103 protein-coding genes (2 of these 103 only partly in view) are annotated in these 114448 nt (G+C 61.1%); 53 read left to right on the top strand and 50 right to left on the bottom strand.

Going from position 1 to position 114448, the window contains the following annotated elements:
• Both LNV06_RS09490 and LNV06_RS09495 read left to right on the top strand, forming a co-directional pair.
• On the top strand, window positions 1-407 hold the 3' portion of the coding sequence (locus LNV06_RS09490; protein ID WP_263538003.1) for a chemotaxis protein CheD. 148 nt of this gene lie to the left of the window's left edge; the window shows 407 of its 555 coding nt (coding positions 149-555); its start codon lies off the left edge, out of view; it ends in the stop codon at window positions 405-407.
• Window positions 404-1561 carry a protein-glutamate methylesterase/protein-glutamine glutaminase gene (locus LNV06_RS09495; RefSeq protein WP_263538004.1) on the top strand — a complete coding sequence of 386 codons (1158 nt, stop codon included), beginning with the start codon at window positions 404-406 and terminating at the stop codon, window positions 1559-1561. Before LNV06_RS09490 ends, LNV06_RS09495 begins: the two co-directional genes overlap by 4 nt.
• Window positions 1562-1582: 21 nt before the next feature.
• On the opposite strand, the gene LNV06_RS09500 is transcribed toward LNV06_RS09495, so the two are convergent.
• The gene (locus LNV06_RS09500; protein ID WP_263538005.1) at window positions 1583-1948 is read right to left on the bottom strand and encodes a response regulator transcription factor; all 366 of its coding nucleotides are present in this window, start codon (window positions 1946-1948) and stop codon (window positions 1583-1585) included.
• A 206-nt stretch (window positions 1949-2154) separates the two neighbouring features.
• Here LNV06_RS09500 and LNV06_RS09505 point away from each other — a divergent pair, with 206 nt between their 5' ends.
• The 10 genes from LNV06_RS09505 to LNV06_RS09550 all read left to right on the top strand — a co-directional run bounded on the left by LNV06_RS09505 (window position 2155) and on the right by LNV06_RS09550 (window position 15961).
• Window positions 2155-3699, top strand: coding sequence for a methyl-accepting chemotaxis protein (locus LNV06_RS09505; protein WP_263538006.1), 1545 nt, complete (start codon window positions 2155-2157; stop codon window positions 3697-3699).
• 29 nt (window positions 3700-3728) lie between these two features.
• Entirely contained in the window at window positions 3729-4598 is an 870-nt protein-coding gene (locus LNV06_RS09510; RefSeq protein ID WP_263538007.1) for a phosphate/phosphite/phosphonate ABC transporter substrate-binding protein, read from the top strand.
• Window positions 4599-4620: 22 nt separating this feature from the next.
• Complete coding sequence (locus LNV06_RS09515; protein ID WP_263538008.1) at window positions 4621-6876, top strand: sensor histidine kinase; 2256 nt, start codon at window positions 4621-4623, stop codon at window positions 6874-6876.
• 44 nt (window positions 6877-6920) lie between these two features.
• The gene (locus LNV06_RS09520) at window positions 6921-10145 is read left to right on the top strand and encodes a CHASE domain-containing protein (protein WP_263538009.1); all 3225 of its coding nucleotides are present in this window, start codon (window positions 6921-6923) and stop codon (window positions 10143-10145) included.
• A 178-nt stretch (window positions 10146-10323) separates the two neighbouring features.
• Complete coding sequence (pilB, locus tag LNV06_RS09525) at window positions 10324-12045, top strand: type IV-A pilus assembly ATPase PilB (protein WP_263538010.1); 1722 nt, start codon at window positions 10324-10326, stop codon at window positions 12043-12045.
• Between the two features lie 54 nt (window positions 12046-12099).
• Complete coding sequence (locus tag LNV06_RS09530; RefSeq protein ID WP_263538011.1) at window positions 12100-13320, top strand: type II secretion system F family protein; 1221 nt, start codon at window positions 12100-12102, stop codon at window positions 13318-13320.
• Window positions 13321-13348: 28 nt separating this feature from the next.
• Entirely contained in the window at window positions 13349-14278 is a 930-nt protein-coding gene (locus tag LNV06_RS09535; protein ID WP_263538012.1) for a prepilin peptidase, read from the top strand.
• A 10-nt stretch (window positions 14279-14288) separates the two neighbouring features.
• Window positions 14289-14891, top strand: a complete 603-nt coding sequence (gene coaE, locus LNV06_RS09540; RefSeq protein ID WP_263538013.1) for a dephospho-CoA kinase — start codon at window positions 14289-14291, stop codon at window positions 14889-14891.
• Between the two features lie 117 nt (window positions 14892-15008).
• On the top strand, window positions 15009-15764 hold the full coding sequence (gene zapD, locus LNV06_RS09545; RefSeq protein ID WP_263538342.1) for a cell division protein ZapD: 756 nt from the start codon (window positions 15009-15011) through the stop codon (window positions 15762-15764).
• A complete protein-coding gene (locus LNV06_RS09550) occupies window positions 15761-15961 on the top strand; it encodes a DNA gyrase inhibitor YacG (RefSeq protein ID WP_263538014.1) in 201 nt (66 codons plus the stop codon). The genes zapD and LNV06_RS09550 overlap by 4 nt, the downstream gene beginning before the upstream one ends.
• Here the strand turns inward: LNV06_RS09550 and LNV06_RS09555 are convergent.
• Genes LNV06_RS09555 through tal form a run of 3 tightly spaced genes read right to left on the bottom strand, consistent with a single transcriptional unit; the run spans window position 15950 to window position 19153 of the window.
• Entirely contained in the window at window positions 15950-16573 is a 624-nt protein-coding gene (locus LNV06_RS09555; protein WP_263538015.1) for an HAD family hydrolase, read from the bottom strand. The two genes, LNV06_RS09550 and LNV06_RS09555, sit on opposite strands and share 12 nt — an antisense overlap.
• Window positions 16570-18198, bottom strand: coding sequence for a glucose-6-phosphate isomerase (gene pgi, locus LNV06_RS09560; protein ID WP_263538016.1), 1629 nt, complete (start codon window positions 18196-18198; stop codon window positions 16570-16572). Before pgi ends, LNV06_RS09555 begins: the two co-directional genes overlap by 4 nt.
• 1 nt (window position 18199) lies before the next feature.
• Window positions 18200-19153, bottom strand: coding sequence for a transaldolase (gene tal, locus LNV06_RS09565; protein WP_318013467.1), 954 nt, complete (start codon window positions 19151-19153; stop codon window positions 18200-18202).
• Window positions 19154-19388: 235 nt separating this feature from the next.
• On the opposite strand from tal, the gene zwf reads away from it, so the two are divergent.
• Both zwf and LNV06_RS09575 read left to right on the top strand, forming a co-directional pair.
• A complete protein-coding gene (gene zwf / locus LNV06_RS09570; protein ID WP_263538018.1) occupies window positions 19389-20834 on the top strand; it encodes a glucose-6-phosphate dehydrogenase in 1446 nt (481 codons plus the stop codon).
• 2 nt (window positions 20835-20836) lie between these two features.
• The gene (locus tag LNV06_RS09575; RefSeq protein ID WP_263538343.1) at window positions 20837-21694 is read left to right on the top strand and encodes a MurR/RpiR family transcriptional regulator; all 858 of its coding nucleotides are present in this window, start codon (window positions 20837-20839) and stop codon (window positions 21692-21694) included.
• 42 nt (window positions 21695-21736) lie between these two features.
• Here LNV06_RS09575 and LNV06_RS09580 read toward each other — a convergent pair whose 3' ends face one another.
• The 24 genes from LNV06_RS09580 to LNV06_RS09695 all read right to left on the bottom strand — a co-directional run bounded on the left by LNV06_RS09580 (window position 21737) and on the right by LNV06_RS09695 (window position 51194).
• Window positions 21737-22069, bottom strand: a complete 333-nt coding sequence (locus LNV06_RS09580; protein WP_263538019.1) for an STAS domain-containing protein — start codon at window positions 22067-22069, stop codon at window positions 21737-21739.
• Window positions 22070-22089: 20 nt separating this feature from the next.
• Complete coding sequence (locus LNV06_RS09585) at window positions 22090-22731, bottom strand: MlaC/ttg2D family ABC transporter substrate-binding protein (RefSeq protein ID WP_263538020.1); 642 nt, start codon at window positions 22729-22731, stop codon at window positions 22090-22092.
• A 93-nt stretch (window positions 22732-22824) separates the two neighbouring features.
• Entirely contained in the window at window positions 22825-23592 is a 768-nt protein-coding gene (locus tag LNV06_RS09590) for an MlaA family lipoprotein (protein WP_263538021.1), read from the bottom strand.
• On the bottom strand, window positions 23589-24080 hold the full coding sequence (gene mlaD / locus LNV06_RS09595; protein WP_263538022.1) for an outer membrane lipid asymmetry maintenance protein MlaD: 492 nt from the start codon (window positions 24078-24080) through the stop codon (window positions 23589-23591). The genes LNV06_RS09590 and mlaD overlap by 4 nt, the downstream gene beginning before the upstream one ends.
• Before the next feature lie 22 nt (window positions 24081-24102).
• On the bottom strand, window positions 24103-24882 hold the full coding sequence (gene mlaE / locus LNV06_RS09600) for a lipid asymmetry maintenance ABC transporter permease subunit MlaE (protein WP_263538023.1): 780 nt from the start codon (window positions 24880-24882) through the stop codon (window positions 24103-24105).
• Window positions 24879-25727, bottom strand: coding sequence for an ABC transporter ATP-binding protein (locus tag LNV06_RS09605; RefSeq protein ID WP_263538024.1), 849 nt, complete (start codon window positions 25725-25727; stop codon window positions 24879-24881). The genes mlaE and LNV06_RS09605 overlap by 4 nt, the downstream gene beginning before the upstream one ends.
• Before the next feature lie 135 nt (window positions 25728-25862).
• The gene (locus tag LNV06_RS09610; RefSeq protein ID WP_263538025.1) at window positions 25863-29486 is read right to left on the bottom strand and encodes a pilus assembly protein; all 3624 of its coding nucleotides are present in this window, start codon (window positions 29484-29486) and stop codon (window positions 25863-25865) included.
• 31 nt (window positions 29487-29517) lie between these two features.
• Window positions 29518-30216, bottom strand: a complete 699-nt coding sequence (locus LNV06_RS09615) for a pilus assembly PilX family protein (RefSeq protein WP_263538026.1) — start codon at window positions 30214-30216, stop codon at window positions 29518-29520.
• A gap of 45 nt (window positions 30217-30261) precedes the next feature.
• On the bottom strand, window positions 30262-31503 hold the full coding sequence (locus tag LNV06_RS09620) for a PilW family protein (protein WP_263538027.1): 1242 nt from the start codon (window positions 31501-31503) through the stop codon (window positions 30262-30264).
• A 10-nt stretch (window positions 31504-31513) separates the two neighbouring features.
• Window positions 31514-31939 (bottom strand): type IV pilus modification PilV family protein, encoded by a 426-nt coding sequence (locus LNV06_RS09625; RefSeq protein WP_263538028.1) that lies wholly within the window; start codon window positions 31937-31939, stop codon window positions 31514-31516.
• Between the two features lie 43 nt (window positions 31940-31982).
• Window positions 31983-32612 (bottom strand): GspH/FimT family pseudopilin, encoded by a 630-nt coding sequence (locus LNV06_RS09630; protein ID WP_263538029.1) that lies wholly within the window; start codon window positions 32610-32612, stop codon window positions 31983-31985.
• Window positions 32612-33109 (bottom strand): type IV pilin protein, encoded by a 498-nt coding sequence (locus tag LNV06_RS09635; RefSeq protein WP_318013468.1) that lies wholly within the window; start codon window positions 33107-33109, stop codon window positions 32612-32614. Before LNV06_RS09635 ends, LNV06_RS09630 begins: the two co-directional genes overlap by 1 nt.
• A gap of 267 nt (window positions 33110-33376) precedes the next feature.
• Window positions 33377-34843, bottom strand: a complete 1467-nt coding sequence (locus LNV06_RS09640) for a glutamate synthase subunit beta (protein ID WP_263538030.1) — start codon at window positions 34841-34843, stop codon at window positions 33377-33379.
• 16 nt (window positions 34844-34859) lie between these two features.
• Window positions 34860-39608, bottom strand: a complete 4749-nt coding sequence (locus tag LNV06_RS09645; RefSeq protein ID WP_263538031.1) for a glutamate synthase-related protein — start codon at window positions 39606-39608, stop codon at window positions 34860-34862.
• 118 nt (window positions 39609-39726) lie between these two features.
• On the bottom strand, window positions 39727-40458 hold the full coding sequence (locus LNV06_RS09650; RefSeq protein ID WP_263538032.1) for a transposase: 732 nt from the start codon (window positions 40456-40458) through the stop codon (window positions 39727-39729).
• A gap of 71 nt (window positions 40459-40529) precedes the next feature.
• Window positions 40530-41747 (bottom strand): deoxyguanosinetriphosphate triphosphohydrolase, encoded by a 1218-nt coding sequence (locus LNV06_RS09655; RefSeq protein WP_411970093.1) that lies wholly within the window; start codon window positions 41745-41747, stop codon window positions 40530-40532.
• Window positions 41692-42825, bottom strand: coding sequence for a 3-dehydroquinate synthase (gene aroB / locus LNV06_RS09660; protein WP_263538034.1), 1134 nt, complete (start codon window positions 42823-42825; stop codon window positions 41692-41694). The genes LNV06_RS09655 and aroB overlap by 56 nt, the downstream gene beginning before the upstream one ends.
• A gap of 107 nt (window positions 42826-42932) precedes the next feature.
• Entirely contained in the window at window positions 42933-43517 is a 585-nt protein-coding gene (locus LNV06_RS09665; protein WP_263538345.1) for a shikimate kinase, read from the bottom strand.
• Window positions 43518-43532: 15 nt separating this feature from the next.
• Window positions 43533-45926, bottom strand: coding sequence for an Ig-like domain-containing protein (locus tag LNV06_RS09670; RefSeq protein ID WP_263538035.1), 2394 nt, complete (start codon window positions 45924-45926; stop codon window positions 43533-43535).
• A gap of 124 nt (window positions 45927-46050) precedes the next feature.
• The gene (locus tag LNV06_RS09675; RefSeq protein ID WP_411970104.1) at window positions 46051-48276 is read right to left on the bottom strand and encodes a type IV pilus secretin PilQ; all 2226 of its coding nucleotides are present in this window, start codon (window positions 48274-48276) and stop codon (window positions 46051-46053) included.
• Window positions 48276-48782 carry a pilus assembly protein PilP gene (locus LNV06_RS09680; protein ID WP_263538346.1) on the bottom strand — a complete coding sequence of 169 codons (507 nt, stop codon included), beginning with the start codon at window positions 48780-48782 and terminating at the stop codon, window positions 48276-48278. Before LNV06_RS09680 ends, LNV06_RS09675 begins: the two co-directional genes overlap by 1 nt.
• Before the next feature lie 20 nt (window positions 48783-48802).
• Window positions 48803-49501: a type IV pilus inner membrane component PilO gene (locus LNV06_RS09685; RefSeq protein WP_263538037.1), complete on the bottom strand. Its 699-nt coding sequence runs from the start codon at window positions 49499-49501 to the stop codon at window positions 48803-48805.
• Window positions 49502-49509: 8 nt separating this feature from the next.
• Complete coding sequence (locus LNV06_RS09690; protein ID WP_263538038.1) at window positions 49510-50160, bottom strand: PilN domain-containing protein; 651 nt, start codon at window positions 50158-50160, stop codon at window positions 49510-49512.
• A complete protein-coding gene (locus LNV06_RS09695) occupies window positions 50157-51194 on the bottom strand; it encodes a pilus assembly protein PilM (protein ID WP_411970094.1) in 1038 nt (345 codons plus the stop codon). Before LNV06_RS09695 ends, LNV06_RS09690 begins: the two co-directional genes overlap by 4 nt.
• A 295-nt stretch (window positions 51195-51489) precedes the next feature.
• On the opposite strand from LNV06_RS09695, the gene LNV06_RS09700 reads away from it, so the two are divergent.
• Window positions 51490-53874 carry a penicillin-binding protein 1A gene (locus LNV06_RS09700; RefSeq protein WP_263538040.1) on the top strand — a complete coding sequence of 795 codons (2385 nt, stop codon included), beginning with the start codon at window positions 51490-51492 and terminating at the stop codon, window positions 53872-53874.
• Here the strand turns inward: LNV06_RS09700 and cyaY are convergent.
• The 7 genes from cyaY to LNV06_RS09735 form a co-directional block, all read right to left on the bottom strand.
• On the bottom strand, window positions 53864-54229 hold the full coding sequence (cyaY, locus tag LNV06_RS09705; RefSeq protein ID WP_263538041.1) for an iron donor protein CyaY: 366 nt from the start codon (window positions 54227-54229) through the stop codon (window positions 53864-53866). The genes LNV06_RS09700 and cyaY overlap by 11 nt on opposite strands.
• 286 nt (window positions 54230-54515) lie before the next feature.
• Window positions 54516-55511, bottom strand: a complete 996-nt coding sequence (locus LNV06_RS09710; RefSeq protein ID WP_263538042.1) for an ABC transporter ATP-binding protein — start codon at window positions 55509-55511, stop codon at window positions 54516-54518.
• Complete coding sequence (locus tag LNV06_RS09715) at window positions 55508-56494, bottom strand: ABC transporter ATP-binding protein (protein WP_263538043.1); 987 nt, start codon at window positions 56492-56494, stop codon at window positions 55508-55510. Before LNV06_RS09715 ends, LNV06_RS09710 begins: the two co-directional genes overlap by 4 nt.
• A 20-nt stretch (window positions 56495-56514) precedes the next feature.
• Complete coding sequence (locus LNV06_RS09720) at window positions 56515-57453, bottom strand: ABC transporter permease (protein ID WP_263538044.1); 939 nt, start codon at window positions 57451-57453, stop codon at window positions 56515-56517.
• Between the two features lie 35 nt (window positions 57454-57488).
• Complete coding sequence (locus LNV06_RS09725; RefSeq protein WP_263538045.1) at window positions 57489-58466, bottom strand: ABC transporter permease; 978 nt, start codon at window positions 58464-58466, stop codon at window positions 57489-57491.
• 181 nt (window positions 58467-58647) lie between these two features.
• The gene (locus LNV06_RS09730; protein WP_318013469.1) at window positions 58648-59403 is read right to left on the bottom strand and encodes a DUF3047 domain-containing protein; all 756 of its coding nucleotides are present in this window, start codon (window positions 59401-59403) and stop codon (window positions 58648-58650) included.
• A 165-nt stretch (window positions 59404-59568) separates the two neighbouring features.
• Window positions 59569-60588, bottom strand: coding sequence for a porin (locus tag LNV06_RS09735; protein ID WP_263538047.1), 1020 nt, complete (start codon window positions 60586-60588; stop codon window positions 59569-59571).
• 378 nt (window positions 60589-60966) lie between these two features.
• On the opposite strand from LNV06_RS09735, the gene coq7 reads away from it, so the two are divergent.
• A complete protein-coding gene (coq7, locus tag LNV06_RS09740; protein WP_411970095.1) occupies window positions 60967-61554 on the top strand; it encodes a 2-polyprenyl-3-methyl-6-methoxy-1,4-benzoquinone monooxygenase in 588 nt (195 codons plus the stop codon).
• A 40-nt stretch (window positions 61555-61594) separates the two neighbouring features.
• On the opposite strand, the gene LNV06_RS09745 is transcribed toward coq7, so the two are convergent.
• Window positions 61595-62017, bottom strand: a complete 423-nt coding sequence (locus LNV06_RS09745; protein WP_263538347.1) for an OsmC family protein — start codon at window positions 62015-62017, stop codon at window positions 61595-61597.
• Between the two features lie 331 nt (window positions 62018-62348).
• Between LNV06_RS09745 and ilvA the strand changes: the two genes are divergently transcribed.
• Window positions 62349-63956: a threonine ammonia-lyase, biosynthetic gene (gene ilvA, locus LNV06_RS09750; RefSeq protein ID WP_263538049.1), complete on the top strand. Its 1608-nt coding sequence runs from the start codon at window positions 62349-62351 to the stop codon at window positions 63954-63956.
• Between the two features lie 136 nt (window positions 63957-64092).
• Window positions 64093-65187 carry a nicotinate-nucleotide--dimethylbenzimidazole phosphoribosyltransferase gene (locus LNV06_RS09755; RefSeq protein WP_263538050.1) on the top strand — a complete coding sequence of 365 codons (1095 nt, stop codon included), beginning with the start codon at window positions 64093-64095 and terminating at the stop codon, window positions 65185-65187.
• A 10-nt stretch (window positions 65188-65197) separates the two neighbouring features.
• On the opposite strand, the gene LNV06_RS09760 is transcribed toward LNV06_RS09755, so the two are convergent.
• Window positions 65198-65788, bottom strand: coding sequence for a hypothetical protein (locus LNV06_RS09760; RefSeq protein ID WP_263538051.1), 591 nt, complete (start codon window positions 65786-65788; stop codon window positions 65198-65200).
• Between the two features lie 95 nt (window positions 65789-65883).
• Between LNV06_RS09760 and gspG the strand changes: the two genes are divergently transcribed.
• From gspG to LNV06_RS09825, 13 genes are all read left to right on the top strand, one after another.
• A complete protein-coding gene (gene gspG / locus LNV06_RS09765) occupies window positions 65884-66327 on the top strand; it encodes a type II secretion system major pseudopilin GspG (protein WP_318013470.1) in 444 nt (147 codons plus the stop codon).
• Entirely contained in the window at window positions 66299-66799 is a 501-nt protein-coding gene (locus tag LNV06_RS09770) for a pilus assembly FimT family protein (protein ID WP_263538052.1), read from the top strand. The genes gspG and LNV06_RS09770 overlap by 29 nt, the downstream gene beginning before the upstream one ends.
• Window positions 66799-67182 (top strand): type II secretion system minor pseudopilin GspI, encoded by a 384-nt coding sequence (gene gspI, locus LNV06_RS09775; protein WP_263538053.1) that lies wholly within the window; start codon window positions 66799-66801, stop codon window positions 67180-67182. Before LNV06_RS09770 ends, gspI begins: the two co-directional genes overlap by 1 nt.
• A gap of 1 nt (window position 67183) precedes the next feature.
• Window positions 67184-67849 (top strand): PulJ/GspJ family protein, encoded by a 666-nt coding sequence (locus LNV06_RS09780; protein WP_411970096.1) that lies wholly within the window; start codon window positions 67184-67186, stop codon window positions 67847-67849.
• Complete coding sequence (gene gspK, locus LNV06_RS09785; protein WP_263538055.1) at window positions 67846-68898, top strand: type II secretion system minor pseudopilin GspK; 1053 nt, start codon at window positions 67846-67848, stop codon at window positions 68896-68898. Before LNV06_RS09780 ends, gspK begins: the two co-directional genes overlap by 4 nt.
• Before the next feature lie 109 nt (window positions 68899-69007).
• The gene (gene gspL / locus LNV06_RS09790; protein ID WP_263538056.1) at window positions 69008-70282 is read left to right on the top strand and encodes a type II secretion system protein GspL; all 1275 of its coding nucleotides are present in this window, start codon (window positions 69008-69010) and stop codon (window positions 70280-70282) included.
• Complete coding sequence (locus LNV06_RS09795; protein WP_263538057.1) at window positions 70279-70791, top strand: type II secretion system protein M; 513 nt, start codon at window positions 70279-70281, stop codon at window positions 70789-70791. The genes gspL and LNV06_RS09795 overlap by 4 nt, the downstream gene beginning before the upstream one ends.
• On the top strand, window positions 70788-71720 hold the full coding sequence (gene gspN, locus LNV06_RS09800; RefSeq protein ID WP_263538058.1) for a type II secretion system protein N: 933 nt from the start codon (window positions 70788-70790) through the stop codon (window positions 71718-71720). Before LNV06_RS09795 ends, gspN begins: the two co-directional genes overlap by 4 nt.
• Window positions 71721-71722: 2 nt before the next feature.
• The gene (gene gspD, locus LNV06_RS09805; RefSeq protein WP_263538059.1) at window positions 71723-73948 is read left to right on the top strand and encodes a type II secretion system secretin GspD; all 2226 of its coding nucleotides are present in this window, start codon (window positions 71723-71725) and stop codon (window positions 73946-73948) included.
• Window positions 73949-73990: 42 nt separating this feature from the next.
• Window positions 73991-75406: a type II secretion system ATPase GspE gene (gene gspE / locus LNV06_RS09810; protein WP_318013477.1), complete on the top strand. Its 1416-nt coding sequence runs from the start codon at window positions 73991-73993 to the stop codon at window positions 75404-75406.
• Window positions 75407-75423: 17 nt separating this feature from the next.
• Complete coding sequence (gene gspF / locus LNV06_RS09815) at window positions 75424-76635, top strand: type II secretion system inner membrane protein GspF (RefSeq protein WP_263538061.1); 1212 nt, start codon at window positions 75424-75426, stop codon at window positions 76633-76635.
• Between the two features lie 133 nt (window positions 76636-76768).
• Window positions 76769-77665, top strand: a complete 897-nt coding sequence (locus tag LNV06_RS09820) for a 5'-nucleotidase (protein ID WP_263538062.1) — start codon at window positions 76769-76771, stop codon at window positions 77663-77665.
• A 103-nt stretch (window positions 77666-77768) separates the two neighbouring features.
• Window positions 77769-81173: a S41 family peptidase gene (locus LNV06_RS09825; protein ID WP_263538063.1), complete on the top strand. Its 3405-nt coding sequence runs from the start codon at window positions 77769-77771 to the stop codon at window positions 81171-81173.
• Window positions 81174-81233: 60 nt separating this feature from the next.
• On the opposite strand, the gene tyrS is transcribed toward LNV06_RS09825, so the two are convergent.
• The gene (gene tyrS, locus LNV06_RS09830) at window positions 81234-82499 is read right to left on the bottom strand and encodes a tyrosine--tRNA ligase (protein WP_263538064.1); all 1266 of its coding nucleotides are present in this window, start codon (window positions 82497-82499) and stop codon (window positions 81234-81236) included.
• Between the two features lie 224 nt (window positions 82500-82723).
• Between tyrS and LNV06_RS09835 the strand changes: the two genes are divergently transcribed.
• Both LNV06_RS09835 and LNV06_RS09840 read left to right on the top strand, forming a co-directional pair.
• Window positions 82724-84115, top strand: a complete 1392-nt coding sequence (locus LNV06_RS09835) for a M23 family metallopeptidase (RefSeq protein ID WP_263538065.1) — start codon at window positions 82724-82726, stop codon at window positions 84113-84115.
• A 42-nt stretch (window positions 84116-84157) separates the two neighbouring features.
• Window positions 84158-85282 carry an anhydro-N-acetylmuramic acid kinase gene (locus tag LNV06_RS09840; RefSeq protein WP_263538066.1) on the top strand — a complete coding sequence of 375 codons (1125 nt, stop codon included), beginning with the start codon at window positions 84158-84160 and terminating at the stop codon, window positions 85280-85282.
• A 67-nt stretch (window positions 85283-85349) separates the two neighbouring features.
• Here the strand turns inward: LNV06_RS09840 and erpA are convergent, their stop codons facing one another.
• The 3 genes from erpA to rplM form a co-directional block, all read right to left on the bottom strand.
• Complete coding sequence (erpA, locus tag LNV06_RS09845; RefSeq protein ID WP_263538067.1) at window positions 85350-85724, bottom strand: iron-sulfur cluster insertion protein ErpA; 375 nt, start codon at window positions 85722-85724, stop codon at window positions 85350-85352.
• Window positions 85725-85945: 221 nt separating this feature from the next.
• Window positions 85946-86338 (bottom strand): 30S ribosomal protein S9, encoded by a 393-nt coding sequence (gene rpsI / locus LNV06_RS09850; RefSeq protein WP_263538349.1) that lies wholly within the window; start codon window positions 86336-86338, stop codon window positions 85946-85948.
• Between the two features lie 9 nt (window positions 86339-86347).
• Complete coding sequence (rplM, locus tag LNV06_RS09855) at window positions 86348-86776, bottom strand: 50S ribosomal protein L13 (RefSeq protein ID WP_263538068.1); 429 nt, start codon at window positions 86774-86776, stop codon at window positions 86348-86350.
• 344 nt (window positions 86777-87120) lie between these two features.
• Between rplM and LNV06_RS09860 the strand changes: the two genes are divergently transcribed.
• The 3 genes from LNV06_RS09860 (at window position 87121) to LNV06_RS09870 (ending at window position 90054) form a co-directional block, all read left to right on the top strand.
• Window positions 87121-87858 (top strand): GNAT family N-acetyltransferase, encoded by a 738-nt coding sequence (locus LNV06_RS09860; RefSeq protein WP_263538069.1) that lies wholly within the window; start codon window positions 87121-87123, stop codon window positions 87856-87858.
• A gap of 163 nt (window positions 87859-88021) precedes the next feature.
• Window positions 88022-88879 carry a DUF2726 domain-containing protein gene (locus tag LNV06_RS09865; RefSeq protein WP_263538070.1) on the top strand — a complete coding sequence of 286 codons (858 nt, stop codon included), beginning with the start codon at window positions 88022-88024 and terminating at the stop codon, window positions 88877-88879.
• Window positions 88880-88983: 104 nt separating this feature from the next.
• Window positions 88984-90054 (top strand): serine/threonine protein kinase, encoded by a 1071-nt coding sequence (locus tag LNV06_RS09870; protein WP_263538071.1) that lies wholly within the window; start codon window positions 88984-88986, stop codon window positions 90052-90054.
• Window positions 90055-90133: 79 nt separating this feature from the next.
• Here the strand turns inward: LNV06_RS09870 and htpG are convergent, their stop codons facing one another.
• Complete coding sequence (gene htpG, locus LNV06_RS09875) at window positions 90134-92014, bottom strand: molecular chaperone HtpG (protein ID WP_263538072.1); 1881 nt, start codon at window positions 92012-92014, stop codon at window positions 90134-90136.
• Between the two features lie 190 nt (window positions 92015-92204).
• On the opposite strand from htpG, the gene LNV06_RS09880 reads away from it, so the two are divergent.
• Window positions 92205-92876 (top strand): trimeric intracellular cation channel family protein, encoded by a 672-nt coding sequence (locus LNV06_RS09880; protein ID WP_263538073.1) that lies wholly within the window; start codon window positions 92205-92207, stop codon window positions 92874-92876.
• A gap of 10 nt (window positions 92877-92886) precedes the next feature.
• Here LNV06_RS09880 and LNV06_RS09885 read toward each other — a convergent pair whose 3' ends face one another.
• From LNV06_RS09885 to LNV06_RS09900, 4 genes are all read right to left on the bottom strand, one after another.
• Complete coding sequence (locus tag LNV06_RS09885) at window positions 92887-93198, bottom strand: hypothetical protein (RefSeq protein WP_263538074.1); 312 nt, start codon at window positions 93196-93198, stop codon at window positions 92887-92889.
• A 141-nt stretch (window positions 93199-93339) separates the two neighbouring features.
• A complete protein-coding gene (locus LNV06_RS09890) occupies window positions 93340-94467 on the bottom strand; it encodes a 3-deoxy-7-phosphoheptulonate synthase (protein WP_263538075.1) in 1128 nt (375 codons plus the stop codon).
• A 282-nt stretch (window positions 94468-94749) separates the two neighbouring features.
• The gene (gene tldD / locus LNV06_RS09895; RefSeq protein WP_263538076.1) at window positions 94750-96213 is read right to left on the bottom strand and encodes a metalloprotease TldD; all 1464 of its coding nucleotides are present in this window, start codon (window positions 96211-96213) and stop codon (window positions 94750-94752) included.
• Window positions 96214-96282: 69 nt separating this feature from the next.
• Window positions 96283-97161 (bottom strand): LysR family transcriptional regulator, encoded by an 879-nt coding sequence (locus LNV06_RS09900; protein ID WP_263538077.1) that lies wholly within the window; start codon window positions 97159-97161, stop codon window positions 96283-96285.
• 114 nt (window positions 97162-97275) lie between these two features.
• Between LNV06_RS09900 and LNV06_RS09905 the strand changes: the two genes are divergently transcribed.
• The 3 genes from LNV06_RS09905 (at window position 97276) to LNV06_RS09915 (ending at window position 99266) form a co-directional block, all read left to right on the top strand.
• The gene (locus LNV06_RS09905; protein WP_263538078.1) at window positions 97276-98277 is read left to right on the top strand and encodes an NmrA family NAD(P)-binding protein; all 1002 of its coding nucleotides are present in this window, start codon (window positions 97276-97278) and stop codon (window positions 98275-98277) included.
• Complete coding sequence (locus LNV06_RS09910; RefSeq protein WP_263538079.1) at window positions 98274-98768, top strand: DUF4188 domain-containing protein; 495 nt, start codon at window positions 98274-98276, stop codon at window positions 98766-98768. Before LNV06_RS09905 ends, LNV06_RS09910 begins: the two co-directional genes overlap by 4 nt.
• Before the next feature lie 171 nt (window positions 98769-98939).
• Window positions 98940-99266, top strand: coding sequence for a hypothetical protein (locus LNV06_RS09915; protein ID WP_263538080.1), 327 nt, complete (start codon window positions 98940-98942; stop codon window positions 99264-99266).
• 61 nt (window positions 99267-99327) lie between these two features.
• Here LNV06_RS09915 and rsmI read toward each other — a convergent pair whose 3' ends face one another.
• On the bottom strand, window positions 99328-100257 hold the full coding sequence (gene rsmI, locus LNV06_RS09920; RefSeq protein ID WP_263538081.1) for a 16S rRNA (cytidine(1402)-2'-O)-methyltransferase: 930 nt from the start codon (window positions 100255-100257) through the stop codon (window positions 99328-99330).
• On the opposite strand from rsmI, the gene LNV06_RS09925 reads away from it, so the two are divergent.
• From LNV06_RS09925 to LNV06_RS09935, 3 genes are read left to right on the top strand one after another with little or no spacing between them, the layout of a single operon-like run.
• Window positions 100247-100630, top strand: coding sequence for a YraN family protein (locus LNV06_RS09925; RefSeq protein ID WP_263538082.1), 384 nt, complete (start codon window positions 100247-100249; stop codon window positions 100628-100630). The genes rsmI and LNV06_RS09925 overlap by 11 nt on opposite strands.
• 56 nt (window positions 100631-100686) lie before the next feature.
• Window positions 100687-101259, top strand: coding sequence for an SIS domain-containing protein (locus LNV06_RS09930; RefSeq protein WP_263538083.1), 573 nt, complete (start codon window positions 100687-100689; stop codon window positions 101257-101259).
• 40 nt (window positions 101260-101299) lie between these two features.
• The gene (locus tag LNV06_RS09935; protein ID WP_263538084.1) at window positions 101300-101986 is read left to right on the top strand and encodes a BON domain-containing protein; all 687 of its coding nucleotides are present in this window, start codon (window positions 101300-101302) and stop codon (window positions 101984-101986) included.
• A gap of 21 nt (window positions 101987-102007) precedes the next feature.
• Here LNV06_RS09935 and LNV06_RS09940 read toward each other — a convergent pair whose 3' ends face one another.
• The 3 genes from LNV06_RS09940 to LNV06_RS09950 all read right to left on the bottom strand — a co-directional run bounded on the left by LNV06_RS09940 (window position 102008) and on the right by LNV06_RS09950 (window position 105184).
• Window positions 102008-102901: an NAD(P)-dependent oxidoreductase gene (locus LNV06_RS09940; protein ID WP_263538085.1), complete on the bottom strand. Its 894-nt coding sequence runs from the start codon at window positions 102899-102901 to the stop codon at window positions 102008-102010.
• 15 nt (window positions 102902-102916) lie between these two features.
• Window positions 102917-104053, bottom strand: coding sequence for a PilT/PilU family type 4a pilus ATPase (locus LNV06_RS09945; protein WP_263538086.1), 1137 nt, complete (start codon window positions 104051-104053; stop codon window positions 102917-102919).
• 87 nt (window positions 104054-104140) lie between these two features.
• On the bottom strand, window positions 104141-105184 hold the full coding sequence (locus LNV06_RS09950) for a type IV pilus twitching motility protein PilT (RefSeq protein WP_263538087.1): 1044 nt from the start codon (window positions 105182-105184) through the stop codon (window positions 104141-104143).
• Window positions 105185-105213: 29 nt separating this feature from the next.
• On the opposite strand from LNV06_RS09950, the gene LNV06_RS09955 reads away from it, so the two are divergent.
• The 10 genes from LNV06_RS09955 to LNV06_RS10000 all read left to right on the top strand — a co-directional run.
• Window positions 105214-105912 carry a YggS family pyridoxal phosphate-dependent enzyme gene (locus LNV06_RS09955; protein ID WP_263538088.1) on the top strand — a complete coding sequence of 233 codons (699 nt, stop codon included), beginning with the start codon at window positions 105214-105216 and terminating at the stop codon, window positions 105910-105912.
• Window positions 105913-105930: 18 nt separating this feature from the next.
• The gene (locus LNV06_RS09960; RefSeq protein ID WP_263538089.1) at window positions 105931-106644 is read left to right on the top strand and encodes a c-type cytochrome; all 714 of its coding nucleotides are present in this window, start codon (window positions 105931-105933) and stop codon (window positions 106642-106644) included.
• Entirely contained in the window at window positions 106641-107936 is a 1296-nt protein-coding gene (locus LNV06_RS09965; protein ID WP_263538090.1) for a cytochrome c, read from the top strand. Before LNV06_RS09960 ends, LNV06_RS09965 begins: the two co-directional genes overlap by 4 nt.
• Before the next feature lie 360 nt (window positions 107937-108296).
• On the top strand, window positions 108297-109856 hold the full coding sequence (locus tag LNV06_RS09970) for a methyl-accepting chemotaxis protein (protein WP_263538091.1): 1560 nt from the start codon (window positions 108297-108299) through the stop codon (window positions 109854-109856).
• An 83-nt stretch (window positions 109857-109939) separates the two neighbouring features.
• Entirely contained in the window at window positions 109940-110281 is a 342-nt protein-coding gene (locus LNV06_RS09975) for a TonB family protein (protein ID WP_263538092.1), read from the top strand.
• A gap of 86 nt (window positions 110282-110367) precedes the next feature.
• A complete protein-coding gene (locus LNV06_RS09980) occupies window positions 110368-110868 on the top strand; it encodes a hypothetical protein (protein ID WP_263538093.1) in 501 nt (166 codons plus the stop codon).
• A 248-nt stretch (window positions 110869-111116) separates the two neighbouring features.
• A complete protein-coding gene (locus LNV06_RS09985; protein WP_263538094.1) occupies window positions 111117-111434 on the top strand; it encodes a hypothetical protein in 318 nt (105 codons plus the stop codon).
• Window positions 111431-112885 carry a TolC family protein gene (locus tag LNV06_RS09990; protein WP_263538095.1) on the top strand — a complete coding sequence of 485 codons (1455 nt, stop codon included), beginning with the start codon at window positions 111431-111433 and terminating at the stop codon, window positions 112883-112885. The genes LNV06_RS09985 and LNV06_RS09990 overlap by 4 nt, the downstream gene beginning before the upstream one ends.
• An 11-nt stretch (window positions 112886-112896) precedes the next feature.
• Window positions 112897-114300, top strand: coding sequence for a multicopper oxidase family protein (locus tag LNV06_RS09995; RefSeq protein WP_263538096.1), 1404 nt, complete (start codon window positions 112897-112899; stop codon window positions 114298-114300).
• Window positions 114301-114345: 45 nt separating this feature from the next.
• Window positions 114346-114448, top strand: the 5' end (the start) of a protein-coding gene (locus LNV06_RS10000; RefSeq protein ID WP_263538097.1) for a copper-binding protein. 260 nt of this gene lie beyond the right edge of the window; only the first 103 of its 363 coding nucleotides appear in the window; its start codon is at window positions 114346-114348; its stop codon lies beyond the right edge, outside the window.

Consider the following 114448-nt stretch of genomic DNA (forward strand, 5'->3'; position numbering starts at 1 on the left):
GTGTTGCCATCACCCTGTGGCACCCGGTCAAGAAAATCGGCGGCATGTGCCACTTCCTGCTGCCCAGCCGCGCCACCCGCGGTACCGCGCCTTTAGACGGACGTTACGGCGACGAGGCGGTGGAGTTGCTGCTGCAGTCCATACAGCGCAGCGGCACCCGGCCCAGCGACTACCTGGCACATTTGTACGGCGGTGCCGACACCATGCCCGATGGCGTCAATATCAAGTTCAATGTCGGCGAGCGCAATATCGAAATGGGCTGGAGCTTGATCGACAAGCATGGCTTCCAAATGCAAGACGTTGACGTCGGCGACAGCGTGCCGCGCACCGTCACCATCGATCTGCCGACCGGCCGCGTTGAAGTTAAGCGCAGTGCCGGCCACGGCACGCTAGGAGCAAAGAAATGAGCACGCCGCTGCAAGTCGCCATCATTGATGACTCGGCTGTGGTGCGCAAACACCTGAGCAGCGTGCTGGAGGCCGCGGGCATTCAGGTGTCCATCACCGCCAGTGACCCCCTGTTCGCCTGGCCCAAGCTGGAGGCCAACTGGCCCGACGTGATCGTGCTGGATGTGGAGATGCCGCGCATGGACGGCATCAGCTTTCTCAAGCGTTTGATGGCCGAGCATCCCATGCCGGTGGTGATGTGCTCCACCTTGACCGAGGCCGGCTGCGAAACCACCATGCAAGCCTTGGCCGCCGGCGCCATCGGCTTTGTCACCAAGCCCAAGCTGGGCCTGCGAGACTTTCTGGAAGACCCGGGCAACGGCCTGGTCGGTGCGGTACGGGCCGCGGCTCGGGCCAATGTGCGCGCCCTGCCAAGCCAGCTCGCGGGCCAGTCGAGCAGCGGTGCAGGCCTCGCCAGGTCCGCCGCTGCGGTGGCGTCGACACTGCCGCGTTCCACCTTGGGGCGCGCCGAGCGCATTTCACCCACGCTGCTCAGCAATGCCTCGGCCATGGCCGAAACCACCGACCGGGTGATTGCTTTTGGCAGCTCCACCGGTGGCGTGCAGACGATTGAAGCGGTACTGATGCAACTGCCGCGCACCTGCCCGGGCATCGTGCTGGTGCAACACATGCCCGAGCGCTTCACCCATTCATTCGCTGCCCGCCTGAACAGCATCACTGAGCTGGAAGTGATGGAGGCCAAGGACGGTGACCGCGTGATCAACGGGCGGGTTTTGGTGGCGCCGGGCGGACGACATATGCAGCTCAAGCGCAGCGGTGCGCAGTATGTCGTGGAGGTGCGGGACGGCCCCTTGGTCAACCATCACAAGCCCTCGGTCGATGTCTTGTTCAAGTCGGTGGCGCATTGCGCAGGTCGCAATGCCGTCGGCGCCATCTTCACCGGCATGGGCGACGACGGGGCTCGAGGCCTGCTGGAGATGCGCAAGGCTGGCGCCATGACCCTGGCCCAGGACGAGGCCAGTTGCGTGGTCTACGGCATGCCCAAGGCCGCCGCAGAATTGGGCGCGGCCCAGCAGATCCTGCCCTTGTCGGAGATCCCTGCCACGCTGTTAAGACTCAGCGGCGTCGCCAGCGCGCTCAGGCCAAACGCTTGAAGCGGCGAGCTCGCCTGAGGCTCAGCGCAAGACCTTGCCAATCACCTTCATCAGCTCCATGGGGCTGAAGGGTTTGATCAGGTACTCATCAGCACCGGCCTTGATGCCGGCTTGTTTATCGGCCTCTTGGCCGCGCGCCGTCAGCAAGACGACCTTGGTGCGTTTCAAGGCTGGGTCGCCCTTGACACGTTGGCAAACCTGCAAGCCATTCAAGCCGCCCGGCATCATCACATCCAGCAACATCAGATCGGGCTTGAAGCTCGAGACCTTGCTCAGCCCTTCGTCGCCGTTGGGGGCTTCATCAATCTGATAGTCGTCGAATTCAAGCGTGACACGAATCAGTTCACGGATTTCTTCCTGATCTTCAACAATCAGAATCTTCTTCATGGACGCGCTCCGGTCTGCAAAAGACGTTGAAGGATGATGCCTCAAACGCGAGCCAATGGGTCGAGAAAAGCGCGAAAGCAGCTCATATTTCACGCCCATTGAAACCGCTCCCTCAAAGCGCTCAAGATTGCTCTACAGTCGGCCGAAGACGAGGGCGAAAACGACGATTGAGCGAGCATTGAGCCAGCAACGGAGTCGCAATCTGCATGAACCCGAATTCAAGCCATGATCGAACCATGCTGGCTGTCATCGTCAGCAACGCCTTGCTTGCGCTGGCCTTGGGATCTGCCCACGAATCCTTGGGTTTGGCCCTGTTATGGACGCTGCCCAGTTTGGTTTTGGCGGGCCTGATTTTTCACTATCGCAGTGAGAGCGAATTCGGACGACTCGGCTTTGCCAGCCTCTTGGCCATCTTGGTCGGCTTGCAGCTGCAGCTGACTCAGGGCGCCAGCAGCATCCACGCCAATATCTACATCTCGCTGTGCCTGCTGCTGCCCTATGCCGATTGGCTCGTCATCGCCTATATGGGCGGACTGTTCGCCACGCACAAACTGGCTTTCAAATGGCTCAGTTCCAGCACCTCCCCCTTGTATGTTCATGAAGACACGGGCACTTGGTCTCAGGTCGCCGACTGGGGTTTTCTGCTGACATTGACCGCATTTTTGATCTTCTCGGCCCGTCAGCTGCGCCGCCAAGCGAACGAACGCTTCGAGATGGAGTTCTTGGTCAAGGCCATGGGTCAAAACGGGCCGATACGCCTGAACTTTGATGCGGTGCGCACCCACTCAGATGTCGGCTCGCGCCTCAAACATGTGCAGCAACGCATGGCCGCGGCTTTGCGGCAGGTGCGCGACGCGATCTTTAAAGTGCACTCGGCCGCGCAGGAGGTCGGCGAGAGCAGTTCAGAGTTGATGGAGCGCACCAATCGCACGGCAGCTGGCTTGAACGATGCCGCCATGTCCTTGGAGCAGATCACTGTGATCGTGAAAGAAAGTGCGCGTGCATCAAAAGAGGCCTTGGCGCATTCGCAAGCCTCCTCGGAAATGGCCACCAAAGGCGGTCAGGTGGTGCAGCAGATGGTGGACACCATGCAGGAGATCGACAGCTCCTCGCGCCGCATCACCGACATCATTGCGGTGATTGATGCGATTGCATTCCAGACCAATATCTTGGCGCTGAATGCCGCGGTCGAGGCAGCACGCGCTGGCGAGCAGGGACGCGGCTTCGCCGTCGTTGCCAGCGAGGTGCGCATGCTCGCCGGTCGCTCGGCTGAGGCGGCCAAAGAAATCAAACAGCTGATTGCGACCTCCACCGAGACCGTGGCACGCGGCACGCAACAGGCCAATCTGGCCAGCAGCACCATGTCTGAGCTGGTCAGCTCGGTCAAGAGCGTCAGCACCGTGTTTGACAGTCTGACCGCTGACAACGCCGAACATGCCCAGGGCATCGAAGTGGTAGCGGCCTCGGTCAAAGAGTTGGATGCGGTCACTCGCCAAAACGTGCAGGTGGCTGAACGTTCGGGCCAGATCGCCGACGACTTGCTGCAACAGGCCTTGATGCTAGCCGAGGTCTTGAGCACCTTCCGCCTCGGCGAAGATAGCGCGGTGGCCGAGTTGCTCAAAACTGCGCAGCAAACGGCTCAAGCCTCTAGCCAGGCCCAGATATCCCAGCATCAACGCAATCAAGCCAAGTCGACTAGTCCCAGCAATCCCAGCAGCTCCAGCAGTGACTCGAATATCGACTTCTTTTGATGTCAAAAACTCAGGTACGAGGTCGCCCCATGAGCAAATCTCTCGCCCTTCTCTTCCGAGCCTTCAAGCTCAGTGCCGGGGCTCTGCTTGCAGTGAGCCTGATGACACACAAGGCGCAGGCCGAGGAGGTGGTGTACCGCTTCTCGCCGGTCAATCAAGCCAATATTGCCCTGACGGCTGACTACTGGAACCCCATCATCGCTTACGTGTCGGAGCGCAGCGGCGTCAAGTTAGGTTTGAAGATTGGACGCACCTCCGCCGACACCACCAGTTATGTATTGGCCCAGGAAGTCGAGTTTGTCTTCAGCAACCATTTGTTCAGCCCTGAGCGCGAGAAGCTTGGCTGGAAGGTCTTTGGCCGCCGCCTTACACCGCCGATTCACGGCCAAATCATTGTGCCTGGCGATTCGGCCATCACCGACCTGAGCCAATTGGCCGGCAAGGACATCGTCTACCCCGGACCTGAAGCCTTGGTGTCTTACAAATTTCCCTACGCCAATTTACTGAACAAGAAGATCGACACCAAGGTGGTGTTTGCCGGCAATGCCGACGGCGCCTTGGCCCAGTTGTTCAGCGGCAAGGCCAGCGCCGCAGGCGTGAATTCGCAATTGGCTGAAAACTATGGCCGACGCGAGGGCAAAAAGTTCCGCGTGCTGTGGAGTTCAGAACCCCTGCACGACTTGGCTTTGATGGCTTCCGCCAAGGTTCCCGCCAAGGATGTTCAGGCGGTGGCCAAGGCCTTTGCCGGCATGCACAAAGACCCCAAGGGCAAAGCCATCTTGGCCGAGGTGTCCAAACATGTGGGGCTGACCGACGAGGCCTATTTCATCCTCTCGGACGGCAGCGAGTACGACCCCTACCGGCGCTTTTACCAAAACGCCCCGGCCCAACTGCGCTGACCGGCAAGGCTGAGGCCAGGTGATGCCCGCCTTGCGACTCTTTCCCTCCAGCCTGATCGGTCGGGTCTTCCTGCTCTACCTGATCTCCTTGCTGCTGGCGGTCGGCGGGGCGATGGGTTGGTTCGCTTCCCGCAGCTATGCCGACAGCATCGCCGGCGCCCAAGACTCCGCCGACACCTTGATCAGCCTGCTCGGCCCCGTGGTGACCGAGTCCGCCGTGATTGGCGATTACGACACCATCGAGCGAGCCCTGGAGCGCGCAGCCAAACACACCGACATCAGCGCCGCCATCTTCATCGACCTCAAGGGCGGTTTGATCGAGCGCCGCGGCCACAAAGAATCCGTTCTCAAAGCGCCTGACTGGCTGTTCAAGGCGATCGAAGAACAGCTGCCGGAACTCAACCTGAACGTCTCTGCGGGCGGGCGAGACTATGGCGTGCTGCGCCTGCGCTTCAGCATCGCGCACATCGCCACCACTTTTTGGCAGCAGACGATTGTGGCGATCGGGCTTTCGGCGTTGGGTCTATTGATCGGCTTGGCGATGGTCTGGTGGCCCTTGAATCGATGGCTCGGCAACCTCGGTCGCATTCAGACTTTTGGCGAACAGCTGCAGGTGTCGGGCGGGGCCCTCAGCCCTATGCTGGCCGATGACGCGCCGCTGGAATTCCGCAAGACCTTTGAAGTGCTGAATCAGGCCGCCAGTTCCTTGCAACAAGAGCGGGAGCGGGCCAGCGTCACCTTGGCTGCCATCGGCGACGGCATTGCCACCACCGATGCGCAGGGCTTGGTGCTGCTGGCCAACCCCGTGCTGGCCCAGATGCTGGAGCGCCCTTCCGAGCAAATTCTGGGTCAGCGTATCCAGGACTTGCTGCCCGATGTGGCGCTGAACCCGACAGCCGGTAGCAGCTGGAAGACGCGCATACGACTCAAACCCACCGCCGGTGGTGCCCGTGTGCTCGACCTCAGCCGCACCGCCGTGATGGACAGCAACGGCAGCTCGGTCGGTTGGGTCTATGCCTGCCGCGATTTCAGCCAGCAGCAGGAACTGGACGACCGACTGCAGGACGAGTTACGCGCCCGCGCCAAAGTGATGCAATCCTTGCGCGAGATGTTGCAGGGTTTTTCAAAACCCGAGCTTGCGGGTCATGAGGCGGGTGCCGACAGTGCCGAAAACACGATCCTGCTCAAGCTGGTGCAAGACCTGATCGTCCAGCTGCGCGAACGCGGTGAACAGCTGGCCACCATCTTCGCGCTCAGCCCAGATGGCTTCGTCTGGTTTGATGCCGCAGGTTTGACGCGCTATGTCAGCCCGGCCTTCACGCGCCTGTCCGGCATTCCCTCGCAAAGCGCCTTGGGTCTGCAAGAGGATGTCTTGTTGCGCGCATTGTCTGCAAGGCAGGACGGCGAAGCCGCAGCCATCGAGAAGACCCAATTGCGCCACGGCCGCTTGCGCCTGTCGATCGAGCGCCCGACCCGTCGGGTGCTGGAGCTGACGCTTCACGAAGGCTCGGCCCGCGAAGGCGGCGAAACCTCGCAGCTCTTGCACCTCAGCGATGTCACGCATCAGGTCGAAGTTGACCAGATGAAAAGCGAGTTCTTGTCCACCGCGGCCCATGAATTGCGCACGCCGATGGCCAGCATCTTTGGCTTTACCGAGCTGCTGATGACTCGGGACAATATTGCGCCGGATCGTCAAAAGCAGATGCTGGCGCGCATCTATCGGCAGAGCCAAGCCATGATTGCCATCCTCAACGAACTGCTCGACTTGGCGCGCATCGAAGCGCGGCGCGGTCAGGACTTTGAGATGGAATTGCTGGACCTGAACACCGTCATTGAAGAGGTGGTGCAGGACTTCAAAGCGCCGGATGAGCGCCTAGGCCCTGAACTGAGCCTGCCCGCGAGCAGCAGCCAAGTACAAGCAGACCGCAAGAAATTGCAGCAAGTGCTGCGCAATCTACTTTCCAACGCCTACAAGTACTCGGCAGTAGGTGGACGTGTCTGGCTGCGCGTGAGTCAGGTGGCCGAAGCCGATGCGGCGCAAGTGAAGATCGAAGTGCAAGACCAGGGCATCGGCATGACGGCCGAGGAGCTCTCACATGTGACGGAACGTTTTTACCGTGCGGACAAATCTGGCACGGTGCTGGGCACCGGACTGGGCATGAGCATCGTGAAAGAAATCGTTGAGTTGCATGGCGGCCAACTGGCCCTGGCCAGCGAGCTGGGCCAGGGCACCACGGTGAGCGTCTTTCTGCCCTGTGCGCTGGCGGGAGGCTTGTGAGTTCGTCTGGTCGCGATCGATTGTGGCATCGGCCGGCAGTTGGTTTGCTGACTCGAGTCACCTTAGCGCTGGCTGGCCTCTTGCTACTGTGCGAGGCATTGAACGTCTATGGGCTGCGGCCGCTGTTGAGCCAGCAAGACTGGGCCTTGCGCCTGTGGAGCGAGGTCTTGCTGCTGGTCTTGCCCGCGGTGCTTTATCTTGCATGGCGCGGAGAGCGCTTGGCGCGATCCAGCCTCGGGCCTGGCGAGGGACTGGCGAAGGCACAGACACAGACACAGACACAGACACAGGCACAGGCGCAGACCAAACCCTTGCGCCGCGCACGCATCACCCTGATCTTGGGTCTCTTGCTGACCGCTCTGCTGCTGCACTATCAAATTGCGAATTTGCGCAACATCGCGCTGGTGCGCTTTGATCGCCTGGCCGCCGGCTTGGAGGACGATGTACGTCGGCGTTTTGAGCACCCCGGCTACGGCATGCGTAGCCTGGCCGCACTCCACGCGGCCAACCTCTCGCTGCGTCGTGAAGAGTTCGCCAACTTTGTGCGCGCCAACCGCCCCCCGATTGATTTCAGCGCCATCAACAGCTACGGCTTTATCGAACGCGTCCGACGCGATGAACTCGAGGACTTCATCCACAGCCAGCGCAATACCGGCGTACCCGACTTCGCGGTTCAAGACGCGGGCGAAAACGGTGACCTCTACATCATCAAGTTCATCGAACCCCTGGCCTATCACCGTGCCGCCTTAGGGCGCAATCTCGGCGCCGAGCCGGTCCGGCGCGCAGCACTTGAACTGGCCTATCGCTCTGGCCAAGCCACCTTGTCCGGCGCCGTCATGCTGGAGAACAAGGGCGAATCGGCGACAGGCTTCCTTTATCTTTTGCCCCTGCACTATGTGGGTGCCGCCACGCAAAGCGAAGAGCAAAGAATCGCCGCAACGGCCGGCCTGATTTTCGTGCCCTTGGTGATGGACAACTTGATGGAAGGCATAGGCTCAGGCATCCAAGGTCTGCTGGACTTTGAACTCTATGACGGTCCAGCGCTGGAGCCAGCAGGCCTGGTGTACAGCCTGGGCCAGGAACTGCAAGTGTCCAGGGCCCAAACTGCCCGGAGTCCCGACAAAGATTTGCGTGGCCACATGTTTCAAGCACGGCGCAACTTTTTCGTCGGTGGCCGCGAGCTGAGCCTGCGAATCAACAGCACGGACCGATTCGCCGAGCTCGCCATAGAAAGCCGCCCAATTTTGACCAGCTTGGGTGCTGCGGCCATGAGCTTGTTGGCCGCTGCCATCGTCTGGCTCTTGAGCATGGGCCGGGCTCGCGCCGAGCTGCTGGCCGAAGACATGACGCTCGATCTCCGGCAAGCGAAAGCGGTGGCCGAAACGGCCTTGCGAGACCATCGCTTGATGCTGGAGACCCTGAACCAGCATTCTTTGGTGTCCATGGCCGATGCACAAGGCCGCCTGATCTATGCCAACGACGAGTTCTGCCGCGTCACCGGCTACACACGTGAGGAGTTGCTGGGCCAAAACCATCGGATCGTTCATGTGGTGGACGAATCAAGGGCCGCGCTGAAAGAAGGCAGCGCGATCCTGGCCCAAGGGCGCAGTTGGTCCGGAGCCATCGGCTTTTGCAATCGCCAAGGGCAGACCTTTTGGGTCAAGCTGACCGTGGCGCCTAGCCTGGACTCGCAAGGTCAGGTTGAGCGTTTCGTCGCCATCCAAACCGATATCAGCACGCAAAAGCAGCTCGAAGCCACCTTGGCCCTGAGCAATGAACGCTTTGCCTTGGCCTTGGAAGGCGGCTCAGATGGTCTGTGGGACCGCATCGACACCCAGGCGGATGCCGAATGGTGGTCACCGCAGTACTACCGTTTGCTGGGACTGGAGCCAGGCGAGGTGACCGCCAGCGCCAGCCAGTTTGAAGAACGTTTGCATCCCGATGATGCGGCCCGACACGCGGCGGCCCTGGTGGCGGCCTTACAAAATGAGGCGCCCTACGACCTAGAAATCCGGCTTTATATCCGCGGCTGCGGCTACCGCTGGTTCCGTGCGCGCGCCAAGGTCTTCTTCAACACCGAAGGTCAACATCGGCGCATGGCAGGCTCGCTGCAAGACGTCCATGAGCTGAAGATGGCTGAGGCTCGCATGAAGGAACGCAGCGAGCAGCTGGCTGCGGTTTTTGCCCTGAGCCCGGACGGTCTGGTTTCCATCGGCACCGAGCACACGATACGTTATGTCAGTCCGGCCTTCACCCAACTGACCGGGCTGGGCGCCGATGCGGTGCTGGATCTGGAACCCAATGCCCTGCTGACGATGCTGCAAGCGCTAAGCAGAGCAGAAGGTACAAAGGAGGATACTGACGCAGACGAAGTCTTGAACTTGAACGCCCTCAAGCAAGGCCCACTGAGCCTCACGATCCGAACGCCCCAGCATCGTGTCTTGTCCTTGAGTTTGCATGAGGGCGGCACTGGCGAGGTCACCCAGGTGCTGTTGCTGCGCGATGTCACGCACCAGCATGAGGTGGATCGGCTGAAGAGCGAGTTCTTGGCGACGGCCGCTCATGAGTTGCGCACACCCATGGTCAGTATCTACGGCTTTACCGAGTTGCTGATCACGCGCGAGTTGGCGCCCGAACGCCAAAAACAAATGCTGGAACGGATCTACCGCCAGAGCCAGGCCATGATCGACATCCTCAACGAATTGCTGGACCTGGCTCGCATTGAGGCCCGACGCGGCCAGGATTTTGAATTGGAGGACACCGATTTGCGCGTGCTCGTCCAACAGGCGCTGAACGACTTCCGAGCGCCGGAGGGTCGCGACGCGGCGACGTTCGAGGGCGACACCGCGCCCCTGACGGTCCATGTCGACGCCATGAAGATTCAGCAGGTGCTGCGCAATCTGCTCTCCAACGCCTACAAATTCTCTGAGAGTGGTCAGATCTGGGTGCGACTCAGCCAGCGCACGGCGACGCCCGACTCGCCGGCGCTGGCCTGTATGGAAGTTCAAGACCAAGGCCGAGGCATGACGCCTGAGCAACTGGCCCGTGTCACCGAACGCTTTTACCGCGCCGATCAGTCCGGTACCGTGCTGGGCACCGGACTGGGCATGAGCATCGTCAAGGAAATTGTCAGCCTGCATGGTGGGCAGCTTCAGCTGAGCAGCGCCCTGGGCGAAGGCACCACGATCACCGTCTTGTTGCCTCTGGCTGTCACGCTCTCTGGGCAGTCGGATTCCTCAGCTTTGGCAGGTGAAAACCCCTCTGTTTGAGATTCCAGCCGCGTCGCCAAATGGCCTAATCGTGTGCAAAGCCACGAGCCAGGGCTGCGCGCAGCCTTGGCCCGGTTTACAGTGCGACAGGAGTCGCTGAAGCTGCCCGCCTCACTGTGATGGACAAAGCCTGAGGCCTTGAACCTCTCAACCTTCGAAGCCTACAAGAACACAAGCAATGGATGCCACCTTGGCCGAGCCGCCCCAGTCCGCCCTTTCCGGCGTGGCACGCATGCTGGTGCACGCCGGCAAGCTGCAAGCCAAGGTCGCTGAGGACTTGGCTCGGCAGGCGCGCGAGAAGAAGATCAGCTTCGTCAATTCGGTGATTGCTTCTGGCGCCGTCTCCTCCGTAGACCTGGCTCACACGCTCTCCACCGCCTTGGCCCTGCCACTGCTGGATCTGAACGCCATGGATCCGCAGCGCATGCCGCACAACATCATCGATAGCAAGCTGGCCTTGCAATATCAGGTGGTGGTCTTGGGCCGGCGCGGCAGCCGGCTCTTCATCGGCGGCGCAGATCCGACCGACCAAGAGGTGGTGGAACGCATCAAGTTCGCCACCCAGCTGGCACCCGAGTGGGTGATCGTCGAACACGACAAGCTCGTCAAGATGCTCGCCGGGTCCGCCAGCAGCGCCGCCGAGACGCTGGAGTCCATGGCGGGCGGCGACTTCGACTTTGACATCGGCGAAGAAGAAGCCGCGCCCCAACAAGAAGCCGCCGAGATGGGCGATGTGGAAGACGCACCGGTGGTGCGCTTTCTGCAAAAAATGCTGGTCGACGCCATCAATATGCGCGCCTCTGACTTGCACTTCGAGCCCTATGAATACCACTACCGGGTGCGCTTCCGCGTGGACGGTGAGTTGCGCGAAATCACCCAGCCGCCGATTGCCATCAAGGACAAGCTGTCATCGCGCATCAAGGTGCTGTCGCGCCTGGACATTGCCGAGCGGCGTGTGCCGCAAGACGGCCGCATGAAGCTCAAGTTCGGCGCCAAGGCGATCGACTTCCGTATCAGCACCCTGCCCACCTTGTTCGGCGAGAAGATCGTGATCCGGATTCTGGACCCCTCGTCCGCCAAGCTGGGCATTGACGCCCTGGGCTACGAGAAGATCGAAAAGGAACGCTTGCTGGCCGCCATCTCGCGCCCCTACGGCATGGTGCTGGTGACCGGGCCCACTGGCTCGGGCAAGACGGTGTCGCTGTACACCTGCTTGAACATCCTGAACCAGCCGGGCGTCAATATCTCCACCGTCGAAGACCCGGCCGAAATCAATTTGCCGGGCATCAACCAGGTCAATGTCAATGACAAGGCCGGCTTGAGCTTTTCTGCCGCCTTGAAGTCCTTCTTGCGCCAGGACCCCGACATCATCATGGTGGGTGAAATCCGTGACCTGGAGACGGCCGACATCGCCATCAAGGCCGCACAGACCGGCCATATGGTGATGTCAACGCTGCACACCAATGACGCGCCCAAGACCCTGACCCGCTTGCTGAACATGGGCGTAGCGCCCTTCAATATCGCGTCCAGCGTGCTCCTGATCACCGCCCAGCGCCTGGTGCGGCGCCTGTGCGAAAACTGCAAAGCCCCCGCCGAATACCCGCGTGAAGCCTTGTTGCGCGCTGGCTTTCAGGAAGAAGAACTGGACGGCAGTTGGAAGCAATACCGCGCGGTGGGTTGCTCCAGTTGTAACAGCGGTTACAAAGGACGCGTTGGCCTTTACCAAGTGATGCCCATTACCGAGTCGATTCAGCGCATCATCCTGGCCGAGGGTTCGGCCATGGACATCGCCGTGCAGGCCAAAGCCGACGGCGTGCGCGATCTGCGCCAGTTCGGCTTGGTCAAGGTCCGACTGGGTGTCACCACCCTTGAAGAAGTGCTGGCCGCAACCAATGAATAATTCGCACGCTTTTATCGCTGCGTGCACGGGGCTAGTGCCCAGGAGCTGATGGATATGGCAACGACGACGGCATCCAAGGGCGCGAATGACGCGACCTATGAATGGGAAGGCAAAGACCGTAACGGCAAGATCGTGCGGGGCGAGTTGCGCGCCGGTGGTGAAGCCATGGTCAGCGCCACCCTGCGCCGCCAGGGCATTCTGGTCAACAAGGTCAAGAAGCGCCGGGTCAGTGGCGGCAAGGCGATCAAGCAAAAAGACATTGCCATCTTCACTCGCCAACTCGCCACCATGATGCGAGCCGGCGTGCCGCTGCTGCAGTCTTTTGAAATTGTCGGCCGCGGCAGCACCAATCCCAAACTGACCCGCTTGCTGAATGACATCCGCCAAGATGTGGAGACCGGTACCAGCTTGTCCACCTCTTTGCGCAAGCACCCACTCTATTTCGATGCGCTGTACTGCAATCTGGTCGAGGCCGGTGAGGCCGCCGGTATCTTGGAGTCACTGCTGGACCGCTTGGCCGTCTACCAAGAAAAGACCGTCGCCATCAAAAACAAAATCAAGTCCGCGCTGACCTATCCGGTGGCCGTGTTGGTCGTGGCCTTTGTGGTGGTGGCCGTCATCATGATTTTTGTGGTGCCGGCCTTCAAGGACGTGTTCAAGTCCTTCGGCGCCGACTTGCCGGCGCCAACGCTCGCCGTGATCGCCATGTCAGAGTTCTTCGTCGCCTATTGGTGGGCGATCTTCTCGACGATTGGCGGAGGTCTGTACTTCTTCTTCCAATCCTGGAAACGATCGGTCAAGATGCAGGCCACCATGGACCGCATCCTGCTGAAGATCCCGGTTTTTGGTGACCTGCTTTACAAGTCGGCCGTGGCCCGCTGGACCCGCACCTTGTCCACCATGTTCGCGGCCGGCGTGCCCTTGGTTGAGGCGCTGGACTCAGTCGGTGGTGCTTCCGGCAACGCCATCTTCGCGGAGGCCACCGAGAAGATCCAACGCGATGTATCGACGGGTACCGCCTTGACCACCTCGATGCAATCGACCGGCATCTTCCCTACCATGGTGCTGCAGATGGCCGCCATTGGCGAGGAATCGGGCTCGCTGGATCACATGTTGTCCAAGTCCGCCGAGTTCTACGAGGACGAGGTCGATGAGGCCGTCAAGTCGCTGTCCAGCCTGATGGAGCCCTTCATCATCGTGATCCTGGGCGGCATCATCGGCGGCATCGTGGTGTCCATGTATCTGCCCATCTTCAAGCTCGGCCAAGTGGTTTGACGCTTGCCCTTTCTTGCCGAATTTGCCCATGAATCTAGATCTCAACTTTCTGCTCTCCCCCTTGGTCCTGGGCCTATTCGGCCTGTGCATCGGCAGTTTTCTGAACGTTGTCATCCACCGCATCCCCTTGATGCTGGAGCGCCAATGGATGGCGGATGCTGGCGCTCAGCTGGGTGATGCAGGCGAACTCAGCCGTGCTATGGGATTGCCGGCCGATCAGGCCGAGAAGCTGGCGGCGGCGGCCAACGCCTTGAGCGAGCGGATCGAGAAGCTACCGAAGTTAGGCATTGCCCTGCCGCGCTCACGCTGCCCCAAATGCGGCCACCAACTGGCCTGGCATGAGAATTTGCCCTTGCTGGGCTGGTTGCGACTCGGCGGCAAATGCTCCGCTTGCAAGACAGCCATCTCCCCGCGTTACCCGGTGATTGAGCTGACTTGCGGCCTCTTGTTTGCTGCACTGTCTTGGCGCTTTGGCGCGCAGCCCAGCACCTTGCTGTGGTGCGGCTTCAGCGCCTGCCTGCTGGCGCTTGCCGCCATCGACTGGGACACCACTCTATTGCCCGACTCCTTGAACCAGCCCTTGCTGTGGGCGGGCTTAGCCGCCGCATTGCTGGGTTTCACCATCCCCTTGGACGACGCCATGACCGGCGCTCTCGTGGGTTACCTGTCTTTGTGGTCGGTCTACTGGCTGTTCAAGTTGGTCACCGGCAAAGAAGGCATGGGCTATGGCGACTTCAAGCTGCTGGCCGCCCTGGGTGCTTGGTTGGGATGGCAAATGGTCTTGCCGATTGTGCTGGGCGCCTCGCTGATTGGCGCCTTGGTCGGCATCGGCTTGAAGATGAATGCCAAGCTGCGTGAAGGCCGCTATGTGCCCTTCGGCCCCTTCTTGGCGGGCGGTGGCTTTGTGGTGCTGTTCGCTGGCGCACCGCGGGTGCTGGGCTGGCTTGGCTGGGCATGAGAGGCCAGGCTTGAGGATAGGCCTGACCGGCGGCATCGGCAGCGGCAAGAGCACGGTGGCCAGCTTTTGGCGCGAAGCCGGCGCCGCCCTCATTGACACCGACGCGATTGCGAGAAGCTTGAGTGCGGCTGGCGGCGCCGCCATGCCGGCCATCGTGGCCGAGTTTGGTTCCAGCCTGCAAAGCGCAGACGGCGCCCTGGACCGCGCCGCCATGCGCGAACTGGCCTTCTCCGACGCCAGCGTCAAGGCCCGCCTGGAGGCCATTCTTCATCCCTTGATCGGCGCGCAAACGCGTTTGGAAGAGGCGCAAGCGAGGGCGGCGGGTCAGGACCTGATCGTTTTCGATGTGCCGCTGCTGGTCGAGTCTGGCCATTGGCGAGCTCGTGTCGATCGCGTCTTGGTGATCGATTGCGAAGAAGCGACGCAGATTGCCCGCGTCAGCCAACGCCCCGGATGGACCGAAGAAGCGGCCCGCGCGGTGCTGGCCGCGCAAGCCAGCCGGACGCAGCGTCGCGCTTGTGCGGATGCAGTGATCTTCAACCAAGAACTGTCCCTGGAGGCCTTGCGCAGGCAAGTCCTGACCCTCGCCCAGGCTTGGCGACGAGGTAAATAGTTCAATGCGCAGCCTCTGCCGAGGCTGAGCCGCCGCAGGCTATGGAACAATCGCAGGGTTTGGCGCGTGAAATCACGCGCGCCGCCGCCCACAAGCTGACCGATAGGGATGACCGCCTTGGTCCTTTACGAGTACCCGTTCAACGAGAGCATCCGCACGATGCTGCGTCTGGAGCATCTGTTTGACCGTCTCGGTCAACTGATGGAGCGCGAGACCGCGCTTGACCACCATTTCGCCCTGGTCACCATTTTCGAGATCATGGACGTGGCCGCCCGCGCGGACCTGAAGTCCGATCTGCTGAAGGAACTGGAGCGCCACAAGGCGCAGCTGAACGGCTATCGCGGCAACCCCGGTGTGGCCGAGGCTGTCCTGGATGAGGTGATCGGGCGCATCGACCGCGCCTTTGAAGGCCTCAACAAGCTCAGCGGCAAAGCGGGCCACGCGCTCAACTCGAATGAATGGCTGATGAGCATTCGCAGCCGCATCAGCATTCCTGGCGGCACCTGCGAGTTCGATCTGCCGGCCTATTACACCTGGCAGCAATTCTTGCCGGTGCGCCGTCGTAACGACCTGATGCAGTGGACGCAAAGCCTGATGCCGCTGGCCGAAGCGCTGCAAGTGCTGCTGGGCTTGCTGCGCGACTCGGGTTCGCCGCACAAGGTGGCTGCGGTGGCCGGTCAGTTCCAACAAAACCTGGGCGCGGGCCGCAGCTTCCAGTTGCTGCGCATGCGCATCGACCCGAGCTTAGGCCTGGTGCCTGAGATCAGCGGCCATCGTCTGATGATCTCCATCCGCATGATGCGGCAAGACGAAGAAGGGCGCCTGCGCCCTGCCCCTCAGGACGTCAGCTTCGAGCTGACGCTGTGTGCATGAGCAGCCAAGACATCAAGACGCAAGAACGCATCGTGCCTTGCCCCACATGCCGGGGCGACTCGATCTTCGCGCCCAGCAATATGTGGCGGCCTTTTTGCAGCCAGCGCTGCCGCCAGATCGATCTGGGCGCCTGGGCCAGCGAGAGCTTCGCGGTTGAAGCCAGCCCGCCGGTCGAGGACGATTCCTTACCTCACTGATTCCACGCCCAAGGCCGCCAAGGCTTGGCGCGCCTCGGCTGCATTGGTGAACAAAACGGCCTGCCAGCCCAGAGCCTGAGCGGCTTCGATATTGGCCGGGTGGTCATCCAAAAAGATGCAATCCTGCGGCGCAAGACCAAAGCGCTGACTGGCGATCTCAAAAATCGGCTGCCGCGGCTTGGAATGCTTGACGCGCCCAGAAAACACGCCCGACTCAAACCACTGGTTCAGTGGATGGCTGCGCTCCAAGTGGTCGGCATAGGGCTCGGGCATATTCGACAGATAGAACAGTCGATGCCCGGCCTGCTTCAGCTCCTCGATCAGCGCGGCCGTGTCGGTTTGCAACTGCAGTTCATTCGGCACCTCCGCCACCACCTGCGCCACCTCGGCGCGCGGCCAACCGGTGCGCTCGGTGATTCGGGCAATCACCGTCTCGGCATCGATGAGCCCTTGATCAAAAGCCCCCCAGTCACCGCCATAGTTTTCAAAAAACTGCGCGGCGACCACGGCGCCTTCATCGACATCCGTCACCCGGTGCGGCCAAACCCGCGCCAGAAAACTGGCGGGGTGCCAACGGAACACCACGCCTCCAAAGTCAAAAACGATATTCATGCCAAGAGGTGTTTCAAAAGTCCGGCCGTGGAACTATCCAGGCCTGCGGTGTCACCACTGCTCAGGCGCGGCAAGAGCTGGCCGCACAAGGCCTTGCCCAGCTCCACGCCCCATTGATCAAAGCTGTTGATGCCCCAAAGCGCACCGCTGACGAAGACCCGGTGCTCGTACATGGCGATCAAGGCGCCGAGTGAACGCGGCGTCAGCTGATCCAAGACCAGGGTCGTGCTGGGCCGATTGCCGGGGAAGGAACGATGGCGAGCCACCGTCGCAGCGTCCAGCGCCTTGGAGGCCGTGGGAGCCGATTCACCCAACGCTTCTTCAAACGATTTGCCTTGCATCAGCGCTTGCGACTGCGCCAGGCAGTTGGCCAGCAGCTTGCGCTGCTGATCGGCCAGCCGCTCTTTCAGCTCGCCCTGAACATGCGCCCCGTGATTCGTGCGCTTGACGGCGATGAACTCGACCGGAATCACATCTGTGCCTTGATGCAGCATCTGGAAGTAAGCATGCTGACCGTTGGTGCCCGCCTCGCCCCAGACCACCGGGCTGGTGGCATAAGGCAAGGCCTGACCCTCTCGGTCCACGCCCTTGCCATTGCTCTCCATCTCCAGTTGCTGCAGATAGGCCGGCAAGCGGCCCAGGCCCTGGTGATAGGGCGCCACGCTGCGGCTGCTGAAGCCGTGGAAGTTGCGGTACCAAAGGTCCAAGACGCCCAAGAGCACCGGCAGGTTTTGCTCCAGCGGTGTCTGCGCAAAATGCTGGTCCATGGCATGCGCTCCGGCCAGCAGCGCGCGGAAATTCTCGGCACCGATGGCAATGGCGATCGGCAAGCCGATCACCGACCACAGCGAATAGCGGCCACCCACCCAGTCCCAAAAGCCAAAGGTGGTGGTGATGCCAAAGTCGGCAGCCGCCGCGGTATTGCTGCTGGTGGCAACGAAGTGGCGTGCGATATCGCTACCGCCGGCCGCCAAGAACCAGCTGCGTGCAGCCAAGGCGTTTGCCAGGGTTTCCTGCGTGGTGAAGGTCTTGGAGGCGATCACGAAGAGCGTGGTGGCCGGCTTCAAATCGCGCAGCACCGGGGCCAGGTCATGCCCGTCCACATTGGAAACAAAGTGCAGCTTCAAGCCCGGCTGGGTAAAGCTTTGCAGCGCCCGCACCACCATGGCGGGGCCCAGGTCCGAGCCGCCAATGCCGATGTGAACCACATCGGTGATGCCGCTGCGCGCGCTGTCGCGCACGCTTTCGGCATAGCTCAGCATCGCGCTCAGCGAGGCCTGCACCTCCTCAGTGAACAAGCCCTGACCGGCCGGCGCGCGCAGTGCGGTGTGCAGCACGGCGCGGCCTTCGGTGTGATTGATGGCCTCGCCGGCCAGCATGGCATCGCGTTGTGATTCAAGCCCGCAGTCCCGCGCCAATTGCAGCAGCAAGGCCAGGGTTTCGGCATCGATGCGGCTCTTGGACAAGTCCGCCAAGAGCTCCGGCGCCTGGAAGGACCAAGCGGCATAACGCTCAGGCTCTTCGGCAAAGGCTCGCCGCAGGTCAAAGCTGCTGCCAACAGCATCAAAACGCTGTTGCAGGGCAGACCAGACCGGGCTACGGTCACAACGCGAGGCAAAGGACATATCAACTCACAATCATCTGATCCAGCTTGGCCGAGTCCACGGCAAACAGGCGGATGCCTTCGGCCAGCTTCTCGGTGGCCATCGCATCCTGGTTGAGGGCGAAGCGGAAGCCCGCTTCATCGAAAGAAACCTTGGGCAGATCCAAAGCGCTGGCGGCTGCCGCGTCGAGCGCGCGCGTCAGCGGCGCCGACTGGGCTTGCAACTGGGCCAACAGATCGGGGCTGATGGTCAACAGGTCGCAACCGGCCAGTGCTTGGATCTGGCCGATATTGCGGAAGCTCGCGCCCATCACCTCGGTGCGGATGCCATGCTTTTTGTAATAGTTGAAGATCTGGGTGACCGACTTGACGCCAGGATCGTTCACGCCGGCTTGGGCGGCCTCGTCCCAGGCCTGTCCCGAAGACGCGGCGCTCTTCTTGTACCAGTCGTAAATGCGACCGACGAAAGGCGAAATCAGCTGGATCCCAGCCTCGCCGCAAGCCACAGCTTGGCAGAAGGAGAACAGCAGGGTCAGATTGCAGTGGATGCCTTCGCGCTCCAACTCAGCGGCGGCTTGGATGCCTTCCCAGGTGGAGGCGATCTTGATCAGCACGCGCTCGCGCGAAATGCCGGCGGCTTCGTAGAGGCCAATGATGCGGCGTGCGCGCAGCAGGGTGGCGGCCTTGTCAAAGCTCAGGCGGGCGTCCACTTCGGTCGAAACACGGCCGGGCACGACCTTCAGAATCTCCAGACCAAAGCGCACCAGCACCCGGTCCACCACTTCGTCCAAAGCAAGGCCCTTGTGAGCGGCGACGGTATCGCTGAGCAGCGGCGCGTAATCGGGCGACTGCACGGCCTTCAGAATCAGCGAAGGGTTGGTGGTCGCATCGCGCGGGGCAAACTGCGCCAGCTGCAGAAAATTGCCGGTGTCGGCCACTACCGTGGTCAAGGTCTTGAGTTGATCGAGTTGGTTCATCACAGCAGCACTCCAGAAAAAGCGATTCAAACCTCCATTAGAACCGCTCTCGGGCAGCCCCACTCGTTCAGGCCTTTGCATCGGGTTACAGACTCACGCAAGCGCAAACCCCCATGAGAAGCGCAAAAAAAGCCTGACACATTGACCGAACGACGAAACTCATGCATCATAATTCCAGAAACTTTGTTACATCAAGGGTTCATTTTTTCGATTGAACCGCAACAGGGCGCATTCCATGTCTTTCGATCTCGTTTTCTTCGGCGGCACCGGCGATCTCACTTGGAGAAAGCTGATGCCGGCGCTGTTCCAGGCCTTTCGCCACGGCAAGCTGCCGGCTGGCGGCCGCATTTTGGCGGTGGCTCGCGACGACAATAGCGACGAGCGTTACCGCGAATGGCTGAAGGAACGCTTCCGCGAGGTCGATGGCTCCAAGCGCCCCAATGACGAAGAGTTCGAGCGCTTTGCGGCGCTGATCCATTACCGCCGCATGGATCTGTCGCAGCCCGAGCATTACCAAGGCCTGAAGGACTGGCTGGATGAGCGCCAGGCCGACACGGTGGTGCTGTACCTGGCCACCAGCCCCTATCTGTTCACCCAAATCTGCCAGCAACTCGGCGCCGTCGGCCTGAACGAAGACCGGGTGCGCGTGGTGCTGGAGAAACCGCTGGGCCACGACCTGGCCAGCGCGCAAGAAATCAACCGCGTGGTGCGTTCGGTGTTCAAGGAAGAACAAGCCTTCCGCATCGACCATTACCTGGGCAAGCCTTCGGTGCAAAACCTAATGGCACTGCGCTTTGGCAATGCCTTGTTCGAGCCGCTGTGGCGCCGCGAAAGCATTGCCAACATCCAGATCACCCTGGCCGAAGAGTTGGGCGTGGGCACCCGGGGCGCTTTCTACGACGGCACCGGCGCTCTGCGCGACATGATTCAAAACCATGCGCTGCAATTGCTGACCATGATCGCGATGGAGCCGCCCTCGACCAATGATGCCGATGCGATCCGCGACGAGAAGCTGAAGGTCTTGCGCTCGCTGAAACCCTTCACCGCCGAGACCGTGGCGCGCGATGTGGTGCGCGGCCAGTACCGCGCCGGCAATGTCGGCGGTACGGTGGTCAATGGTTACTTGGACGAAGCCAAGGTACCGGAGAACAGCCACTGCGAAACCTTTGTGGCGCTGCGTACCGAGGTGCAGAACTGGCGCTGGGCCGGCGTGCCTTTCTACCTGCGCACCGGCAAGCGCTTGGCGGCTCGCGACGCACAAATCGTCATCAACTTCCGCCAAGTGCCACACCCGATTTTCCCGGGCACCAACCAAGCCAATCGCTTGGTCATCAAGCTGCAGCCGGAAGACGGGCTGGAGCTGCAACTGCTGGCGGCCAAGGGCGGCGCCCATGGCGAAGCACTGACTCCAGTGTCGCTGGACCTGGACTTTGACAAGGCTTTTGCCACCAACCGCGTCGGCGCTTATGAGCGCTTGCTGTTGGATGCAATCGGGGGCCGGCTGAACCTGTTCGTGCGCAGCGATGAGCAAGAACAAGCCTGGCGCTGGGTGGAACCCATCTTGGACGCCTGGGAACAAGACAGCACCGGCCCACGCCCCTACAACGCCGGTTCCTGGGGCCCTGCGGCCGCCAGCGCGCTGGTGGCCAAAGACGGCTTTGCCTGGGCGGAAGAACAGTGAGCATTCTGGAACGGGTCAAAGCCGCCATTCCGGCCCTGCCGCCGGCCGAGCAGCGCGTGGCCAAGCTCTTGCTGAACGACGCCCGCGCCTTCGCCAACCTGCCGGTCAGCGAGTTGGCGGACCGTGCCCATGTGTCCAAGCCGACGGTGGTGCGCTTTTGCCGCAGCGTCGGCTATGACGGCTTGACCGACTTCAAGCGCAAGCTGGCCGGCAGCGTCAACGAAGGTGTGCCCTTTGTACACCGGGCGGTGGACGAGGACGAGAAGCCGGCCGATCTGATCGTCAAGGTGGTGGACAACGCGGTCGCGGCCCTTCTGCATTACCGCAATGACGCGGCCAGCCATGCGTTTGAAGTGGCGATCGCGGCCTTGTCAGAAGCGGCACGCAACAACCGTCGCATTGAGTTCTATGGTGTGGGCAACTCCGGCATCGTGGCGCAGGATGCGCAGCACAAGTTCTTCCGCCTGGGCATCAACACCGCCGCCTGCAGCGACGGCCATGTGCAGCTGATGAGCGCCACCATGTTGCAAGCCGGCGATTGCGCCGTCGTCATCAGTAACTCGGGTCGCAGCCGCGACCTGCTGGATGCCGCCGAGATCGCGCGCAAAAAGGGCGCCACCACCATCATCATCACCGCCAGTGGCTCACCCTTGGCGGCCTTGGGCCAGAGCCCCGGCCAGGTCTTGTTGGCGGTGGATCACCCCGAGGACTTTGACCGTTACAGCCCCATGGTGTCGCGCTTGCTGCACCTGATGGCAGTAGACATCTTGACCACCGGCGTGGCGCTCAAGCTGGGCCAGAACCTGCGCCCCATGCTGCAGGAAATCAAGAAGAACCTGCGCGGCAAACGCTACGTTTGACGAGCACGCGCGGATCGGGGGGCCAAGCGGCCCCGCACTGCATCAGGCCTTGGCGCTGACCTCGGCCAATTCGGGCCAAAGCAACTCGGCCACGCCATAGACCCGCGCCAGCTCTTGCAGCTTGGCCGGGACCTGGCAGACATGCAGCTTGACCCCTTCAGCGGTGCACAGGCGCGCTGCGCTGAGCAACAAGGTCAGCACCGAGGAATCAAATTGCTGCAGGTCAGCTGCATTGATGCGCAGCTCGGCACCTGCTGCACTGCGCACCTGCGCCGCTTCGGCACGCAGCCCCAGTTGCAACTGAGCCCAAAGCCCGGGTGCGTCTGCCATGCGCACCGAGGCCGGCATCCTCAGCATGCTCTCACTGCCACTCATGCCCACGTTCAAGCTCGAACTCAAGACTTGGCCGGACCGTTGGCGGCCTTCTGGTTCTTTTCGACCAGGGTCTTGATCAGGCCATCAATGCCATTGGCGCCAATCTCTTGGGCAAAGCTATTGCGGTATTGATCCGCCAACCAAATGCCCAGCACATTGACGTCGTAAATGCGCCATTCAGCACCGTCTTTTTCGAGGCGGTAGTCCAGCTGAATCGGGTCGCCCTTGCCGCGAATTTCGGTGCGAACCACCACTTCGGTCTCGCCCGCTGCGGCGCGCAAGGGCTTGAGTGCGATGGTCTGGTCCTTCACCTGCGTCAGCGCGCCGGCATAGGTACGCACCAAGAGAGTCTTGAACTCGTCTTGCAGGCGCTTTTGCTGCTCGGGCGTGGCCTGACGCCAGAAGCGGCCGACCGCCGACTGCGTCATACGCTTGAAGTTGATGTAAGGCATCACCTTGGTGTCTACCAGGTTGATGATCTTTTGCAGATCGCCGCCTTGGATGGCTTTGTCGGACTTGACCGCTTCAATCGTCTCCAAAGAGAGCTGGCGGATCAGCAAGTCGGGCGCGCTGGCGTCAGCGGCCACAGCCGGCAATGCGGCAGACAGGCTCATCGCCAAGGCCAACAAGCCTTGCATCAGGTGACGCTTGGATGCTTTCATGAATTCAATTCCTATCGTTGATTGAGGCCAGACCTTGTGCATCTCAACGCACGGGCCGGGGCTTGGGTTCACACCCACAAGGGGGAGGCGCGATCAGTGGCCGGCCTGCGGATTGCTTTTGTCCGCTGGAGTCTCTGGCACCAGCACCTCAAACTCGTCATCATCACTGAAGCTACCACGACGCTGAAGATAGGCGTCACGGTAGAAGGTGTACTTGTCCAAGGCAATGCCCTCCAGCATGCTGCTGGCGCGCAAGAAGTTGGCCCGCGCATTGATGGTTTGCAGGGTGTAAATGCCGACCTTGCTGCTGCCGTCCCGGAAGAGTACCGCGGGCGCTGCAGCCCAGTCGAAAGGCATGGCCAGCGTATCGCGCACCGATGAAGGACCAAACAAGGGCCAAACGATGTAAGCCCCGGTGCCGGTGCCCCAGCGACCAAAGGTCTTGCCCATGTCTTCACTCTTGCGCTCCAGGCCAATTTCGGTGGAGATATCAATGAAGCCCGCGAAGCCCAAAGTGGAGTTGAAGACAAAGCGCATGCCCTGCTCCACGCTGGCTCTGGGCCGCCCTTGCAGCATCAGATTGATGGCCGACCAAGCGTCACCGATATTGTTGAAAAAATTGTCCACCGACTGGCGGATGGGCGCAGGCACCACCTCGCTGTACACCGTGGCCACAGGGCGCAATACATGCTCGTCCAATGAGTCATTGAAGGCGAAGACCTTGCGGTTCCAGGACTCCCAGGGGTCCAACTTTTGGCCTTGCGGGCCAGGGCCACGCAGACTCGCGCAACCGCTGAACACGGCAAAGAGACTCAAGAGCAACAACCAGCGGCCTGCCGCCAGGGCTTTGTGCGCACTCATGGTTTGGGCTCACCCGCCGGAGCGGAACCGGTATCGGCCGCCTTGTTGTAAAGGAACTGGCCGATCAGGTTTTCCAGCACCACGGCCGACTGGGTCTGCTTGATGCTATCGCCGGCCGCCAAGTTCTTTTCATCGCCACCGGCCTCCAGACCGATGTACTGCTCACCCAACAAGCCAGCGGTCAGGATCTTGGCCGAGCTGTCCTTGGGGAAGACCACCTTCTTGTTCAGGCTGATCATCACCTTGGCCTGATAGCTCTTGTCGTCAAACACGATCGATTCCACCCGGCCAATCACCACGCCGGCGCTCTTCACCGCTGCGCGCGCCTTCAATCCGCCGATATTGTCGAACTTGGCGCTGACCAGATAGGTCTCATCAAAGTTCAGGCTCAGCAGATTGCCGGCCTTCAAGGCCAGGAACAAGAGCGCTGCGCCGCCCAGCAGCACAAAAAAGCCCACCGCCGCATCATGCCTCGAGGCTTGTTGCATGCTTTTCTCCGAATCTCGAAAACTAAATAGAAAACATCATGGCTGTCAGCACAAAGTCGAGTGCCAAGACCGCCAATGAAGCCACCACGACCGTGCGCGTCGTCGCCTGCGCCACACCTTCAGGCGTGGGCTTGGCGGTGAAGCCTTGCAGCAAGGCCACAAAACAGACCGTCACGCCGAAAACAAAACTCTTCAGAACGCCGTTGCCGACATCGGCCCAGACGTCCACGCCGCCCTGCATCTGCGACCAGAACGCGCCCTCGTCAATGCCGATCAAGACCACAGCCACCAGCCAGCCGCCGATGATGCCAATCGCCGAAAACAGCGCCGCCAGCAAAGGCATGGCGATCACGCCGCCCAAAAAACGCGGCGCCAGCACACGGGTCACCGGGTCGACCGCCATCATCTCCATGGCCGTCAATTGCTCGCCCGCTTTCATCAGCCCGATCTCGGCGGTGAGTGAAGTACCGGCACGACCCGCAAACAACAAGGCAGCCACCACCGGGCCCAATTCACGCACCAAACTCAAGGCCACCAGCAAGCCGACGGCCTCTGCCGAGCCGTAACGCTGCAAGGTGTAATAGCCCTGCAGCGCCAGCACAAAGCCGACAAACAAACCGGCCACGCCGATCAATGAAACCGAGTGATTGCCGAGAAAGAAGATCTGATCGCGCACCAGAGAAAAGCGCATCAGGCTCTGCGGCGAGCGCGCCAAAATTTGCAGGAACAATCGCGTCGATGCGCCAATATCGGCCAGCTTCAAACGCAAGCTGCGCCCGGTGTTGGAAGCAAGTTCCCTCATGCGCTCAGCCCCAAACCAAAGTCTTCTTCAACCGGGCTGGCCGGTTGATGGAAATGCACAGGCCCTTCCGGCTCGGCGCCGACAAACTGACGGACCAAGGGGTCTTGGCTCTGACGCAATTGCTCCGGCGTGCCTTGTGCCACCACCCGGCCATTGGCAATCATGGCGACCTCATCGGCGATGCCAAAGGTCTCATGCAAATCATGCGAGACGATGACGCTGGTCAGACCCAGAGCATCATTCAGGTCGCGAATCAAACGGGCGGCCACGCCGAGAGAAATGGGGTCCAGGCCCGCAAAGGGCTCGTCATACAGAACCAGATCCGGGTCCAAGGCGATGGCTCTTGCCAAAGCCACGCGCCGCGCCATGCCGCCCGAAATCTCCGAAGGCATCAAGTCCCGCGCGCCGCGCAAGCCCACGGCATTGAGCTTCATCAGCACCAAGTCGCGAATCATGGGTTCGGGCAGGCGGGTGTGTTCACGCAGCGGAAAGGCCACGTTTTCGAACACCGACAAATCGGTGAACAAGGCGCCGAATTGGAACAACATGCCCATGCGACGTCGGACCGCATAAAGCCCATCGGCATCCAATGGTCCAATGTCTTGCCCATCGAACAAGACCTGACCCTTGATCGGACGGATTTGCCGGCCCAAGAGGCGCAGCACCGTGGTCTTGCCGCCTCCGGAAGTACCAATCAGGGCGAGAACTTTGCCGCGCGGCACCGAGAGATTGACCTGCTCAAGAATGATCCGATCGCCATAGCCGCAGCTGACATCGCGCAACTCAATCAAAGGCGTGGCTTTGTTCTGCAACTCGGTCGTCGATGGATGTGGATTTTGGGCCATGAGCCTCGGGTGGGCGGGCCCAAAGCCCGAATTCCAAAAGGGCACATCATAGGGGAAACACTGGGTTGATGCAGAACGGCCGCCTATCGGCGGCCGTTCGTGGCTTTTCCCTGCAGATCTAGCGTCGCGCCGAGGTCATCGACCCGTCACTTCCCGCCAAGAGGTCTTGTTGGCCTTCTCCAAAAAGACCTTCTTCGGGCTCACCCCGATGTTGATCAGTGGCTTCTTGGTGAGCGTCGTCAACGCGCCTTTGCTGGTCACCGTAAAGCCCGCAATCATGGAGCCAGTAACCTTCACGGCGGCGTATTGGCTGACATTGGAGCCATTGGCCACATCCAAGGTGTAGAGCCAGCCATAACCATCTCCTGTGGTGCAGGAGGCCAAGCTCAGAGGCACATTCGAGCCCGCCACCAAGGTGCTGCCGATCATCTGCATATTGACGTTGATCCGCTCGCCCGCGTCGGGCAAGTCCAAAAACCATCCATTCTTGCTGCTCCAGTCGACCACGTTTTTGGTCAGGGTACGGTTGGAACCACCATTCGCGCTACTCAAAGTTTGTTGGACCAAACTGGGTCGGACCTTGCCGAGTCCGACGGCACTCAAGCTGTCTCGGATGCCGTAAATGCTTTGCACGGTTTTGTCGCTCATATCGGTGGTCCCCAACATTCGCCCCGTACCCACCAAAACAGCTGAAGTGATGAAGCCCTTCTGGTCGATCTTGGTCAACTGCGGCACCGTGGTGATGGGCTGAGGCTTGCCGTCAGCGTTTTCCAATGTCGCCAGCAGCAAAGCTGCATTCTTGGGCTCTTGAACTCCATCGATGTCGATACGCCAGAGGTTGCCCAGAGTATCCCCGGCGTAAAAGCGCTCAGCTGTGGCGTCCCCCACCTTGTTTTGCCAAGCTCGAATCGGCCCAAGTCCGCTGGGAGTCGATGCATCCCCTGCACTCGTTACAACATCCGGGGCGCTGCGCAGCCCGGTAAGAGCATTGAGGGTGTACATCCGGCCCTTGCCATCGCCGACATTGTTGTAGCCCGAGGGAAAGACCACCACCCATTCACCGGATTTGCGCTTCACGATGGTCGGCCGCGCGTAAGTCAAACCCAAGTTCGAATCGGTGAATTCCCACAGCAAGGTCGGCGTCGCAGCGGGGTTGGTAATGTCCAGCGCCACATAGCTCTTGCCCCCTGCGCCCATGCCGGCGATCAGAATCGTGCGCCAACCGGTGCCGGCTGAATAGACGTCTGCAGCGATCGGCGAACTATCGACATAGAACTGATGCTTGTCGCTGTAATTTGCATCCGCCAACTTGTACATATTGGCCCGCACGGCCGACGGGATGAAGGCCCACAACTCTGCACCTGTCAAAGCGTCGAACGCATGAAGCATGCCGTCGTTGGCCCCGACATACACCACGGCTCGCCGGGTTTTGTTCGCCGATTGAAAGGCCTGGTAGCTGGCGTCGTTCAGATTGGCCCGAGGCGCGCTGACATACATCGGGCCGGAGCCCACGATGTCCCCCAACACACCGTCCCGCGTGCGGAATGGAGAGGTCTCGGTGCCCCGCAAATAGGGCACCAATTTCTTGCCGTCGTTGGCGATCGCCTTGTCGCTGTCGGACAAAAGCACACATTGCGATAGCTTGCTGCACTGCCCGTCGACCTCAGTCTTCAGTCCGTCACTGTCCAAATTGCTATAGGTGTACTCGCGCAAGACCTTGGCCGAATTGGCGTAGTAAATTTTGCGATTGCTATTGGTCTTGAGTAACGCCGTGGCACTCCATTCCGCGAGATCCTTGCCGTTCGAATCCATCATCAAGGGATTGCCGGTCTCGACATCGAGGCGATAGGCCTTCAGGTCACCAACCCAGATGCCAGAAGTGAAGCCTGCGACAAAGACCTGGTTATCACCCGCGACCGGTCTCAAGGTACTCGCTGCAGCTGTCGAACCAGAGGCGTTTTCCTTGGAGATTTCCGTCAACGCTGTCTTCAAGCCCTGGGTTACCGCATTTGGGTCAGCCACGTTAAAGAACAAACCTCCACCATTGACGGCAGCGTGCCAGAGATCATCCACATGGGCCGGCGAAGTACTGGTAGAACCCGCCACTGGCGTGGGCCATTGCTTGGTTCCCTGTTTGATCTCAAAAAAGTCGCCCGAGGTTTGCTTCTGATAGTTTGGGTCAAACTTGATTCTGCCGCTCTGCCCCAAGCTCATGGTGAAGGTGGTCATGCGCTGCAAGGGCACGATGGTGTCGTCGCATACGTCGACACCCATGGAGCCCGTGCAATAGTTAGAGCCCGTCGGCCGCAGATCGGTGTTGTAGTAGTAATAAGCAACGTCCGCCAATGAGTTGCTCGAAGCTCCGGCCGTCGTGCCCGTGCCATCACGCATGGGCCGGTCAGCAGCACCGTCTTGGTTACCGACGGTGTTGTTATCGACTTTGTAGGCGCCATACCGATTCGTGCCCGAAGTCACCTCCGCATAGGTATTCCAGCCGCCGTCAGTGGCCAGAATTGCAAAGTTTTTCTGGCAGGAGTACTGCATGGGATCATTTTTTGGATCAGTGCTTTGACCGGGCGCGCGGCGGGCGAAATAGCGTCCCGCCGTCGACAAGGCCCCGCGCAAGGGCGTGTATCCCGAAGGATCGGTAGCATCCAAATAGGCGTAGAACTGGTTGCGTTGCGTGCTATCGAAATCACGCACATTGACAAACATCTTGTCGGTCGCCTCTGGCCCCCATTTGGTGTACCAACTGATGGAGTTGGACGACGTAGCCATTTGCTCTTCCACCGTCTTGCTCAAGATCGTGGTGTAGCCGACGCGGAACTTATCGTCGATCTGTTTGAAGGCCTGGCTGACCACGGTCTTCATCATGTCCATGCGGTTGCTGTAATAGCGATACCAATTGGCAAAAGCCTGTGCCTTTGGATCGGTCGGCGTCATGATCTGCCGGGTGAACACCGCAGACCCCGGAGCTTTGCCGACGACGCTATTGCATTCCGTGTAGAAACTGGTGCTGGTGTCGACATTCCCGTTAGAGAGGAATGAGTAGGCCAAACGGCTGCTGGAGTTCGGATAGGTGTAGTAAACGAAATGCGGATGGCCGGTGCCCACATACGGCGTGCTCAGCGTGTGGCTGCCGGAGGTCGCCACGATCTTGATACTCAAGTTGTTGCTGGACGAGCTGTAACTGGCATTGACCATGCCAATCATCCACTTCTGCTTGTTGCTGTCGTCATAAATGGTGACCAACTGATCAACGGCATACCAACTGGATGAGCGGGAGCTCAAATTGATCTTCACGACCAACGTCGAGCCCACCGCCACATTCACCAGATTGGAGCCTTGCAATGGCCGCCGTGAATCGTAGTTATTGCTGTCCTTCACTTCCAACCAACTGTCAGCATCAAAAGACGCAGAGATGGCCTGATTGCCTTTGGAACTCCCATCCGCCTTGACCGGAGGTGGATAAGGTTGCGAAGGATCAAAAGCCAGGCCATTGCACTGCACCGCATTTAATCCATAGCGCTGAGTGCCCATATCCGCTTCTTCCGGCAGATAGTTGCTGGCCATACTTCCAGAGTCATCCAGAATGAACAACAAATTAGGCTTGACCGGCGTGCCACCAGCGGTGATCAACGGCGTTTGCGAAATGTCGGTCAAGCCAGCATGCCCGGAGCTGAAACCGAAAGTCAGTACCGCAGTGCAGAGCCAAGACGCCGAAACGCTCAGTTGCTTAGAAAATGAAGAGACTCGCATGGGAACTCCCGCTGAGTGAAAAGCTTGCGGATCAGAAATGAACCATGGTTTCGGTGAAGGTCACCGTGCCCTTGGCGCCAAGGCTGCGCGTGATGACGCGAAAGAACGGGGCGGGGGCCTGGTCCGAGGAGAGTTGCTGGCCGTAGCTTTCGCCGCCACCGCCACGGTCAGAGCCAGAAATCAAGTCAGGGATAGGAGGGCGGGCGCAGGAGCCATCATCCATAACGATAGGGCCTGCAGCGACACACATCCGAGTGATCACATAACGGACACTCTCCTCACCCACTTGCATGGCGGGCGAGGCCTGAACGCAGGTAGGCTCACCCACATCCCGCCCATTGACACGACAACCGTTGTCGTCCCAGTCCACTAGGGCCTGGACATTGGCCGAGTCAGCGGACCGGGCCGCAATGTCCAAAGTGTTCATAGAGGAGGCGTAATAGCCGTTGCCCGGGAGGTCGTTGTCCAAACCGCCGTTTTGGATATTGGCAGCCAACCAGGTCATGGCCTGTTCCGCCGCCCGCCCGCCCGCCGTCAAGCCTGACTGCTTGAAGGCCAAGTTGCCGAGTGCAAGCACATTGGTATCCACCGCGCGAATCAAGGCCACCGCACCAAAGGTCAGGGCAACCAATGCCAGCAAGGCAAAGATCAAGGCCACGCCCGCCTGCCTGACATGAGTCAAAGCATGGCGCTTGTGCATAGCGACGCTTCGTTTTGATTGCTTGTTCATCTACAGATCCCTCAACTCAAGCCTTGTTCCACCGAGAGTCGGGATTCAAGGTGCGGCGACCGGGATGGCCGAATGCCAACGTTGATTCCGCAATGGCACCAAGGTGTCAAAGACCTGGTAGCGGTAATGCTTCCAGTCGGCAGCACCGTCGACCTTCAATTCCATACACATGCTTTCGCCGCAAGCCACCGCGCCCGCAACTGCCGCCGCAGTACCGACATCCCACACCGGGTTTCGGAAGGTGACTTCTTCTTTCTCGTACTGGGCACTGCGAGCCACTACCGCGATGCGCACTGCGACCAAGTTCTGCCAAATACCCTGATTGCCCACCAAGGGCGCGGGCGTAACGGCGTTATAGGTATCCACCGATCCATCACCGTCAGTGTCCCAGCCATACAGAGCCTTCATCTGCATGATGCCGCCTTGCAATTGGCTCACCGTGCGAGTCATCAACGCCGTGTTGAGTTGGCTCATCGTCAAGCGCTGCTGGCCATCAACCGCAAATATCAAGTCATTGAAAGTCCCCATATTCACCAGCAAACTACCCGAGGCATTGATGGGCGCACAACCTTGGCCCGCCACGCAAGGCGCTTGGGTCCCCAGAGTTGGGAAGCCGGCGCTATTCCAAGGCGCCACTGTGGCACGTTGAACGGTTCGCGCCGTCAGGCCGGTGGCCTGAAACATTTCGCAGTTCGAGCCGGTATTGACCACGGACACCATCAGATCGCCCGGAACCGTTCCCAAAGATGAATAGACCCAGTAAAAGGTGTCGCCTGCCGCGTAATTGGGCGCCACGGTGCGGGTCGCCACGGCAAAGCCCACTTGAGGTACACCTGCCGCCGGATTGGTGGAAATCTGTTTGGAACTGGACAGAACACGCAACTGGTCGCTAGCCCCCGCCGCACCCGGTGTGATGATCACTGGGGCCAAGACCTGCGGCAGCACCGGTGCGGCCGCACCAATGGCTGCGGGAGCCCCGTTAAAGCGGGCATCAAGCACGCAGCCAATGGCATTCGGCTCGCTCGAAAAGCCATAACCTGCCACGGCCACTTCACGCTGAATTGCATGCAGTGCCAAACTTCCGGTGATCAAGGCGTCGGCACCTTGAGTCGTGCCGCGACGCTGCCCTTCCGCTGCCGTCAGCACCGTGGAAATCACCAGGGTGCTCAGCAGGCCAATCACCAAACCCACCATCAGCTCGATCAAACTGAAACCTGTTTGTGTACGCAATTGCACGGCGCCACAAACGAGATGAGCCCGGGTGTTCATGCGATCTAGTCGGTTCATGACTCAACCCTCAGCTGATGACGGCGCTGGCAACATAACGACTGCTGCCTTCGCCAGGCCGCGTCCAGGTGATCTCGATTTGGACCTGCTGATTAGCTGCATCCCAAATGACTCTTGAACCCGCAGCCGGCAGCATGCGCTTGAGCTTGCGATCCCAGTCAGCACAAGGGGCATGCCCGGCACATTGAGCCGTGACGTAACGCGGCAGATTGGCCGGTGCATCCGCCCACATCGTACCGAGCAGCTCATTGCCCAGATTCATGGCTTCGGCACGGAACTTAGCGCCGGACTGAGCCTTGGTCATGGTGGCTTGCAGCCCCACCAAACCCAAGACGCCAAAAGCAAAAATCATGATGCCCACCATGGCCTCAATGATGGCAATGCCTCGCTGGGAAGATCCGCGACGATTGGGCCGGTGGAATGCAGTTGTACGCATGAGTTTCACCATCATTTCTTGCTTGTTTCCCTCGCTGACACGATCAGCAACGGCGCGGGTCATTCGCAGCCACATTGGGGTCGCACAGTCGTACAGAGCCCCCGGGGTTGATATCAATGCGCAAGTCGCGGGCATCGCCTTCGCTGTGTTTGATCACAATTCGAGCCGCAGAAACATTGGCCGTCGACAGTTGACCCAAGCTGGTGAATGTGACGCGGTTGGCTCCGACACCATTGGCATCAAGGGCTTCAACCAAGACTGCACGACCACCGTCGCTAGACGCCCACTTTTCGATCACAACGGCGCCATCGTCCTGCGATGCTGCGCTTGCACATTTGCCGCTTGGATCTTGGCCACTGACCACCCAGGAGCTGCCCTCACTGCTGATCTGGCAGCTGTTGGTCAAACCAATTTCGCTCGCGTCACTGACCAGCCAAAAGCTGACCGATCCGTTGCGGCGCAAGGCCTCCAAACGCGCGCGCTCCAAGCCGCCCTTCAAAGACTCGCCCACATTGCGCACCGCCAGATTTCGCATCCAGTTCGACACCTCGGGCAAGACGGCAAAGACCACCATCCCCAGCATGGCCAAAGCGACCAAAAGCTCGATCAGGGTGAGGCCACCTTGCCTCGAGGAAAGCAGCGCAGGCCCGCTGCGAGCGCGCAGGGCGTCCATCAGCACTCATTCCCTTTGAGTACCCAGCAAGCCTTATTCACCGAAGCGTCCTTGTAGCGGGTCGTCGCCTTGGCATTGTTTTGGTTGAGGGTGTAGACATGGCCGATCGCCTTGCCGGAGGAGCCCGTGGCGGTCAGAACATACCCTTGGCCGGCATCACTCAAGGCACAACTGAAAGTGAAGTAGGTCGTGCCTGCATCCACAAAATTGCTCCAAGCGGGCGCATTTGCACCATCGGCGCAAGCGCCCGTGCCGTAGCGGCGGTTGTCCTGGTAGTACTGCTCCATCTTGACGCGAAAGGAGGCCAAGCCTGCAATGCCCTCTGGCAACTGCCCTCGCCTCACATTGTCTTGATAGGCCGGCAAAGCAAAGCTCGCCAACAGCCCAACAATCGTCAAAGTGATCATGGCTTCGATCAGGGTGAAGCCTCGACTGCGCAGCGACTTCAGCTTTTTGGACGGAGAGAAACTCGGTGAGGATTGGGACAGCGTATTCATGGCGACGGCAACTCCGTGAGGCAAAGGCGACTGGGGAGACCCCGGGATTCGCAGCGATTGGTGACATTCTGAGCAGCCGCCGCGCCATTGGATGTGAAGGACTTCACACTTTCCAGCCCCCCTCAGATGAGCGGGTGGGCACTTGCGACCAACGGACAGGCACTGGTAACGAACTGCTACAACAAGCATGGTGCAACAGGGCCGGAAAACCGAAGGCATGAAAAAAGCCACCCGAGGGTGGCTTCTGTAGGACTGGGCGGCTTGCCTTTAGCGCGGCAAATCGCTGTTGCCCATGAGGAACTCATCGACCGAACGTGCGGCCTGGCGCCCTTCGCGGATGGCCCAGACGACCAAGGATTGGCCACGGCGCATATCGCCCGCGGCGAAGACCTTGTCCACATTGGTTTTGTAGCCGCCAGTGAAATCGGTGCTGGCCTTGGCATTGCCGCGTGCGTCTTTGCTGACGCCGAAGGCATCCAGCACGGTCGCAACCGGCGACACAAAGCCCATGGCCAGGAAGACCAAGTCGGCCTTGATGACCTGCTCGGAGCCGGGCACTTCCACCATCTTGCCGCCCTGCCACTCGACGCGCACCGTCTTCACGCCGGTCAGCTTGCCTTTCTCGCCCACGAATTCCTTGGTCGAAATAGCGAACTCGCGTTCACAACCTTCTTCATGACTGCTGGAGGTGCGCAGCTTCAGCGGCCAATAAGGCCAGGTCAGCGGGCGATCTTCCACCTCGGGGGGCTGTGGCATCACCTCAAACTGGGTGACGCTCTTGGCGCCGTGACGGTTGCTGGTGCCGACGCAATCGCTGCCGGTGTCGCCACCGCCGATCACGACCACATGCTTGCCATCGGCGCGGAGCTGACCTTTGAGCTTGTCGCCCGCGTTGACCTTGTTCTGCTGCGGCAGGAATTCCATGGCGAAATGGATACCCGCCAGGTCGCGGCCGGGCACCGGCAGGTCGCGGGAGTTCTCGGCGCCACCAGTCAAGAGCACAGCATCGAACTGAGCCTTCAGTTCGTCCGGGCTGATCGATTCCTTGGCCCAGTTGGTGACCTTGGAGTCTTCCGGCAAATTGGCCACGATCACGCCGGTGCGGAAGACCACGCCTTCGGCTGCCATCTGCACCACACGGCGGTCGATGTGCGACTTCTCCATCTTGAAGTCGGGGATGCCATAACGCAGCAAACCACCGACCCGGTCGTTCTTCTCAAACACCGTCACGCTGTGGCCGGCACGAGCCAGTTGCTGCGCAGCCGCCAGGCCAGCCGGGCCGGAGCCAACGATGGCCACGGTCTTGCCCGTCTTGACTTTGGGGAGCTGCGGCTTGACCCAACCTTCGGCCCAAGCCCGGTCGATGATGGCGTGCTCGATGGACTTGATGCCCACCGCGTCGTCGTTCACATTCAGCGTGCATGCCGCCTCGCAAGGCGCGGGGCAGATGCGGCCGGTGAACTCCGGGAAGTTGTTGGTGCTGTGCAGGATGGTGATGGCATTGGCCCAGTCCCCGCGATACACCAGATCATTGAAGTCCGGAATGATGTTGTTGACCGGGCAGCCGTTATTGCAAAACGGCGTGCCGCAATCCATGCAGCGCGCGGCTTGCTGCTTGGACTGATCGGCGTTCAAGCCGATGACGAACTCCTTGTAGTTCTTGACCCGCGCGCCGATGGGCTCATAGCCCTCGTCCAAGCGCGCATATTCCATGAAGCCGGTGACTTTTCCCATAGCTGTTGCTCCTAAATCAGGCCTTCACCGGCTTTGCAGCCGGGGCCTTGGCGTGTTCGATGGTGGCGCTGGCCTCTTTGGCCGCATGGATCTCGCCCAGAGCGCGCCGGTACTCGTGCGGGAAGACCTTGACGAACTTGGCACGCGACTCGGCCCAGTGGTCCAGCAGATGGCGCGCGCGCGCGCTACCCGTCCAGCGGTGGTGGTCTTCCAGCATCTTCTTCAGAATGGCCTCGTCGGTCTGCGCCTCGGCGTCGCCCAGGTGATGCCAGATGGCGCGGTCCACGGTGGCCTCTTGCTCATGCGCGGGCAGCAGCTTGTCCAGCGCCACCATGCTGGTGTTGCAGCGCTTAGAGAACTGGCCATCTTCGTCATACACATAGGCGATACCGCCGCTCATGCCAGCGGCAAAGTTGCGGCCGGTCTTGCCCAGCACCACCACGGTGCCGCCGGTCATGTATTCGCAACCATGGTCACCCGTGCCTTCCACCACGGCGGAAGCGCCCGAAAGACGCACCGCAAATCGCTCACCCGCCACGCCGCGGAAGAAAGCCTCACCGCGGGTTGCGCCGTAAAGCACGGTGTTGCCGACGATGATGTTTTGCGTTGCATCGCCGCGGAAGTCGATGCTGGGTCGCACCACCACCCGGCCACCCGACAAGCCCTTGCCGGTGTAGTCATTCGCATCACCGATCAAATAAAAGGTAATGCCTTGGGCCAGGAAGGCGCCATAGCTTTGACCGCCGGTGCCTTCCATCTGGATGAAGACCGTGTGGTCAGGCAAGCCTTCGGGACGACGGCGGATCAACTCGCCGGACAGCATGGCGCCGACGGTGCGGCGCACATTCGTCACCTCCTGCATGAACTGCACCTTCTCACCCTTCTCAAAGGCGGGCAGGCACTTTTCGATCAACTTGACGTCCAAGGCGCGGTCTAGGCCATGGTCTTGCACATCGTTGTGGATGCGCGCCACATCGGCAGCCAGGGCCGGGCGATGGAAGACACGGCTGAAGTCCAGGCCGCGCGCCTTCCAGTGCGAGATGCCTTTGCGGGTGTCCAGCAAGTCGCTGCGGCCGATCAACTCGTCGAACTTGCGCATGCCCAGCTGGGCCATGATCTGGCGCGCTTCTTCGGCGATGAAGAAGAAGAAATTGACCACATGCTCGGGCTTGCCAGTGAACTTGGCGCGCAAGACGGGGTCTTGCGTGGCAACACCCACCGGGCAGGTGTTCAGATGGCATTTGCGCATCATGATGCAGCCCTCGGCCACCAGCGGCGCGGTGGCGAAACCGAACTCGTCGGCACCCAGCAGCGCACCAATGACCACATCACGGCCGGTCTTCATCTGACCATCGGCCTGCACACGGACGCGGCCACGCAGGCGGTTCAAAACCAGCGTCTGCTGAGTTTCGGCCAAGCCCAGCTCCCAAGGGGTGCCGGCATGCTTGATCGAAGACCAGGGCGAAGCGCCGGTACCCCCGTCATGGCCCGCGATCACCAGGTGATCGGCCTTGGCCTTGGCCACGCCGGCAGCGATGGTGCCCACGCCGACTTCCGACACCAGCTTGACCGACACATCGGCCCTGGGGTTGACGTTCTTCAAATCATGGATCAGCTGGGCCAAGTCCTCGATCGAATAGATGTCGTGGTGCGGCGGCGGCGAAATCAGGCCGACACCCGGCACTGAGTAACGCAACATGCCGATGTACTCAGACACCTTACCGCCGGGCAGCTGACCACCCTCACCCGGCTTGGCGCCCTGGGCCATCTTGATCTGGATTTGATCGGCGCTGACCAAGTACTCGGTGGTCACACCAAAGCGGCCCGAAGCGACCTGCTTGATCTTGGAGCGCAGCGAATCGCCTTCCTTCAACTCGTAGTCGACCGCAATGACCTTGCTGCCGATCACGTCTGAAACCTTAGTGCCGGCGACGATCTTGATGCCCTTGAGCTCGTTGCGATAACGCGCAGGGTCCTCGCCACCCTCGCCGGTATTGCTCTTGCCACCGATGCGATTCATGGCCACGGCCAGTGTGGCGTGTGCTTCGGTGGAGATGGAGCCCAGCGACATGGCGCCGGTGGCAAAGCGCTTGACGATCTCGGCAGCCGACTCCACCTCATCCAGCGGAATCGCCTTGCTCGGGTCGAACTTGAACTCGAACAGACCACGCAAGGTCATGTGACGCTTGCTTTGGTCGTTGATGATTTGGGCGTATTCCTTGTAGGTGTCGTACTTGCCGCTGCGCGCGCTGTGCTGCAGCTTGGCGATGGCGTCAGGCGTCCACATATGCTCTTCACCACGGGCCCGCCAGGCGTATTCACCGCCGGCGTCCAGCATGCTGTCCAGCACTGGGTCGTCGCCAAAGGCGGCGCGATGCAGGCGGATGGCCTCTTCAGCCACTTCAAACACGCCGATGCCGCCCACCTGAGTGGGTGTGCCGCGGAAGTACTTCTCGACGAAGTCGCTCTTCAGGCCGATGGCTTCGAAGATCTGCGCACCGCAGTAAGACATATAGGTCGAGATGCCCATCTTGGACATGATCTTGGACAGGCCCTTGCCGATGCCCTTGATGTAGTTGTAGGTGGCCTTCTCGGCCGACAACTCACCCGGCAAGCCGGCGGCGATTTCGGCCAGAGTTTCCAGCGCCAGATAGGGGTGAACTGCCTCGGCGCCGAAGCCGGCCAACACCGCGAAGTGGTGCACCTCGCGCGCGCTGCCGGTCTCGACGACCAAACCGGCCGTAGTGCGGCGACCTTCGCGCACCAGATGATGGTGAATGGCTGAAAGAGCCAGCAGCGCGGGGATGGCCACACGGCTGTCGCTCAAGCCACGGTCGGTGATGATGAGGATGTTGTGGCCGCTCTTGATCGCGTCTACCGATTCGGCGCACAGCGAGGCCAGTTGCGCTTCAACACCTTCATGCCCCCAGGCCAGCGGATAGGTGATGTCCAGCTCGTAGGGTTTGAACTTGCCGTGGGTGTGGGCTTCGATCTGGCGCAGGCGCGCCATGTCCTTGAAGTCCAACACCGGCTGCGACACTTCCAAGCGCATCGGCGGATTCACCGCGTTGATGTCCAGCAGATTGGGCTTGGGGCCGATGAAGCTGTTCAAAGACATCACGATGGCTTCGCGGATCGGGTCGATCGGCGGGTTGGTCACCTGCGCGAACAACTGCTTGAAGTAATTGAACAGCGGCTTGTCCTTGGAAGACAGCACGGCCAAGGGCGAATCATTGCCCATGGAACCCAGCGCTTCTTCACCGGTGGCGGCCATCGGGGCCATCAGGAACTTGATGTCTTCCTGGGTGAAGCCGAAGGCTTGTTGGCGATCCAACAGGCTGGCACTGAAGCTGAAGGGCTTGACCTCGACGCCCTCAATGTCATCGAGTTTGACGCGCACGTTCTCGATCCACTGGCGGTAAGGCCGGGCATTGGCGTACTGGTTCTTCAGCTCTTCGTCATCGATGATGCGGCCCTGTTCCAGATCGATCAGGAACATCTTGCCGGGCTGCAGACGCCACTTCTTGACGATCTTGTTCTCAGGCACCGGCAGCACACCGGACTCGGAGGCCAGGATGACCAAGTCATCGTCGGTGACGCAGTAGCGGGCTGGGCGCAGACCATTGCGGTCCAGCGCGGCACAGACCTGGCGGCCATCGGTAAAGACCATGGCGGCCGGGCCGTCCCAGGGCTCCATCATGGCGGCGTGGTACTCATAAAAGGCGCGGCGGCGCAGGTCCATGTGCTCATGCTGCTCCCAAGCTTCTGGGATCATCATCATGGCGGCATGGGCCAGCGGGTAGCCCGCCATGGTCAGCAGTTCGATGGCGTTATCAAAAGTGGCCGTGTCGGACTGATGCTCAAAGCTGATGGGATAAAGCTTGTTCAGGTCATCCCCCAACACCGGCGACTTCATCACCCCTTCACGGGCGCGCATCCAGTTGAAGTTGCCCTTGACCGTGTTGATTTCGCCGTTATGCGCCACCATGCGGTAGGGGTGAGCCAGCGGCCACTCAGGGAATGTGTTTGTCGAGAAGCGCTGGTGCACCAGGGCGATGGCGGAAACGACGCGCGGGTCAGCCAAGTCCTTGTAGTAGCTGCCCACCTGGTCGGCCAGCAGCAGGCCCTTGTAGATGATGGTGCGGCAGCTCATGCTGGGCACGTAGTACTCGCGGCTGTGAGTCAGCTTGAGCGCCTGAATCGCGCTGGAGGCCGTCTTGCGGATGACGTAGAGCTTTCGCTCCAAGGCATCCGGAACAATGATGTCGGGGCCGCGGCCGATGAAAATCTGGCGAATGATGGGCTCTTTGTCGCGCACGGTGGGCGACATCGGCATCTCGGCATCGACCGGCACATCGCGCCAGCCCAGCAAGACCTGACCCTCGGCCTTGATCGCGCGGGCCAGTTCTTGTTCGCAAGCCAGACGGGAGGCGTGTTCCTTGGGCAGAAAGATCATGCCAACGCCATACTCACCGGGCGGCGGCAGCTCCACACCCTGCAAAGCCATTTCAGCGCGGAACAGCTCGTCAGGGATCTGAATCAAGATGCCAGCGCCATCGCCCATCAGCTTGTCGGCACCCACCGCGCCCCGATGGTCCAGATTCTCAAGAATCTTCAGACCTTGCTGAACGATGGAATGCGCCCTCTGACCCTTGATATGGGCGACAAAGCCCAGACCGCAAGCGTCTTTTTCGTTCTGCGGACGGTAGAGGCCCTGGGCCGCCAGTTCGTCTTTCTCGGCTTGAAACTCTGCTGCACTGCTCATGGCACTCTCCGACGTAATTCAGTTACGGCCTAGAGGTTACTTCGGCAGTCCTTTTCCATCAAGCCCAATTAAATAGGGTCAGAGTCAATTAAAAACTGAAACATCTTGATCGAAGCAATTAAATGGGGTCAGAGTCAATTTTACTGATCGACTCAGGTGCAATTGGCACCAACTTGGGGCGACCTCGCGGTCTGGGCAACAAAGGCAGAGCCGTCTTTTCAGCCAGAGATTTCAGGAAGAGCGGCGACCCCAAGGGCCGCCCCTTCATCGCCGCATCATGAAACTGCGCCCTGTCGGCTTCAGCGACGCCCTGGTTCAGCAAGTCACGATAGTTGGCTTCGCGTTCGAACGGTGTATTGCCCATAGCCCAGAACATGGCATGGTCATGCACCAAGGGGTCGCTGCGTCGCCCAAGGTGATGAGCGCAGCTGGACCAAAGGTAGTCCGACGCATCAGGACACAGGCCGGCCCTGACAGGGTTGAGCTCGATATAGCGCATGCAGGCCATCAGGTGACGCTCGCTATCGATCAGCCCCGCACGAAAACGCCCTTCCCAAAGCGTGCCGCTGCGACCATGTTTGTGATTGAACCAAGCCACATAGCGCCGCCCAAGTGCTTGCATCATTTGGCTGATGCCTTGGTCAGAAACCGGGGTAGCCAGCAAATGCACATGGTTGTCCATCAGCACATAGGCATGGATGTCGACCTTGAAAGTGGCTGCGCATTCCCGCAGTTGCGCCAGATATTGCTGGCGGTCAACGTCACTCAGAACGATGGCCTGACGGTTATTGCCGCGCTGAATGACGTGGTGTGCTTGCCCGGCAAGCACGAGGCGAGGAAGTCTGGCCATGACACTTCGCCCCAGATTGGGGCGCAAAAATTGAACCTGACCCCATCTTAAAAGTGGAATGACTTGTTAACCTAGAACAACGCGAGCCCGGTCAGTCTTTGGTGCTCGCGGATGGCGAAGCGGTCGGTCATGCCGGCGATGTAGTCGGCGCACGCCCGGTGCAAGCCTTCGTCGGAAGAAGCCTCGCGATATTCCGGCGGCAATTGGGTGCTGTCTTCTGCATAGATACGAAACAGGTCGCGCAACACTTGCTCGGCCCTGAGCCGCGTCGCCTGGACTTGCGGGTGCCGGTAAAGGTGAGCAAATAAAAACCGTTTCAGCTCGGTGCTGGCGGCGCGCATGGCAGGGCTGAAAACTACCAGCACTGCTGAACCACGTACATCCTCAACACTCGAAACAGCCGAAGCCTGCAGGGCAGCTCGTGTGGCGTCGATGATGTCGTAGACCTGAGCAGAAAGCATGCGCCTGATCGTTTCCGCCAGCAAGCGCTTGCCTTGCAGGCCCGGATAGGCCACCAAGGCTTCTTTCAGATAGCCCTGCACCAACGGCACCGTCTCCAACTGCGCCAAGTCGAGCAAGCCAGAGCGAACGCCATCGTCAATGTCATGGGCGTTGTAAGCCACTTCGTCGGCCAGGTTGCAGAGCTGCGCTTCCAAGCTAGGTTGATGCCCAAGCAAAAAGCGTTCGCCCACGCCGCCTGGCTCGATCTGCTCCAAATGCAAGGCATTGCGACGCGCGCAGTGCTTAAGAATACCTTCCCGAGTTTCGAAGCAAAGATTCAGGCCATCGAAAGCGGGGTAGCGTTGCTCCAACTTGTCGACCACTCGCAAGGACTGCAGGTTGTGTTCGAAGCCGCCGTGCGCCTTCATGCATTCGTCCAGCACGTCTTGCCCCGCATGCCCGAACGGTGTGTGGCCCAAGTCATGCGCTAATGCCACAGCCTCTATCAAGTCCTCATCCAAGCCCAGACTGCGGCCGATGGAGCGCCCCAACTGAGCCACCTCCAGGGAATGCGTCAAACGGGTTCGAAACAGATCGCCCTCATGATTCAGGAAGACCTGGGTTTTGTAGACCAAGCGCCGGAAGGCGGTGCTGTGGATGATGCGATCGCGATCGCGCTGAAACTCACTACGCGTTGGCGCTGAAGGCTCAAACACCCGGCGCCCGCGGCTTCTCTCGGGGTCACAGGCGTAGGGAGCAAGCATCATCAGAGGGTAGTCCCGATTCAGCGCATCAAGGAACGCAGTGGCTGGCCAAGACCTGGGCAACCAACTCGTCTGGCGCTGCATGCATGCCCGCCTGCCCAAGCGACTCGATCAAGACAAAACGTATCGCGCCACCCTCGGCCTTCTTGTCGACTCGCATCAGCTCTAGATATCGCTCAGCCCCGAGCTGAGGCCCCTGCACCGGCAGGCCGGTACGCTCTATCAAGCGGCGCATACGCGGCAAAAACTCGGCAGGCATCAATCCCAGTCGAACCGACAGGTCACTGGCCATCACCATGCCACAGCCCACCGCCTCGCCATGCAGCCACTCACCGTAGCCAAGCCCGGTCTCGATCGCGTGGCCAAAGGTGTGCCCGAAGTTGAGAATCGCACGCAACCCTTGCTCTCGCTCGTCTTGCCCTACCACCCAAGCTTTGATCTCACAGCAGCGCCTCACCGCGTAAGCGAGAGCCGCTTTGTCTCGAGACAGCAATGCATCAAGATTGGCTTCGATCCATGCTAGGAAGGCCGCATCTGCAATCGGGCCGTACTTGATCACCTCGGCCAAGCCCGCCGAAAGCTCACGCTGGGGCAAGGTATCCAAAGTATCCAGATCCGCTATTACACGCGCCGGCTGGTAGAAGGCGCCCAGCATGTTCTTGCCCAGCGGATGGTTAATGGCAGTCTTGCCGCCCACTGATGAATCCACTTGCGCCAACAAAGTGGTGGGCACCTGCACAAAGGGCACGCCCCGCATATAAATGGCGGCAGCGAAGCCCGTCATATCGCCAATGACCCCTCCGCCCAAGGCGAACAAAACAGTCTTGCGGTCAGAGGCGCTGGCCAGCAAATGATCAAAGACCAGATTCAGAGAATCCCAATCCTTGTACTGCTCGCCATCCGGCAACTGCACCACATCCACCCGAGCATAGTGCGCCAAGAGTTGGGCTCTGAGGCGCTCCTGGTAGAGCGGAGCCACGGTCTCATTGCTGACGATCAATGCCGCAGGCGCCTTGGGCAAACCTTGCCAGGAAGATGAAGCCTCCAGCAGCGCGGAGCCAATCAGGATGTCGTAAGCCCGCTGACCTTCATCAAGTGAGATCGGCACCGTTTGAGTTGAATTCAAGCTCGAGTTGGGGGAAGTCTGTGGCGCTGTGTTCATAAGCCCAAGTGTACGGGGGCTATTGAACACCTACTCCCGACAAACACACCGAAACAAATCAAGCAGGCTGTTAGGAGATGCAGCCAAATCGATATTGAATCGCGGAGTCACTCCACTTGAGGCTCTAACTTCGGCTCGGCTCCAACGGTCGCGGCTACCCGACTGGGGTCAACAATTCCCGCCAACTCCAGTTGCATCAGCGCCATATTGACCAAGCCATGCACCGAGGGTCGCCCCGTTTCAAGCACGAAATGGGCGCAACGTCGATAAAGCGGGTTGCGCTGCAAATACAGCTCGCGCAACTTGCCCAAGGGGTCGCGAACCTGCAGCAATGGCCTTTGAGTGTCATGGCGCAAACGCCGAAACAGCTCCTCGGGCGTCGAGCGCAGATACAGCACAGTGGAGCGCCGATGCAAGAGCTCGCGATTCGCCTCCCTCAGCACAATGCCACCGCCCGTGGCCAACACCAACTCACCCTCCCGGGCAAGAACCTCGGCCAAGACTTCAGACTCCAAATCACGAAACGCGGCCTCGCCACTTCGATCAAAAAAAGTCTTGATCGACTCGCCGAGCCGCGTCTCGATTTCGGTGTCGGTATCGACAAAGCGCATGCCCAATTGCCGCGCCATCTGCCGTCCGACGGTGGACTTACCACCGCCGGGCATGCCGACAAGAGAGATGACCTTCTTCAGCTCAGACACACGTACTCAATTGGGATTACTGCAATTGGTACTCTGACCGTAGGGGCTAATTCTGAATGGAGGATCCGCCTCATTCTTGATGATTTCAATAGGAACGATAGAAAGACGAGGTGTTCCTTTCAGCGTTCCCAAATTGTCGCCATCTGTAGCCAAACGGCCAGTCCAGGCAGGCGGACTCAAAACCCCCGTAGCACTTACCCGAACAGAAAACTCCGTCCAACTGCCCATACTCTGAGGATATTCAACTCGGAGCACTGCCACCCCGTTCGCATCAGTTTTCGTCGAACCGACCATGCTGATGGAAATATCAGACTTACGAGGATCCAACTGGCCGTTGCCATTCAAATCCTCACCAGTCTCAATGGTTCCATTTCTAAAACCGATTCCAGCGGAACTATCTTCATTCAGGCAAATTGCCTGCTCAAACTTCACCCACTTTTTGGCTACATTGTCGTAAAGATAGTAGCCCTTACGATAAGTGGGCATATCAACCAATGGTGACAACTGCACACCAGCTTTAGGATTGCCTGCCGAGTCAACCACCAGAACCACAAACTCCTGCATATAGGTATTCTTACTGGCACCGGTCAAAACCAACTCATTCGTACCAATCGAAATGGAAACCGGCTGCTCAGTCACGGTCAGAGACACCACCAACTTTCGACTGGCAGGACACGTCGCAATTGTTTCCACCGTGTCATCTTTTGAATAGCAAGCATAGACCTTGACTTGGTCAGTTGGGCTCGATCGTTGGCCAGCAATAAAGCTAGACACCGCATTGCCACTTGCATCAGAAGTGATGACTTTGTCTTTGCCAGAGCTGATATCGCCATCAGTACCACCAATATTGTCACCAAACCCCAAGCGAACGCGGACATTCGGGATGGGCTCACTCTTGTCCGAACGGAAAAGCAGCCTCAACTCTGCACGATTTTCAGTTCCACCCAATGCATTGACGGGAACGGACAAAGGCGCCGCTGTAAAAGTAGCAGAAGCAATATTGGTTGCTGCGGGAACGACGGCAATGGCACCATCCACCTGGATGGTACTCACCACCGAAGTGCCCCCCGCTTCAGCACGAATATCGACAGCACCCAAACCTGTCGCCGTGTACGTCAAACGGAACTTGCCTTGCAAATCAGACTTCAATGCCTGGCTCGCAGCTGGCGAAGGCGGATACACCACCGCATCCACTTCCGGCATCGGATTTGAATTCACGTCCGTCAGTGTGTAGTCAACCACCCCCACCTCGCCAGACTTCAGGGTCGCCGGCTGTGGTGTGGCTTGAAGCTTCGCCCCTGTTACTTTAAAGGATTTACTCTGTTTCAACGAATCGCTGGTGGAGGTAACAGTTATCGTCCGGTTGGCGCGATCAGCGCCAATCAATACGGAAGCTTTAGCTTGCCCATTTCCATCAGTGACCAAATTCCCCGGAACCAGCACAGCGTTCTGGTCAACCGAAAAGGTTACCTTAATCCCGGCCAGAGCATTGTTCGAACTATCCTTAGCGGTCGCCAATACATTAACAGTATCACTTCCAGAGTTCCCTACGGTACTCTTGTCTAACGCCAGAGTAAGTACGCTAGCTTTAGGAATTACGGCAACGGACTCAATTACGTTAAAAGACACTTCGCGAGACACTGTTCCACTAATGACTTTTATGGAAACTGGCCGGGAGCTCCTATTCGAACCCAAGCTAATATCTGCAACTAAATCTCCAGAAATAGCGTCAGTAGAAGTTTTCCCAGAAGCATTCACAACAGCGCCATCACTGGAGATATCCAAGACTTGAAAAACAATCGGAGAGCCCCCAATCGAATTTCGATTTGCATCCAGAGAGGTTACTGTCAGTTTGACTGTTTCACTGGCATTATTTGGAATGCTGGTCTTATCTAGAACCAAACGCAGATCGGCGACTTTGCTTCCGTTCACACTGTCAACCACGTCAAAAGTCGCTGTCTTTTTGATTTGGCCACTGTTGACGGTGAGCTTGACCGTCCGACTGGTCTTGTCCAGAAGCTGAACGACCGCTGTAATCTTGCCGGCCTCTTTTGAGGTGACCTTTGCGGAGGGAGTCACAACTGCGCCCGCATCCACTTCGACCGTGACGGGAACCTCAACGCCAGTCAAAGCAGCATTACCTGTAGTCAAAGCGGTGATGGTAAAGGTCACGCTCTCAAGTCCCGAATTGGGAACGGAAGCTTTGTCACTCACCACGGCCAAATCTACCAAGGCAGCCGGTGTCGTCGTTCCGTTATTCGGGTCCTGAAAAATCGGCTTGCCCGCATCTCCACCGCCACCGCCGCCACAGGCGATCAAAGTGGCTGAAACCAATACAGCAAACACGGCTCGCGCGAAGCGCCGTCCGAATCTATCGATGTAATTACTACTGCTGCTCATTTCTGCTAACTCCTGCATTGCCGGCGCTCGAGGACGCGGGCGCTCCCATGTGTCAGTGGATTTTGCTTCCTAGGCACTAAGTGCCATGCCAGAAAAAGGGGGTCGCAAGTGGGCTTGCTTAAGGTCAACGAACCGTGGCTCGGTCATTCACGACCTTAGGGGTCAAGAAAATCAGCAACTCTGTCTTGATCGACGTGCGGGATTTGTTCTTGAACAGATTTCCCAAATAAGGCACGTCTCCGAGCAACGGGACCTTGGAAACGTCTTCACGCTCGTCCTGAGTAAAGATGCCGCCGATGACCACAGTGCCGCCGTTCTCAACCAAAACCTGGGTCTGCACATGCTTGGTGTTGATGGCAAAACCCTGAGGGGTCAGCGTGCCGCGACTGTCTTTATTGACGTCCACGTTCAAAATCACATTGCCCTCGGGCGTGATCTGAGGCGTGACTTCAAGCTTCAAATTGGCTTTGCGGAACTGAATCGAAGTCGCGCCGCTGGCCGTGGCCACTTGATAAGGCAGTTCTTCACCTTGCTCAATCAGGGCCTTCACTTGGTCTGCAGTGATGACCCGTGGGCTGGAGACGATCTTGCCCTTGCCATCCGACTCAAGCGCAGACAACTCCAAATTCAAGAAACGGTTGGCCGTGGCACTGAACAGCGACAAAGCGAAATTGGCCGCGTTAGCACCGCCGAAACTGTCGGAGGACACATTGGCTGGCAAATTGATGAACTGGGTGTTTGAAAAATCGTTCACCGGGTATTGCAAGGTGCTGTAGCCCACGCCGTTGTACTTACCACCCGCCACCACGTAGTTGCCGCCACCCACCGGGTAGCCGGGAATGCCGCCCTGCTGTCCGCGCAGATCATTGGCACCCAACTTAACACCCAAGGCACGGCCGAACTTGTCATCGGCCTCAACGATGCGGGCCTCGATCAAGACCTGGCGGACCGGGATGTCGATCTTGGCGATCATGGCCTGCACTTCCTCCAGCTTGGACGGAATATCGGTCACGAACAGCTGGTTGGTGCGGGTCTCAAAAATCACGCTGCCGCGTGGCGACAAGATGCGCGAGGGGTTCTGTGCCCCGCCGCTCGAACCGCCGGCGCTACCGCCGGAATTCTGGCCGCTGAGGCCTTTGGCTACTTCTTCAGCCTTGGTGTAATTAAGCTGAATCGACTGAGTGCGTACCGGCTCCAGCTGCGCAATCTGAGCCTTGGACTCCAAATCCAGTTTCTCTTTCGCGGCCAGTTCGTCCTTGGGTGCAATCCACAGCACATTGCCGGACTTGCGTAGACCCAAGCCCTTGGCTTGCATGATGATGTCCAAAGCCTGATCCCAGGGCACATCCTTCAGGCGCAGCGTCACGTTGCCGGTGACGGTGTCACTGGTGACCACGTTGAAATTGGTGAAGTCGGCAATCACCTGCAGCAAAGCGCGCACTTCAATGTTCTGGAAGTTCAGCGACAGCTTGTCACCCGCGTAGCCTGGGCCGGCCACCAATTTATTGGGATCCAACTTTTGCTGGCGCACTTCCAGCACGAACTGGTTATCACTTTGGTAGGCGCTGTGCTCCCAGGCGCCCTTGGGCTCTATCATCATGCGAACCCGATCACCCACCTGAGTCGTCGAGATGGATTGCACCGGGCTACCAAAGTCAGACACATCAAGCTTGCGGCGCAGGCTCGCAGGCACGCTGGAGCGCAAGAACTCCACCACCAAGTTTTGGCCTTGCTGCTGAATATCGACGCCGACTTGATTGCTGGGCAGGCTGACCACAATGCGGCCGGCGCTGTCCTGGCCGCGACGGAAGTCAATGTCGCGGATTGATTGCAACTCGGCATTCAAACTCGGCGCAAAGTGGACCGGCTCATTGGCACCTTGAGGTGCAGTTGCGACCGCCGAGGGGGTTGCGCCCGGCGCGGTCTCCAACACCAACAACAAGGCATTGTCTTGAATCTCGGCCTTGAAGCCCGAAGGCTGGCGCAGATTCAAGACCACGCGGGTCCGCTCGCCCGCTTGAGCCACATTGGCGGAACGCAGATTGCCTTGATTGATTTCCACCAAGGAGCGGCCAATGCCGTTCACCACACCGGGCAGGTCAATCGCAATGCGCGGCGGCGACTGCACGGTGAAGCCCTTGGGCAACTCAGTCAAAGGTTGCGACATCTCAATCCGCACCACTTCGACGCCGGCTTGCTGCACGCTATTGATCGAACGGATAGCGGTTTGAGCAATGGCCGAACCGGCGGCAAACAAGCCCAGCGATAGAACCAAGCTCAAACCCGCTGCGCGCCAAAACTGGCCCCTGCCGAATTGGCCCATGCCTGAAGTCTCCTGCAATTGTTTCATCATCGTCCCTGCTCCTGAAGCTGGAGGGTACTGGTGCGTTCAATCCATTCGCCCGCCGCGTCTTGCACGACTTCCCGCAGGGTGATGTCTGTTTCTGTGATCTTCATCACGCGTCCAAAATTCAAACCCAGATGGTCGCCAGACTTGACCTGATAAAGCAAGTTATCGGCTCGCAGCAAGGCATAGCGTTGATCCGAGCGGGTGATGCTGCCGACCATGGCCATGCTGTCCAGGGGGTAGGCTTCAAGCGGCTCGCGCCGGCGATTCATCTCGGCACTCAACAATGAGTTGGGTTGCGCCGCCTCTTGTTTGACCGCAACGCTGAGCTTTTGGGTGCTGTAGGGATCCACGCCCGCAGCAGCTTCATAGGGCTGCGGCAAGAACTTCTTTGGCGGCACCAGCGGCGTGATGGTGGCGCGCGCTTCGCGGCGCTGCTGCTCCATCCATTGGCTGAGCTCATTGGTTTCGTCGGCACAGGCCGCCAGCAGGGTGGCAGCTAGCAGCATGACGCCTACATTCAGCGGCTTCACTTCTTCGCTCCTGCAGCAGCCTTGGCCGCCGTCTTCTTCTGATCGGCCACTTCGACCGAATCCAAATAGCGGTAGGTTCGAGCGGTCGCTTCCATGCTCAGATTGCCGCTATTGGCATCTTTGCCGGTCGGCGTCACCACGCTCAGGTTGTGCAAAGTCACGATGCGAGACAAATTCGACACATCCGCCGCGAAGGCGCCAATGTCGTGATAACGGCCCGACACGCGCAGAGAAATCGGCAGCTCAGCGTAATAGTCTTTGCGCTGTTCTTGGCCCGGGCGGAACAACTCGAACTGCAAGCCACGGCCCAAGCCGGCTTGGTTGATGTCAGACAACAGCGCGTCGATCTCGGCCTTGCCGGGCAACTGCTTTTCCAGCTGAGTCACGTATTCCTCAACCTGACTCTTTTGCTTACGCAACTCAGGCAGGTTGACGGCCTGCGCCAGCTTGCCCCTGAAGTCTTGCTTGAGTACAGGTTCACGAGCCCGCTCTGCGTCCAGAGCCGACTGCACATCGGACAGCAAGAACACCCAGCCCAGCACCATCACCAACACCGCCGAAGCGCAAAAAGCCGCCAGCTTAGGCAACAAGGGCCACTGGCCCGGCTCATTGGGATTCAGGCCACGGAACTGATCGGCCACGCCCTCAAACCAGCCGTTGAGGTCGAAATTGATAGATATTGCCTTGGTCGCCATACTTGCCTTCAGGACTTGTTGGCTTCAGCAGCCCGCGAATTGCCGGCTACACCCGAGGCCGCAGCTCCAGGTTTGCCCGGGACATCGCTGGCTTCACGGTTCGGATCTTTGATCGTGACGCGCATAGAGAAGTCGAGCAGTCGCTTTTGATCACGCCCACTGGTACTCAGGTTTGCCACCTTGATTTCCACCAGTTCAGGCTTTTCCAGCCACTCAGAAGAGCGAGAGGTGTTGCGCAAGAGCTCGGCAACACGCTCATTGGTTTGCGCAATGCCGTTAATCGTGACGACTTTGTCGGCCTGCCGGATGGCGGTCAGATAGACGCCCTCGGGCGTGTGGCGCGCCAATTCATTGAGCAATTGCACCGGCGTGTTGCGATCCGTCTGCAAGTCTTCTACTGCGCGTTGGCGCGATTTGAGCGACTCGATCTCGGCCTTCAAATTGGCAATGTCTTTGATCTGGTTGTCCAAGCGGCCAATTTCCAGGCTCAGGTATTGGTTTCGGCTTTGTTGCTCAGACGTCCAGTGCTGAAGCAAGGCATAAGTCAAGGCCACCAAGCCGGCGCCCACCAAAGCGGCGGCGCCCAAGCCCACAAAGAACTGCGCCTTGCGCCGCTTGCGTTTCTCTTCCCGGTAGGGAAGCAGGTTGATCAGGATCACTGGAAGAACCTCCGCATGGCCAAGCCGCAGGCGGTCAGGTAGGCCGGCGCCTCACGGCGCAGTTTGGGCTCGCGAATGGCAGAACCCAGCGCCATGTTCTCAAAAGGGTTGACCACCATGCAGGCAAAGCCAGTCAACTCGGTGACTCGCTCCTTCAGACCCGGCAAGGTGGCCGTGCCTCCAGCCAGCATCACATAGTGCACCTTGTGATGCGGCGTGCTGGTGAAGAAGTACTGCAAAGCCCGGCCGATTTCTTGCGACAGGCTGTCCACGAAGGGATTCAGCACGGCACTTGCGAAGTCTTCCGGCAAATCATTGGCCAACTTCTTCTGCTCAGCCTCTTCGAATGAAAAACCATATTGGCGCGAAATCAGTTGGGTCAGTTGCGAACCCCCAAACGCCTGATCGCGGTCGTAAAGCATTTCGTCGTCACGCAGAACCTTCAGGCTGGTGGTGTCGGCACCAATTTCAAACAGCGCCACCAACGCATCCTTGCCCTCATTGGGCAAGTTGGCAATCAATCGGCCCATGGCCATGCGCGATGCATGCGACTCGATATCCAGAATCACCGGACGCAAACCTGCTGCTTCGGCCAGACCCTGGCGGTCTTGCACGCGGTCTTTGCGCGAGGCCGCGATCAAGACCTCCACATCGCCCACCGAAGTCGGGCTGGGTCCGATCACGCAGAAATCCAGGCTAACTTCATCCAGTGAGAAGGGAATGTATTGATTGGCCTCGGCCTCGACCTGAATCTCCAGCTCTTCGTCCCGCAGACCTGCCGGCAACATGATCTTCTTGGTGATCACGGCGGACTGGGGCATGGCCAGCACCGCGTCACGGGTACGGCTGCCGCTGCGCGCGACGACGCGACGCACCGCATCGGCCACTTCATCGAATTTCTCGATTTGGCCATCGGTGATCCAGCCCTTTTCAAAAGGCTCGGTGGCAAAACGTTCCAGCACCATGTCGCCGTTGGCCGCTTGGCCCAACTCCACCAATTTGACGCTGGACGAACTGATATCCAAACCAATCATGGGCGGATGTTTTCGGCCCATCAGTACGTCAAGTATTCCCACGACGCGAATCCCCCAACGTTTTTTCGCCGGACTGTTAATAAGTTACTTGAATGCTAGCAGCAAAGCCCTTGCGCCCCTAAGGAAACAAGGTCACAGCCGGTAACACCACGTTGCGAAACATACACGGCGCTGCCCCATCGCTAAGGCCGGAAAAACACCGCGTTTCCGACTTCAGCCATTTCCTGTAGCGGCCAAGTTGAAAGCAGCGCGGGGTGGAGAGCTTTCTATAATCCTTCGACCCCAGCGGAGGCCCATGAGCGAAGCCAAAAAGAAAGTCCCTCGGAACTCAAATACCGAGTCTCGCCCCGAAACTCAAAAAACGGCCCTAGGCTGGGCAGGAAAGCTGATCAGCTGGCTGCTCGGTCTGAGCTTGGCCGGCCTGTTTTCGGTGCTGCTCTTGGTCGCCTTGGCGCTGGCCATGGCCTACCCCAATTTGCCGGACATCAGTGGTCTGACCGATTACCGGCCCAAGTTGCCAATGCGTATCTTGTCGAATGATGGGCAATTGCTCGGGGAATTCGGCGAGGAGCGCCGCAACTACTTGACCATCAAGGAAATCCCCAAGGTCATGCAGGACGCCGTGCTGGCGATTGAAGACGCGCGCTTTTATCAGCATGGCGGCGTTGACTACCTGGGCGTGATCCGTGCCGGCCTGGCCAATGTGGGTGAGTCCCGCAGCCAAGGTGCGTCCACCATCACCATGCAGGTGGCTCGCAACTTCTACTTGTCGACCGAGAAGACGCTAACCCGCAAGATTTACGAGATTTTGCTGGCCTTGAAGATCGAGAACGCCCTGAGCAAGGAGCAGATTCTCGAGATCTATATGAACCAGATTTTTCTGGGTCACCGGGCCTACGGTTTCGCGGCGGCCAGCGAGGTCTATTTCGGCAAACCGCTGCGCAATATCTCAATTGCCGAGGCGGCCATGCTGGCCGGCCTGCCCAAAGCGCCTTCAGCCTACAACCCAATCAACAACCCGCGCCGCGCCAATATCCGCCAGCAATACATCATCGAGCGCATGCTGGAAAATGGCTTCATCACGCCCGAGCAACGCGACAGCGCCAAGACCGAGGTGCTGCGCTATCGGCAGATGAGCGAGACCCCTTCGCATGCCGAGTTTGTGGCCGAAGCGGCACGGCAACTGATCTTCAGCCAATATGGCGACGAGGCCTACACCCGCGGCTTGAACGTCTACCTGACCCTGAAGGCCGACGAACAAAACGCCGCCTATCGCGCGTTGCGACGCGGCATCATGGATTACGAGCGGCGCCAGGTATACCGGGGCCCCGAAGCCTATGTGGACCTGCCGGCCACTCAGAAGGACCTGGACGCTCGCGTCGCAGAAGCCTTGGCCGATCATCCAGCCAATGATGAACTGCTGGCAGCGGTGGTGGTGGAAGCCGACCCGCGCAAGGTGGTCGCAGCCCTGCAAAGTGGCGAAACGCTGACGCTCAGCGGCGAGGGCCTGAAGCCCGCTACCTCGGGCTTGTCCGACAAAGGCAACCCCAAGACACGCATCCGTCGCGGCGCCATCATCCGCGTGATCAAAGCGACCCGCGCCGGCAAAGATGAATGGACCATCACCCAACTGCCTGAGGTGGAAGGAGCGTTTGTGTCCATGGATCCGCGCAACGGCCAGATCCGCGCGCTGGTCGGCGGCTTTGACTACGCCAAGAACAAATTCAACCATGTGACCCAAGCCTGGCGCCAGCCGGGCTCCAGCTTCAAGCCCTTCATCTACTCCGCCGCGCTGGAAAAAGGCTTCACGCCCAGCACCGTGGTGAATGACGGACCTTTGTTCTTCAACGCCTCCAGCACCGGCAGCCAGCCCTGGGAGCCCAAGAACTATGACGGCACCTTCGAGGGGCCCATGCCTTTGCGGCGCGCCTTGGCTCGGTCAAAAAACATGGTGTCGATCCGAATCTTGAATTCAATCGGCGTCCATTACGCCCAAGATTGGCTGACCCGCTTTGGTTTCGAGGCCGAGAAACACCCTGCCTACCTGACCATGGCGCTCGGCGCAGGCTCGGTCACACCGATGCAGATGGCTCAAGGCTATGCGGTGTTTGCCAATGGCGGCCACCGGGTCAGCCCGCAGTTGATCGCCAAGATGACGGACAACAAAGGCCGCCTGCTTTACGAAGCACCGCAAACCGTGGTGGGCGAAGAGTCCCGCGTCATCGAGGCGCGCAATGCCTTCATGATGAGCAGCCTCTTGCAAGAAGTGACGCGCAGCGGCACGGCGGCCAAAGCACAGGCGCAACTCAAGCGCCCCGACATCTACGGCAAGACCGGCACCACCAACGACTCCATGGACGCCTGGTTCGCCGGCTACCAGCAAGAAGTGGTCGCCGTGGTGTGGATTGGTTATGACCAGCCCAAGAAGCTGGGCGACCGCGAGACCGGTGGCGGCCTTTCGCTGCCGGTGTGGATCGAGTACATGAGCTATGCGCTGCGCAATATCGCCATTTCAGAGCCCAGCGCGCCTGAGGGCATCGTGCGCATCAACAACGAGTGGTACTACGATGAATACTCTGGCAAAGACGGCGTGCGCGAGTTGAGTCAGGACGAAACCACGATGCCGCAGGCGGCCAGTCCGGACGAGAAGAAGAGCATCATGGATCTCTTCAAGCGCTGAAGTTCAGCACCTGACCAGCCTGGGCGCTGGCCTGTTCGGACAGCAGGTGCAGGAACTCGGCACTGCTTCGGGTGTCCAGCCACAGGCCTTCAACATAGCGGAAGTGATAGCCACCGGCACGCGTGGCCAGCCAAATTTCTTGCAGCGGCGCCTGCGTATTGATGATGATCTTGCTGCCGCCGGGCATGCTCAATTCCAGCAGACCGCCACTGCGGTGGCTGTCAATGTCCACCACATCCGCATCCAACCAAGCGTCAACCTTGGCCTCGACTTGGTCCAGTGTGGCTCGGGCCTTGGCGAGGTAGTCCGCGTCAGAAAGGGGCGTAGCAGCTGGTGCCGGTGTTGAGGAGGACATGGGCGATAAACTTCCGGAATGATGAATACAAAGCGCGATCGCTTCAAACAGCCCGCAAGTGTAGGACGCGTAGTCCCAACCGCGCGCACCTCAGGGTCAAGCCTCGGCCTAAAGCTCGCTTGCTTGGCCCTCTTGGTGCTGAGCGCCGGCTGCGGTCAAAAAGGCCCGCTGACGCTCTCTAAAGCCGCACAAGCGGCGGCCACCACAGCGACTGGGTCCAAGCCAGCCGCGACCGCCGCCTCTTCGCCCGCCCCCTGAACAGATTGCGTTGATGCAGCTTGGCGCCTTAGCTGCGCCCCTCTTCAACGGCATGGCAGGCCACGCGAACCCCCTGAAACTCCAGCATCTGAGGCCGCTCGACCTTGCAGCGCGCCGTGGCCTTGGGGCAGCGCGGATGAAAGCTGCAGCCGCTTGGCGGATTGAGCGGATTGGGCACCTCGCCCTGCACTGGTGTGCGAGAGCGGCCGGTCATATGGATGTCGGGAATCGCATCCAGCAGCATGCGGGTGTAGGGGTGGCGCGGTTGCTCGAACAACTGCGCCTTGTCGGCCAACTCCACCAAGCGCCCTAAATACATCACGCCCACCTGATCTGACACATGGCGAACCACCGCCAGATTGTGTGAGATGAACAGATAGGTGAGGCCCTTCTCGCGCTGCTGGTCCTTCATGATGTTGAGCACCTGGGCCTGGACCGAAACGTCCAGCGCCGAAGTCGGCTCATCGCAGACCAAAAACTCGGGTTGCGTGGCCAGCGCGCGGGCAATGGAGATCCGTTGGCGTTGCCCGCCAGAGAACTGATGTGGAAACTTGTCACGGTCAACCGGCGACAGACCCACCGAGCGCAAAAGTTCCCCAACACGCTCGCGCTGAGGCTCCAGGCCAGCCAACAAGCCATGCTCGCGCAGCGGCTCCGCCACGATGTCTTGAACCTTCCACCGCGGATTCAAGGACGCATAGGGATCCTGGAAGATCATCTGCATGCGCCGACGCAAGGCCAGCGCCGCGTTCGATGCCAAGGTCTTGGCAATATCTTCACCATCAAACCGAACGGCGCCCCGCGTGGGCTCGTACAGGCCGACCAATAAGCGCGCCACGGTGCTCTTGCCGCAGCCCGACTCGCCCACCAAGGCCAAAGTCGTGCCGCGCGCAATCGAAAAGCCAATGCCGTCCACCGCATGCACAAACTGCTTAGGCTTGCGTTCGATCACACGGTTCAGCCAGGGCGGCGAGACATCAAAAGTCTTCGCCAGGTCCTGAACTTCCAACAAGGGGCCGCTCATCGCACCGTCTCCACGCTGCTGCTGTGCAACCAGCAAGCCGCTTGCGTGCTGGCCGCTGCACTGAGCTCCGGTCGCTGGCTGCGGCAGCGATCAAAAGCTTGCGGGCAGCGCGGATTGAAGGCACAACCCTGCGGGATGGCATTCAATCGAGGCATGGCGCCGTCAATTTGCAGCAGGCGCTCACGATCTTCATCCATCGAAGGAATCGAGCCCATCAAACCGCGGGTGTAGGGGTGGGCGGGGTGATGAATCACCTCATGAACCCGCCCGATCTCGGCCACCCGGCCGGCATACAGCACTGCCACACGGTCACAGGTCTCGGCAATCACGCCCATATCGTGCGTGACCAGCATCACCGCCGCCCCCTGCTCCTTGCAGATGTTCTTCAGCAAAGAAATGATCTGGGCCTGGATGGACACATCCAGCGCCGTGGTGGGCTCATCGGCCACGATCAGTTTTGGGCTGGCTGCCAGAGCGAGCGCAATCACCACCCGTTGGCGCATGCCGCCGGAGAACTGGTGCGGATACTGATCGATGCGCGCCTCAGCGGCAGGGATGCCGGTTTGCTCCAGCAACTCGATGGCCCGCTTGCGCGCTTGTGCCTCACTCAGGCCCAGATGGGTCGTGATAGTTTCGATCAGCTGTCGCCCCACGGTGTAGAGCGGGTTCAAGGAGGTCAGTGGATCTTGGAAGATAGCGCCGATCTGGCGCCCACGAATCTTGCGCATCTGCTCATAGGGCAGATTGTCGATGCGCTTGCCTTCCAGCAAGATTTCGCCGGAGGCGATGCGGCCGGGAGGGTCGAGTAAGCCGATGATGGCAGCGCCAGTCAGTGATTTGCCAGCGCCAGACTCGCCCACCACACCAAGAATTTCACCCGGCGCGATGTCGAAATTGATGTCATCCAGCGCCAGCAAGGTACCGCGCCGCGTCGGGAATTCGACCCGCAGATGGCGGACCTGAAGCAAAGGAGTGGTCGTCATGATCGTGTCGTGCCGCTTGCTCAGCGCAGTCGCGGGTTGAGGGCGTCGCGCAGCCAGTCGCCAAGCAAGTTAACGCTCAGGGCAATCAGCACCAGCATGACGCCCGGCCAGATGGTGATCCACCATTCGCCGGAGAACAAAAAGTCATTGCCCACCCGGATCAAAGTCCCCAGCGATGGGCTGGTGGGCGGCACACCGACACCCAAAAAGGACAGGGTGGCTTCGGTGATGATGGCGGCCGCCACCTGAATGGTGGCCAAGACCAAGACCGGGCCCAGCACATTGGGCAAGACATGCTTGCGCATGATGCGAGCTGGTGAAACGCCGATCACGCGCGCCGCTTGCACGTACTCCTTGTTGCGCTCCACCAGCGTGGACCCTCGCACGGTCCGGGCGTACTGAACCCAGCCCGTCAGAGAAATCGCCAGAATCAGCACCAGAAAAGCCAGCGCATCATGCGCGTTAGGGAACATGGCCCGGCCGACGCCGTCAATCAACAAGGCCACCAAGATGGACGGAAAAGACAACATCACATCGCAAACCCGCATGATGAAGGCATCCACCTTGCCGCCCACAAAGCCAGCGAGCAAACCCAGGCCGACGCCAATCAACATCGACAGCAAGACCGAGGCCAGGCCCACAAACAAAGATATTCGCGCGCCATACATCAGGGCAGAAAGGATGTCGCGCCCTTGGTCGTCAGTGCCCAACAAGTACTTGCGACTGCCACCTTCCATCCAAGCAGGCGGTAGGCGCGAATCCATCAACTCCAGCGAGGCCAAATCAAAGGGATTGTGAGGCGCAACCCACTCGGCAAACACCGCGCAGACGACGCAGACCAAAGCAATCACTGCGGCCAGAATCGCAACCGGTGAAGAGCGAAAAGAATGCCAGACATCGCCATCGAGAAACCTCGCAAGGGCTCCCGGTGATGCACTCGGACTTGGTGTTGAACTCATCAGGGCTGGTCTCAAGAATGCGGACTCAGGAGGATTCAATGCGCCTTGCCTTCAACACGCAGGCGCGGATCAACGGCGAAGTAGAGCAAGTCCACCAAGAGATTGATGGTGACGAAAATGAAGGAGATCAAGCACAGATAGGCAGCCATCACGGGAATGTCCGCAAACTGCACCGCCTGGATAAAAAGCAAGCCCATACCCGGCCACTGAAACACCGTCTCGGTGATGATGGCAAAGGCGATCAGTGATCCGAGCTGCAGCCCCGTGATGGTGATGACAGGCACCAAAGTGTTTTTCAGCGCATGGCCAAAATAAACGCTGCGGTTGCTGAGTCCACGCGCGCGCGCAAATTTGATGTAGTCGGTGCGCAGCACCTCCAGCATCTCGGCACGCACCAAACGCATGATCAGCGTCAACTGAAACACCGACAGGGTGATCGCAGGCAAAAGGATGTGCCGCAAGCCATCTGCTGACAGCAGACCCGTGGTCCAAGACCCAAAGGCGATCACATCACCGCGACCAAAGCTGGGCAGCCATTTGAGCCAAACCGCGAAGATCAGGATCAGCAAAATGCCGATCAGAAATGTAGGCAAGGAAACACCCAATAGGGAGAGCATCATCAAAGCCTGAGAACTGGCTCGACCCCTGCGCAGCGCGGCGTACACGCCCAATGGAATGCCCAATCCCAGCGCAATCAATCCCGCGACCAAGGAGAGCTCCAAAGTTGCCGGCAAGCGTTCCACGATCAAGGTAGAAACCTTGCGCCCCTGCCGCAGGCTCAGCCCAAACTCACCCTGAGTCGCATTGGAAACAAAACGCGCGAACTGCACGGGAAAGGGCGCGTCCAGACCCAGGTCATGACGCAAAGCAATGCGCTGCTCCTCGGTGGCATCCTGACCCAGCAGATTGGTCACAGGGTCACCTACATACTGAAACAACATGAAGGCCATGAAGGCCACCGTGAGCATCACGATTAGCGCTTGAGCCAGGCGTCTGAGAATAAAAACTAGCATGTACAGGTCAAACGTTAGCTGCCCAGGGTACGACGCCGAGCATCGGCAGCCACGAGATCAGAGAAGTAGCGGGTGTGCCGAACCATTTCGGCGCACCGGTAAGCTGCGACATGATGGCGAATACAGGAGCGACCCACAAACGGGTAAGCCCTGAGGGCTTGATCGGCTAGCAACGAACGTTTCAGAGTTGCAAGCTGCCCGCCAGTGTCTGCCCTGCATCGTCTTTCAACAAGACACTTCCGTAGCAAGCCGTGCTTCGGCTACCGGTGTTGTCGCCATCGGTCATCAAGGCCATAGAAACCAAGCGGCCTGGCACCTCGCCAAAAGCGTTTTGAAAATCAGCCGAAACATCGCGCTGCAGGCTTTGCCAGGCACCCTTGCCGCGGCCGCCACTACCGACAACGATCTTGCGGATGCGGTCGCTGCGCGCGCTGATCACCACGGTTTCAACATCAGCCCTGGCATCCCACACATACATCAGCGTGGCATAGGGCGGCATCTCGCCGGTCAGAGCCTGAGCCAATTCAAACTGCAAGCGGTTGCGCATTGAAAGCTTGGCCTCATCGCCCGCAAAGCCAAGGACGAGACGCGCCGGCGCATCATCGGTGTCAGGATGAGTCACCGTGGCACTGGGTTCAACGCCCTGTATCCACCAATCAAATTGAACGCGCCCGAGCTGACTCGAGTCAATATCCAAGGCCCGACGGAGCAAGCTGACGGATTGGGCGGCTTGAGCAAGGACGCAGGGTCGCCCTGCTCGCTGCGCAAGCGAATAATGAGTCAAGCGCTTTCCTGGCAGTGGCCGCGCAGACCATTCTGCCAGCGGCTCTGGCATCGATGCCACCGCCTCCAACGCATCAGGCAACTTGGATGTAGTGCACGCACCCAAACCGAGAGCAAGTAGCAGATTCAGCAAAGTGATACGACTGCAATTCATGCTGCGGCCATCAAGTCAAAAAAATAGAACAGGCCATCACCATCATGCCGACATTCAAGTGAAGCTCAATTGCAGGCAAATGGCTAGAGCCAATAAAAAAGCCACCCGAAGGTGGCTTTTTACTTTGCGGCAAGGCCAAACAGGCCCTGCTTGGCGTAGCTTGGATTAGAAGCTGTGACGCACGCCGAAGTCGACACCACCCGACTTGCCGCTAACGACCACAGCTGGGTTGTTGCCGTTCAGCGAGAAGCTGGCGTTGCCGCCGTTTTCGATGTACGAAACGGTGGTGTACAGAGCTGTACGCTTGGACAGGTTATGGACATAACCTGCGGCTGCCTGACCGGCCTTGCCGGTCAGAGCCTTGGCGGCGCCGCCCTTGTCGTACTCGGCGTAAGTGCCCGACACCCAAACCAAGCCCGAACCGAACACCGGAGCAGACACAGACAGGTTGTAGATGTCTTGCGTGTGTGCGGTGAACTTAGTCTGCGAGTATGTACCCATGACCTTGGCGATGCCGAAGTCATAAGAACCACCCAACACGGTCAGCTTGAACTTGTCGTTCACACCGAATTCGGTGTAAGCAGCGGCGACGTTGAAAGCGCCGGCCTTGTAGCCCACGCGGCCACCAATGCTCTTGTTGAAGGCGTTGGTGCCTTCGCCTGCGGCGATGTCCACACCACCGTACACGCCACCCAGATTTGCGGGCAGGGTGTAAGCGATTTGGTTGTCGCTGCGGCTCATGTCAACCGAAGTGCCCAGCTTGCTGTGCAGGTTGAAAGCGGAACCCAGACCAGTAGCAGCCACCGGGTCAAAGTCTTCGATTGCCAGCTTGGTCACAGTCTTGAAACGGCCCAGGCGAACTTCGCCCATGCTGTCGGAGATCAGGCTCACGGTCGAGCGACGAGCCCAGAAGCCGGTCGAAGAACCGCCAGCGCCGGAGTCAGTTGCGACTTCGCTTTCCAGCCAGAAGCCAGCCTTCAGGCCGCCACCCAGATCTTCAACGCCACGCACGCCGAAACGGCTGGTGGTGTTACCGCTGGAAGCCAGGCTGTAAACATGCTTGCCATTGGCTTCGGTGTAACGAGCAGCAGCATCGACCACGCCGAACAGGGTCACCGACGATTGAGCAGCAGCAACGCCAGCGAACGAGCCGAGAACGGCCAGTGCAACAATAGATTTTTTCATTCGATACTCCTAAAAATTCAACGAGGTCCCAATCTGCAAGCCCCTCATCGGAGCCCATCGGGCCAACCCCCTCAGTGGAAGTTGCCGTATTGCACCAGACGAAAGCGGCTTTTGCGAGACAGGCGCAAATAAATCAGGGTTTGCGTTGTTGACATACAACGAAAATCCCGCATCACAAATGCTTCACAAAGTCTATTACAAGAATGCAAGCACAGATCGATAGACCTCCCTCGCGACTTCATGGCCGGGCAACTGCCAGCCATCTTATCTAAACTGCCGATACGCCGAGTGTTCAAATTGCCAGTGCAGCCATCATCAATGCCCGACCCTTCTTCCCGCTCACACTTGGATCGCCTGCTTGCCAGCATCGACCACGGAATGCGAACCATTTTTGCCGCACCCCAGGCGGCGCGCCCCGCGCCACCAAGCCAGGCGGAAACCCCTGAACAGCTGAGTCAGGAGCAAAAGCAATTGTCGATTGCCCTGATGCGCGTCAATCATGTGGGCGAAGTGTGCGCGCAAGCCCTTTACCAATCTCAAGCCCTGCTGACCCGAAGCCCTAGTTTGCGAGCGCACTTCATTCATGCCGCCAAGGAAGAAGTCGACCATTTAGCCTGGACCCGCAAACGCATTGATGATCTAGGCGGGCGAATCAGTCATTTGACACCGCTGTGGTACGGCGGAGCCTTCGCCATCGGAAGCCTGGCGGCGCTGGCCGGTGACCGCTACAGCCTCGGCTTTGTCGTAGAGACTGAAAGACAGGTGGAGCAGCACCTGGCTTCACATTTGGATCGATTGCCTGAAGAAGACCAAACATCGCGCGCCATCGTGCACCAAATGAAGGTCGAAGAAGCCCGGCATGCCGATGAGGCTCAGGCTGCCGGCGCCCAGGCCTTGCCTGCGCCAGCCAAAGCGCTGATGCGTTTAAGCGCCAAACTGATGACGCGCACTGCACATTACATTTGAGGCAAACCCGCCACGAGAGTTGGGCTTCCCAAGGCCTCTATCAGCCCTCGACCAATTCGACCGAAGTCGTGATGGTCGCCGTCTTGCCCAACATGATGCTGGCCGAGCAGTATTTTTCGTGCGACATAGCCACCGCCCGTTCGACCACCTCTTGCTTCAAGCCCTTGCCGGTGACGACAAAGTGCATGTGAATGGCGGTAAAGACCTTGGGCTCGACCTCAGCCCGTTCGGCACTGAGCTTGACTTGGCAGCCGCGCACATCATGGCGCCCCCGCTTCAAGATCAAGACCACGTCATAGGCGGTGCAGCCGCCTGTACCGGCCAACACGGTTTCCATCGGCCGCGGCGCGAGGTTGTGCCCCCCACCCTCGGGCGCTCCATCCATATTCAATAAGTGCCCGCTGCCCGTCTCGGCAACGAAAGCCATGCCCTGGGCGCCCATCCAATTGATCGTGCATTCCATACGGTCCGACTCCAAAAAGTTCTGCGCCATTCCCTCTCTTAGGGGGTGGAGCCCAATTCACAGCAAATTTATTGCAGTGCAGCATTACTTGCAGCTAAAATTCTACCCAAGCGAATCAATTCAAAGATATTGCAAACCGCAAGCCCTTTTTCTTGAAACGCACCGTTTGTCTCCTCCACCGCCTCCATGGTGGATTCAGCCCGAGCTTGCAAAAGCTTGGGCTTTTTTTTGGGCTTTTTGATGCCGCTCGGGCTCGAAACCGGCCGGCAGGCCCGCTCGCAATGCCCTCGCTTATCATGTTGCGCTGCAATAGATTGGCATTGGAGATTTCATGGCTGGCCCCGCTCGAGCAAAGAAAAACAAGGTCGAAAACAAAACCGCCCGCGCCAAACGGCCCGCTCGCCCCGCCCTCCCCGCCTTGATTCCCAGTGATAACAGCTATCTGCAGAAGATTCTGAATGCGCGCGTCTATGAAGCCGCCAAGGAAACGTCGCTCACACCCGCCAAGAATCTCTCGAAGCGCCTAGGCAACAAGGTCTGGCTCAAGCGCGAGGATGAGCAAGCAGTTTTCAGCTTCAAGCTGCGCGGCGCCTATAACAAGATGGCGCATTTGAGCGCCGAGCAACTGGCCCGCGGGGTCATTTGCGCTTCAGCCGGCAACCACGCTCAAGGCGTTGCTTTCTCAGCCAAAAAGCTCGGTTGCCGCGCCGTCATCGTGATGCCGGCCACCACGCCCAAACTCAAAATCGACGGTGTCCATGGCCTGGGAGGCGAAGTCGTGCTGCACGGCGAGAGCTACTCGGACGCCTACGCCCATGCGCTAGAGCTGGAAAAAGCCCAAGGCCTGACCTTTGTCCATCCCTTCGATGACCCAGACGTGATCGCCGGCCAAGGCACCATCGCGATGGAGATCTTGCGCCAACACCAGGGCCCGATCGACGCCATCTTTTGCGCCATCGGCGGCGGCGGTCTGATTTCCGGCGTGGCCGCCTACATCAAGGCCGTGCGCCCCGAGATCAAGGTCATCGGCGTGCAGACGCGTGACTCTGACGCCATGGTGCGCTCGGTGCGCGCCGGTAAACGGGTGCAACTGAATGACGTCGGCCTGTTCTCCGATGGCACGGCCGTCAAACTGGTGGGCGAAGAGACCTTCCGCATCACCCGAGAGCTGGTGGATGACTTTGTGCTGGTGGACACCGACGCCGTCTGCGCCGCCATCAAAGATGTGTTTGAAGACACCCGCAGCATTCTGGAGCCCGCCGGCGGTCTGGGCGTAGCCGCCGTCAAACAATATGTGGCTGAGCATGGCTGCAAAGGCCAGACCTTTGTCGCCATCACCTGCGGCGCCAATATGAATTTTGATCGGCTGCGCTTTGTGGCCGAGCGGGCCGAGGTGGGCGAACATCGCGAGGCGCTGTTCGCGATCACCATCCCCGAGGAGCGCGGCAGCTTCAAACGCTTTTGCGAACTGCTGGGACCACGCAATGTGACCGAGTTCAATTACCGGATTTCGGACGCTAACAAAGCCCATGTCTTCGTTGGCGTGGCGACTCAAAAGCGCGAAGAGTCGCTCAAACTGGCCAAGGCCTTCGCCAAGCAAGGCTTCGAAACCGTCGATTTGACCGACAACGAGTTGGCCAAACAGCATATCCGCCATATGGTTGGCGGCCGCACTGAGCTGGCGCGCGACGAGCGGCTGTATCGCTTCATCTTCCCCGAGCGCCCAGGCGCCTTGATGAAGTTCTTGTCCTCAATGCACCCCGACTGGAACATCAGTCTGTTCCACTACCGCAATCAGGGCGCCGATTACGGCCGCATCTTGGTAGGCATCCAGGTGCCGCGCGGCGACAGCGCGGCGCTGCGCGACTTTTTGGCTTCGCTGAATTACCCCTTTGAGGACGAGTCCAACAATCCGGTCTACAAGCTCTTTCTGCGCTGAATCGAGCAAATTTCTGGCCACCTAGGCACGCCGATCCGCCTTGAAAAGGGGATTTGCGGATGGGCAGCGCCCAGGCTTGAATCCAAAATAGCCGCTTTTCCACCCCGCACCACGAATCGCGTCCGCTCCCGCCACCATGTCGCTGCAACAGTCCCTGATTTCGCCGACGGCCAATCCCGAGCTGGAAAAAGCCTTGCGGGACCGGGTCGACCGTCATGCTGCCATCGCCGGCGGATTGGGTGAGTTGGAGCCCTTAGCGGTGCGGCTGGGCCTGGTGCAAAACACTTTGACGCCGCGCTTTCGCGACCCGGTCTTGGCCCTTTTTGCAGCAGATCACGGCTTGGCGGTTGACAGCATTGGCAGCCAATGGGGCCGCAGCACCAAAGAGCAAGCCCAGCTCGCCCTGCAAAACCGCCTGCCGGTCTCGGTGTTTGCGCGCATCCAGGGCCTGCAATTGGCGGTGGTGGACTGCGGCATTGCCGAAACGCTGAGCCCGCACGCCAAACTGCTCTCGCGCAAGATCGCGCATGGCACGCGCAATGCTCGCGTTGGCCCGGCCATGAGCTTGGAGCAAGCCCATGCCGGCGTGCGCGTGGGCATGGAGATCGCCGACAAATTGGCCGGCAATGTCTTGGCCTGCGCCGGCATGGGACAAGGCTCGGCTGAAAGCGCGGCCTTGGTCTTGTCTCGATTGGTGAACGTGCCGGTGCGCGACTTTGTGATTTCCGGCCCGGACATGCGACAAGATGATCTCGCCCATTTGCTGGCCGTACTGCAAGGCGCTCAATCACGGCACCGCGAAGTTACCGACCCCATGGAAGTGTTGGCCGCATTCGGCGGCTTTGAAATCGCGGTGATGGTGGGCGCGATGTTGGTGTCAGCCTCCAAGCGTCATCTGATCATCGTGGACGGCATCAGCGCCTGTGCCGCGCTGAAGGTTGCAGCCCGGATCGCCACCCCGGTCACCGATTACGCCGTCTTTTGCCGCAGCCACGTACACCGTGGCTTGGACGAAGCGCTGGCCTTGTTCCACGCCTCAGCCTTGTTGGAATTGGGCATGGATAGCGCCGATGGCACCGGAGCCGCCTTGGCTTGGCCCATGATTCGCAGTGCGGCCGCCTTGCTCACCGATCTGCATGAGATTGTCGAGCCCAGCCCCAGCCAAATCGCCGCCAACCCTGAGCCTTCAGGGCCGCAAACGAACAACAGCTTGCCAGCTCGCGCGCTTTGATCGAAGCCCTTCAGCGAGCCGGAGGTCCCGAAGGATCGCTCAAGGGCACGGCCGCAGGCGTGTTGCCATAAGGTGCATCTTGGCCTGCAGGAGGCAATGGCGGGGGCAGCGGCAAAGCACCTCCCAGCACCACGGCCGAGGGTTGTGCAGCCTGCAAAGCGCCGGTCGCTGCAGGCGCTAGCGCCGTCATTTGCAGCGTGAAGCTGGCAATGCCTGCATCACCCAAAGTGGCAGATCGCCCATCCACCTTCAACAAGCGCAGATTGCCATCCACCAAGGCGCCCACTCGAACGGTGCGGGCCACACCGTCAACAGAGATCAGCGCCACACCTTCGCCGGCGTGGGGGCTTCGGTTGGTCTTGGGTGCCACCACGCCCAGCAGCTTGAAACGGCTCTCCGCAGGCGGCGCCTCGGCCTCTACAGCCGCGGGTGCCGCAGCGCCGAACAAGCGCGTCAGGTCGGCTTGCAAACCTTGTCGTTCGACGGCGGGCAAGGCCTGTGGCGGCGTGGCCAAGGGTTTGGCCAGTAGCTGAATCAGCCAATAGCCGCCGCTCAAGCCCAGCAAGCCCCACACTACAAAAGCAAACATTCGTGCAAGCATCGGCAGATTATGATTCATGCGCCGCGCTACCCACGAGCTGCGGCGTTATTGCAACCAGGTCGCCACGATTTATGCCCACAAAAGTTCAGCTTTCTTTGAGCACGCCCTCTTCCTTCGGTCTGCGCCAAGGTTTGTCGCGAGGCTTCACCCTGATCGAGTTGCTGGTTGTGTTGGTCATCATCGGCGTGTTGGCCGCCTTGGTGGTGCCTAATGTGCTGGACCGGGCCGACGAAGCCCGCGTCACGGCGGCCCGCACCGACGTCAACAATCTGATGCAGGCCCTCAAGCTGTACAAGCTCGACAACCAACGCTACCCCAGCCAAGAGCAAGGCCTGGACGCCCTGGTGCGCAAGCCCACGGCTGGCACGCCGCCGCCGAACTGGAAGCCGTACATCGAAAAACTGCCGATGGACCCTTGGAAGAACCCCTACCAATATGCCAACCCAGGCATCAAGGGTGAGATCGACGTCTACAGCTTCGGCGCCGACGGCCGCGCCGGAGGCGAAGGCAATGACGCCGACATCGGCTCCTGGCAATAAAAGCCTCCTCGGCAGCGCGCCGGTGGCCAAGCGCAGCGCGCAAGGCTTCACGCTGATCGAACTGCTGGTGGTGGTGGCCTTGATCGCCATCGCCACGGCCACGATCAGCTTGTCGCTGCGCGATCCGGCAGCCGTACAACTAGAGCGCGAAGCTGAACGCCTGGCCGCCTTGTTCGAGACCGCCCGCGCCGAAAGCCGTGCCGCGGGCTTGGCCGTGACCTGGCGGCCGGTGCAAGACGACAGCCAAGATCAGTTCCGCTTCAGCGGACTACCGACTCGCATCCATTTGCCACAGCGCTGGCTGGGCGATGCGGTGGCAGTGCAGATCGCCGGCGCGCGCCAAATCACCTTAGGGCCGGAGCCCATGATTGGCGCCCAAAAAGTGCAGCTCAGCCTGGGTCAGCAACATCTCGTGCTGAGCACGGATGGGCTGTCGGCGTTTGAAGTCTTGCCCGCTGCCCCTGCGCCCTGATGAAGAGCTGCTCCCGCTTTCGCGCTGCACACGCGGCTGGCTTCACCTTGATCGAAGTCTTGGTAGCCATGACCATCGTCGCCATCGCCTTGAGCGCGGGCATCAAGGCGGCCGGCGCACTCAGCGATAACGCCGACCGTCTGCGCAGCATCAGCGCAGCCCAATGGTGTGCCGAGAATCAGTTGACCGAGTTGCGCCTGTCCAAACAATTCCCCGGCGTGGGCGACTCCGATTTCAGCTGCGAGCAGTTTGGCCGCAGCTATGCCGGCCGCATCACCGTTCGTCCAACGCCTAACCCGAACTTTCGCCGGGTCGATGCCGTCGTGCTGAACGAGGCGGGACAACAGCAGTTGTTGCTGTCCACCATCATGGGACGCTTCTGAGATGAGCTTGTCCTCACAAGTTCGATCCCGAGGCTTCACCTTGATCGAGGTGCTGGTCGCCCTGGTAGTGATGGCCATCATGTCCATCATGGCCTGGCGCGGTCTCGACGCTTTGATGAAAAGCCGCGAAGTGGCTCAGACCCATATCGACCAGAGCGCGAGGCTGCAAACCGTGATTGCGCAGTGGGAGCAAGACCTGCGCTCGGTGCAAGACCCGGGCCGAGCCGATGCCTTGAGCTTTGACGGCGCCAGCCTGCGTTTGATTCGCCAGCATGCGCAAGGCTTGCAAGTGGTCAGTTGGAGCGTACGCAGCGGCGCGCTCTACCGCTGGGAGAGCAAACCCGCGCAAACCGCGGCGGCGCTCGACGACAGCGTGCAGCGCGCCACTCAGCTGCTGGCGCAAGACAGCGGCCAATTGCGAGCGCTTGAAGGCATCAGCGGCTGGCAACTCTATTGCTATCGCGGCAACAGCTGGAGCAATTGCTTGTCCACCGGCAATGTGCAAACTGCAGCGCCGCCAGCGTCTGCAGCTTCCGGCGTGCCGCCACCCAGCACACAGCAGCGCCAAGCGCTGCCCAGCGGAGTTCGCATGGTGATGCAGTTTGCGCCCAGCAGCGGCTTCAACGGCGCCCTGACCCGCCAGATCGAACTGGTGACCACGCCATGAAGCGCGCTTTGAACAGCCCGTTCAAGCGCTCGAAGCAAGCCGGTGCGGCCCTGCTGACGGCCATGATCATCGTCACCTTGGTGGCCAGCTTGGCCTCGGCCATGGTGTGGCGCCAGTACCGGGCGGTGCAGATCGAAGCCGCCGAACGCGCCCGCGCCCAGGCCGCTTGGATTCTGCAAGGTTCGCTCGATTGGGCCCGATTGATCCTGCGCGAGGACGCGATCGAGAACCAACGCGTCGCTGCTCGCGGTGAACAGCCCATGGATCACTTGGGTGAGGTCTGGGCTGTGCCATTGGCCGAAGCTCGCTTGTCGACCTTTTTGGCGGCAGAAAAAAGCAATGCCGAAGACGGGCCGGAGGCCTTTCTTTCCGGCAGCCTGGAAGACGCCCAAGCGCGCTACAACCTGCGCAATTTGCTCAGCGCCGGCCCGCTGCCGGCCCTGGAGAAACGCGTGCTCGAGCGCCTGTGCACCAGCGCCTCCGCCCCGCCGGGCACGGCCGATCTGATCATCAAGCAATTGCGGGCGGCTTTCGATGTGCCATCCTCGCCGCAAGGCGGCGCCAGCGCCCCCAACCCAGGCCCTGCCACAGCCTCCAACAGCACTGAAGCCGACAAAGGCGAAGCCCCATTGCAGCCCAAGACTCTGGATCAAATGACTTGGCTGGGCCTGAGCTTGGACACAGTAGAGCGGCTGCGGCCGCTGCTGATCCTCTTGCCTTCGCCGACCCCGGTGAACCTGAACACCGCGCCGCGCGACGTCATCGCCGCGCTTTTTGACAATATGGATCTGGCCTCGGCCGAGCGTCTGGTGCAAGCTCGCCAATCCAATCCATTGAAAACCATTCAAGACGCGGCCGCCTACTTCCCGCCCAATGTGGTCCTGAGCGCCGACCGGGCGGCCACCACCTCCTCGTTTTTCATCGTCAAAGGCCGACTGCGGCTGGAAGAGCGGGTGCTGGAAGAGCGATCCCTGATACAAAGGCGCGGCCGCGACATGGTGGTGCTGGACCGGCAGCGCGTCAGCCAAAGCACAGACGGCAAGCCCTAATGCGCCGCCACTTGCTGTGAAAGCGCTGCAAATACCTGTCCTAAGTGATTGATTTCAGAACATTGCCTCATTGCCTGCCTCCTAGAATGCGCCAGCAACGAACACCGTTATGAGTACTCTGCTCCTCTTTTTGCCTGCGCGCAGCCGCCTGCAGGCCCAAGGCCGCGCCTCGCCGTCACTCGACAGCCTGAGCAGCGGCGCTTCCGCTCGCGAGTACGACTACCTGCTCAGCAATGACGGTCTCAACATCCACTCGCAGGGCAGTCGCACAGCGGCCAAATTGCCGCATGCCGACCAAGTGATCGCGATTGCCGCCGAGTCCGATGTGTCCTGGCAGCGCGTCACCCTGCCACGCGCCGGTCGGCAGATGCGCTCGGCCCTGGCCGGCATGTTGGAAGAATCGCTGCTGGAAGACCCGGACGGCCTGCACTTCGCCATCGAGCCCGAGGCCGTGGGCGGCGACACCGCCTGGGTCGCCATCACCTCGCGCGCCTGGCTGCAGCAGCACCTGACTGAATTGGAAGGTGCCCAGGTCTTTGTGGACCGCATCGCCCCCTTGAGCTGGCCCGACGCCCCCCCGCGCGGGCATTTTTACGAGACCGGCGTGGAAGCCAACCCGATCGGCCTGCGCTGGAGCCATCCCGAAGGGGTCACCAGCTTGCCTGTCAACGGCAGCCTGCCGCGCCAGCTTTTTCCCGCATCCTTGGTGCAACTGAGTCAATGGAGTGCCGCACCTGCCGTGGCCGCTCAGGCTGAACGCTGGCTGGGCACCTCGGTGCAGGTGCTAGCGCCCAATCAACGGGCATTGGCCTTGATCGATGGCCCCTGGAATCTGCGTCAGTTTGAACTGGCACCGCGCACCCGCGGCCTGCGTGCGCTGCGCAACTTCTTGCGCGGCCTGATGCGGCGCAATTGGCGGCCGGTACGCTGGGGCTTGGCGGGCCTGGTCGCCGTGCATCTCCTCGGCTTGAACCTCTTGGCCTGGCAGCAAAGCCAGCAGATCAAGGCCCGCCGTTTGGCCCTGGACAGCACGCTGACGCAAGCCTTCCCGCAGGTGCGCGCGATCCGCGACGCGCCCATCCAGATGCAAAGAGAAGCCGACGTCTTGCGCGCCGCCGCCGGCCGCGCCAGCGATCAAGACCTTGAAACCTTGTTGGCCGCCGCCGCCATTGCCTGGCCCGCCGAGCGCGGCCCGCTGGATGCGCTGAGCTTCGAGACTGGCCGTCTACAGCTGAACGCCACAGGGTGGAGTGAAGCGCAGATTCAACAGTTCCGCACCCAGTTGCGCAGCGAAGGCTGGCAGCTCGAAACCCAAGATGGCCGCCTGACGGTCAGCCGCGCGGCCCGCAATTCCGCGCCGGAAGCCAAGGGCAGAACATCATGACAAGCCCAAGCAAGACGGCCCAATGGCAAGCCCTCAAAACCCAGGCCAAAGCGCATTGGGAGGGCTTGGGCGAACGTGAACGTCTGGCCCTACAACTGGTCGCCTGGATACTGGGCGCCTTGCTGATCTGGTTGCTGGCGGTCAAACCCGGCCTGCGCACGCTGCGCCAAGCCCCCGAACAAATGGCCACGCTGGAAGCCCAGCTGCAAGACATGCAGGCCTTGGCCCTGGAAGTGCGCGAATTGCGCGCCACCCCCACCGTGCCTGCGGCCTTGGCGGTGCAGGCTCTGCAAGCCGCCAGCGAACATCTGGGCCCCGGCGCCAAGCTGAGCCTGAACGGCGACCGCGCGATTTTGAATCTGAACGGTATCTCCGCGCCGGCCCTGCAAGCCTGGTTGGGCGAGGTGCGCAGCGCCGCCCGCGCCAAGCCGCTGGAGGCCAAGCTGCAGCGCGGGCCGAATGGCTATAGCGGCTCCATTGTGTTGAGCTTGAATGGAGCCACGCCATGAGCGCCGCCTTCTCCTCTGCCCGAAACTGGTTCAAGCGCGGCAAGTCCGCCGATTTGGGCGCGCCGCTGACCGAAATGGGCGCCACCCAATGGCAAGACTCGCGCCAAGTCGAGCCCGCCTGGCGCGGCCGCAGCAATGCCGCCATGCGCTGGAGCGTGGCGGGCGCGGTGCTGGGCGTCTTGCTGTCCCTGATCGTGTTCGCCCCGGCCAGTTGGCTGGCCCATGGCTTGGCCAGCGCGAGTCAAGGGCATTTGTTGATTACCGACACCCGCGGCAGCATCTGGAACGGCAGCGGTGTGCTGGTGCTGACCGGCGGCGCCGACAGCCGCGATGCCAGCCAATTGCCGGGCCGCCTGCGCTGGTCCATGGGCCTCAAGGGATTCGGGCTGCAGCTGCGCGCATCGCAAGACTGCTGCATCAATGGCGAGCTTCAAATGCAGATCCAACCCGGCTGGGGCCGCTTTGAGATCAGCTTGTCCAGCCATGCCGACTGGCTGGCGCGTTATCCCGCCGCATGGTTGGCGGGCCTGGGCACCCCCTGGAACACCTTGCAGCTGGGTGGCTCGCTGCGCCTGGCAACGCGCGACTTCCGGCTCGAATGGGTGCAGGGCCGTTGGCGGCAGTTTGGTCAGCTGGACTTGGACCTGATCAATCTGTCCTCCCGCATCAGTACCTTGGCGCCGCTGGGCAGCTACCGCTTCAGCTTGGCGCCCGAGTCCAATGATCCGAGTAAATCTGGCGTCAGCAAAATGACGCTGAGCACGCTGGATGGCGCCTTGCTGCTGTCCGGCCAAGGCAGTATTGCGGCCGGCAAGGCCCGCTTTTTGGGCGAAGCCAGCGCGGCGCCAGGCCGCGAAGCCGCCCTGAGCAATCTTCTGAATATCATCGGGCGGCGCCAAGGCGCGCGCTCCGTCATTTCGATTGGATGAGCATGAACAAGCGCCCACGCATTGAGCGCCCTGCACGGCAGGCCAGCCCCACTTTGGCCGGCGTTCTGGCCCTGTCGGTCTTGGCCAGCCCGGTGCTGGCGCAGACTGACAGCAACCGCGCCAACAACCGCGCCCACAGCCCGGCGCTGAAGTCCGGCACGCCGGTGACCCTGAATTTCGTCAATGCCGACATCGAAGCGGTGACCCGCGCCATCGGCGTGATGCTGGACCGGCAGTTCATCATCGACCCGCGCGTCAAGGGCCAGATCACGCTTTACAGCGAACAGCCCTTGAGCGTGCGCGAGGCCTATCTGAACTACTTGGCCGCCCTGCGTGGCCTGGGCTTCACCGTGGTGGAAAACACCGGCATGCTCAAAGTGGTGCCCGAGGCCGATGCCAAGCTGCAGGCCGGCGCGGTAGCGGTCGGCTCCAGCAGCGCACGCGGCGACCAGATCATCACGCAGATCTTCCGCCTCAACCACGAGAACGCCAACAACTTGGTGTCCGTGCTGCGGCCCCTGATCAGCCCCAACAACACCATCAATGCCAACCCAGGCAACAACAGCCTGGTGATCACCGACTACGCCGAGAACCTGCAGCGCCTGGGTCGCATCATTGCGACCATGGACACGCCGGGCAATACCGATATCGAGATCGTGCCGCTCAAACATGCGGTGGCCTCGGATCTGGCGGCGCTGGTGCAAAAGCTGGCGGCTGGCGGTGCGGCCAATGCCGCCGCAGCGGTACCGGGCCAGGCCAGCGGCGGCATCTCGGTCTTGGTCGACCCTCGCAGCAATGCTTTGATCTTGCGCGCCAGCAATCCAGCCACTTTGGCCGCCACCCGCGCCATGGTCGAAAAGCTCGACCAGCCCTCGATCGACGGCGCCAGCAATATCCGCGTCGTCTACTTGAAGAACGCCGATGCCACCAAGCTGGCCACGGTCTTGCGCGCGGCTTTTGCGGCCGGCAATTCAGCAGCGGCTGGCGGTAACAGCAACAGCAGCTCAAGCAGCAGCGCCAACAACAACTCGCTGGGCGGCGCCCCGCTGAGCGGCAGCAACTCGGGCAATAACAGCAGCGGCACGTCCACGGCCTCGTCCAGCCCGGTCTCAGCTTCCCAAGGCCCTTCGACCGGTGGCTTTGTGCAGGCCGACCCGGCCACCAATTCTTTGATCATCACCGCGCCCGAGCCGCTCTACCGCCAAATTCGCGCGGTCATCGACCAGCTCGATTCGCGCCGCGCGCAGATCTATGTGGAGACCATGATCGTCAAGGTCGATGCCAGCAAGTCCGGCCAGTTCGGCGTGCAATGGCAGAACCTGTTCGGTGGCAAGGGCGACAGCAATATCCCCGGCCTCGGCACCAATTTCGGCACAGGCCTGGGCAATATCATCAACGGCAGTGCGGCTGCAGCAGGCGGCAAGACCGGCATCGCCACAGCCCTTGCCAGCGCCGCTGTGCCGCAGGGCCTGAACATCGGCTTCTTGAAAAAGGTCGGCGATTTCTACACCCTGGGCGCAATTGCCAACTTCCTCGAAGGCCAGGCCGGCGCCAACATCCTCTCCACCCCGAATCTGGTGGCGCTGGACAATGAAGAAGCCAAAATCGTCATCGGCCAGAACGTGCCCTTCCTGACCGGTTCTTACTCCAACACCGGCGGTTCGGGCTCAATCAATCCCTTCCAGACCATTGACCGCAAAGACGTGGGCCTGACCCTGCGCATCCGCAGCCAGATTGGCGAAAGCGGCACGGTGCGCATGACGGTCTACCAAGAGAACTCCTCGGTGGTGGACGGCAAGTCCAGCAGCGCCGGCCCGACCACCGACAAGAGCTCGATCGAAACCACGGTGGTGGTGGACGATGGCCAGATCATTGTGCTGGGCGGCCTGATGAAGGACGAGTACAGCGACGGTGAAGACAAGGTCCCCGGCCTGGGCAGCATCCCGATTCTGGGCAGCCTGTTCAAGAGCGAAAACCGCAAGCGGGTGAAGACCAATCTGATGGTCTTCTTGCGCCCAGTAGTGATGCGCAATCAGGCCACGGCGGACCAGCTGACGCTGGACCGCTATGAGTCCATCCGCGCCTTGCAACAAAACTCACAGCCGGGCCAAAGCTTGGTACTGCCGAATACCGGCGCACCGGTCTTGCCGCCTTCACCGGCCACTCCGGCGGGCGGCCAGAGCGAGGCCGGCGCCAAGACTCCACTGGCACCCATCGCGCCTCAGTAAGCCAACCACCGCACCGAGCTCCAGAGTCCGCGCATGGCCGCCATCCGACATCCCCTGCCCTATGCCTTCGCCAAGGCCAACTCCGTGCTGCTGGAAGACGACGGCAACAGCCTGGTCTTGTGGGCGCCGCCCGAGGTCAGCCTCGCCACCTTGTCCGAGGTGCAACGTCTTTACGCCCTGGATCGTCTGGAGCAAGAAGCCCGCAGCACGCTGAGCGAGCGCATCAATGCCGCCTACGCCGGCAGTGAGTCCAGCGCCGCCGTGGTGATTGGCGAGGTGGAAAGTGCGGTGGACCTGTCGCGCATGATGCAGGACCTGCCGGCCGTTGAAGACCTGCTGGAAGCGGCCAATGATGCGCCCATCATCCGCATGCTGAATGCCTTGTTGACGCAGGCGGCCAAAGACGGCGCCAGCGACATCCACATCGAGCCCTACGAGCGAGCCAGTTCGGTGCGCTTCCGGGTTGACGGCACGCTGCGTGAGGTGGTGCAACCCAACCGAGGTCTGCATGCAGCCCTGATCTCGCGCCTGAAGATCATGGCCGAGCTGGACATTGCCGAGAAACGCTTGCCGCAAGACGGCCGCATCTCGCTGCGCATTGGCGGCCGCGCCATCGATGTGCGGGTCTCCACCCTGCCCAGCGCCCATGGCGAACGCGCGGTGCTGCGTCTGCTCGACAAGAGCGAATCGAAGTTCACGCTCGAAGGATTGGGCATGAGCGGCGATGTACTCTCCAGCTTCAAGCGCCTGGTGCAGCAACCGCACGGCATCGTGCTGGTCACCGGTCCCACCGGCTCGGGCAAGACCACCAGCCTCTACGCTTCGCTGCAGACGGTGGACACCGGCACCACCAATGTGCTGACGGTGGAGGACCCGATCGAATACGAGCTCTCTGGCATCGGCCAGACGCAGGTGAATGCCAAGATCGAGCTGACCTTTGCCAAGGCCTTGCGCGCCATCCTGCGCCAAGACCCGGACGTCATCATGATCGGCGAAATCCGCGACCATGAGACCGCTCAAATTGCCATCCAGGCCTCACTGACCGGCCACTTGGTGCTGGCCACCTTGCACACCAATGACGCGCCCAGCGCGGTGACGCGTCTGACCGATATGGGCATCGAGCCCTTCTTGCTCAGCTCCAGCTTGCTGGGCGTGCTCGCGCAACGCTTGGTTCGCAAGTTATGCCCGCAATGCCGCCGCTTCGACGACTTGGGCAAATACCACCCAGTCGGCTGCGAGGCTTGCGCCCACACCGGCTACAAAGGCCGCACCGGCGTGTATGAATTGATGGTGGCGAATGATCAGGTGCGTGGACTGATCCACCAGCAAGCGCCTGAAAGCGTCTTGCTGGCAGCCGCCCAAGCGGCCGGCCTGCGTTCGATGCGCGAAGACGGCGCTCGCCTGGTGGCGGCCGGCATCACCTCAGAAGAAGAAGTCTTGCGCGTCACGCGCGAGTAGCCGGGACAGAACTCGCCATGCCCGCTTACAAGTACGAAGCGCTGAACGCCGGGGGTCGCCCCAGCAACGGCCTGATCGAGGCCGACACGCCGCGCGCGGCCCGTGCCTTGCTGCGCGCCCAGGGTCTGGTGCCGCTGAGCATGCAAACGGTGCAGCAACACGGGCAGCAAAGCGGCAGCCGTTTTGCCCGACGCGTCTTCAGCCCCACCGCCTTGGCCGTCTGGACCCGGCAGTTGGCCGGTTTGGTCGGCTCGGGCCTGCCGATCGAACGCTCGCTGACGGCCCTGGCCGACGAATGCGAAGACAACCGACAACGTGAGTTGCTTTCGCAGCTGAAAGCCGAAGTCAACGCCGGCGCCACCTTCGCCCATGCCTTGGCCAGCGCCCCGCGCGAGTTCGACGAGGTGTATTGCGGCGTGGTCGCGGCCGGCGAGCAGAGCGGAGCTCTGGGCCTGGTGTTGGAGAAGCTGGCGGACGACTTGGAAGAACGCCAAGACTTGCGCGGCAAGCTCTTTGGCGCCATGGCCTACCCGGCCATCGTCTCGCTAATTTCGGTGCTGATCGTGATTTTTCTGGTCACTTATGTGGTGCCGCAAATCGCCACGGTGTTCACCAACTCCAAACGCGCCCTGCCCTTCTTGACGGTGGCCATGCTGGCCATCAGCGCCTTTGTGCGGCAGTGGGGCTGGCTGATGCTTTTGGTGTTGATCGGTGGGGGCGTAGCGCTCGGCCAAGCCTTGAAGGGCGAGGCCTTCAGGCAGCGCTTTGACTCTGCTGTGCTGGGCGTGCCGCTGTTGGGCCGACTGACGCGCGGCTATAACGCGGCTCGCTTTGCCAGCACCCTGGCCATGCTGGCCGGCGCCGGCGTGCCGATCTTGAAGGCCTTGCAGGCCGCAGCCGAAACGCTGTCCAACCGCGCCATGCGCGCCGATGCGCTGGATGCCCTGGTGCAGGTGCGCGAAGGCGCTCCGCTGGGCAATGCGCTGGCCGGCAAGAAGCGCTTCCCCGGCATCCTGGCCATGTTTGCGCGCCTGGGTGAGCAGACGGGCCAGTTGCCGCAGATGCTGGAGCGCGCCGCCAAGCAACTCAGCGTCGAGGTGCAGCGCCGCTCGATGGCCGCTGCCACCATGCTGGAGCCGATTCTGATTGTGGTGATGGGTGCCATCGTCTTGATGATTGTGCTGGCGGTGCTGATGCCAATCATTCAGCTGAACACCTGGGTGAAATAGATGCCCCCGGCCCATGGGTACTTGGGCCGCCCCCAGTGGGGGCCCGATGGCGGTCGGGCCAGGCCCGACCGCCATCGCTCAAGTCCTTCTTGGGGCGGCCCGGCGAAGGACTTGATTACGGAGCGCCCGACACATGCCTGCCAATCTTGACGGACAACTGGTGGTGGCGATCTCCTCGCGAGCCCTGTTCGATTTCGAAGAAGAAAACGAGCTCTTCGAAGCCGAGGATGACCGCGCCTATATGGCCCTGCAAGAAGCCCGGCTCGATCTGCCGGCCAAGCCGGGGGTGGCTTTTTCGCTGGTCAACAAGCTGCTGGCTTTCAACACGCCCGAGCAAGCACGGGTGGAGATCGTGGTGCTGTCGCGCAATGACCCGGTTTCGGGCATGCGGGTATTCCGCTCGGCCAAGCATTACGGCCTGGGCATTCAGCGCGGCGTGTTCACCCGCGGCGAGTCACCCTGGCGATATCTGCGTCCGCTGAACGCGCAGCTATTCCTGTCAGCCAATGAAGCCGATGTGCGCTCAGCCCTGGCTGCTGGCGTGGCGGCGGCGCGTGTGCTGCCCCTGTCCGCCAAGGCCTCGGCCGAACACCCGGATGAGTTGCGTATCGCCTTTGACGGCGACGCGGTGCTGTTCTCCGACGAGGCCGAACGCGTGTTCCAAAGCGAAGGTCTGAGCGCCTTTCAGTCGCATGAAAGCGCGCATGCCAATATCCCATTGGCCGCGGGCCCCTTCAAGCCGGTACTGGAGGCCTTGCAGGGCCTGCAGCGTCAGCCCGGCGGCGGAATGCGGGTGCGCACTGCCCTGGTCACTGCACGCAGCGCACCAGCACATGAGCGAGCCATTCGCACACTGATGGATTGGCGCATCGAGGTCGATGAGGCCATGTTCCTCGGCGGCTTGGCCAAGGGCGAATTCCTGCGCGAGTTTGAGCCCGACTTTTTCTTCGACGACCAAGCCGGTCACATCGCCAGCGCTGCGGCCCATGTGCCTGCCGGCCATGTCAGCTCAGGGGTGAGCAACCCCTAATTCCCAAAACGAGCGGCGCAAGGCCGACTGCAAGCATCAACGGGCGAAGCGCCTCACAAAGACGCACGCTCCCCATTTCCCACAAGGACGAGAGACAAAACCAATGAAGCTCCTACAAGCTGCGTTAGTCACGGCCATCAGCGCGGCCCTGCTCAATATGAGCGCACATAGCGCCCCGCTCAGCCAAGCGCAGAGCGCCGGCCCGAGCGCAGGCTTTTACCGCCAGCCCGCCCTGCATGGCGAACAGCTGGTTTTGGTGGCCGAGGGCGATCTCTGGCGGGTTGCCGCCAGCGGCGGCCGGGCTGAACGGCTGACAACCCATTTGGGCAACGAGACCATGCCTGCGGTTTCACCCGACGGTCGATGGCTGGCCTTTGTGGCCCAGTACGACGGGCCGGGCGATGTCTATCTGATGCCCATGCAAGGTGGCGTGCCCAAGCGCATGACTTGGAACGCTGCGGCCCAGAAGGTCTGGGGCTTCAGCGCCCAAGGCGAACTGCTGCTCAGTGGCCCTGCACAAGATGGTCGCCCGGTCAGCCAGCTTTATGCCATCGACATCCAAAGCGGTCAGCGGCGCGCGCTGCCCGTGGGCCAAGCCAGCGATGGCGCGCTGAGTGCCGACGGTCGCCAGCTCTATTTCACTCGCAACGGCTTGCAAAGCGACAACGCCAAGCAATACCGTGGCGGCGCAAGAGCGCGGCTTTGGGCCCTGGACCTGAACGCCCAAACCGAAGCCCGCCCCTTGCTGACCGAAGGCGCCAATGACTCACGTCCCATGCCCTATCAGCTGGCCGACGGGTCGGCGCGTATTGCCTTTTTGTCGGACCGGGACGGCACGGTGAACCTGTGGTCGGTCAACGCGCAAGGCCAAGACCTGCGTCAACACAGCCGCTTCAAGGGCTGGGACATCCGCCACGCCTCCATCAGCGGCAATAAGGTCAGCGTGTCCGTGGGCGCAGACATTCATGTGCTGGATCTGGCCGAGACGCAAGCCAGCGAAGGCCAAAAGCTGGCCATCCAACTGAGCGGTGACTTTGCCCAGCAGCGCGAGCGCTGGGTCAAGAAGCCACAGGATTTTCTGACTCACACCGCCCTGGCCCCCAATGGCGAACGGGTGCTGCTGAGCAGCCGCGGCCATTTGGCCACCCAAGGCACCGGCGCCCTGCGCCGCGCCGAGTTGCCGCAGCCTGCTGATGGCCGCTGCCTGCAAGCCGCCTTCAGCGCCGACAGCCTGCAGGTCTTTGCTATCTGCGACTTCAGCGGTGAACGTGAGATCTGGCGCTTTGCCGCCAATGGCCTGAGCCCAGCGCAGCAAATCACGCGAGACGCTCCAGCCATGCGTACCCAGTTGCAGCCCTCGCCCGACGGCCGCCATCTGGCCCATGTGGACAAAGAAGGGCGGCTGTTCCTGACCGAGCTCAAATCCGGCACAAGCCAGCTGATCGCCCATGACCAGCGCAGTGCCAGCATCAATCACCTGAGCTGGTCGCCTGACGGCCAAGTGCTGGCCTTCACTCAGCCCTTGCGCAATAACAACCGCGAGCAGATCCAGCTGCATGACTTGAAGACGGGCAAGACCCACACCGTCAGCAGCGACCGTTATGACAGCGAGGCGCCCGCCTTCAGCTCGGACGGCCGCTGGCTGTACTTCATCTCCAAGCGCAACTTTGAAGTCAGCGTCAACACCAGTCCCTGGGGCGACCGCAATATGGGTCCCACCTTTGACCGACGCGCCAAGCTTTATGCCCTGGCCTTGCAGCCCGGTTTGCGCTTCCCTTTCGCCGCCAAGGATGAACTGACACCAGCCGAGGGCGGCACCGACGGGAAAGAAGGCAAAGAAGGTAAGAGCGAAGCCAAACCCGAAGGCAAGGCGGAGGCCAAACCCAAGAATGCGGCGGACGGAAAAGCCGAGAACAAGGTCGAGGCCAAGCCCGCCATTGTTTGGGCCGGCCTGAACGAACGGCTGTTTGAAGTGCCACTGCCAGCTGGCAACTACAGCGCCTTGCGCACCGAAGGCAAGCGGCTCTGGTTCTTGGACAGCGAAAGTGGCGCCGACCGCAAGCCTGCTTTGAAGTCTCTTGCGATTGACCGTTTGGGCGGCAAGGCCGAAACCGTGGCCGAGGACGTCAAAAGCTTCGAACTCAGCGCCGACGGCAAAAAGTTGATGCTGGTGAAGAACCCAGCTGGGCCCGGCGTGGCATCGGAAATCTTGCTGGTCGAAGCGGCGCCGAAATTGCCGGCTGAGGCCGCCAAGTTCCAGATCAAATGGAGCGACTGGCAGATCGCCATCGACCCCAAGGCGGAATGGCGCCAGATGTTTGCCGACGCGTGGCGCATGCAGCGCGACCATTTCTACGACAAGGCCATGCACGGCGTCGATTGGGTGGCCACGCGTGCCAAGTACGCCCCCTTGGTCGAACGGGTGACCGACCGGGCCGAGTTGGCCGAACTGATGGCACAGATGGCCGGGGAGCTCAGTGCCTTGCACAGCCAGGTGGGCGCCAGCGATGTGCGCACAACGCCGGAAGAGCCAGGCTTGGCGGGCCTAGGCGCACGACTGTCTCGCCATGCCAAGGGCTGGCGCATCGATCACATCTACCTCAGCGACCCTGAGCTGCCAAACGACTTATCGCCACTGGCCGCGGCGGGTTTGAACATCCAAGTGGGCGACGTGATTACCGCCATCAACGGACGCAAGACCACCGAGGCCACGGACCTGGCCGAACTCTTGCGAGGCCATGCCGGCAAGCAAGTGCTTTTGCAGTTGATCAAGGCGGATGGCAAGGAGATTCAGCAGGTGGTGAGCCCGGTTGCGCAGCGTCGCGAACAACAACTGCGCTACGGCGACTGGCGCTACTCACGCGCTCGCGCGGTCGAAAAGGCTTCGGACGGCCGCATCGGTTACCTGCATCTGCGCGCCATGGGCAAAGACGATATCGCTGACTTTGTGCGCGAGTTCTATGCGCAGTCGGACCGCGAAGGCCTGATCATCGACGTGCGCTTCAATGGCGGCGGCAGCATCGACAGCTGGATTCTGGAAAAGCTGATGCGCCGCAGCTGGGCTTTCTGGCAGAGCCGCTCGCCCGAGGGCGCGCCGCCTTACGCCAATATGCAAGAGGCCTTCCGCGGCCATTTGGTGGTGCTGGCCAATGAAGAAACCTATTCCGACGGCGAAACCTTTGCCGAAGGCATCAAGCGCTTGGGCCTGGGGCCGGTGATTGGCAAGACCACCTCGGGCGCGGGTGTGTGGTTGTCGGATCAGAACCGCCTGCTCGATAACGGCATCATGCGCGCCGCTGAGAGCGGCCAGATCAGTGCAGACGGGCAGTTCTTGATCGAAGGCGTGGGCGTGAAGCCTGATATCGAGGTGGACAACCCGCCACGCGCCAGCTTCCTCGGCGGCGATGCGCAGTTGGACGCGGCCATCGCTCTGCTGAAAAAAGCCATGACGGACAAGCCCCTGCAAGCCGTTAAGCCCGGCGCTTATCCAAGGCCACTGAAGCAGTAATGAAAAAGGGAGGCTGCGGCCTCCCTTTCTACTTCCCGCGCCTTACGCGCAAAAAGCCGGTCAACTCAAGATCACGCGCGCGAATTTGCGCTTGCCCACTTGCAGGACAACGGTGCCAGCCTCCACTTTCAGCGCCTTGTCGCTGATGACGACTCCGTCAATGCGAACGCCGCCCTGTTCAATCATGCGGGTGCCCTCGCCATTGGAGGCCACCAAGCCGGCCGATTTCAACAAGCTTGGCAAGCCCATAGGCGCACCACTCAGAGTCACTTCAGGAATCTCATCCGGAATGCCGCCTTTGGCGCGGTTGTTGAAGTCGGCCTCGGCTTCATCCGCAGCTTGAGCGCTGTGGAAGCGAGCCGTGATTTCCTTGGCCAGCATGACCTTGGCATCCTTGGGGTTGCGGCCGCCGTCGATCTCACGCTTGAGCGCGGCAATCGCATCGCTGCTTTGGAAGCTCAGCAGATTGAACCACTTCCACATCAAGTCATCGCTGATCGACAAAACCTTGGCAAACATGGTGTTGGCCGGCTCGCTGATGCCGATGTAATTGTTTTTAGACTTGGACATCTTCTCTACGCCGTCCAAGCCTTCCAGCAGCGGCATGGTCAAGATGCACTGCGGCGACTGACCGTATTCCTGCTGCAGATGGCGGCCCATCAGCAAGTTGAACTTCTGGTCAGTGCCACCCAACTCCAAATCGCTCTTCAAGGCCACCGAGTCATAGCCCTGCATCAGCGGGTAGAGGAACTCATGCACCGAGATCGGCGTTTGCGCGGCGAAGCGCTTGGTGAAGTCGTCGCGCTCCATCATGCGAGCCACGGTGTACTTGGCGGCCAGCTGAATCATGCCGCGCGCGCCCAGCGGGTCGCTCCACTCGGAGTTGTAGCGGATCTCGGTCTTGCTCTCGTCCAGCACCAGCTTGGCCTGGGCGTAATAGGTCTCGGCGTTGGCCTTGATCTGCTCGGCCGTCAGCGGCGGGCGGGTGGCGTTGCGGCCGGACGGATCGCCGATCATGGAAGTGAAGTCGCCGATCAGAAAGATCACCTGGTGGCCCAGGTCCTGCAGCTGGCGCATCTTGTTCAGCACCACGGTGTGGCCGATGTGGATGTCGGGGGCTGTGGGGTCCAGGCCCAGCTTGATGCGCAGCGGCACGCCGGTGGCCTCGGATTTGGCCAGCTTTTGCAACCAGTCCGCCTCGGGCAGCAGCTCGTCACAAGCACGCAAAGAGACCGCCATCGCCTCGCGCACTTTGTCGGTGATCGGATAGCTGGGCTTGGCCGAGCTTGGGGGATTGACAGGCGCGGGCGTTTGCTTTTCGGTCATGACAAGAGGCTGGGCTCGGGTAAAGCCTTGATTTATCGGGTTTTCTAGACGTTGACGCGGCGATTGACTCTGTATACTCGCGCCTAGTTTTCGATGACACCCCCCATAAGTTGGTGAGATGTCGCGAAAAGATCAATTCTAGTGGACGCGATTCATGGCATTCGCGACACATTTGTCAGACGCCCGGCCAAGCAGGCGTCAAAACAAGAAGAACTTGGGATTTGATGAGCGTGACTGACCGGATGAACGATGTGAAACAGGCTCTGGCGCGAGCCGAAGCCTTTGCCGCCCGCCATCCCCGTGCCTTGACGGGTACTGTGGTCGGCCTGCTCAGCGGCTTTGCCGTGACGGCTTTTGGTATCGCCCCCCTGGCCCCCGATGCCCGCGACCTGCCCCAGAGCACCGTCGTTGAAGCTAGCCAAACCCACGATCTTGAAGAACAGCTGGCCGCCTTGGCCGAGCACAAGATTGGCCTGAGCCGCAGCGAATTGACCCGCAGCAGCGACACGGTGGAAAGCCTCTTCAAACGCCTCGGCGCTTTTGACCCAGCGGCGGCTCAGTTCCTGCGCACCGATCCTTTGGCCAAACGTGTCTTGCAAGGCCGCGCCGGCAAGTCGGTGCAATTGGTGGCCGATGCCTCGGGCAATGTGCAGACATTGGTCGCCCGCTTCCCCTCCGACAAGGCCGAGCAGCAATCCACGCATTTCAGCCGACTCAGCATCACCCGCAGCGGCAAGACCTTCAGCTCCAAGCTGGAAACTGCCGAGTTGCAAGCCCAGATTCGCCTCGGCAGCGGGTCCATCCAGACCTCGCTGTTCGCCGCGACCGATGAAGCCCGCATCCCTGACGCCATCGCTTCGCAGATGGCCGATATGTTCTCCGGCGAAATCGACTTCCACCGCGAGCTTCGCAAGGGCGATCGCTTCTCGGTCGTTTACGAAAGTCTGACCGCAGACGGCGAAGCCGTCACCTGGGACAACGGCGCCAGCGGCCGCGTCATTGCCGGCGAGTTCGTCAACAACGGCCGCAGCCATTCGGCAGTTTGGTTCAAAGACAGCGCCACCGGCAAGGGCAGCTTCTATGGCTTTGACGGCCAGAGCAAGCGCCGCGCTTTCTTGGCCAGCCCTATGGAGTTCTCGCGCATCACCTCCGGTTTCGCGATGCGCTTCCACCCGATTCACCAGACTTGGCGCGCCCACCTCGGCGTGGACTACGGCGCACCGACCGGCACGCCGGTCCGAACCGTTGGCGATGGCTTGGTTGAGTTTGCCGGCTGGCAAAACGGCTTCGGCAATGTGGTCCATGTGCGCCACAACGGCGACCGCACCACGGTCTACGCCCACCTGAGCCGCATCGACGTAAAGAAGGGCCAGCGCATTGAGCAAGGGCAAAAGCTGGGCGCTGTTGGCGCCACCGGCTGGGCCACAGGCCCGCATCTGCACTTCGAATTCCGCGTCAAGGGCGCCCACCAAGACCCCCGCGTAATCGCTCGCGCCTCCGAGGCCGTGACCTTGCCGAACTACGCACGCGCGCAGTTCAAGCAGACCGTCGCCAGCGTTCAGTCCCAATTGCAGGTGGCACAGACCATGGACGGCGGCGTCAGCGGCGCCGATTGAGGCGACGACTGAGGCGACTTACTCGTTCAGCCCAAAGCACACATGCCCAGGCCGCGTGACCTCTTCATCGGCCTGATGTCTGGCACCTCGCTGGACGGCGTCGACGGCATCATCGCTCGCTTTCCAGAAGCCGGCGGCGGCATGCAGGTCTTGAACCACTTGCACCAGCCCTTCTCCGGCGCCTTGCGAGATGAATTGCTGACTCTGAACAGCCCGGGCGAGAACGAGCTGCATCGCAGCGCTCTGGCCGCGACCGCCGTCGCTCGCAGCTATGCCGATCTGGTCGCTCAGTTGCTAGAGCTGAGTGAGCTGCCCAACACGGCCATCACCGCCATTGGCGCGCATGGCCAGACAGTCCGGCATCGCCCGGGCGAGTTCGATGGCTGCGGCTATACCGTGCAACTGCTCAATGGCGCCCTGCTGGCCGAACAGAGCGGCATCGCCGTGGTGTGTGATTTACGCAACCGCGATGTCGCCGCAGGCGGCCAGGGCGCACCCTTGGTGCCCGCTTTTCATCGCGCCCAGTTTGGACGATTGGAACGCGACGTCGCCGTCCTGAATATTGGCGGCATCAGCAATATCAGCCTACTGGAACGCACGGGTGGCACGCTGGGCTTTGACTGCGGCCCCGGCAACTGTTTGATGGACTTATGGGTCGCCGAGCATTTAGGCCACGCCTATGACGCCGCTGGCGCCTGGGCCGCGAGCGGGCGAGTCGTGCCAGACCTGCTCAGCCAGATGTTGGCCGAGCCCTTCTTTGCGCTGGCGCCACCCCGCAGCACGGGGCGCGACTTGTTCAACCGCGACTGGTTACAAGCGCAAATCGCTTCTTCAGGCCCGCACGCCGCACAGGACGTACAAGCCACTTTGCTTGAGCTGACAGCGCATGGCGTGGTGGACAGCCTTCGCAGGCATGCCGTTTCCACCCAAGATCTGCTGGTCTGCGGCGGCGGCGCTCTCAATGCCCACCTGATGCAGCGGCTGCAAGCCCTGCTACCCGGCATCAAGGTCTTGCCGACCGACGCCCGCGGCCTGCCCGCCATGCAAGTGGAAGCGGCCGCCTTCGCCTGGCTGGCCATGCGCCATGTGCGCGGTCTGCCCGGCAATTTGGCTGCCGCCACCGGCGCGGCAGGCCCACGACTCCTTGGCGCCCTCTATCCCGCCTGAACCTCAGCTTCAGCCATGAAAAAAGCCACCAGAAGCTGGTGGCTTTTTGCTGAGAGAAAAACTCTCGTCACACAGAGAAGCTCGAACCGCAACCACAGGTCGTGGTGGCATTCGGATTCTTGATCACGAACTGAGCCCCTTGCAGGTCTTCTTTGTAGTCGATTTCGGCACCCGCTAAGTACTGCAAACTCATGGCGTCGATCAGCAGGGTGACGCCATTTTTGTTCATTTGGGTGTCGTCTTCGTTGACGGCTTCGTCGAAGGTAAATCCGTACTGGAAACCCGAGCACCCGCCGCCCTGCACGAACACGCGCAGCTTCAATTCTGGGTTGCCTTCTTCAGCGACCAAGTCACGCACCTTGTCGGCCGCGCTGTCAGTGAAGACCAGGGGTACCGGCATGTCATCCACGGGCGACGACGAAGACTCAAGAACTGCGCTCATATTTATTCCCGATGGTTAGGCTCTAGACCCGTATTGTCCACATAAAACCCGAGTAATGCAGTCGGGTGATTGCAAGACCCCAAAACATCCACTGGCAATTTCGATCCAACGGCCAGCGATCTCGACAGGAGCGATGCAGAAAGTAAAAAGGCCGCTCGAAAGCGGCCTTCCAGCGTGGCCTCGCCCACCCGAAGGTGGCAAGGACCAACAGCCAAGATCGATCAGCGCTTGCTGAACTGCTTCCGGCGACGAGCGCCGTGCAGACCGACCTTCTTACGCTCAACTTCACGAGCATCGCGAGTCACGAAGCCTGCGCGGCTCAGTTCGGGCTTCAGCGTTGCATCGTAGTCGATCAGAGCGCGGGTGATGCCGTGACGCAGGGCGCCGGCTTGACCCGACTCACCACCACCGTGCACGTTCACCTTGATGTCAAAGGTCTCGCCATGATTCGTCAACAGCAGAGGCTGCTTGGCGATCATGATCGAGGTCTGACGACCGAAATAGTCAGCAATGGCCTTGCCATTGACGACGATTTGGCCCGTGCCCTTCTTGATGAAGACGCGTGCCACCGACGACTTGCGGCGGCCTGTACCGTAGTTCCAGTTTCCGATCATCATCGTTCCTTAGATTTCCAGAGCCTTGGGCTGCTGAGCGGTATGCGGGTGGGTGTCACCAGCGTAAACCTTCAGCTTCTTCACCATGGCATAGCCCAGCGGACCCTTGGGCAGCATGCCCTTGACAGCCTTTTCCAGGGCGCGACCTGGGTGCTTGGCTTGCATGTCCTTGAACTTGGTGGCGTAGATGCCGCCCGGGAAACCCGAGTGACGGTAGTACACCTTGTCATTGGCTTTGTTGCCAGTGACGCGCAGCTTTTCTGCGTTGATGATGACGATGTAATCGCCGGTATCCACGTGAGGCGTATAAATGGCCTTGTGCTTGCCGCGCAAACGGAGTGCCACTTCGCTGGCAACACGTCCGAGCACCTTGTCGGTGGCGTCAATCACAAACCACTCGTGCGTCACTTCTGCCGGCTTGGCGCTGAAGGTCTTCATGAGTTACTTTCGAATGCTGGCTTCCTAGAGAAAGCTTAGCGGTCGGATGGCTGAATCAGGCCTTTGCACCGATCTTGTTCAGATCATTTGTTCGCTCGGTTCCGCTTATTGTGAGCAAGACCTCCACGGTTTTAGCCAAAAAGGCTTGCACCGAAATTTCTTACTCTCGCGGCCTCTCGCGTCAGGCACAAAGACTTCTTCCCCGCAGCCAAATACGGGAAAGCCGATTATTCTAGCAGCAAGTCCGCCAATAAGAGAAGCCTTATCTCCGGACGCCCAGAGACGGGGCTGGGGCACCCAAGTTAAAATCAGGGTTATTACGTACATTGATGGCAAGGCCTCCGATGAAATCCACGTCCGACCCGCTCAGTTCGCCCGCCGCGGCCGAGCCCAGCCCAACGGCTCCCTCTAGTGCTTGGGGACCGGCGGCCGCACTCGGTCGGCTTTCATCCTGGGTGCCCATTCGCTCCCTGGCTCGGCGCCACCGCAAGCGCATTGCCCAGCATTTGCTCAGCCTGAATGAACGCGACCGCTATCTGCGCTTTGGCTACCCGGCGTCTGATGAGCAAATCAGCCGCTACGCCATGGCCATTGACTTCGAGCGCGACGAAGTCCTGGGCGTCTTCAACCGCAAGCTCGAGCTGGTGGTGATGGCGCACCTGGCCTATGCCCCCAAGCCCCAAAGAGCCGGGCAACCGGCGATGGCCGAGTTCGGCGTCTCGGTGTTGCCGCAGGTTCGTGGACGGGGCTTTGGCGCGCGCTTGTTTGAGCGCGCCGCCCTGCACGCCCGCAATCGCGGCATCGACACCTTGTTCATCCACGCACTGAGCGAGAACGTCGCCATGCTGAAGATCGCCCGCAATGCGGGCGCCACGGTGGAACGCGATGGCTCGGAGTCCGAGGCTTGGCTGCGCCTACCGCCAGACACCGTCTCCTCCCATGTGGGCGAGGCCATCGAGCGGCATATGGCGGAATTGGACTTCCAGTTCAAACGCCATGTGCGCGTCATCGGCGACATCATCGATGGCGTGGCCGAGGTCAAAGCCAAGTTTGAAGAAGCCGGCAAGGCGGCAAAACAATAGCTAGACATTCACCCAAGAGTCGCCCAAGTGACTCAAAAAGAATCGCCGCCACCCCACTCAGACCGGGGGTAGCACCTGAGTTTGCTGTCACCGAACTGCGCTACATTGAGTTCATAAGCGCTGCAATACAGGCGCAATTCAAACTTATGGGCTGTCGAGGGACATGCAAACAACCATTCCTTGGGTGATCGCGCTGCTTGCTGGCTTTGCCATGCTGGCTTTCGCTGTGTATTGGGCGCTGCGTCGGCCCGCGCCGACCAGCAAGCCCCTGCCCACCGAATGGTCCTTGACCGCTCGGCCGGTGTTCAATGCCGAGGAGCGTCGGGTTTACCGCCTGCTCAAAGAGGCCCTGCCCCATCACGTCATCCTGGCCAAGCTGCCGCTGGTGCGTTTTTGCCAGCCCACCGAGGCCAGCGAGGTGCGCTACTGGTTTGAACTGCTGGGCGCCATTCATGTGACCTTCGCCATCTGCAGCCCGAATGGCCGGGTGCTGGCCGCAGTCGACTTGGACGGCGAGCGCAGCATCTCCAGCCGCAGCCTGCAGATCAAACAATCGGTACTGGGCGCCTGCCGCGTGCGCTATCTGCGCTGCTCGATTGACAACCTGCCCAGCGCCGCCGAACTGCAACTGCTGGTGCCCTTCACCAACAGCAGCGCGCGTGGCCCGCAGCCCGCGCCCCCCCCGAGTTCCACCGCCGCGGCACGCTCCGCCATTCAACGCGCAGCAGCACGCAGCAGTGCCACGACCACCTCCGGCAAGGCTTCTGCCGGTCGCCATGGCCTGTGGCAAGACTCTGCCGTGTTCCACGATTCTTTTTTCGCGCCTGACAGCCGCTTTGACACCGCGGCCGGCAGCGAATTGCCACGAGCAGGGCGGCCCGCAGGCGCAAACAGCTTTCAAGGGCTGACTTCCTTTGTGGAACCCATGAATGTGGACTCTCACTTCCCGGACGAAGCCCCCAATGACATCGTCGGCATGGTGGTGGATTCACCGCGCTACGGCGGTCGCTTGCCGCGCTGAGCGAATGGGCTGAATCGGCTGCGTCGCAACATCAAGCGGCGCAGCAAGCGATACTGCGGCGCCGGACCGAACAAGGTCCGGCGCCGTTTTTCTTTTCTCAGCCCATGAATCCAGACCTGGACCGCAGCTTCGGTGCGCTGACGCCCGAATTCATGCTGGACGCGCTCGACGCGGCTGGCTTGTTCGGCGACGGCCGCATGCTGCAACTGAACTCCTACGAAAACCGGGTGCTGCAAGTGCATCTGGAAGATGGCCGCATTGCCGTCGCCAAGTTCTACCGCCCCGGCCGCTGGAGCGATGCCCAAATCTTGGAAGAGCACCAGTTTGCGCGCGAGCTGGCCGAGGCCGAGGTGCCCGTCGCAGCCCCCTGGACGCTCAGCGACGCCAAAGCACAGCTGAGGCTGGCGGGCGACCCAGCAACACTGGCCCATTTTGGCGACCAGCGCTTTGCCGTCACGCCGCGCCAAGGCGGCCGCGCGCCCGAGTTGGAAGATCGCGAGGTCTTGAGCTGGATCGGCCGCCTGCTCGGCCGTTTGCACAATGTCGGGCGCCAGCGCCCGTTTGAGCACCGCTTGAGCTGGGTAGGCGAGCAGCCGGGCCAGCTCGCTCGAACTTTGCTGCTCGACTTGGACTGCATACCGATCGAAGTGCTGCCGGCCTGGGATGCCATGGTGCAAGCCTGCCTGGCCCGCATCCAGCAAATCTTTGATGCCATTCCAGACTTGCAAACGCTGCGCCTGCACGGTGACTGCCACCCCGGCAACATCCTCTGGACGCCCGACCATGGCCCGCATTTCGTCGACCTGGACGATGCGGTCACCGGTCCGGCAGTACAGGACTTGTGGATGCTCTTGTCAGGCGACGAAGTGGCGGCGCGCCAGCAATTGATGTGGATCTTGGACGGCTATGAAACCGTCGCTGAGTTCGACCGCCGCGAACTGAACCTGATCGAACCCTTGCGTACCTTGCGCATGATTCATCACAGCGCCTGGCTGGCCAAACGATGGAACGACCCGGCCTTCCCGCTGGCCTTCCCTTGGTTCGGCAGCTCCAACTATTGGCATGACCAAGTCGCCAAACTGGGCGAACAACTGGAGGCCATGCGGCCCAAGGACGAGCGGCCGCTGGACGATTTCCGCGACGATGACGTGCAGTTCGACGAAGGCTTCAAGTAATCGCTTAGCCCAACAGACATAGAAAAAGCCCCGCAGCTTCGCAGCTGTCGGGGCTTTTGTTCGAAGTGAGGGCTAAGTCTTAGGCCAGCAGCATCGCGTTGACGCGCTTCACATAGGCCGCCGGGTCTTCCAAATGGCCGCCTTCGGCCAGCACCGCCTGATCAAAGATCACGTTCGCCAAATCATCGAATTGCGTCGAGGCTTCCAGCTTCTTGACCAGGGCGTGCTCGGCGTTGATCTCCAAGGTCGGCAGCGAGGTCGGCGCGGCTTGGCCGGCTTGCTTGAGCAGGCGGGCCAGATGACCGCTCATATCGCCCTCTTCCACCACGATACAGGCAGGCGAGTCGACCAAGCGGGTGGAGACGCGCACATCCTTGGCGCGCTCTTTCAGCGCTTCTTTCAGACGGTCCAGCAGCGGCTTGAAGGTTTCGGCCGCTTCTTCGGCCTTCTTCTTCTCGTCTTCGTCCTGCAGCTTGCCCAGGTCGATGGCGCCCTTGGCCACTGATTGCAGGCTCTTGCCTTCGAACTCGTACAGATGCGAGAGCATCCACTCGTCGACGCGGTCGACCAGCAGCAACACCTCGATGCCCTTCTTGCGGAAGATCTCCAGCTGCGGGCTGTTCTTGGCGGCACTGAGCGAGTCGGCGGTGATGTAGTAAATCGCTTCTTGGTCTTCCTTGGCGCGCTTCAGGTAGTCGACCAACGAGACGCCTTCGTCGGCGTGCGTCGAGGCAAAGCGCAAGAGCTTGGCCAAGCGCTCTTGGTTGGCATGGTCCTCGCCCACACCTTCCTTCAAGACCGAACCGAAGTCCTTCCAGAAGTCGGCGTACTTGGCGCGCTCGGCGGCGTCTTCGCTGTCGGCCAGTGACTCCAGCATGCCCAGCACGCGCTTGGTCGAGCCTTCGCGGATCGCCTTCACATCGCGGCTTTCCTGCAGCAACTCGCGGCTGACGTTGAGCGGCAGGTCGGCCGAGTCGATCACGCCCTTGACGAAGCGCAGGTAGACCGGCATCAGCGCCTCGGCATCATCCATGATGAAGACGCGCTTGACGTAAAGCTTGACGCCGCCGCGTTTGTCGCGGTTCCACAAGTCGAACGGGGCCTTCTTGGGGATGTAGAGCAGCTGCGTGTACTCGCTGCGGCCTTCCACCCGGTTGTGGGTGTGGGCCAGCGGCGCTTCGGTGTCGTAGCTGATCTGCTTGTAGAACTCGTCGTACTGCTCTTGCGTGACTTCGCTCTTGGAACGCGACCACAGGGCCGAGGCCTTGTTGACCGACTCCCATTCGTCTTTCATCACCTGCTTGGCGGCCTCAGCGTCCCACTCTTCCTTCTTCATCAGAATGGGCAGCGAGATGTGGTCGGAGTATTTGCTGATCACCGATTTCAGGCGCCAAGTCTTGAGGAACTCGTCCTCGCCTTCGCGCAGATGCAAGATCACATCGGTGCCACGGCCGGCCTTGGTGATGGCTTCGACTTCGTAGTCGCCGGTGCCTTCCGAGGTCCAGCGCACGCCGGCTTCGGCGGCCACGCCAGCACGGCGGGTTTCCACCGTGATGCGGTCGGCGACGATGAAGCCGGAGTAGAAGCCCACGCCGAACTGACCGATCAGGTTGGCGTCCTTTTTCTGGTCGCCTTCCAACTTGGCCATGAATTCGCGCGTGCCGCTCTTGGCGATCGTGCCGAGGTGGGCAATCGCCTCTTCCTCGCTCATGCCAATGCCGTTGTCGCTGATGGTGACGGTGCGGGCGGCTTCGTCGAAGGAAACACGCACCTCCAGGTTCGGCGTGTCCTCAAACAGCGCGGCATTGTCCAGCGCCTCGAAGCGCAGCTTGTCGCAAGCGTCGGAGGCGTTGGACACCAACTCGCGCAGGAAGATTTCCTTGTTGGAATAGAGCGAATGGGTGACGAGGTGCAGGATCTGCTTGACCTCGGCCTGGAAGGCATGGGTTTGCTTTGTCATGTCTGAAGCTCTTCTCAAAAAACAAAATCGTCGATGGCGGGTCGCCTGGCTCTGCTGAAAGCCTGAGAGTCAAGGCCAACCCGGCCGACCTTGCGGTCGTGAGCACGATGTGGGGCCAAGTGGCGGGGCTTCAAGACCCCTGCCGCTACAAGGTGAAAAGCACAGGCACTCAGCTGCGAAAATGTCGCCCATGAGTTCCCGCCCCCAGTCCCCCCAAGAATCCCTCACCCCCAAGGCCCGCATTGTTTTGTACTGGATGGACCTGGCCGGCGTGGCCGTGTTCGCCATCAGCGGCGCCTTGGCGGCCATGCAAGCCCGGCTCGATCTGTTTGGCGTCTTGGTTTTGGCCGCCATCACCGCCATCGGCGGCGGCACGCTGCGCGACCTGCTCTTGGGCCGCCACCCGATTTTCTGGATGCGCGACACCCGCTATATCAAGGTCATTGGCCTGACCGCCTTGTTCACCGCCTTGCTTGCGAATAGCTGGGGCCATTTGCTGGCCACTGGCAATGGCGCTTTGGTGATTGCCGATACCTTGGGCTTGGCCTTGTTTGCCCTGTGCGGCGCCGAGATTGCCGAAGAGGCCGGCAAGTCGCGTTTGGTCGTGGTGCTGCTGGGCACCATCACCGCCAGCGGCGGCGGCGTGATGCGCGACCTTTTGACCAGCCAAGTGCCCCTGCTGCTGCGGCGCGATATTTACGCCAGCGCCGCGATCGGCGGCATTGCCGGCTATCTGGCGCTGCGGGCCCTGGGCCTGCCGCGCCAAGCCGCCTTTATCGCCGGCATGTTGATGGTGGTGGCGCTACGTCTGGCGGCACTGCGCTACGGCTGGCAACTGCCGGCGCCGCAGCTGAGCTCTTAGGAACCCGAGCTCAGTAGCTCAGCGTGCGCTTGGCCACATCCACCCGCAGCAAGGCTTTGCTGAGCGCCCCGCTGGTGGCGCGCGCATAGTCCAAAGCCCAGGCCGGGTCTGAAAAAGCCACCGGCCCGGCCGCAGCCGCCACCCCCAAGATCTTGTCGGCCAACAAGACCTTGCCCGAGCCGCGCATCGGCTCGCACTCGTACTTGACGTACTGCTCATCCAGCCATAGCCGTGAGGCCTCGAAGCTCAAAACCTCGCCGGCGTCCACCACCAGATCGAACTGTTGCACCGGACTGAACACGACCTTCACTTCACTGCGCATCGCGGGCCTTTCGTGAATGAGAGCGGCTCGATTCTGGCGCAGAACTCAAGCGAGCGCAGCTTTGATGGCAGCCTTCCTCAGGAGCGCGCCGCCTTGACGGCAGCCTTCCTCAGGAGCGCGCCGCCTTGACGGCAGCCTTCCTCAGGAGCGCGCCGCCTTGACGGCAGCGCTGAGCACCTCCAAAGCCTCGAGCGAATCATCCCAGCCCAAGCAAGCATCGGTGATGCTCTTGCCGTACTCCAGCTTGCTCGCGTCGTCCTTGCCCGGGGTGAACTTTTGTGCGCCGTCGTGCAAATGGCTTTCCACCATCACGCCAAAAATGTTCTTGCCGCCGGCCACGATTTGCGCGCCCACATCGCGCGCCACTTCCAGCTGGCGCAGATGCTGCTTGGAGCTGTTGGCATGCGAGCAGTCCACCATCAGCGTGGTGTCGAGCTTGGCAGCGGCCAAGTCCTTGCAAGCTGCGGCCACGCTTTCGGCGTCGTAATTGGGCGCTTTGCCGCCGCGCAGGATGACGTGGCAGTCCTTATTGCCCTTGGTCTCAACAATGGCGACTTGACCATTCTTGTGCACGGACAAGAAATGGTGGCCGCGAGCCGCTGCTTGAATGGCATCGGTGGCGATCTTGATATTGCCATCGGTGCCGTTCTTGAAGCCGATCGGTGCCGACAGGCCCGACGCCAGTTCGCGGTGCACCTGGCTCTCGGTGGTGCGTGCACCGATAGCGCCCCAGGAAATCAGGTCGCCGATGTACTGCGGCGAGATCACATCCAAGAACTCCGAACCCGCCGGCATGCCCAGCCGATTGATCTCCAACAGCAGCTGACGCGCGATACGCAGGCCCTCGTCGATGCGGTAGCTTTCGTCCAGATAGGGGTCATTGATCAAACCCTTCCAGCCGACCGTGGTGCGCGGCTTTTCGAAGTAGACCCGCATGACGATCTCCAGCGTGTCGGCGTACTTCTCTCGCTGCACCATCAATCGGCGTGCGTATTCCAGCGCCGCTGAGGGGTCATGGATAGAGCAAGGGCCAATGATCACCAGCAGGCGATCATCCTTGCGCTGCATGATTTTGCGAATGCTGTGGCGCGTGCTGGCGATCAGCTGCTCCATCGGCGTGCCACGGATCGGGAAGAAACGAATCAGGTGCTCTGGTGGCGGCAGCGGTGTGATGTCGACGATGCGTTCGTCATCGGTCGCACTGGTCTTGTCCTCTTGCGAGTACCAGCGTTCGGCCTGAATCTCCGGTTTGGCGGACTTGGCATTCATGGGCTAACTCTCACTTTCCGTGGTCTGGATTCGGTTTCAGATGAAGCAGCGCTCAGACGAAAAAAAACCGCCGGGTGGTGGACCCGGCGGTTTCTAGAGATTTGTGCGCTTTGCTTGATGCTTATCCTGCTTACGCTCTCGCCTCTCGGCCGCCGGTGCGGTTAGAGAACCAAAAAAAGCTAAAGAAATAAGTCTTTGGCGAGTGCATGGCTTTGAATGTAGCACGCGATTCTTGCAAGCCGCCGCCGGGCTGCGGCCTTGCAACAACAGTCATGGCTGCGATCAGGCAGTGCCGCCGACAGTCAAACCGTCGATGCGCAAGGTCGGCTGACCCACGCCCACCGGCACGCTCTGGCCCTCTTTGCCGCAGACGCCAACACCCGTATCCAGCTGCATATCGTTGCCAATCATGCTGACGCGAGTGAGGGCTTCCGGGCCGCTGCCAATGATGGTGGCACCCTTGACCGGATACTGGATCTTGCCGTTCTCGACCCAGAAGGCTTCGCTGGCCGAGAAGACAAACTTGCCGGATGTGATATCCACTTGGCCGCCGCCGAAGTTGGTGGCGTAGATGCCGCGCTTGATGCTGGCGACGATCTCTTGCGGGTCTTTGTCGCCGCCCAACATATAGGTGTTGGTCATGCGCGGCATCGGCGTGTGGGCATAGCTTTCGCGGCGACCGTTGCCGGTCGGGGGCACCTTCATCAGACGCGCATTCATCGCGTCTTGGATATAGCCCTTCAAGATGCCGTCCTCGATCAGCACATTGCGCTGCGAGGCACAACCCTCGTCGTCGACGTTGAGCGAACCACGGCGATCCGGCAGCGTGCCGTCGTCCAGGACCGTGACGCCCTTGGCCGCCACCCGCTGGCCAATGCGGCCGGCAAACGCGCTCGAGCCCTTGCGGTTGAAGTCGCCTTCCAGGCCGTGGCCGATCGCTTCATGCAAGAGCACCCCAGGCCAGCCAGGGCCGAGCACGACCGTCATTTCGCCAGCCGGCACCGGGCGCGACTCCAGATTCGTCAAGGCCGCAGTGACCGCTTGGTCAACATAGCTGGCAATCATTTCATCGGTGAAATAGGCCAGTCCGAAACGGCCACCGCCGCCACCGCTGCCAACCTCGCGGCGGCCATTGCTCTCCGCAATCACCGTCACGCTCAGGCGCACCAGCGGGCGCACATCGGCAGCTAAGGTGCCATCGGCACGGGCCACCAAGACCACATCATGTTCGGCGGCCAAGCCGGCCATCACCTGAGCCACGCGCGGGTCTTTGGCGCGAGCCATGCGCTCGGCGCGCTCCAGCAGGGCCACCTTCTCGGTGCTGTCCAAGCTTGCAATAGGGTCGGCGGCGCCATACAGCGAGCGACTGGCCGAGACCGTCGGCTGGCTGGGCACCTTGACGCGGCGGCTTTGCCCGGCGGCTGCAATCGCGCGCACCGTCAAAGCAGCATCGATGATGGCCGCCTCAGAGATATCGTCAGAGTAGGCGAAGGCCGTTTTCTCGCCCGCCACCGCGCGCACACCCACGCCCTGGTCGATGCTGAAACTGCCGCTCTTGACGATGCCTTCTTCCAGACTCCAGCCCTCGGCGCGCGTGGTCTGGAAGTACAGATCAGCGTCATCGACCCGGTGTTCGGTGATCAGTCGCAAGGCTTTGGTCAAGACCGCCTCGCTGAGGCCGTAAGGCTCCAGCAATTGGCTGCGGGCCGCCGCCAGGCGGGCAAGAGTGGGTTCGCGAGAAATCATGCGAGCCATTGTAGGAGCGGTGGCGCCTCAGCGCCGTCTGCCGCTGAGTCCCCTTGTGCCCGGCAGGGCTCAAGCGGAGAAAGCCACCGCCAGCGCGTCAAACACCAAGCGCAAGCGCGGCGTGTCGCGCAACTCCCGGTGCGCGGTCAGCCACATGGGCAGGGCCGGAATTTGGATTTCCGGCAGGACCTGCACCAAGTCTGGCTCGCGAGCCGCCAGCGCCAGCGCCCCCACGGCCAGCCCCATGCCGGCGCGCATGGCCTCCCACACCACCACCTGGTTGTCGCAGCGAAAGCCAAAGAAATCCGGCTGGACCACAAAGCCTGCCGCCGCAAAGCCGCGCAACATCTGCTCATTGCGGTCATAGCCCAACCACTGATGGCTGAGCACGGTCGCCATGGTCGGCATGCCTTGACGCGCCACATAGTCTCGATGCGCAAACACCCCCACCGGCCACTCACCCAATTTGCGTGCCACCAAGGTGGCTTGCTCGGGCCTCACCATGCGCAGCGCGATATCGGCGCTGCGCTCGAGCAGGTTTTCCACCTCGTTGCTGGCCACCAGCTCGATCTGGATTTCTGGGTACCGGCGGCGCAAGTCGCTCAGCACCGGGGGCAGGAAGTAAGCGCAGACGATTTCGCTGGCCGTCAAGCGCACCGTGCCGGCCAAAGACTGATCCTGGGCGGAAAGAGCCAACGCTAACTCTTGCGCGCCCTCCCGCATGCGCTGGGCCGCTGGCAGCAAGGCCTGGCCGGCAGGAGTCAAGCTCAAGCCCCTGGCGTGGCGCTCAAACAAGCTCTGACCCAAGGCCGCTTCCAGCGCGGCCAATTGCCGGCTCAAGGTCGGCTGGCTTTGGCCCAAAACAGGCGCGGCGCGATTCAAAGAGCCGGTTTCGGCCAGCACCAAAAAGGTTTGCAACAAAGACCAGTCAAGTGAATTCGCGCGCATTCGCTATTCAAACATGAATAGCCGCAATACAAAACCTTGACTTCCGCAATCCTGCCCCGGCGCGGACACTGGCCTCATCGACACCGCTAGCGCCCTGGCGCAAGACCCAAAGTCATGAATCCAAGCCTTTCTTCCCCGAACAAGACCGTCCTTATTCTTGGTGCTGCCGGGCGGCTCGGGCTCTGCTTGGTGCAAGCCTTTTCGAGCGCTGGCTGGCAGGTGCTGGCCCAGGCACGCAAGCCTTTGCCCCCCAAGTTCGCAGCTTTGGCGGGCGTCCAAGCCTTGCACTGTGATGCGCTCGACCGCGAGGCTTTGCGGATCGGTGGCCAAGGCGCGCAGGTGCTCATCAATGCCTTGAACCCGCCCTACACCGAATGGGATGAATTGCTGCTGCCGCTGGCTGCGGCGGCTCAAGACACAGCCCTGGCCTTGAACGCCCTGCTGATCTTGCCCGGCAATGTCTACAACTTCGGCAATCAGCTTCCTGCGCTTTTGCTGGAGCAAGGGCGCACCGCCGAGCAAGCCAACACGCCCAAGGCCGGGCTGCGGATTGAGCTGGAAGCGCGCATGGCAGCCGCGGCGCCGCAGCTGCGTTCGGTGGTGCTGCGAGCCGGTGACTTTTTTGGCGGGCCTGGGCGTGGCTCTTGGTTTGACTTGGCCTTGGTCAGCCGCATCCACAAGGGTCAGGTCGTCCACCCCGGCCCCTTGGACTTGCCCCATGCCTGGGCCTATCTGCCCGACTTGGCGGATTGCTTTGTGCGTGTGGCGGAGCACCATGCAGAGATCAGCGGCCATCAGCGCCTGCATTTCAGCGGCCACACCCTGGAGGGTCAGGTCTTGCATCAAGCCTTGGAGCAGGCTTGGGGCCGGCCGCTCCAGGCAAGTCGTTTGCCCTGGGGACTGATTCGCCTCGGCGCTCCCTTTGTGGCCAGCTGGCGCGCCATTGCCGAGATGCGCTATCTCTGGCAAAGACCGCACCGCTTGGACGACCGCGAACTGCGCGAACTGATCGGCGAGCCGCCGCACACCCCCTTGCTCAAAGCCGTGCAAGACAGTCTGCAAGCCCTGGGCATCAACACCCCTACCCGCCCAGCAGCCCAGGAGGTACTGGCGTGAGCGGACCTGTGATTTGCGAGCGCATGACGGCGCAGCTCGAGGGAGATTACGTGGTCTTCTTGATCGGCATGCGCATCAACAAACCCTGGCGGGTTCACAAATGGTGGCCGGTGGCCAGCGCCATGCCCCGCATGTTGCGTGAACTGCAGGCGCAACCCAACTCGGGTCTGCTGAATGCCGAGATGTGGTTCTCGCGCACCCTCATCCTGGTGCAGTACTGGCGTTCGATGGAACAACTGCTGGCCTACGCCAAGGACAAGCAGTCCGAACATCTGCCGGCCTGGAAGGCTTTCAACAAAGCCGTGGGCAGCGATGGCTCGGTGGGCATCTGGCATGAGACCTATGCTGTTCGCCCCGGCGGCTTTGAAAACATCTACGTGAATATGCCGGCCTTTGGCCTGGGCCGTGCCGGGGTCCTGACGCCCGCCAAAGGTCGCCTAGCAAGTGCGGAACAACGCATGGCTGCAGGGCACGCTGAAGGCTCAGCCTGAAGGCCTTCTCGTAACTTCACAAAATGTTACGCAAGCGCCGTCATCCAAGCCGAGGACCCTGGACGTTGAACCTGCAACGCGACACAGCGGCAAGCAAGAACCCAGTTGCCCACCCGCTGTTCGTGCCCTGGCAATAACGCCCTGACTTCGAGATTGGATGGATAGATGTTCATGAACACGATCGCCCGCAGCTTCACCGTCTTGGCCATTGCCGCACTGAGCAGCTGGGCTCAGGCGGGCAGCAACACACCCCAGATTGACCAAAGAGAAGCCAAACAGCAGGCCCGCATCGCCGAAGGCGCCAACTCAGGCGCGCTGACGGCCAAAGAAACCCAACATCTGGAGCGTGAACAGGCCCGTATCAACAAGGTCGAAACCACGGCCAAGGCCGATGGCACGGTGACTCACAAAGAGCGCCAAAAGCTGCACGCCATGCAAGACAAGGCCAGCCGCGACATTCAACATGCCAAGCACAACGGCAAGGTCGCCGGGCAATAAGAACGCTCAAGGCCTGATGTCTATCGCCTCTTAGCCAATGCCCCCAAAGCCCGTTTCGAAACTAGTCGTCGAAGCGGGCTTCTTTTTTCTGCGCCAGCGCCCATTCATACAGGGCATTGCGAGGCGCGCCACTGATCTCGGCGGCCAGACCGACGGCCTGCTTCAAGGGCAAGTCCGCCAGCAGCAAGCGCAGCACCCGCAGCGCTTCGGCGGGCAACTCAGCTTCGCCCGGCGAGGCCGCTTTCTGCGCATGCAAGACCAGCACAAACTCGCCGCGCTCACGCTGCGCATCCGCCGCCAACCAGGCCGGCAGACTGGCTGCAGCGGCGCTGTGAACTGTCTCAAACTGCTTGGTCAGCTCGCGGCAGACCGTCACCGTCTGCGCCGGGCAAAGCTCGGCCAGCAAGTCAATCAAGGCCTTGATGCGATGCGGCGCCTCAAACAGCACCTGGCTGCGGGCACTGCCACACAGGGCTTGCAAAGCACTGCGGCGCTCCGCCGCCTTGGTCGGCAAGAAGCCGGCGAACTCAAAGCCCTCGGCCACCACATCGCCCGCCACGCTGAGCGCCGTGACCGTGCTGCTGACGCCAGGCACAGGAAAGACCCGCAAGCCAGCCTTTGCCACGGCCGCCACCAAGACGGCGCCCGGGTCCGAAATCGCCGGCGTACCGGCATCGCTGATGTAGGCAATGCGCTCACCGGCCTGCAAGCGCGCAATCAGCGCCTCACTGGCCTCATGCTCGTTGTGCTGATGCAGTTTGATCAAGGGCTTGTGCAAGCCCAGATGCCTCAAAAGCCCGGCGCTGACACGGGTGTCCTCGCAAGCCACAGCGTCCACCAAAGCCAAAACATGGACGGCCCGCAAGGTGATGTCGGCCAAATTACCGATCGGCGTGGCCACCACATAGAGCGTGGCTGCGGGATACTGCTGAGCACCGGCCGCAGCGGCGGCCGCCTGCATCAGCAGGGAGGCGTCGGCAATGTTGTTCAAAAAGGCTTCTCCCCAAGGGCTTGGATCGGCGGCAGAAGACCGTGCGCTGCAGTATTTGCAGCAGCAAGGTCTGCGCCTGGTGGAGCGCAATTATCAGGTGGCGGCCGGCCCCAGCGCGCGGGCCGGAGAGGTCGACCTGATTCTGCGCGACCCGCAGGACGGCAGCTTGGTGTTTTGCGAGGTGCGCGCGCGCGCCGACCGCTCGCATGGTGGGGCGGCGGCCAGCGTCGGTCCCGCCAAGCAGCGGCGCTTGATTTATGCCGCCCAGCATTACCTGCTGCGACACGCCAGCCCGCCGCCCTGCAGATTCGATGTGGTGGCCATCGATGGGGTCGAGATCGAGTGGATTCAGGCCGCTTTCGAAGCCAGCTAAGCCCCGAGTTAGCCTTGAAACCGGCCTCGATCAGCGCTGAACTATGATTCCGCCCCATGCTTGAGCAACGCATCCAACAACAATTCTTCGAGAGCGCCGACCTGTTCTACCAGGTCGCCGAGAACCTTTCACGCCCGGTCTCCAGTGCCGCCCAGATGCTGATGGACGGCATCACCAGCGGGGGGCGGGTGCTGTGCTGCGGCTTTGGCCAATCGTCGTTGGACGCGGTTTATATGGCCGCCTTGCTGGTGGGCCGCTTCGAGCAAGACCGCCCTGGTCTGGCCGCCTGGAGCCTGGACGCGCAGGCCAATGGCTGCACCGCCGAGGAGGCTTTGACCCGCCAGGTGCAAGCCCACGGTCACCCTGGTGATTTGCTGCTCTTGTTCGATGCCCAGCCGACTTTGAGCGCGGCCTGGCAGCCAGTCTTGGAGGCGGCGCACGCCCAAGACATGAGCATCATTGCCCTGACCGGCGGGCTGCAAGACGAAATGCGCGCCTTGCTGCGCGACACCGATGTGCAGATCCGCATTCAGCACAGCCGCGTGGCCCGCGTGGCCGAAGCTCAACGTTTGCTGGCTCATTGCTTGTGCGATGCGGTGGATGTGCAGTTGCTCGGCGCCAGCGAATAAGCCTTTTTGAATTTGCCTCTGACAGGATGACAGGACCGATATGACTTTGACGAACTCCAAGACGAACACCATCCCCAGCAAGCGCTTGCTGGCTGCCATCCTGTGCGCCGCGCTCTTCAGCAGCGCCTGCGCGCCCTTGGTGATTGGCGGCGCGATGGTGGGGGGCGCCTTGGTGGCTACCGACCGCCGCACCTCCGGCACCCAGGTGGAAGACAAGGGCATCGAGGTCAAGGCCGCTTCGCGCATCAAGGGTCAGATCAGCGAAAACGCCCACGTCACCGTCAGCAGCTATAACCGCCTGGTTCTGCTGACCGGTGAAGTGCCGACCGAGGCCGATCGCGCCAAGCTGGAAAGCCTGGTCAGCGGTGTCGAAAACGTGCGCAGCGTGCTGAATGAGACAACCGTGATGCCGGCCGCCTCGCTGAGCAGCCGCTCCAACGATGTGTTGATTTCCAGCAAGATCAAGGCCAGCCTGGTCGATGCTCCTGAGCTGATCTCAAACGCTTTTTATGTGGTGGTGGAGCGCGGCACCGTCTTCCTGATGGGTCGAGTCACCGAGCGTGAAGCCGCCCGCGCCGCCGCCATTACACGCAGCATCAGCGGCGTGCAAAAGGTGGTCCGCGCCTTCGACATCATCAGCGAAGAAGAGCTGGCGCGCATCCTTCCTGCGCCCGCACCTGCGCCGACACCCGCAACTGCGACAGAACCGAAGCCTGTCGCCCCTTGAGGCAAAGCTGAGTCCGGCGACTCAGCTGAGTCGCTTGATCAGGCTGGAGGTGTCGAGACGTCCGCCGCCTGCGGCTTGCACATCGGCATAGAACTGGTCCACCACCGCCGTCACTGGCAGGCGCGCGCCATTGCGGCGCGCCTCGTCCAGCACCAGACCCAGGTCCTTGCGCATCCAGTCGACCGCAAAGCCGAAGTTGAACTGGCCGTCCACCATGGTCTTGCCTCGGTTGTCCATCTGCCAGCTTTGCGCCGCGCCTTTGCCGATGACATCCAGCACCTGCTTCATATCCAGCCCGGCCTTGCCGCCAAAGGCAATCGCCTCCGCCAAGCCCTGCACCAGGCCCGCGATGCAGATCTGATTCACCATCTTGGCCAATTGGCCGGCACCCGATTCACCCACCCGCGTCACCGCCTTGGCAAAAGCCAAAGCCACCGGTTGAATCTGCGCGAAGGGTTCGGCGTCACCGCCGCACATCACGGTGAGCGCGCCATTGACCGCACCGGCTTGGCCGCCAGACACCGGTGCGTCGACAAAGTGCAAGCCCTGTTCAAGCGCTGAGGCAAACAGCTCTCGCGCCACCTCGGCCGAGGCGGTGGTGTGATCGACAAACACCGCGCCGGGCTTCATGCCAGCGAAAGCTCCGCTGGAGCCCAAGACCACCGAGCGCAGATCATCATCATTGCCGACGCAGGCAAACACGATATCGGCGCCCGCCGCTGCCTCGGCAGGCGTGGCGGCTGAACTGCCGCCGTAATCGCTCACCCATGCTGCTGCTTTGCTGGCCGTGCGGTTGTAGACCGTGACCGCATGCCCGGCTCGCTGCAAATGCCCAGCCATGGGGTAGCCCATCACGCCCAGACCCAGAAAAGCCAGCTTCAGCGGCGCAATGGCCTCATAAGTTCGGGTGCTCATAAAAGAAAGTCGTCCTCAAACAATCGTGAAATGTTCGGTGCCGGAGGACAGATCCTCCGAGCGAGCGCGCTCGCTATTGAGCTTGATCTGCAAGCGCAGGTCATTCAGCGAGTCGGCATTGCGCAGCGCGTCTTCGTAAGTGACTTTGCCTACCTCGTAAAGATCAAACAAGGCCTGGTCAAAGGTCTGCATGCCTTGCTCGCGAGAGCGCTTCATGATCTCTTTGATCTCGCCCACTTCGCCCTTGAAGATCAGGTCGGAGATCAGCGGCGAGTTCAGCATGATCTCCACCGCCGCCACCCGGCCCTTGCCTTCGCGACGCGGCAGCAAACGCTGCGACACCAGCGCGCGCAGGTTCAATGACAGGTCCATCAGCAACTGGCCACGCCGTTCTTCGGGGAAGAAGTTGATGATGCGGTCCAGCGCCTGATTGGCGCTGTTGGCGTGCAAAGTGGCCATGCACAAATGGCCGGTTTCAGCGAAGGCCACCGCATGCTCCATGGTCTCGCGGTCGCGCACCTCGCCCATCAGAATCACGTCCGGCGCTTGGCGCAGCGTGTTCTTCAGCGCTTGATCCCAGCTGTCGGTGTCGATGCCAACTTCGCGCTGGGTGACAATGCAGTTCTTGTGCGGATGGACGAACTCGATCGGGTCTTCGATCGTGATGATGTGGCCGTAGGTGGTGGTGTTGCGCTCATCGATCATGGCCGCCAACGAGGTGCTCTTGCCGGAGCCGGTGGCGCCCACCACGATCACCAAACCCCGCTTGGCCTGCACCACTTGACGCAGCACCGGCGGCAAATCCAGCGAGCTGATGGTGGGTACATCGGCCGGAATCGTCCGCAAAACCAGGCCAACCGAACCCTGCTGAATAAAAGCGTTAGCCCGGAAGCGCCCAACGCCTTGCGGAGAGATCGCGAAGTTGCACTCTTTGCTGCGCTCGAACTCGGCCGCCTGCTTGTCGTTCATGATGGCCCGCGCCAATTGCAGCGTGTGCTGCCCGGTCAGCGGCTGCGGCGAGACCTTGGTGACCTTGCCGTCCACCTTGATGGCGGGCGGGAAATCGGCCGTCAGAAACAAGTCCGAGCCCTTGCGCGAAATCATCAGGCGCAAGAGGTCGTTGATAAATTTGGTGGCCTGATCGCGTTCCATGGGGGTCCTGAGCAGTGAATTCGCTGGGAAATTTTGCCGTCACTCACGTGGCTTGCGCCACATGAGTGACGTCGAACTTTCCGGGCTTTAGCCCGGAAAGTTCTCCGGGAACTTGGCTTTGGAGCGGGCTTCGGCGGGGGAGATGATGTTGCGACGGACCAAGTCGGTCAGGTTCTGATCCAAGGTCTGCATGCCTTGGCTGTTGCCCGTTTGAATGGCGGAATACATCTGTGCCACCTTGTTCTCGCGAATCAGGTTTCGAATCGCGGAATTGCCCAGCATGATTTCATGCGCGGCCACACGGCCCGAACCATCCTTCAGCTTGCAAAGACTCTGCGAGATCACCGCCACCAAAGACTCAGACACCATGGCCCGCACCATCTCTTTTTCGGCCGCAGGGAAGACGTCCACGATACGGTCCACCGTCTTGGCGGCGGAGCTGGTGTGCAAGGTGCCAAAGACCAAGTGGCCGGTTTCAGCGGCGGTCAGGGCCAAGCGAATCGTTTCCAAGTCGCGCATTTCACCCACCAGCACCGCGTCCGGGTCTTCACGCAGCGCCGACTTCAGGGCGTTGGCAAAACTCATGGTGTGCGGCCCGACCTCGCGCTGATTGATCAGGCTCTTCTTGGACTCATGCACAAACTCGATCGGGTCTTCGATGGTGAGGATGTGACCGTACTCGTTTTCGTTCAGGTGATTGACCATGCCAGCCAAGGTCGTGGACTTGCCCGAACCGGTTGGGCCCGTCACCAAGACCAGGCCGCGCGGCCGCAAGGCCAGCTCGGCAAAGATCTTGGGCGCATTCAACTGCTCCAAGGACAAGATCTTGCTGGGAATGGTTCGGAACACAGCGCCGGCGCCACGGTTTTGGTTGAAGGCATTGACGCGAAAGCGCGCCAGGCCCTGGATCTCAAAAGAGAAGTCCACCTCCAGCGCTTCTTCGTAAATTTTGCGCTGCGAGTCGTTCATGATGTCGTACACCATGTCGTGCACGTCTTTGTGCTCCAGCGCCTCGACATTGATGCGCCGCACATCCCCATGCACCCGGATCATCGGAGGCAAGCCGGCCGAGAGGTGCAAGTCAGAGGCCTTGTTCTTGACCGAGAATGCCAACAGTTGAGTGATGTCCATTTTTTCCAGGCAGAGGGCTGAAAGCCATTATGGCGACGATCGCCGAGAACATACAAGAACAGCACAGGCGCATCGCTGCGGCCTGTGCTTTGGCCGGACGGCCTGTGCAAAGTGTCACATTGCTGGTGGTCAGCAAGACCTTTCCGGGCAGCGCTGTGCGGGAGGCTGTGGCCGCCGGTGAACGCTGCTTTGGCGAGAATTATGTCCAGGAAGGCTTGGACAAAATCGCCGAATTGGCCGATCTACGCGGCGCTATTGAGTGGCATCTGATCGGGCCGCTGCAAAGCAATAAGACGCGGCCGGTTGCCGAAACTTTTGACTGGGTGCACAGCGTCGATCGTTTGAAGACGGCGCAGCGCCTGTCCGAGCAGCGCCCGGCCCATTTGCCTCCCTTGAACATTTGCTTGCAAGTCAATATCAGCGGCGAGGCCAGCAAGAGCGGCGTCAGCGCGGCCGACTTGCCGGCGCTGGCGGCCGCCGTGGCGGACCTGCCGCGCCTGCGCCTGCGCGGCCTGATGGCCATCCCCGAGCCCGCCGCTGACTTCGAATCTCAGCGTCAGCCGCACCGAGCCCTGGCCGCCCTGCATCAGCAGTTGCAAGCCCGCCTTGGTGCGCAGTTCGACACCTTGTCGATGGGCATGAGTGCCGATCTGGAGGCTGCAGTAGCAGAAGGCGCCAGCTTGGTGCGCGTCGGCTCGGCCATCTTTGGTGCCCGCCAGGCTCGCTGATTTCCTAGGACTCGACTGATGAACTTGCTTCGCCTGCGCCGCTGGGCGCTGATCACGGGTTTTTTGAGCCTGCTCGGGCTGCAAGCCCAACAACTGCACGCCGCCCCCGGCTTTGAGGACACGATTGCACAGCGCGCCCAGGCCTGCACCTTGTGCCACGGCAAAGAGGGCCGGGCCGCGGCCGATGGCTATTACCCACGTCTGGCCGGCAAGCCTCAGGGCTATCTTTACAAACAGTTGCTCAATTTTCGCGACGGCCGGCGCCATTACGGCCCGATGAGCGAGCTGATCGAGCCCTTGAGCGACGCCTACCTGAACGAGCTGGCCGGCTACTTTGCGCAGCTGAGCCTGCCCTACCCGCCCAGCCAGCCGCCCGGCTTGCCCCAAAGCGCGCTGGCCCAGGGTCAAAAATTGATCTTGAACGGTGACCCAGTGCGCAAGCTGCCGGCCTGCGTGCAATGTCATGGCCAAGCGCTGACCGGTGTGCAGCCCTTCATTCCTGGCCTGCTGGGCTTGCCGCGAGACTATTTGAACGGGCAGTTAGGCGCCTGGCGCAGCGGTCTTCGGCACGCCGTTGCGCCCGACTGCATGGCCCAGATCGCCAAGTTGCTGACGACTGAAGAGATCAATGCCATCTCGCATTTCCTGGCCGGGCAGAACCTGGCTCCGAATGCCAAGCCCGCTGCAGCCTTGCCAGCGCCGCTGCCCATGAGCTGTGGAGGTCTGCAATGAAAAGCAAGACCGCTCGCTGGCTCTTGATCGCGCTGCTGGGCCTGGGGTGCTTGGGCGGCTTGGCGCTGTACAGCCTCAATCATTTGGATGAAGGTGCACAGCAAGCCGCCAGCCGCCAAGAATCGAGCGCCAGCCTGGTGCAACGCGGCGAGTACCTGGCACGCGTGGGCAACTGCATGGGCTGCCACACCGCACGCGGCGGCGCGCCCTATGCGGGCGGCCGCGCCATCCCCACGCCCTTCGGCAGCGTGTTCGCGCCCAATCTGACGCCGGACGCTGACACCGGCCTGGGACGCTGGAACGAGGCTCAGTTTTGGGCCGCACTTCACAACGGCCGCGCCCCTGATGGGCGGCTCTACACGCCGGCCTTTCCCTTCAGCAACTACAGCTTGCTCACACGCGAAGACGCCAAGGCCTTGTTTGCCTATTTGCACAGCTTGCCGGCCGTTGCTCAGCCCAATCGCGCCCATGAACTGCGCTTCCCATACAACACACAAGCCGCCATGGCAGTGTGGCGTGCGCTCTATTTCCGGCCGGCGGTCTATAACCCTGAGCCCCAACAGAGTGCCGAGTGGAACCGCGGCGCCTATTTGAGCCAAGGCCTGGGCCACTGCAATGCCTGCCATGCCACGCGCAACGCCTTGGGAGCCACATCGGGCCCCAATGACTTCTCCGGCGGCATGCTGGAAGGCCTGGGCTGGTATGCCCCGTCGTTGCACGCCGCAGAGGAAGGCAGCGTTGCACACTGGGACAAGCAAGCACTGACCCAGTGGTTGAAGACCGGTTTGAACGCCCATTCCAGCGCGCTGGGGCCCATGGCCGAGGTCATTCAAGGCAGCACCCAGCACCTCAGTCAAGAGGACCTGAACGCGATGGCCACTTATCTGCAAAGCCTGCCGCAGCATCCAGCCCCAGGGGCAAAGGCTCAGCAAAGGCCCGAACTCAAGCTGCGCGAAATCGGCGAAGCGCTGTACGGCGAGCATTGCGCCAGCTGCCACGGCGCTCAAGGCCAGGGTGTGGCCGGCGCCTATCCGAGCTTGCTCCAGAACCGCACGGTCTTGATGAGCAACCCAGCCAATCTGCTGCGCATCATCCAGCGCGGCGGCTTCGCGCCCAGCACAGCGGACAACCCGCGCCCCTTCGGCATGCCGCCCTTTGGCGGCGTCTTGGATGACACCCAGCAGGCCGCCCTGGCCAGCTTTGTGCGCAATGCCTGGGGCAACAAGCCTCATGGCGAGGCCGATGTGCGCCCGGTCGATGTGCTGCGCCTAAAAACACGCCGGGTCGACTGAGCACCACGCTGGGGCAAGCCCCCATCCGGGGGATCTCCCCCGCATTTGCCGCGCAATTGTTCACGGCAGGCCTTCGCTCGCGTGAACGCAAAAGCAGCGCCAAGCCCGACACTTCGGTACCGCGCCAAGCGAGCTGAATTCGGCTGATTTTTGAAAGCCGACATGACTGAACCAGCAAGGCGCGACTTAATTCACAGCGCCTGTTGAAACGCATGAAAACCCTGATCAAGAAATCAAGTGCCCGGGTCGAAAGCCAAACAGGCGTTTTACGGCGCCAGCGTCAGAACCCGGCCAAGACATCCGTCGCGTGCCAGTTCTGGGCGCCCTGAAAAACAATCCTTGACGAGGGGCTCTCCACCCATGAATTTCTTGACTCAGCTGCGCATCAGCCAGCGTTTGGCCGTCAGTTACGGCTTGTTGATTTTGTTGTTGATTGCCATCGGCAGCTATGGCGCCCTGACCGCCAATCGGCTGGCGAAAGACTTGGACCGCACGGCCAACTCCAGCCTGGTGAAGATCGCTTCCGCGAATGCGCTGGAAGGCCAAGTGAACGTGATCGCACGCGCTTCTCGCGACCTGCTCTTGTTGGATGAAGCCCGCCAGATCAAGAAGCAAAACACGGCCATCGACACCGCGCTGCAAGAAACCGAAAAGCAGCTGAGCAGCCTGGAAGCCACGCTGGACAGCGGCAAAGAGAAAGACCTGGTGGCCACGGTGCGAGAGTCTGAGCTCAAGTTCGCAGCCGCCGTCACCAAGTTCCGCAAGGTGCAAAAAGATGGCAGCCCGGATGAAGCCCGTGAAAGCCTGATCACCGATGTGCGCCCCGCTCAACAAGCCTATCAAGACGGCCTCAAAGGCCTGGTCGATCTGCAGTTCGACAGCGCCCGCACGCTGGCCGTTGAGGGCGGTGAAATGGCCCGCTCCTCGATCTTGCTGACCGCGGTGCTGGTGATCGTGGCGGCCGTGATCGGCGTGGGCGGCGGCTTTGTGATCGCTCGCTCCATCGTCCTGCCGGCGCAAAAAGCGCAACAAGCCGCCGAGGCCATCAGCTCCGGCGACCTGACCCAACACATCGTCGTGGAAGGTTCGGACGAACTCGCACAAATGCTCAAGGCCATGCAAGACATGCAACATGCCTTGTCTGGCGTGGTCAGCAGCGTCAGCGACGCCGCCGGCGAAGTGGCCCAGAACTCCTCGGACATTGCCGACAGCAATGTGAACCTGTCCGACCGCACCGCCCGCTCGGCCGCCAGCCTGCAAAACACCGCCGCCTCGGTGGAACAGATCGCCGCGAATCTGAACGGCGCCAGCGACCTGACCCGCCGTGCCGCCAGCATCGCCACCAAGGCGCGTCAATCGGCCCAGGCCGGTGGCACCGTGGTGTCCAAGGTGGTCGACACCATGGAAGAAATCAGCGCCAGCTCCAAGAAGATTGGCGACATCATCGGCGTCATCGATGGCATCGCCTTCCAGACCAATATCCTGGCTTTGAATGCCGCAGTGGAAGCGGCGCGTGCCGGTGAACATGGACGCGGTTTCGCGGTGGTGGCCTCGGAAGTGCGCGCCCTGGCCTCTCGTTCTGCCGCTGCGGCCAAGGAGATCAAGGTCCTGATTCAGGAGTCCTCGGTCAAGGTGGAGAACGGCACGGCTCTGGTCAACAACGCCGGCATCACCATCCGCAGCGTGGTCGACGAAGTCAACAATATGGGCCAGCTGATCGAAGAGATTTCGCACTCAGCCCAAGAGCAAGCGGCCGGTGTTGGCGTGGTCAATAACGCCATGAATGAGCTGGACCGCACCACCCAACAAAACACCACCTTGGTGGACGATCTGGGCCGCTCGACCGACGCGCTGAAGTCCAGCTCCTCCCGTCTGCTGGACGCGGTGGGTTTCTTCCGAGCCGCCGGCGCGAATGCCTGAGTTGCTGAACTGATTCATTTCCTGACTCCCAATTCCCCCCCTCTCTCTCTCCGTCCTCACTTTTTTCTCGTAGACAAGACATCATGAGCAAGACTTCCCTCCCCAGCCTGCTGCGTTCGGCCTCTGTTCTGTGCGGCGCCCTCGCCGTGGCCTTCAGCGCCTATGCCTCGGCACCCAAGATCCTGAAGAAGGTGCCGCCAGAGTTCCCGCCAGAAGCCAGCAAGCAGTCGATCAAGTCGGGCACCGTCAAGGCCAAGATGGCCATCGAAGCCGACGGCTCGGTGTCGGGCGTTGACATCGTCGAAGCACAACCCCGCAAGGTCTTCGACAAGGCCGTGACCCGCGCCCTGATGGACTGGCGCTTTGAAGGCAGCGGCGAAAAGCAATCGCATGAAGTCAAGCTGGTGTTCAGCAACGAAGACTGATCGCCTCTTCAAGACCTCACGCGCGGCCAGGGCCCGCGTGAGTGAACGACAGCGCGCGCGAAGACCGCTGCATTAAACTGCGCTCTATGTCCGCCCTGTCGCACCCTCAAAGCCTTGCCTGGCTGCGCACCCTTGTCTGGGTGATTGCGCTGGTGCTGCCTCTGCAGGCGCAGGCGCGGGTGTTGATGCTGTCATGCGCCAGCAGCCATGCGGCCATGCAAACGCTAGAACAGAGTTCGCAGGGGTCGCAGGGTGCTCACGCCATGCACGCCATGCACCGTGAGGCCATGGACATGGCTTCGCCAAGTGCTCCCGGCCATGATCACCAAGCCATGCTGCAAGCTGCAGCACTGGCCGGCGATGATCATCGTTCGGCTGACTCAAGCACTCCCTCACATGCCTGCAGCAGCGGCTGCGCCGACTGCTGTGTCGCCGCAGTGATGCCCAGCGTCGCCGTGATGGCCCAGGCCCCCTCCGGCCATAGCCTGCGCAGCAGCGCGCCAGAGCCCGCCAGCTTGGCCGTCGTGCCCGGCGGCCTCGAGCGGCCGCCCAAAGCCTCTTTCCTCGCGTTTTCTCCTTTGGCTTGAGGCCAAGCGCTCGGCTTGAGCCGCGCTGCCTTAAGCCTGGGAGTCCTGAGCACTGCCCAGCGTGTTGAATCACGCACGTGTTCCCAATCAAGGCAGGCCTTGAACGACGCGTAGGCCGGCGGCTCTGCTTTCCTTCTTTTTCATCCTCACGCGAGGACCTCATGCATACAGACCATGCCATGCCACGAGCAACCGCCGCATGCGGCGCGCCTATGGCCAAAGCCCGAAGCTGTCTCACACTGAGTTTCATGCTGCTGACCTGGGTCGCTGGCTTGCAAGCCCAGCCAAGCGAAGCGGACGCCAAGCCCTCCCCGGCAGACCCCGGCGCGCCCATCAGCGCACAGCCCGTTCCTGCCGCTTTGAAGGACTACAAAGCTTTTGCGGACCCGATCACGCCACGCGACTGGCGCGCGGCGAATCGGCGCGTGCAGGAAGCCGGAGGCTGGCGCGCCTATGCCAAAGAGGCGGCAGCAGACAAGGCTGCACCTGCGGCCTCAGCGGCCTCAGCGGCCAGCGCGGTCGCCCCGCGCCAAGCCCATCACCATCATCACGGAGGCCAGCCATGAGGTTCAATCTAGAGCTTCGCTCCGGCAGTCTCATCTTGTGGCTGGGCCTCGCCCTGCTGAGCGGTTGCGCCAGCTTGGACCCACAAGCGCGCTTTGCTCCCGTTCAGGCGCAAGCCCAACAAAGCCTGCAGCAAGAGCTTCAATGGGCGCGTACGCCCGAGCAGCGCGAGGCGCTCGACGCTCGGGTCACTGAACTTCTGCAGCAGCAAGCAACGCTCACAGCAGACCGAGCAGTGCAAATTGCCCTGCTCAACCACCGCGGTCTGCAAGCGCAGATGCATCAACTCGGCATCGCTGACGCCGCGCTGGTGCAAGCCAGCCGTCTGCCCAATCCAGGCATCAGCATTGGGCGGATGCGCCGGGGCGAGGAGTTAGAGATTGAACGCGGCCTGCACTTCAATCTGATGCGCTTGCTGAGCAGCGCCCCGAGTGCACGCATCGCCGCCTTAGACCTGCAGCGGGTGCAGCAGGACTTGAGTCTGCAAGTCTTGAGCGTGGCGGCCGAGGCGCGCCACGCCTATTGGCAAGCCTTGGCGGCGCAACAGTTGCTGCACTACAGCCAGCAGGTGATGAGCGCGGCTGAGGCCGGCGCCGAACTGGCTCGGCGCATGGCCGAAGCCGGCAATCTGAACAAGCTGCAACAGGCACGCGAACACAGCTTTTACGCCGACGCAGCGTTGGGCCAAGCCCGCGCCGAGATGGAAGCCGGCTCGCAGCGCGAACGCCTGGTCCGCAGCCTAGGGCTTTGGGGTCAGCAACTCAGCCTGCTGAAGCTGCCCGATCGGCTGCCCGACCTGCCGACCCAGGCGCGCGAGCTGCCGGAAGTGGAGCGAATCGCCATTGAGCAGCGTCTGGATGTGCAAGCCGCCAAACAGGCCGCAGCACTCAGCGCCGAGCAACTGGGGCTGACACGCCGCACCCGCTTCATCAATGTGCTGGAGCTGGGCCTGGCCAGCAATCGCAGCAATCTGGAACCCACCCAAAGCGGCTTTGAGCTGAGCCTGGAATTGCCCCTCTTCGATTGGGGCGAGGCCCGGCTGGCCCATGCCGAGTCTCGCTATATGCAGGCCTTGGAACGTACCGCTCAAATTGCCATCCAGGCCCGCTCGGAGGCGCGCGAGGCTTATGGCCAATACCGGAGCTTCTACGACATCGCACGCCACTATCGCGATGAGCTTGTGCCATTGCGCAAACGCATCTCGGAGGAGAACCTGCTGCGCTACAACGGCATGTTCATTGGCACTTTTGAGTTGTTGGCCGACGCCCGGACCCAGATCAGCACGGTGGCCGCCGCCATTGCCGCGCAGCGCGACTTCTTCATCGCCGAAGCGGCTTTGAATCAAGCGCTGCTGGGCCCCTTAAGCGGATCGAGCGGCTCCAGCGGCTCCAGCGGCTCCAGCAGCGCCGCCACCCCCATGTCCACCGCCGCTGAAGCCAGCGGCGGCCATTGAAAGTGAACACCATGGTTTCCCGTCGCAATCTTTTCTTAGGCGCGGGCGCAGTGGCTGCGGCCAGCGTGTCGCGCGTCGCCTTGAGCGCCATTCCCGAAGCGGTGCAGCACAGCAGCGCCGACACCGCGCCGCCACTCCTTCCACCGAACGGCCGGCCCTACAACCCCGTTGTGACCCTGAATGGCTGGACCCTGCCCTGGCGCATGAATGCCGGCGTCAAGGAATTCCATCTGGTGGCCGAACCGGTGGTGCGCGAAATGACGCCCGGCTTCAGCGCACACCTGTGGGGCTATAACGGCCAATCGCCCGGCCCCACCATCGAAGTGGTCGAAGGCGACAGGGTGCGCATCTACGTCAGCAACCGCCTGCCCGAACACACCAGCGTGCATTGGCATGGCCAGCGTCTGCCCAATGGCATGGACGGCGTCTCCGGCCTGACGCAGCCCGCCATCAAGCCGGGCCAGACCTTTGTTTATGAGTTCACCGCACGCCGTCCCGGCACGTTCATGTACCACCCGCATGCGGATGAGATGACGCAGATGGCCATGGGCATGATGGGTATGTGGATCACCCACCCCAAGCAGCGCAATCACCCGCAGATTGCCGAGGTGCAGCGTGACTTCTGCTTCCTGCTGGCCAGCTATGACGTCGAGCCGGGCAGCTACACGCCCAAGCCGATGACGATGACAGAGTTCAACCTCTGGACCTGGAACAGCCGAATCTTCCCCGGCATCGATTCGCTAAACGTGCGCCAGGGCGACCGGGTACGACTGCGGGTCGGCAATCTGACCATGACCAACCACCCCATCCATCTGCATGGCCATGAGTTTGAGGTCACGGGCACCGACGGTGGCCCGGTGCCCAAAAGCGCCCGTTGGCCCGAGGTGACCACCGATGTGGCGGTGGGGCAAATGCGGCAGATCGAGTTCATTGCCGATGAAGAGGGCGACTGGGCCCTGCATTGCCACAAGAGCCATCACACCATGAATGCCATGGGGCACAACGTGCCGAACCTGATCGGCGTGGATCACCGCGGCCTGGCCGCCAAGATCACCCGGCTGATTCCCGACTACATGGTGATGGGCGAGCGCGGCATGGCCGATATGGCCGAGATGGAGATGCCCTTGCCCGAGAACACCGCGCCAATGATGACCGGCACCGGCCCCTATGGCGGGCTTGAGATGGGCGGCATGTTCAGCGTCTTGAAGGTGAGGCGCGAGCAAAAACCAGGCGACTACAGCGACCCGGGCTGGTGGGCCGAGCGCGCGCCCAAGGGCAGCGTGGCTCGCCTCTACGAAGGCGCCCTGCCCGCAGCCCCACAGCCACAAGCCCCTGCCAGCGACAAGCCAACCAGCCTCAAGCCAGCCAGCGCCGAAGTCACCGTGCGCAAGCCGGGCGCCGGCCACAAACACTGAACGCGCTGAACTGCCCCGGATCCTACTTATTGCGACCTACACATCATGAAAAACACCACCCGCATCCTCATCGCCCTGGCCGCTGCGGCAAGCTTGTCCTGCCTGCCCGAACTCGCGATCAGCCACGACCCTGCAAGCCATGCCAAGC

The organism is Paucibacter sp. Y2R2-4 (genome assembly GCF_025717535.1).
GTDB lineage: Bacteria > Pseudomonadota > Gammaproteobacteria > Burkholderiales > Burkholderiaceae_C > Paucibacter_A.

Coding starts and splice junctions, on each gene's coding strand:
- LNV06_RS09495 (WP_263538004.1), top strand. CDS start 404: ATGAGCACGCCGCTGCAAGTCGCCATCATTGATGACTCGGCTGTGGTG.
- LNV06_RS09500 (WP_263538005.1), bottom strand. CDS start 1,948: ATGAAGAAGATTCTGATTGTTGAAGATCAGGAAGAAATCCGTGAACTG.
- LNV06_RS09505 (WP_263538006.1), top strand. CDS start 2,155: ATGAACCCGAATTCAAGCCATGATCGAACCATGCTGGCTGTCATCGTC.
- LNV06_RS09510 (WP_263538007.1), top strand. CDS start 3,729: ATGAGCAAATCTCTCGCCCTTCTCTTCCGAGCCTTCAAGCTCAGTGCC.
- LNV06_RS09515 (WP_263538008.1), top strand. CDS start 4,621: ATGCCCGCCTTGCGACTCTTTCCCTCCAGCCTGATCGGTCGGGTCTTC.
- pilB (WP_263538010.1), top strand. CDS start 10,324: ATGGATGCCACCTTGGCCGAGCCGCCCCAGTCCGCCCTTTCCGGCGTG.
- LNV06_RS09530 (WP_263538011.1), top strand. CDS start 12,100: ATGGCAACGACGACGGCATCCAAGGGCGCGAATGACGCGACCTATGAA.
- LNV06_RS09535 (WP_263538012.1), top strand. CDS start 13,349: ATGAATCTAGATCTCAACTTTCTGCTCTCCCCCTTGGTCCTGGGCCTA.
- LNV06_RS09550 (WP_263538014.1), top strand. CDS start 15,761: ATGAGCAGCCAAGACATCAAGACGCAAGAACGCATCGTGCCTTGCCCC.
- LNV06_RS09555 (WP_263538015.1), bottom strand. CDS start 16,573: ATGAATATCGTTTTTGACTTTGGAGGCGTGGTGTTCCGTTGGCACCCC.
- pgi (WP_263538016.1), bottom strand. CDS start 18,198: ATGTCCTTTGCCTCGCGTTGTGACCGTAGCCCGGTCTGGTCTGCCCTG.
- tal (WP_318013467.1), bottom strand. CDS start 19,153: ATGAACCAACTCGATCAACTCAAGACCTTGACCACGGTAGTGGCCGAC.
- zwf (WP_263538018.1), top strand. CDS start 19,389: ATGTCTTTCGATCTCGTTTTCTTCGGCGGCACCGGCGATCTCACTTGG.
- LNV06_RS09580 (WP_263538019.1), bottom strand. CDS start 22,069: ATGAGTGGCAGTGAGAGCATGCTGAGGATGCCGGCCTCGGTGCGCATG.
- LNV06_RS09585 (WP_263538020.1), bottom strand. CDS start 22,731: ATGAAAGCATCCAAGCGTCACCTGATGCAAGGCTTGTTGGCCTTGGCG.
- LNV06_RS09590 (WP_263538021.1), bottom strand. CDS start 23,592: ATGAGTGCGCACAAAGCCCTGGCGGCAGGCCGCTGGTTGTTGCTCTTG.
- mlaD (WP_263538022.1), bottom strand. CDS start 24,080: ATGCAACAAGCCTCGAGGCATGATGCGGCGGTGGGCTTTTTTGTGCTG.
- mlaE (WP_263538023.1), bottom strand. CDS start 24,882: ATGAGGGAACTTGCTTCCAACACCGGGCGCAGCTTGCGTTTGAAGCTG.
- LNV06_RS09605 (WP_263538024.1), bottom strand. CDS start 25,727: ATGGCCCAAAATCCACATCCATCGACGACCGAGTTGCAGAACAAAGCC.
- LNV06_RS09610 (WP_263538025.1), bottom strand. CDS start 29,486: ATGCGAGTCTCTTCATTTTCTAAGCAACTGAGCGTTTCGGCGTCTTGG.
- LNV06_RS09615 (WP_263538026.1), bottom strand. CDS start 30,216: ATGAACAAGCAATCAAAACGAAGCGTCGCTATGCACAAGCGCCATGCT.
- LNV06_RS09620 (WP_263538027.1), bottom strand. CDS start 31,503: ATGAACCGACTAGATCGCATGAACACCCGGGCTCATCTCGTTTGTGGC.
- LNV06_RS09625 (WP_263538028.1), bottom strand. CDS start 31,939: ATGCGTACAACTGCATTCCACCGGCCCAATCGTCGCGGATCTTCCCAG.
- LNV06_RS09630 (WP_263538029.1), bottom strand. CDS start 32,612: ATGGACGCCCTGCGCGCTCGCAGCGGGCCTGCGCTGCTTTCCTCGAGG.
- LNV06_RS09635 (WP_318013468.1), bottom strand. CDS start 33,109: ATGAATACGCTGTCCCAATCCTCACCGAGTTTCTCTCCGTCCAAAAAG.
- LNV06_RS09640 (WP_263538030.1), bottom strand. CDS start 34,843: ATGGGAAAAGTCACCGGCTTCATGGAATATGCGCGCTTGGACGAGGGC.
- LNV06_RS09645 (WP_263538031.1), bottom strand. CDS start 39,608: ATGAGCAGTGCAGCAGAGTTTCAAGCCGAGAAAGACGAACTGGCGGCC.
- LNV06_RS09650 (WP_263538032.1), bottom strand. CDS start 40,458: ATGGCCAGACTTCCTCGCCTCGTGCTTGCCGGGCAAGCACACCACGTC.
- LNV06_RS09655 (WP_411970093.1), bottom strand. CDS start 41,747: ATGCAGCGCCAGACGAGTTGGTTGCCCAGGTCTTGGCCAGCCACTGCG.
- aroB (WP_263538034.1), bottom strand. CDS start 42,825: ATGAACACAGCGCCACAGACTTCCCCCAACTCGAGCTTGAATTCAACT.
- LNV06_RS09670 (WP_263538035.1), bottom strand. CDS start 45,926: ATGAGCAGCAGTAGTAATTACATCGATAGATTCGGACGGCGCTTCGCG.
- LNV06_RS09675 (WP_411970104.1), bottom strand. CDS start 48,276: ATGAAACAATTGCAGGAGACTTCAGGCATGGGCCAATTCGGCAGGGGC.
- LNV06_RS09680 (WP_263538346.1), bottom strand. CDS start 48,782: ATGCTGCTAGCTGCCACCCTGCTGGCGGCCTGTGCCGACGAAACCAAT.
- LNV06_RS09685 (WP_263538037.1), bottom strand. CDS start 49,501: ATGGCGACCAAGGCAATATCTATCAATTTCGACCTCAACGGCTGGTTT.
- LNV06_RS09695 (WP_411970094.1), bottom strand. CDS start 51,194: ATGATTGGTTTGGATATCAGTTCGTCCAGCGTCAAATTGGTGGAGTTG.
- LNV06_RS09700 (WP_263538040.1), top strand. CDS start 51,490: ATGAGCGAAGCCAAAAAGAAAGTCCCTCGGAACTCAAATACCGAGTCT.
- cyaY (WP_263538041.1), bottom strand. CDS start 54,229: ATGTCCTCCTCAACACCGGCACCAGCTGCTACGCCCCTTTCTGACGCG.
- LNV06_RS09710 (WP_263538042.1), bottom strand. CDS start 55,511: ATGAGCGGCCCCTTGTTGGAAGTTCAGGACCTGGCGAAGACTTTTGAT.
- LNV06_RS09715 (WP_263538043.1), bottom strand. CDS start 56,494: ATGACGACCACTCCTTTGCTTCAGGTCCGCCATCTGCGGGTCGAATTC.
- LNV06_RS09720 (WP_263538044.1), bottom strand. CDS start 57,453: ATGAGTTCAACACCAAGTCCGAGTGCATCACCGGGAGCCCTTGCGAGG.
- LNV06_RS09725 (WP_263538045.1), bottom strand. CDS start 58,466: ATGCTAGTTTTTATTCTCAGACGCCTGGCTCAAGCGCTAATCGTGATG.
- LNV06_RS09730 (WP_318013469.1), bottom strand. CDS start 59,403: ATGAATTGCAGTCGTATCACTTTGCTGAATCTGCTACTTGCTCTCGGT.
- LNV06_RS09735 (WP_263538047.1), bottom strand. CDS start 60,588: ATGAAAAAATCTATTGTTGCACTGGCCGTTCTCGGCTCGTTCGCTGGC.
- coq7 (WP_411970095.1), top strand. CDS start 60,967: ATGCGAACCATTTTTGCCGCACCCCAGGCGGCGCGCCCCGCGCCACCA.
- LNV06_RS09745 (WP_263538347.1), bottom strand. CDS start 62,017: ATGGAATGCACGATCAATTGGATGGGCGCCCAGGGCATGGCTTTCGTT.
- ilvA (WP_263538049.1), top strand. CDS start 62,349: ATGGCTGGCCCCGCTCGAGCAAAGAAAAACAAGGTCGAAAACAAAACC.
- LNV06_RS09755 (WP_263538050.1), top strand. CDS start 64,093: ATGTCGCTGCAACAGTCCCTGATTTCGCCGACGGCCAATCCCGAGCTG.
- LNV06_RS09760 (WP_263538051.1), bottom strand. CDS start 65,788: ATGCTTGCACGAATGTTTGCTTTTGTAGTGTGGGGCTTGCTGGGCTTG.
- LNV06_RS09770 (WP_263538052.1), top strand. CDS start 66,299: ATGACGCCGACATCGGCTCCTGGCAATAAAAGCCTCCTCGGCAGCGCG.
- gspI (WP_263538053.1), top strand. CDS start 66,799: ATGAAGAGCTGCTCCCGCTTTCGCGCTGCACACGCGGCTGGCTTCACC.
- LNV06_RS09780 (WP_411970096.1), top strand. CDS start 67,184: ATGAGCTTGTCCTCACAAGTTCGATCCCGAGGCTTCACCTTGATCGAG.
- gspK (WP_263538055.1), top strand. CDS start 67,846: ATGAAGCGCGCTTTGAACAGCCCGTTCAAGCGCTCGAAGCAAGCCGGT.
- gspL (WP_263538056.1), top strand. CDS start 69,008: ATGAGTACTCTGCTCCTCTTTTTGCCTGCGCGCAGCCGCCTGCAGGCC.
- LNV06_RS09795 (WP_263538057.1), top strand. CDS start 70,279: ATGACAAGCCCAAGCAAGACGGCCCAATGGCAAGCCCTCAAAACCCAG.
- gspN (WP_263538058.1), top strand. CDS start 70,788: ATGAGCGCCGCCTTCTCCTCTGCCCGAAACTGGTTCAAGCGCGGCAAG.
- gspD (WP_263538059.1), top strand. CDS start 71,723: ATGAACAAGCGCCCACGCATTGAGCGCCCTGCACGGCAGGCCAGCCCC.
- gspF (WP_263538061.1), top strand. CDS start 75,424: ATGCCCGCTTACAAGTACGAAGCGCTGAACGCCGGGGGTCGCCCCAGC.
- LNV06_RS09820 (WP_263538062.1), top strand. CDS start 76,769: ATGCCTGCCAATCTTGACGGACAACTGGTGGTGGCGATCTCCTCGCGA.
- LNV06_RS09825 (WP_263538063.1), top strand. CDS start 77,769: ATGAAGCTCCTACAAGCTGCGTTAGTCACGGCCATCAGCGCGGCCCTG.
- tyrS (WP_263538064.1), bottom strand. CDS start 82,499: ATGACCGAAAAGCAAACGCCCGCGCCTGTCAATCCCCCAAGCTCGGCC.
- LNV06_RS09835 (WP_263538065.1), top strand. CDS start 82,724: ATGAGCGTGACTGACCGGATGAACGATGTGAAACAGGCTCTGGCGCGA.
- LNV06_RS09840 (WP_263538066.1), top strand. CDS start 84,158: ATGCCCAGGCCGCGTGACCTCTTCATCGGCCTGATGTCTGGCACCTCG.
- erpA (WP_263538067.1), bottom strand. CDS start 85,724: ATGAGCGCAGTTCTTGAGTCTTCGTCGTCGCCCGTGGATGACATGCCG.
- rpsI (WP_263538349.1), bottom strand. CDS start 86,338: ATGATCGGAAACTGGAACTACGGTACAGGCCGCCGCAAGTCGTCGGTG.
- rplM (WP_263538068.1), bottom strand. CDS start 86,776: ATGAAGACCTTCAGCGCCAAGCCGGCAGAAGTGACGCACGAGTGGTTT.
- LNV06_RS09860 (WP_263538069.1), top strand. CDS start 87,121: ATGAAATCCACGTCCGACCCGCTCAGTTCGCCCGCCGCGGCCGAGCCC.
- LNV06_RS09865 (WP_263538070.1), top strand. CDS start 88,022: ATGCAAACAACCATTCCTTGGGTGATCGCGCTGCTTGCTGGCTTTGCC.
- LNV06_RS09870 (WP_263538071.1), top strand. CDS start 88,984: ATGAATCCAGACCTGGACCGCAGCTTCGGTGCGCTGACGCCCGAATTC.
- htpG (WP_263538072.1), bottom strand. CDS start 92,014: ATGACAAAGCAAACCCATGCCTTCCAGGCCGAGGTCAAGCAGATCCTG.
- LNV06_RS09880 (WP_263538073.1), top strand. CDS start 92,205: ATGAGTTCCCGCCCCCAGTCCCCCCAAGAATCCCTCACCCCCAAGGCC.
- LNV06_RS09885 (WP_263538074.1), bottom strand. CDS start 93,198: ATGCGCAGTGAAGTGAAGGTCGTGTTCAGTCCGGTGCAACAGTTCGAT.
- LNV06_RS09890 (WP_263538075.1), bottom strand. CDS start 94,467: ATGAATGCCAAGTCCGCCAAACCGGAGATTCAGGCCGAACGCTGGTAC.
- tldD (WP_263538076.1), bottom strand. CDS start 96,213: ATGATTTCTCGCGAACCCACTCTTGCCCGCCTGGCGGCGGCCCGCAGC.
- LNV06_RS09900 (WP_263538077.1), bottom strand. CDS start 97,161: ATGCGCGCGAATTCACTTGACTGGTCTTTGTTGCAAACCTTTTTGGTG.
- LNV06_RS09905 (WP_263538078.1), top strand. CDS start 97,276: ATGAATCCAAGCCTTTCTTCCCCGAACAAGACCGTCCTTATTCTTGGT.
- LNV06_RS09915 (WP_263538080.1), top strand. CDS start 98,940: ATGAACACGATCGCCCGCAGCTTCACCGTCTTGGCCATTGCCGCACTG.
- LNV06_RS09925 (WP_263538082.1), top strand. CDS start 100,247: ATGTTGTTCAAAAAGGCTTCTCCCCAAGGGCTTGGATCGGCGGCAGAA.
- LNV06_RS09930 (WP_263538083.1), top strand. CDS start 100,687: ATGCTTGAGCAACGCATCCAACAACAATTCTTCGAGAGCGCCGACCTG.
- LNV06_RS09935 (WP_263538084.1), top strand. CDS start 101,300: ATGACTTTGACGAACTCCAAGACGAACACCATCCCCAGCAAGCGCTTG.
- LNV06_RS09940 (WP_263538085.1), bottom strand. CDS start 102,901: ATGAGCACCCGAACTTATGAGGCCATTGCGCCGCTGAAGCTGGCTTTT.
- LNV06_RS09945 (WP_263538086.1), bottom strand. CDS start 104,053: ATGGAACGCGATCAGGCCACCAAATTTATCAACGACCTCTTGCGCCTG.
- LNV06_RS09950 (WP_263538087.1), bottom strand. CDS start 105,184: ATGGACATCACTCAACTGTTGGCATTCTCGGTCAAGAACAAGGCCTCT.
- LNV06_RS09955 (WP_263538088.1), top strand. CDS start 105,214: ATGGCGACGATCGCCGAGAACATACAAGAACAGCACAGGCGCATCGCT.
- LNV06_RS09960 (WP_263538089.1), top strand. CDS start 105,931: ATGAACTTGCTTCGCCTGCGCCGCTGGGCGCTGATCACGGGTTTTTTG.
- LNV06_RS09965 (WP_263538090.1), top strand. CDS start 106,641: ATGAAAAGCAAGACCGCTCGCTGGCTCTTGATCGCGCTGCTGGGCCTG.
- LNV06_RS09970 (WP_263538091.1), top strand. CDS start 108,297: ATGAATTTCTTGACTCAGCTGCGCATCAGCCAGCGTTTGGCCGTCAGT.
- LNV06_RS09975 (WP_263538092.1), top strand. CDS start 109,940: ATGAGCAAGACTTCCCTCCCCAGCCTGCTGCGTTCGGCCTCTGTTCTG.
- LNV06_RS09980 (WP_263538093.1), top strand. CDS start 110,368: ATGTCCGCCCTGTCGCACCCTCAAAGCCTTGCCTGGCTGCGCACCCTT.
- LNV06_RS09985 (WP_263538094.1), top strand. CDS start 111,117: ATGCTGCTGACCTGGGTCGCTGGCTTGCAAGCCCAGCCAAGCGAAGCG.
- LNV06_RS09990 (WP_263538095.1), top strand. CDS start 111,431: ATGAGGTTCAATCTAGAGCTTCGCTCCGGCAGTCTCATCTTGTGGCTG.
- LNV06_RS09995 (WP_263538096.1), top strand. CDS start 112,897: ATGGTTTCCCGTCGCAATCTTTTCTTAGGCGCGGGCGCAGTGGCTGCG.